Raw genomic sequence first — 115,343 nt, forward strand, 5'->3', positions numbered from 1 at the left:
TGAGGTGGTCAATGAGAAGGCCATCGTCAATGCGATCGTTGGTCTGATGGCAACGGGTGGCTCCACCAACCACACCATCCATATCCCGGCTGTGGCCCGTGCCGCCGGTATCATCGTGAATTGGGAAGACTTCGCTGAACTGTCCGCCGTTGTGCCGACACTCTGCAAGGTCTATCCGAGCGGGCCTTCCGATGTGAACAAGTTCAACGAGGTTGGTGGTCTGCCGACAGTCATTTCCGAGCTGTCCAGCGCTGGCCTTCTGCATCGTGATGCACCGACCATCTCTGAGAATGGTCTGGATGACTACGCTAAGCGTGCCCTGATGGGCAACGACAAGAATGTCGTTTACACACCGGCCAAGCCTTCCAGCGATGTTGAAATCCTGCGTGGTGCGAAAGAGCCTTTCCACCCGGTTGGTGGTATCCAGCTGCTTCAGGGCAATCTGGGTCGTGGCGTGTACAAGTCCAGCGCTGTGGCAGATAACCTGCTGACCATCGAGGCACCTGCCCGTGTCTTCCAGTCCCAGTCCGCTGTGAAGGAAGCTCAGAAGGCTGGTGAGCTGCATCGTGACGTTGTCGTTGTCGTCATCGGTCAGGGCCCTCGTGGCAATGGTATGCCGGAGCTGCACAATCTGATCCCGTCCCTCGGTGTCGAGCTGGATCAGGGCTTCAAGATTGCACTGGTGACCGATGGCCGTCTCTCCGGTGCCAGCGGTAAGGTTCCAGCTGTGGTCCATGTGGGTCCGGAAGCACAGGTGGGCGGTCCGCTTGCCAAGGTGCGTGATGGCGATGTCATCCGTGTCTGTGCCCGCACCGGCAAGCTGGAAGCGCTGGTGGATGAGAAGGAATGGGCAGCCCGCACGCCGACCAAGCCGCACCGTGCAACAGCCGGTACGGGGCGTGAGCTTTTCGCCCTCATGCGCGAGGCGGCTCCGTCCGCTGAGGAGGGTGCTTCACCGATGCAGTTCATGATGGATCGTGAGCTTGAAGAAATCGGTGATGATGTTGAGAAAGGAACCGAGGTATGAGCTACATCGAGAGACTGGATGCGGTGATGGACCGCAGCCCGATTATGCCTGTTCTGGTTGTTGAGGATGTGGCCAAGGCCCGTCCGATCGCCGAGGCTCTGGTCGCTGGTGGTATCTCCACTCTGGAAGTGACACTGCGTACACCGGCTGCTCTGGATGTCATCTCTGAGATGTCCAAGGTGGAAGGCGCTCTGGTCGGTGCCGGTACGGTGCTGAACACCGAGCAGATGGACAAGGCCATGAAGGCCGGTGCCAAGTTCATCGTTAGCCCCGGTATTACGCCGGCTCTGGCCAAGGGTGCTCTGGAGCGTGATGTTCCATTCCTGCCCGGTACGGCTAATGCCAGCGACATCATGATGGGTCTGGACCTTGGGCTTCGCCGTTTCAAGTTCTTCCCGGCCATGACAAATGGTGGCATTCCGGCCCTCAAGGGTCTGTCCGCCGTGTTCGGTAACCTTGGCGTGCGTTTCTGCCCGACAGGTGGCATCACTGAAGCCACCTACAAGGACTGGCTGGCTCTGCCGACCGTTGGCTGTGTCGGTGGTTCTTGGCTGACATCTGGCGATGCTTCCCCTGAGGAAGTCGCCAAGCGGACCAAGGCTCTGGGCCTGCGCTAAGAATAGCGTTTTATGAGGGTGGGAGGTTGTTGAGACCTTCCAGCTTCGGGATGGCGGGACATGTGGCAGTGCTATGTGTCCCGCCATTTTTTTATGTCCTTCGTATGCGGAATGAGCGGCTGTTGTTTTCATGTAACAGACTGGTCGAATAAAGAAGAAAGCGTGATCTTTTGGTTAAACTGAGCCCTGTTCCCTGATACAGCTCTGACCACCCAGTCAGGAGGAGCTGTTGAAAACTGTTCGTGCTCACATGACATCCATTGCCGGTCTGGCAGGTGTGTTGCTGACGGCTGTCATGACGACATTGAATGAACAGGTCTCGGCGCAGGGGCTGGGTGACATCATGGGGGGAATGGGCATAAGTCATGACCCGTCCCGCTGGTTTGTCAGTCTTTATACGTCTGCACAGGTTATTGGAGCAGGGCTTTCGCCGTGGATGGCCATTACCTTCAGCCTGCGGCGTTGGGCCTTTTTCGTGCTGACATTGGCTGTATGCAGCATCGTCCCCACAGCATTCTGTCAGACACCTCTACTGCTTTATATTTTGCGGAGTTTTCAAGGGCTGGCGGGTGGCTTTGCCATTCCGTTGTTGATGTTCTCGATCCTCAAGATACTGCCCTTCAATCTGCGGGCCTATGGGCTGGTGGCTTATACACTTGTTTCCACCTGCTTCCCTTATCTTGGGACGATGCTCGCCGGATTATGGACAGACTTGTTGAGCTGGCAGTTCATTTTCCTTCAGGCCATACCAATGGGAGCACTGGCGGGGCTGCTGATCTGGTACGGTATGCCCGTGATGGAGCCACAGCATCACCGGCTTCAGATTTTCAATAGTTATGGCCTGCTATTTTTCGCCACGGCGGCTTGGTGTCTGACGACAGTCCTGTCTCTTGGGGATTGGCTGGACTGGTTCAATTCACCATTGATCTGCGTTCTGGGCGCTATCGGGCTGATGGCCGTGCCGCTGCTGATCTGGAATGAATGGAAGCATCCGTTACCTTTCTTTCGTTTCCAGCTGCTTAGCCGAAATAATTATATTTACGGGGTGGGGGGCATCAGCCTGTTTGTGGTGGTGTCGCTTTCCGCCTCATCCGTGCCCTTGCAGTTTCTGACGAAGGTTGTGGGGTATCGGCCAGAGCAGAGTTACCTTGTGACGTTGGAAGTCGCCGCTGTGGAGATCGCTATCGCTCCATTTGTGGGCTATCTGCTCAACCGGCGTGATGTGGATTGCCGGATTGTCGGATTTTTCGGCATGGTCTGTATGTTCATCGCCTGTTGTGGGGATTCACTGGTCACATCTGTGTGGCAGAGGCCGGAGTTCTATATCTGGCAGTTCCTTCAGGGGATTGGTGGGGTGATGGTGCTATCCTCCCTGCTGCTGATGTCCACCAATGCCGTGGTAGCAGAAGAATCCCCCTTCGCCGTGGCTCTGGTGAATATGCCCCGTGCCTTCATGATGGTTGGTGGAAACTGGCTGATGGAGCTGGTTGGTCGTTGGCGGGGTGGCCTGCATTCAGACCGTCTGGCGGATCATCTGGGTCAGTACCGTTATGCGCTGGTGCAGGGGAGCAGCCCACTCATCCAGAGTCCGACACCATTGCTGCCAGATGGCAGGCCCCGTTATCGGGGGAGTATGAGTTTTCTCAAGCAGCAGTTTCATCATCAGGCTGCCGTGTTGACCTTGTCAGACCTGTTCTGCGTTCTGGCGGCCCTTCTGGTGGTGCTGATGTTCTTCATTCTGCTTGTGCCTGTGCGCACCTATCCGCCATGGGTCGTTTTTGCCCCTCGTGGAGCCGCATCTCCCGATCACCCGGTGGCTCATCATAAGGAGAGCATCAAGGCATGAGGAAAAAAGTACGGGAATGCGGGGTGATGGCCAGAATAGAGCGGGAGATGGGGACATGACACAGAAGGCAGGAGAGCAGGTCAGTGCTGCCAGCCCGCAGGTCAGCATAACGACCACGGTGCCCGCTGATAACGCTGCACTGGTTCATAAAAGACGGCAACGCTGGCCGTTTTTTCTGGCTGGGGGAATCATTCTGGCCTTCATCATCAGTGTGCTGGTCATCGTTTTCGTCCCGGCAGCGCATGTATGGACGAATGACGCTTATGTAACAGCGCATTACAGCGTCATTGCCCCTCGTGTGCCCGGTCAGGTCGTGTCTGTTCCGGTGGATGACAACCAGACCGTTCATGCCGGGGACATTCTCGTGCAGCTGGACCCACGGGACTATCAGACGGCACTGGATCAGGCCCGGGCGGTGGAAGCACATGACCGTGCCCTTGTGATGGATGCCGCTGCCAGCGTGGCGCGTCAGCCTTCCATCATCGCCGAGGCAAAGGCCCGTGTGGCCCAGCTTTCCGCTCAGCTTCTTTTTGCGAAACAGAATGCCAGCCGTTACGCCCATCTGGCCCTTAATGGTGCAGGAAGCCGGGAAGAAGGTGAACGGACCCGTGCCAGTCTGGATGATCTGACAGCCTCCCTTCAGGCGGCAGAGGCGCAGAGAGATGCGGCAGAAGCGCAGCTCCGTGTACTGGAGGCACGACAGGATTCCAGCCGCCGTCAGGTGGATGTGGATCAGGCACGGGTGCATCAGGCCGAGCTGAATCTGTCCTATACATCCATCCGTGCTCCCTTTGATGGCATGGTCGGGGAACGTACGGTGCAGAGCGGCAATTATGTGCCGGATGGTGCTGCCCTCATGGTGGTGGTCCCGATGGACCAGCTCTGGATTGAAGCGAACTATCGGGAGCTTGCTCTCCAGCATATGCGCCCCGGTCAGAAAGCCCGTATCCACGTGGATGCCTATGATATTGATCTGGATGGTGTCGTGGACAGCGTTCCGCCTGCGTCTGGCGCAGCCTTTGCGCCGTTGGCCCCTGAAAATGCCACGGGCAATTTCACCAAGATCGTCCAGCGTCTGCCCGTCAAGATCACGCTGGTGCCGGGCCAGCCTCATGCCCGCCTGCTGCGGATGGGTTTTTCCGTTGAGACGACCGTGGATACAGGGCTGAGTTCCGTGGTGCGGGACCAGACACGGACAGACCGTGCGGTGACAGACAAATGAGTGTGAGAAATCTGTCTGTCCGTAGTGTGAAGGGAACGGTGGGGCTGGTTCTGCTGGCCTTGGGCGGATGTGTGCGGATGGGGCCGGATTATCAGGTTCCCAAGGAGGCCGATCAGCCCGCCTCATGGCAGAAGGCCGCCGATGCACGGGAGAAGCGGAACAGGGGTTTTACAAGCCCTGCAACAGTGGATGTCAGCTGGTGGCAGCAATGGCACGACCCTGTCCTGAACAGGCTGGTGGATCGGCTTTCCCGGGAGAATCTGGATATCCGGCAGGCGGCGACCCGTGTGCTTCAGGCTCGTGGGCAACTGAAGGTCGTGGCCGCAGAAGGGGTGCCAAGTCTCAACTGGGCTGGGTCTTATACATGGACACAGCAGAGCCGGAAGGGTTTTCTGACACTGGCCGAGCCTGCACCGGGGTCCAATCTGCAATATGAGCAGTATGCCAATATTGGCTCGGCTTCGTGGGACATGGATGTTTTTGGTCGCATCCGCCGCCTTGTGGAAGCCGGAAAGGCCCGTGTGGATGAGCAGCAGGCCTATGCCCGTGGCATTGCACTGGCCCGCCTTGCTGATTTCGTTGAGGCCTACCTGAGATTGCGGGCCGTTCAGGCACAGATCAGCCTGACGGAACGACATCAGGCGCTTGTGCGGCATGATCTGGCTCTCGTTCTGGCTCGCCAGAAGGAAGGGGCGGCGAATGATCTGGAGGTGGCGCAGGCCCGTGGGCAGGTCGAACAGACGGACAGTGCCCTGCCTCCCTTGAGGGACATGCAGGCCGCCCTGATCAACACGATGGGCGTCATGCTGGACCTGCCGCCTCGTGCGTTGGAGGAGGAGCTTCTGCCGGTCAAGCCGCAGCTGGATGTGCCTGTTTCGGTCGGGGTGGATGTACCTTCCAGCCTGGCACAGCGCAGGCCGGACATCATGGTGGCGGATGCCCGCCTGCATGCAGCTACGGCTGAGGTAGGGGCAGCGAAGGCGGCTTTCTATCCGGATATCAATCTGGCGGGCAATCTGGGAACGCAGAGCCTCTCGGCAGGGGATTTCTTCATGCCTGCCGCCAAATATTTCACCCTTGGCCCGACCGTGAATGTCCCGATCTTTGAAGGGGGACGGCTGCGGGGTACGTTGGCTCTGAAGAAAGCTGAGCAGAAGGAAGCGGCTCTCGCCTATCGTCAGACGGTCCTGAATGCGTGGCGGGATGTGGATGACGCCATCACAAGGCTGGCCCAGCTTCAGCTCCGCTATCAGCATGTTTCGGAGTTGGTGCAGCAGAACCGCAAGGCCTACAAGGCCGCCCGCCTGCAATATGCGGATGGCGCCGTGCCGTTTCTGGAAGTGGATAGGGCGGAATCCATGCTGCTTTCCAGTCAGGTAACGCTGGCGGATTTGCGGATGGAGACGACCCTAGCCGCTGTCAGCCTCTATCGGGCGTTGGGCGGGGGCTGGCAGCCCGTGCTTGCCGCCACTGAACAGCGTATGGTGGCCGATGCCCAGCATAAGAATGGGGAAAGCACGACCCAGTAAGGAGGAGAGGCGGAAAGGTGGCTTTTTTGCGAGTCATTAATGTGAATCTGTCTTGCGCCGCTGGAAGGTGGGGGATATGCCACAATCATGACTGATACACGTTTTTCCCCCCGTCGTGCCCTTCTGTCTGTCTCCGACAAGACAGGGCTGGTTGATCTGGCCCGTGCCCTCGTGGCCCGGAATGTTGAAATCCTTTCCACAGGTGGCTCTGCCCGTACGCTGCGTGAAGCTGGCCTGCCCGTGAAGGAAGTCTCCGAGCATACAGGCTTCCCCGAGATTCTGGATGGCCGGGTCAAGACACTGGTGCCGTGGATTCATGGCGGTATTCTTGGTCGGCGGGACAAGGAAGAACACAAGGCGCAGATGCAGGAACATGGCATTGCGCCGATTGATCTGGTCTGCGTCAATCTCTACCCCTTTGCGGCTACTGTGGCTTCCGGTGCCGATGCTGAACAGTGTGTCGAGAATATTGATATTGGTGGTCCGGCCATGGTGCGGGCTGCTGCCAAGAACTTCGCTTCTGTCGCTATTCTGACAAGCCCTGCCCAGTATGCGGGTTTCCTTGCGGCTCTGGAGCAGGGTGGTACGACACTGGCAGAACGCCGGGAATGGGCTGCGGCTGCCTACACACATACGGCAGCCTATGACGGGATGATTTCTGCATGGTTCACCCAGCAGGGTGATGAACCGGGCAAGGTCGTTCTGCCGCCGGTCCTGACACTATCCGGCCAGCGTGACGAGCTGCTGCGCTATGGTGAGAACCCCCATCAGGCAGCTGCCTTCTATCGTGATGGCAGCGCACGGCCCGGTCTGGCCACGGCGAAGCAGATTCAGGGTAAGGCCCTGAGCTATAACAACCTCAATGATACGGATGCCGCCTTTGAGGCTGTGGCTGAGTTTGATGAGCCGACCGTAGTGATCGTCAAACATGCCAATCCGTGCGGTGTGGCTTCTGCGGCTACGCTGGTAGAGGCATGGAAGGCTGCTCTGCGCTGTGACCCGGTCTCTGCCTTTGGTGGCATCGTGGCTCTGAACCGCACGCTGGATGAAGCCACGGCTGAACAGATCAGTGCGATCTTCACCGAGGTGATCGTGGCTCCTGATGCTGATGAAGGGGCGAAGGCCATTCTGGCGAAGAAGAAGAATCTGCGCCTGCTGCTGACGGGCGGCGTACCGGATGCTCAGGCACCGGGCCTGTCGTTCCGCTCCGTTTCCGGTGGTTTCCTTGCCCAGAGCCGGGATAACGGGCATGTGACGGAAGACATGCTGAAGGTCGTGACCAAGCGCAAGCCAACGGCGCAGGAAATGGCTGATCTTCTGTTCTCCTTCCGTGTTGCCAAACATGTGAAATCCAATGCCGTGATCTATGTGAAGAATCAGGCTACGGTGGGTATCGGTGCGGGGCAGATGTCCCGTGTGGATAGTGCACGCATTGCAGCCCGCAAGAGTGAAGATGCAGCGCAGGCTGCCGGTGAAGCCGAGGCCCTGACCAAAGGGTCCGTTGCGGCTTCTGATGCGTTCTTCCCCTTTGCTGATGGGTTGGAGAGCGTGGTCGCTGCAGGGGCAACGGCTGTTATTCAGCCCGGTGGGTCCATCCGGGATCAGGAAGTGATTGACGCTGCTGATGCCGCAGGTATTGCTATGGTCTTTACGGGGATGCGCCACTTCAGACATTGAGGTTTATGATGATCACCCGATTTTCTGCTCTTTTCGTGCTGGCATGTGGCCTGCTTGGTATGGTGCCTCTGGCAGCTCAGGCCGCAGATTGTCAGTACGATGTGAAGCCCGTGCCCGTTTTTACGGGTACGGTTAGTCGGATTACGGGTGATGGCGTTCTGTTTTCAGACGGGCGGGATGTTGTCATGCCGGAGTCTCTGTTGCCGTTCGTGCGTCTGGCCAATGAGGTGAAGGTTCACGGGCTGCTCAGCCTTGACGGGAAGAAAATCTGGGTGCTGGCCCTGTATGACAAGGACAGGCTGGTCTGCCCTTCGGCTCTGGATGTGCGGAAGGGCGCCTATCCCGGTTCGGCTGCCTATGATGTGATCGAGCATCAGGGCGGCGGGTCTCCCTGAGACGCCCTATGAATATCGCCTTCGTTGCCGCTTCGACCGAGGCGGCACAGAATGCCCTGAAGCGTTTTACCGAGCGCTATGGCAATGTCCCCTTGGAGCAGGCTGAAGTGCTTGTGTGTCTGGGGGGGGACGGCTTCATGCTGGAGACGTTGCTGCATATTGTGGGCCGCAATATTCCCGTTTTTGGTATGAATTATGGGACAATCGGTTTTCTCATGAACAGCCCTGAGGAAGATCATCTTCCTCAGCGTCTGGCCTATGCCCAGCATACGGAGATTGCCCCCCTGCATATGTGGGCCAAAACCACAGGCGGGGAGGTGCATGAAGGCATCGGTTTTAATGATGTCTTTTTGTACCGGGAAACACGGCAGACGGTTCATATAGGCATTGAGGTTGATGGCCGGTCTCGTATGTCCCGTCTGACCTGTGACGGGATTATTCTGGCAACGCCGGCAGGGTCTACGGCCTATAATCGTTCGGCTCACGGGCCGATTATTCCTCTGGGGGCAGAGCTTCTGTCTCTGACACCCATATCGCCTTTTCAGCCCCGGCATTGGCGGGGAGCCTTGTTACCGGCAGATGTAACGGTGCGTTTTACCCTGTCTGATACGGCAAAGCGGCCTGCTTCTGCGGTGGCCGGGCCGGAAGAAATCCGGGATGTGGCAGAAGTGATTGTTCGGCTGGATCAGGAAAAGAAAGTGACCCTTCTGTTTGATCCTGACCATAGTCTGTCCGAACGGATCATAGCGGAACAGTTTGCCGAATAATCCCGTCATCCTGCTCGTCTGATGGGCATGCAGGGCCCCGGAAAGTGCATGTAATGGAGAATGGTAATGCGTGGTGTAGTGCTCAGCTACGACTCTCAGAAGCATGAGGGGCTGATTAGTGGAAATGATGAGAAACGCTACCATTTCAGTGGGAGCAGCATTGAGTCTGATCCTAACCTGATGAGGGGTGGCGCTGCGGTCGATTTTGAATCACGGAATGGCGAAGCTGTTTCAATTTTTGTGATCGTGGAACAGAGGGATGCAACGAGTATGAGTCTGAACGGAATAGATGGAAAATCCAGAATGATTGCAGCATTGCTGGCGATCATTTGCGGTGGTTTTGGAATCCACAAATTCTATCTTGGCTATAAGCGTGCTGGCCTGATCATGCTGTTGATAACGCTGGTCGGGTTCTTCCTGTTTGGCATCCCAAGTGCGATTGTCGGGCTCATCGCTTTCATTGAGGGGGCCATTTACATCATGAAGTCAGATGAAGATTTTTATCTGACTTATGTGAAAAATCGTAAGGAATGGTTCTGACATTCTCCTGATACCAGCCTGAACCGTCCTGATTGGCGGGAGGTTTCAGGCTGGTATGGACCTTGTCAGCAGGCTGGGGTCAGCAGGGGCTTGCCGCTGAAATGGGCAAGCAGATTGTCGATGATGTTTTGCCCCATGGCCAGCCGTGTCTCCACGGTGGCAGATGCCTGATGAGGCTGAAGCACGACATTCTCCAGAGCGAAGAAGGCCGGGTTGATGGTTGGTTCGTTCTGGAAGACATCCAGTCCGGCCCCGGCGATTTTTTTGTTCTTCAGGGCATCCAGCAGGGCATCTTCATCAATGACACTGCCACGGGCCGTATTGATGAGCGCACCTTCTTTTCCTAGAGCGGTCAGAACATCATTGTTGATGATGTGTTTTGTGGCCGGGGTGGCGGGGAGAGTGATGACGAGTACATCCGCCCATGAAGCCAGCTTTAGAAGGTCCGGCTCAAACCGTAGAGGGCTTTCCGTACGGGGGCGGGGGTTGAAGTAGGCGACCTCCATGTCGCTGGCCTGTGCCCGCCGTGCCACAGCCTGACCAATGCGGCCGAATCCGGCAATGCCCAGTTTCCGACCATTAAGGGAATGAGCGAGCGGGGGAAGTTTCCCGGTGGCCCATTGGCCCTCTGTAAGGAACTGTTCGTTGCTTCTGAGATTCCGCTTCAGGGCCAGAAGGAGTAGCATGGCCATGTCAGCGACATCATTGGTAGAAATGTCGGTTGTGACAGTCACACGGATATTGCGCCGTTTGGCTTCTGTCAGGTCGATTTTGTCCAGCCCGACACCATTAACGGCGATGATTTCCAGATTCGGCAAGGCGGCCATGACATCCGGTCGCACACCATAGGAGCCACCCGTGGCGATGGCCCGGATGGAAGGAGCGATCACCTTCAGCGCCTCCATGTCGCTGAACGGATGGATGGTGAAATACTGCCCCAGAATCTCCAGAGTAGGCTCAGGGAGTGGTTCCAGAAGAAGGAGAGGCTGCTTTGTCGGTGTATTTTCAGTCATGATAGGAGACTTTCTGCGAGAAACAGGGGCCTGCCTTAAGGCCCGCTGGTATCTTGTTCACTTAATGGGATTATTGTCCAGATAGCGGGTGGCCAGAGCTTTGCATCCGGTTTCCACGTCTTGCCATGTGGTTTCAAACCCGGCTTCAGACCCATAATAAGGGTCGATGACATCACGGCCTTCCTGCCCCGGTACATGATCCATTAGAAGGCTGAGCTGGGCTTTGCTGCCAGCAGGTTGCAGTTTTCTCAGGGCGGCGAGGTGGGAGCGGTCCAGAGCGATGATGTGGTCGAAGCGATCGAAATCTTCCCGTCGGACCTGACGTGCCCGCAGAGGGTTACCATCCAGCCCATGCCTGCGGGCTGTTGCACGAGCACGAGGGTCAGGACGGTCGCCTTCATGCCAGTTTCCAGTCCCGGCTGAATCAATGTCAGCCATGATGCCACGCTGCTCGGCTTCCCGGCGCATGGCGAGTTCGGCAAGAGGAGAGCGGCAGATATTGCCTGTGCAGACAAAGAGAAAAGACGGAGTGGAAGGGGAGTGTGTCATGAATGTGTCAGCCAGATGAAGAATGCTAAGGTGAATATGGAGCTTATGGTGCCAAAGAAAAGGACCGAAGCAATTTCACGCTCCATCATGTGATAGCGCATGGCCAGAATGACATTCATGGCAGCGCTGGGCATGGCCATGGCGAGTACACCTTCCTGAAGGGTGAGAGAGGGAAGCCGCCAGAAGAAGGCCAGCGCACATATGCCAAGCGGTATGAGGATATTTCGCCCCAGAACCATGAGTCCAACAGGCAGACTGAACCGTACCTGACGGGCGCAGAGAACGACACCTGATGCAAAGAGAGCTGTGCCACCTGTAGCATGACCAAGAAGCTGGAGAGAGCTTTTGAGTGGAACAGGGAGGTGAACACCAGCCAGCACCAGAAGGAAGGCGAGCATGGGGACCCAGACGACTGGTTCCTTGCAGGAATGAAGAAGGTGCCCCCCCAACTCTCGCACTGTTTCCTGCCATGATAGATGCGTGTCATCCTGCCTCTGTTGTCGTTGCTGGTCGTGATTCATGAGGATCAGCGTCAGCGGAATTTGGCAGAGATTCATGATGAGGGACGCTACCGAGATCGGGACTGCACTGGTTGGGCCGAATAACTGCCCAAGAACCGGAATGCCAATGAAAGGAACGGAAGGGCCCGTTACCGTCATGGAGATCAGTGCTGCTTCGCCCTGTTTCCGCTTCATCCCCCAGCGTAATGCGGAAAAGAGGCAGACATAAACTCCCAGCATGGCAATGAGGATCAACCCAGCGAGTGGCCCGGCTGAAAGAACACGCTCCCGCGGTGTGCTGAGGATGGAGGCCAGAAGGGCCAAGGGGAGAGCATAGAGCATGACGAGCCGGATAAGAACACCGGCCTGATGGGAGTCAAAATCCCGCCGCCACGCAGCTAGATAACCTAACCCAAGCGTAACGAGTATGGGCAGGATGGCTTCTATGATGGTCAGGAAAAGGGCTGTCGTCATGGGCTGCCATCAATCCAGCGTTGGGGAGTGGTGGAATCAGCCTATGACGTTTCAGCCTGCAAGGGAACAGTCTTATGTTCCCTTGCAGAAGGGCTTCAGGCCTGTTTGCCTGCTGCCTGTGTGGTCAGAGAGTACGGGCCACCAGCCTGCACCTCAATACTGAGGATCTGCTGGGTTGCGCCTGTGGGGGGCAGGTCATGCAGGGCGAGTTCGGCTTCACCCTTGGTCCAGCGATGCGGACCAGCCTCGATGATGTCCCAGCCCTTCAGGTTTCTGTCTGTCAGATGGCGGGTGATGATCCGTTCATCGCCACCATTCCAAAGAGAAATTTGCCCGACAAGCACGCCCAGTTCACGCCGGTCATCCACATGGGGGCCAACCGCCTCGGACGGCCGGAAGGTGCGGGAACCGAGTGTGATCTTCTGCGTATGGGACGGCAGGGAGAACAGGTAACGCCCTGCTTCATGACGCTGCGGACGGATGGTTTCCCCATTTTCCAGACGGATATAAGGAGCCGGGTCTGTCGTCTTGTCGCCGCTGGAGGAAGCAGAAGCCTCATCCTGTTTCTTGAAACCAAGCTGGCTAGCACGTTCAGCAAAGCTGTCATAGAGCGGCTTCACAAACTCCTGCGTCACATCAAGCGGTGCAGCGGCATGTTCGTTCCAGTTGAGCTGCTCACGATCCACCAGACGCATGGTGTGTTCTTCAGCATCTTCCTGCTTGAAGATATCCTGCACGTCCGTGTCCAGCCAGCTTTCTGTCAGGACATCATTAGCCCAGATGACAGAATGCGGCTCGGTCTTCACATGATAGTAGTCATACTCGACCTGGCTGTAATCGTAACGGATGGATGTCCCGTTGATGAGCATGCGGGCAGGAACAAACCGTCCCTCAAAGTAGAAGCAGTGCTCTGGCGTGACAGAAAGGTCCTTGTTGGGCAGGCCTGGACCGAAGGCATCCTTGGAGACAAGAACAGACCAGCCAGCCATATCCTGCGGCTTGGAGACATCAACACGGGCACGGCGCTGAATGACAGCCGTGATCTCACGCACTTCTTCCTTGCCATCAACATAGACGCAGACCTGCTCGCCTTTACGCAGCCGCTCCACAGCCTTCTCCCCTTTGGGAGTGCGGATCATGCTGCCGGGGAGGAAGCACTTGTAATAGACAACAACCGTATTACCCTGCCCGTCATCGGCCAGGCTGAACCCGTTTGGATCGTAATTACCGCTGAGGCTCATGACCCATGTCTGTCCGCCAGAACCGTTCGTGGCTCCTTCAATAACGGTCAGAATATTGTTGCTGACAAAGACCGTACCATTATTGTCGTAGTTCTGCCCGGTGATCCGGATACGGGCGTTATAGCCCATGGAGGTGTTGATCAGTGTCGCACCGGACGCAATGGTGAGCAGGCCACCAAGAGCCGTAGGTCCACCAGTCGGGTCTGCCCCGACAATGGTTGCACCAGAGACATACGCACTAGACTGAAGCATGGTGTACGGATTGCTGACATGCGACCCGGTACCAGCATCATACGACACGACAGTCTGAAGGGCGGTACCGCCAGAGGCAACAGTCATGCTGCCATTGTTCGATATCTGGGCACCGCTGACCCAGCCGCCACTATTGACCATGACGTTCTGAACAGACGCACCCGGCATCAGCACACCGGAGGCCCCGCTCATGATTGTCAGTGTGTTGATGGAAGCGCCAGAATTGACGGTCGCATTACCGGAGGAAAGGAACACACTATTAACGAGGGCGCCAGAGTCAATGATGCTCGTACCCCCTGCGATAGCAGAGATGGTCTGTATGCTGTTGACCCCGGTGGGGATTTCAGCCGTGGCACCGCTGAGTGTCACGAGGGGGACCGTAGCACCGCTTGAGATGAAGACCGAGGCGCCTGTTCCGGCTGTCAGAGAGTTGGCAGATCCTCCGCCCGAGACAAAGACTGAGGCCCCAGCTCCAGAAGCTGCGAGAGAGCTGACGACAGCATTGCTGGCAACGGTGACAGTCCCACTAGCGTCATTAAGCGTTGCAACGGTTGCACCAGCATTGATGCTGGCGCTACCCAGATTGCCAACATCAACCTCGCCGAGGCTGTAGCCGGAATCAACAGAGAACAGACCATTAATGACGGAACTGCTGTAAGTATACCCGGCAATGAAGCCACCGTAGCTACTTGTAACAGTGCTGGCACCGGAAATTTGTACTGTAGCCCCGCTGGGGATCTGGGCGCCTGTCATCAGGGTGGCTGTCCCACCATTGATGGGGAGGAAGCCACTGACCGTACCGCCAGACGCAATGATGGCCGTACCGCCAGATATGGCGCCTACATTCGAAGCAATACCGCCATTGCTGACAATGATTGTACCGCCGCTGGCGTTGGTATTGTTGGGGTCGTAGCCTGCCTCGGCTGTCGCAGCAGAAGCACCGGGCTTTGTCAGGAGGCCCAACCCGCTAGCGGCTGCATAGAGACCAGATATGGAAGTGCCAGCAAGGGCACCACGGACACCACCGGCACTAGCGACCATAAAGTCAGCCGTAGCACCTGAAGGAAGGTTGTAGATGATGCCAGCATCATTGATGGTACCACCGTTATAGATGACACCCCCGGCAATAACGTTCGCCGTCCCACCAGCATTAAGGACAAGGTTACCTGCCGAGGCACCACTATCGACCTGAACCGTACCGCCAGAGTTGGCATAGACGTGGTTACCAGTACCCCCAGTTTTGATTTCGGCAAATCCGCTCTGGTTGGCACTGATATAGGCAGCAGAACCGCCGCTGGAGACGATAGCGATACCAGCGTTACCTATGGTAACAGTATTTCCGCTACCGCCAGATGAAACAATGGCACTACCGCCATTGCTGACAGAGATATTGTTACCGGTACCGTTTGCGCTGATGAAGATGCCAGCCTGATTGACAGCGTTTAGGCTGCTACCAACACCGCGAGAGGAAATAACAACACTGGCGCTATTAGTCGCACTGACGCTGTAGGCGGTACCCCCAACAAGGGTAATGTTACCCTTGCTTGTAACATACCCGCTATTCAGGAAGCCAGCACTGCTGACTATTTCCGTTCCGCCGCTAATGGTCGGAGAATAAGAAAGTCCCCCGCTCAGGATGGTGCCCTGCCCGCCCGAGAGAATGGTGGAGCCAGAAACAATACCGTCTTTCGAGACGACTTCCGTCCCGCCACTAGAGACGACATCATTGACAGAAGTGCCGCTACCATAACCACCGAAGCTGGACTGATAATTAGCATTCAGCCAGGTAACGTAAGTACCACCGGAGACACCCAGAATACCGCCACTCATGGCGGTTGCACCAGATGTTGTCCCACCTGCATTAATGAGGACGGCACCATTGGTGAATGTGCCATTGGAGGAGAGGCCGTTACTGACAACCAGCTGTTTGGCATCATTGACGAAAAGCTGGTTTAGAGATGTCCCATTGGAGAAAACGGCCTGACTACCAAAGATGGTCCCATTCAGGGCCACCCCACCGTTACCGACCCCGTAGTAACTGCCCGGGTTAAATGTGCCGCCAGACATCAGGCCACCGCTCCCGTTGGCGAGGTAGCCCTTCACGTAGAAGTCGTTGCCACCACCACCCACGAGGGCATATCCACCAGACCCTACGATAGGGTCGATGGCCGTACCGGGTCCTATAGCACTGGCCGCAGCGGGTGCGTTGGTCACGCCACCAGCGAAGATAGCGCCAGAAAAACCGACAATACCACCAATCACCTGCCCGGATCCCACGGCCTCAATGGAGGCGTTGGAGAGCGCAGTCGCACCATAGACCCTGGCATCTGCGCCCACGGCAGCAATGGACCCCTCATTAGCGGCCACACCATTGGAGAAGTAATGGTTGATGACCGGAACGAGGGAGTTCCCTTTTGCGCCCGACCCGATGACGTAGTAGTTCGATGTGTCCTGATGCTGGGTTAGCTGGGCTGTACTACCGCCAGTGATCACCCATTTGTAGTTACGTGGGTTGGGGTAGGGTATGTTGTCGTAGGCGGGGTTGGAGGTGTAAGTGACCATGTCTGAGCATCTCTCAATTTCAGGGTATTGGGAGGTAGGGTTACCAGAGAATAAATGAAGCGTTACGGGAATGCTAGCAAAATGAATCTTTTCGATTACGGTACTGGTTGAACAAATCTTAATCCGCTTAAGGTGTCATTCTCGGCAGAATAGAAGCTGAAGAACAAAATAATGGCATTTCCCTGCGGGGATGAAACAAGAACCCTATATCCCCCCTGGAGGGGCTGAGTGTAGGAGATATGGCGCGTTGAAGCTACGATAGGATGTGCTTCTTCCAGCTTTTCTGGGTTCTGAAAGTCAGAGATGGAATCATCTATGAAATTGTCAGTGCTGAATGCTTCTAATAGTGCAGCATCTTTTATATTTTTTTCAGAATCGGGGACGTTTACTATAGTGTAATTAAGTGAGCCACCAAGAAATGTTGAGAGTGCACATGAGCTTTCCGGGATTTTTATTTCGTATTCCTGCCCCTGTGGCAGGGTGCACAGCTCTGCCTGATAGCCATTGCGCCGGTATAGCGTAATGGCGGAAACTCCACTTTCATGGTGAGTTGGCTGGTAAAGGGGGATACGCAGCAGGCCAGGCCCAGCTGGGGAGAGAAACCATTCCTGAAAAGCCTTTAGGGCGGTAACGTCTCGCTGGGTCATGCTGGTTTTTCCTGAAGGACGGGTGATGTGGAGGTCCCGCTGCATCATGTGTCTGTTGGTGTCCGCGGGGGGATTCGAACCCTCGACCCCAGGATTCATACCACTTCGGCTTTCGCCGCCGGCCCGCAGCGGAGGGGGCCGTTCGTGGTCTGGACTGTCTCTTCACCACAGGGATGGAACCCTGCCATGGTGTCGCCCGTACAGTCTCTACACCTTCCGCCTTATTGCTGGAGCAAGGACGGCTTGGCTCGGGATTGGCTTGGCCGACAAGGCGTTAGCGTTCCCCGAATTTGAGCGAATTCATCGGATGGTTTGCCATTCCGATGCCCAATTATTTTAGGAATCCTGTGCTCTATCCTGCTGAGCTACGCGGACACGCAACGATTAGCTAGCGTTTTTTTTACAGTTTCGCAAGCCTGCCCTCATACCATGCCCCTTGGCCTGTGCGGGTGAGCACGATATGAAGGGGGGGTTCTGATCTGTTCTGACAGTTGATGCTTCCACCCCTGCCATGCTGGAAGCCTTGTTCAAGACCGGCCCTGGCACGGCCCTTGCAGGTTTGCCCATGTTCCCTTCATCACCGCATCCAGTATCCCGTTTTTCCGCTTTCTGGTGTTGCCTGCGCCGCCCCGTGGCTCTGACCCTGATGGCAGTGGTGGCTGTCGGTGGGTTGTCTGGCTGTGGTGGGGGTAAGCGTAATCCGTCTTCACTGGCGCAGCCGCGCAATCATCTGCTCGGTGTGGATCGTGGGGCGCAGGGTGGGGATGACCAGCTGCGTGGCGGGGTGAATGCCTATCTCTGGCGTGGAGCGATCGATACGCTTTCCTTCATGCCTATGGCCTCTGCCGATGCACAGGGTGGTGTGATTCTGACAGACTGGTATCAGCCATCCGGTTCGCAGGATGAGCGTTTCAAGATCGCTGCCTATATTCTGGACCGCCGCCTGCGGTCGGATGCCATCAGGTTGAGCGTGTTCCGCCAGACCCGCATCAATGGGGGAGAGTGGCAGGATACACCCGTGGCAGCCAACACGGCAGCGGACATTACAGCCCGCATTCTGGAACGTGCCCGTCAGCTGCGGGCCGAGAATGGCGGTGGGAAATAAGATAATCTGATGAGTGACATGACAGCCAGCAACGCTTCTGATTCCAGCTTCGACTTCCACGCTCGTGAGCCTCACTGGCAGGCCCGGTGGGCGGAGGCCGACATTTTCCACGTTCCGGATGTTCCGCCGGCTGATAAGCCGAAATATTACGTGCTGGAAATGTTCCCCTATCCTTCGGGGCAGCTGCATGTCGGGCATGTACGCAACTATACGCTGGGCGATGTTGTTGCCCGGTATAAGCGGGCCCGTGGTTATGCCGTTCTGCATCCGATGGGCTGGGATGCGTTCGGTCTGCCGGCAGAAAATGCTGCACGGGAACGGGGTGTGCATCCGGGCAAGTGGACGCTTCAGAACATCGCCACCATGCGGGGGACGCTGCAGCGGCTTGGCTTCTCTTTGGACTGGAAGCGTGAGATCGCCACCTGCCTGCCGGATTATTACGGCCAGCAGCAGAAGCTGTTTCTTGACATGCTGGCTGCCGGACTGGTGGAGCGGCGTGATTCCTCCGTCAACTGGGACCCGGTGGATCAGACCGTTCTGGCCAATGAGCAGGTGGTTGATGGGCGTGGATGGCGGTCCGGTGCGCTGGTGGAGAAGAAGACACTTTCCCAGTGGTTCCTCAAGATCACCGACTTTGCTGAGCCTCTGCTGGAAGGGCTGAAGGACCTTGATAAATGGCCGGAGCGTGTCCGCATCATGCAGGAACGCTGGATTGGCCGGTCCGAAGGGGCCCGGGTCCGCTTCAGCCTGCATAACCCGCCACAGGGTTATGATGTTGATGAAGATTCCATCGAGGTCTTCACGACGCGACCTGACACGCTGTTCGGGCTGAGCTTCATCGGGATTGCGGCGGATCATCCGCTGGCCCGCAGGATTGCTGCGAGCAACCCGGAAGCGCAGAGTTTCGTTGAAGAATGCCAACGTGTTGGTACGTCTGAAGAAGCGCTGAGCACAATGGAGAAGCGTGGTTTCGACACCGGCCTGCGTGTGGTGAATCCGCTGAACCCGGAACAGACCGCCCCTGTCTGGATCGCCAATTTCGTGCTGACGGAATATGGCACGGGTGCCGTGTTTGGCTGCCCCTGTGGGGATCAGCGTGATCTGGACTTTGCCCGTAAATATGGTCTGGATGTTCCTTCTGTCCTGCTGCCTGCGGGTGAGGATGAGGCCAGCTTTACCGTGGGTAAGAAGGCCGTCACGGGCGAGGCAACGCTCTATAATTCCGGTTTCCTGAGCGGGAAGACCACGAAAGAAGCCATCCGTGCCGCTATTGAGCGGGTGGAGGAGCTGGGTGTTGGTCAGGGTGTGACCAACTGGCGTCTGCGGGACTGGGGCATTTCCCGTCAGCGTTACTGGGGCTGCCCGATCCCCATCATCTATTGTGAATCCTGTGGGGCTGTTCCGGTGCCGGAAGATCAGCTGCCTGTGACGCTGCCGGAAGATGTGAGCTTCGACACGCCGGGGAATCCGCTGGATCACCATCCAACATGGAAGCATGTATCCTGCCCGAAATGTGGTGCAGATGCACGGCGTGAGACGGATACCTGCGATACGTTTGTGGACAGTTCATGGTACTTCGCCCGTTTCACGGCACCGAAGGCCGGAACACCGACTGATCGCAAGGCCGCTGATGGCTGGCTGGCTGTGGACCAGTACATCGGTGGCATCGAACACGCCATTCTGCATCTGCTTTATGCCCGTTTCTTCACCCGTGCGATGAAGAAGACAGGTCATCTGGATGTCAGCGAGCCATTTGCCGGGCTGTTCACGCAGGGCATGGTGACGCATGAGAGCTATCGTGACGGAACCCAGTGGCTCTATCCGGAAGAAGTCGAACATCGTGGGGATCAGGTTGTCCGCAAGGATAATGGAAATCCCGTTACGGTGGGACGTTCGGAGAAGATGTCCAAGTCCAAACGTAACACGGTGTCCCCGGTAGAGATTATTGAGCGTTACGGGGCTGACACGGCCCGCTGGTTCGTGCTGTCTGACAGCCCGCCAGAGCGTGACATGGAGTGGACGGCTGCGGGTGTGGCGGCATCCGGGCGTTTCATGCAGCGTCTGTACCGGCAGGTGCAGGCCGTGGCGGCCAAGGATAAGGCCGATGCGGCTCATGGTACCGCTGGTGAGGAGCTGCGTCAGGTAACACATCGCACGATTGCCGCTGTGACGGAGGCTCTGGAGAGCTTCACGCCAAATGTGGCTGTGGCTCGTCTGCATGAGCTCTCATCGGCACTGGGTGAGGCTGAAGGCAAGGAGGGTGATGGTCTGTCCGCTGCCCGCCGTGAGGTGGCCTATGTGCTCGCTATGCTGGTCTCTCCCATGATGCCGCATCTGGCTGAGGAGCTGATGCTTCTTCTGGAGCCGGAAGGCCCGATGGTGGTGGAACGGAGCTGGCCGGAAGCTGATGAGAGCCTGTTGGCTGTCAAGAAGGTGACTATTGCTGTGCAGGTTCTGGGTAAGCTGCGTGGCACGATTACCTGTGCTCCGGATGAGGCGAAGGAAAGCGTGCTGGCACAGGCCAAGGCTGAGCCGAATGTTGCGAAGGCGCTGGAAGGGAAGCGGATCGTCAAGGAGATTCACGTTCCCAACCGGATCGTCAACTTCGTGGTGGCAGGCTGAGCGGGAGAGGCTGGATGACCAATATGTCCCGGATGGGAAAAGTGACACGCTGGAGCCTCACCGTCCTGCTGGCAGGGCTGGGGCTGACCAGTCTGGGGGCGTGTGGTTTCCAGCCTCTTTATGGCAAGAAAGCCGGTCAGACTGAGAATGTTGTCAGTAATCAGCTGAAGGACGTGTTCGTAGCCAATATTCCGACCCGTTTCGGTCAGGAGGTCCGTTTGGGGCTTCAGAAAGAAATGGCGGGGGATGGCCCGGAGCGGCCAGAAGGTTATGTGCTGCGTGTCAGCGCCACGGCTTCGCTTGAGTCGATCGACATCCATCAGGATAATACGTCAGGCCGGACCCGTGGTGTAGGCTGGGCGGATTGGCGGCTCTATCGTGCTGGCGATAATGATACCGTCATTGCACAAGGGTATGCCCGGACATTGGACGGGTATAACATGTATATTGAGCAATATTTCGCGGAGACCCTTAATAATGAGACGCTTTACAAGCGTATAGGGGAAAGTCTGGCGCACGAAATTACAACACAGGTCGCCACATGGTTCCGGGCTCATCAGTCTCTGGGGCAGGAGAAATCCATTCGTCCGGGGCGTGATCCGTATCTGGATCGCCTGCCCGGTACCCAGCGGACTGATTTCCGTTATCTCGGTGTGGATGGCTTCCCGGCGAATGCAACCGGGCGTAGCAGCAACAATGCCTCGACCTCCACCGGCGAAGATAGCCGGAATCTGGAGCAAGAGGAGGATAACGGTCTGTGAAGATCACGGCGCAAGCTGTCCGGCAGACATTGAAGGATGCTGGCAGCTGGCGTGTCGTGCTGCTTCATGGGGATGATAGCGGGTTGATCCGGGAACGGGCCAAAGAGGCCGTTCAGGTCGTGGTGGATGATCTGGATGATCCGTTCCGACTGGCCCGTTTGGAAGCCGAAGAACAGGACAGACTGGAGGAGGAAGCTCTCGCTCTGTCCTTGACGGGCGGACGGCGTGCCGTCTGGCTGCGGGGCGTGCAGGATGGTGCTTTAGGCCAGCTTAAGACAGTTCTGGAGCATGAGAGCGATACGCTGATCGTGTTGGAAGGACCGGGTCTGACCAGCCGTTCTAAGTTACGGCAATTTGCAGAAAAACATAAGAAGGTGGCGTCCATTGGCTGTTACCCGGAAGAAGGGCGGACCCTCTCCCGGACAGTGGCGGATATTCTGGCGGAAGATCAGATTCGTCTGGATCGAGACGGGATGGCGTGGCTGCTTGGGCATCTGGGTAATGACCGGACGCTTGTCCGGGGGGAAGTGGAGAAGCTGCGCCTGTATGGCGAGCCCGGCAGCACTCTGACCGTAGATGACGTACAGGCCTGTGTAGGGGATTCCGGGCAGGCATCTCTTGATGATGCCGTCTATGCGGCACTGGCAGGCAATCGTCTGGCCGCTGACAGGGCCTTCGAGCGGGCTATGGGGGATGGAGCCAATCCCGTGGCTTTTGCCCGTGTGACCCTGTCCGTGCTGGAACGGTTCTGTCAGGCCTCTTTACTCATTCAGGCGGGACAGTCTCGTCAGGAAGCGATGGGGGCGCTGAAACCACCTGTCTTCTTTCGGCGTAAGGATGAGTTTCTGGCAGGGCTGAAGCGCTGGTCCCTGCCGGCTCTGTTGCAGGCTGCACAGGCAACTCAGGCGCTGGAGCTGGCTTGCAAGCAGAGCGGCACGCCTGATGAGCTTCTCTGCCGCCGTCATCTGGTCAGACTCTGCCACCCTCGTGCGTTCGAGCAGGATTGAAGCAGGGATCAGTCATAGATAGCACCAGAATCTTTCATTCGTCTGACTGGTTATTCTATTTATGAACAGACGTTAATCTGGCGAGAATGTAGAGTATTCTGCCCTTTCTGCTTCAGATGAAGGCAGGGCAGGGGCATCTTTAAATTAAACTTTATTATATAATGATAATTATTATCACCTAGATGAGCACCAGAAAATGTCCTTTTTTAGGTGGTGTTCATGAGTCGTTTCATCCGCAGTGGTCTCAGGCCGTTATCGGCCGCTCTGACGTTGGGAGGTGTGGTAGGAAGTGCCCACGCAGAGCCGGGAACGGCTAGTGTCACTCAGGATGCAGCGGCACCTGCTGAAGGTGCGGATGATGCCAAAGGGGTTCAGGCCAAGGGCGTAGAGCAGATTCATGTTGTCGGCCATCCGTTCAACACGATGCATGCGAGCAATGACATGGGGCGTATGCCGCAGGATGTCATGCATACGGCGCAGACGATTGATGTCGTGCCGAGAGAGCTTATCAGGCAGCAGAATGCCAAATCCCTTGATGAGGCCCTGAAGAACGTCCCCGGTATTACCGCTTCCGTTGGGGAAGGCGCCGGAGGCATGAGTGGCGATCAGTTCCTCATTCGGGGTTTTCCGGCACAGAATGATATTTATGAAGATGGCTTGCGGGATTTTGGTGTCTATACCCGTGACAGCTTCTTTCAGGATTCCGTGAATGTCATCAAGGGGCCGTCATCGGAGGTCTTTGGTAATGGGACGACTGGTGGTGCCATCAACATCATTACCAAAACCCCGACCTTGAAAGACCATTACGGTGTTGATTTCAGCGGTGGGTCAGGCAATTTTTATCGTGGCGTTGTGGATGTAAACCAGCGCATCAACGACACGTCAGCTTTCCGCATCGCAGGGATGGGGAACTCCAATGAAGTGGTGGGGCGTGATTACGTCCATTCCCATCGTTGGGGTTTGGCACCGTCCATTTCGTTTGGACTTGGAACAAAGACGACCGTTGTTCTTCAGGTCATGCATCAGACATCCCGTAACATTCCGGATTATGGCGTGCCGGTCGTGAATGGGCATCCCATCACGGAGAAATCGTCAGCTTTCGGTGTGTCCCGTAGCAACTGGTACGGAAAAACGCAGGATCACGATAATAGTGACGACACGATGGAGACGCTACGGCTGAAGCATGTCTTCAACCGGCATTTTACCTTTCATAATGATCTGCGTTTTGGTGAGTATAGTCGTGATTTTGCGGCTTCCACCCCGCAATGTGCCAATGCGTCATGTTCGGAAATGCAGATCTATAATCCAGGTTATAAGAAGGTCGATCCGGCGGCGGGCATTGGTCTCAATGGTGGCCCGATGCCGTATAAGCAGTCGAGCTGGTCTTTTCAGGACGTGGCCTCATTGCAGGCAGACTTCAACACGGGCTTTCTGCGTCATCAGGTCGTGACCGGGTTTGATATGGAATATGTGCAGGATTCCCGCAGGCAGTATGCTTACGATGCTGTGGGGGCACATAGAGCTATCCCATGGCAGAACACCTACCATCCTCAGCGTGATGACTATGGTTACGCAACCTGCCGTGCCGATTCTGGAAATTGCTGGAAGAATACAAACTATAGTCTGGGACGGCCTGATTCCCGTGGGTATGGCTTTGATACAGGTCTGTTCCTGTACGATCAGATATGGTTTGCGAAGTGGATTTCTGTCAAAGGGGGGCTACGTTGGGACCGCTGGCAGACCATGTATAAGACATGGGGCGCTGATGGTCAGGAGAGTGCGGCGGAGCGTGGCCCGCAGGGCAAGGCGCCTTCTGCGGCGCTGGATTATCACGATACGAAAGGTGTCATTAATCCGACAGCCAGCTTGCTGATTACGCCGAATAATTGGCAGACTTTCTATTTCACCTATGCCAGCTCTACAACGCCCATGGGCATGTATGTCACGAATGGGGCTCTGCCAATTCGTCCTGTGAACGGACAGGTGGCGACCCAGCCGGAACGGTCCCAGCTTTATGAAGTGGGGTCCAAGATGAGTCTGCTGCATGATCGTCTCGGTGCGACCATCTCGCTTTTCCGGCTGGACAAGAACAATGCTCTGACAACGGACCCGGTCGCTGGGCAGGTGCTTGCTACAGGTGTGAAGGAGCGGAATCAGGGGATGGAGCTTTCCCTTGGTGGGATGATTCTACCGGGCTGGAACATCACGGCGACTTATGCCCTGTATGATCCGCGGGTGATGTCTGGGGCCAATCATGGCCGGAATATCCAGTACGTGCCGCATAATCAGGCGACTCTCTGGTCTGCCTATGAGGCTTTTCCCGGCAAGCTCTGGAATTTCACAATTGGCGGTGGTCTGATATGGCGTGAAGGCGTGTATCTGGACCTTGCCAATACGGCGAAGGTCCCGGCGAATGTGGAGTTTGATTCGTATATTTCACATCGTATCAACCGGCATTGGGTTGCTTCGTTGAACGCCTATAACCTCTCTAACCGTCTTAATTACAACTCTCTTTTCAGCAATCGTGTGACACCGGCACCGGGCCGGGCCTTTCTGGCACGGCTCAGCATGGATTACTGAAGCCCCTTCATGAGGGTGGCCTTTGGAGCTGTGTTCCTTCTTTCTGAAGGGGCACAGCTTTTTTAGTTCTACAGGATGTGAGCTGCCTGCCTGATTGATAGGCATCACAGATAACATGATGTGTTTTCATAAAAAATTAAGTGAATCTTAAAAGAAATGTGTTGTTTTCGACACATCCAGTCATCTTCTGAAAATTGGAAACGGTCTCTTAAAGTTAAAATTAAGAATTAATCGCATTTATGGAGCCCGCTGTCCCACTGGGACGTGCGTGACCCTTTCAGGCAGAGGTTGTTCCATGAGTCGATTTATCCATCAATGTCTCAGGCCGGTTTCGGCGGTGCTTACCTTGGGAAGCGTGACGGGCGCTGCCTATGCAGCGGCTACATCACCGCAGGAAGGCACCATACCCACGGGGCAGGGAACGACTACATCGCCGCCCTCTATCAGCGAGGCGCAGAAAGATGGCGTGCAGGCCACGCAGGTGGAGCATATCCATGTCGTTGGGCATCCGTTCAATACGATGCATGCGGGCAATGATATGGGGCGTCTGCCGCAGGATGTCATGCATACGCCACAGACGATTGATGTGGTGCCTCGTGAGCTCATCAAGCAGCAGAATGTGAAGTCGCTGGATGAAGCCTTGCGTAACGTCCCCGGTATTACGGCTTCGGTCGGGGAAGGGGCTGGCGGCTTGAATGGGGATCAGTTCCTCATTCGTGGTTTTCCGGCACAGAATGATATTTATGAAGATGGGTTGCGGGATTTCGGTGTCTATGCCCGTGACAGTTTCAATTATGATTCCGTCAATGTCATTAAAGGGCCGTCTTCACAGGTGTTTGGCAATGGGACGACCGGCGGTGCCATCAATGTCGTGACCAAGACGCCAACAGCCAGTGACCATTATAATGTGGATTTCAGCGGCGGGTCAGCGGATTATTTCCGTGGCACTGTGGACGTGAACAAGACCATCAACGATAGAACGGCGTTCCGTCTGGAAGGCATGGGGGCTTCCAACAATGTCGTGGGGCGGGATCATGTCTGGGATCATCGCTGGGGCATTGCGCCATCCATATCCTTCGGGATGGGCACGAAGACAACGGTTGTTCTTCAGGTCATGCATCAGACAGATAATAGTGTGCCGGATTTCGGGATGCCGGTCGTTAAGGCACGGGGCTCGGCCTATGGGCGGCCGCTCTCAGAATATGGCGTGCCACGGCATAATTTCTTCGGCAAGCAGCAGGATCATAACCATACGGATGACACGATGGAGACACTGCGGCTGAAGCATATCTTCAACCGGCACTTTACCTTCCATAATGACCTACGTTTTGGGGAATATAGCCGCAATTTCGAGGCTTCCAAGGTCGTGTGTCGGGCAGGCTGCGTGCAGGCGCTCAATAGCGGAGATTATGGCAAAGGGCTGGTCAACCGCACAACGCCGGGCAACAGTGTGCCATTGCCTTACAGGCAGAATAGCTGGTCTTTTCAGGATGTCGCGTCTTTACAGGCTGACTTCAAGACATGGTCGCTGCGTCATCAGGTCGTGACGGGGTTTGATATGGAATATGTCCATGATTCCCGTCATCAGGATGTGTATGCGGGGACGATTCCGGCGGCTAATCTCCTGAATCCCAATCCGCATGAGGTAACGGATGCACAGGCACGGCGTATTCCGGGCGGGGATAACCCGAAGAATATGCCTTACATCATCGGTTTGGGGCGGAAACCGGATAATCATGGTTATGGGTTCGATACGGGTATCTTCCTGTATGACCAGATATGGCTGACGAACTGGGCGTCCATTAAGGGCGGGTTCCGCTGGGATCGCTGGCAGAGTGGCTATGATATCACGGGCGGCTCTGACACGACACTGGATGCCAAGAATCGTCCTGTGTCCAATGCGGACCGGCGCTTTCCGCAGACGAAGAATACCTTCAACCCTACGGCCAGCCTCGTGCTGACGCCAACCAGTTGGCAGACAATTTACTTTACCTATGCCAGCTCCACCACGCCGACAGGTATGTATGTGACCAGCGGTGCCGTGCCTGTGCGACCGGGAAAGAATGCCGGAACGGTTGATACGCACCCGCAGCGTGCCCGTCTGTATGAAGTAGGTAGCAAGTTCAGTTTCCTGAATGACCGTTTGGGAGCGACCATCTCGCTGTTCCGTCTGGACAAGGACAATGCCCTGACGACAGACCCGGTTTCCAACTCCACCATCAATACGGGCGCTCAGCAGCGTAATCAGGGTATGGAGCTTTCCCTTGGAGGCATGATTCTGCCGGGTTGGAACATCACCGGGACTTATGCGCTTTATGATCCTAAGACCTCCAATGATGGTGGTGGGAAGATGCATAATCAGATTCAGTATGTGCCGCATAATCAGGCGACTCTCTGGTCTGCCTATGAGGCTTTCGCGGGCCGGCCATGGAACTTTACCATCGGCGGTGGCCTGACATGGCGTCAGGGTGTGTATCTGGATAATAAAAATAGCTCCAAAGTGCCCGCCAATGTGGATTTTGACACGGTCATTTCCCATCATTTCGGGCAACACTGGCAGGTGTCCCTCAACGGGTACAATCTGGCTAACCGCCTGAACTACAACACGCTTTTCAGCGGCTATGCCACACCGGCACCGGGGCGGACATTCCTTGGCCGTTTGACCATGGATTACTAAGCGTTGTTTCAGGCCGGATTGAACATCTGGCCTGAAATATTTCGGATTCGTTCTGTATTACAGGCTGTAGAGAATGCCTGTTATTATGTTTGGTTTAGCTTATGGAGTTCGTTAATTTATAGGGTTTACTAATTATTTATGACGCCGTGATAGGCGGTGCAGTGCTCTGAGAGCGGCAGAAAACTAACAATATGTCTTAATGAGGGCGTAATGTGGCAATTAAGACACAATCGCAATTATAAACAGTTCGTCATGACCTTTATCGTTTGAAACTGCGAATAATTATCATTTATGGGTGTTCAGCGCCTCCCAAGGAGGTCATGTTAGTTCTGCCGTGGAGCATCCCTTTATGAGTCGTTTTATCCATCAGTGTCTCAAGCCGGTTTCGGCTGTCCTAACGCTGGGCAGTGTTGCTGGGGGGGCATATGCTGCTGATACAACAACCCAACATCAGAATGGTCCTGCAACACCTTCAGGCGAGCAGCATACGGCAGATGCCGCTGTCACATCGGACCCGTCCATCAGCAATGCCCAGAAAGATGGTGTGCAGGCCACGAAAGTGGAGCGCATTCATGTCATCGGTCATCCGTTCAACACGATGCATGCCGGGAATGACATGGGGCGTTTGCCGCAAGATGTCATGCATACGCCACAGACGATTGATGTGGTGCCTCGTGAGCTCATCAAGCAGCAAAATGTGAAGTCGCTGGATGAAGCCCTGCGTAACGTCCCCGGCATTACGGCTTCGGTCGGGGAAGGGGCTGGCGGCCTGAATGGGGATCAGTTCCTCATTCGTGGTTTTCCGGCACAGAACGATATTTATGAAGATGGTCTGCGGGATTTTGGTGTCTATTCCCGTGACAGCTTCAATTATGATTCCGTCAATGTCATCAAAGGGCCGTCTTCACAGGTCTTCGGTAACGGGACGACAGGCGGTGCCATCAATGTCGTGACCAAGACGCCAACGGTGAACGATCATTACAATGTGGATTTCAGCGGCGGGTCAGCGGATTATTTCCGTGGCACGGTGGATGTGAATAAGCGCATCAACGATACAACCGCTTTCCGTCTGGAAGGTATGGGGGCTTCCAATAATGTCGTGGGGCGGGATCATGTCTGGGATCACCGCTGGGGCATTGCGCCGTCCGTGGCTTTTGGACTGGGAACAAAGACAACTGTTGTTCTTCAGGTAACGCATGAGACGGATAACAGCATTCCGGATTACGGGATGCCGGTCGTCAAAGCCCGTGGTTCCGCTTATGGGCGGCCCATCTCGGAATATGGCGTGCCTCGTCAGAACTGGTATGGCAAGCAGCAGGATCATAACCATACGGATGACACGATGGAGACGCTGCGCCTGAAGCACATCTTCAGCGATCATCTGACATTCCATAATGATCTACGCTTTGGTGAATATAGCCGTGACTTCGAGGCCTCCAAGGTCCAGTGCGGTACGAAGTGCGTTAATGCGCTGAATAGCGGGAATTATGGTGCCGGGGTGATTACCCGCAACACCAACGGAAGCGTGCCGCTGCCTTATAAACAGAACAGCTGGTCTTTTCAGGATGTCGCTTCTGTTCAGGCTGACTTCAATACGGGCTTCCTGCGCCATCAGGTCGTGACCGGGTTTGACATGGAATATGTCCATGATTCCCGTCATCAGGATACGTATGAAGGGGTTTCTCTCACCCATGCGATGCCAACGGCAAACATGCTGTATCCAGACCCGCATAATGTACCGGACGCTATGGTGCGCCGTGTGCCGGGGCGGGCCGACTCCATGCCTAACATTGCGGGTATCGGGAAGAAACCGGATAGCCGGGGCTACGGGTTCGATACGGGTATCTTCCTGTATGACCAGATTTGGCTGACGAAATGGGCCTCCATTAAGGGCGGGTTCCGTTGGGATCGCTGGCAGAGCAATTACTGGACATCCGGTCTTTCCGAGTTGCCGAACAACCCGGATAAGAGCTTCCCGCAGACAACAAATACCTTCAATCCCACGGCCAGCCTCGTGCTGACACCCACGAAATGGCAGACGGTCTATTTCACCTATGCCAGCTCCACCACACCGACCGGCATGTATGTGACCAGCGGGGCGATTCCGGTCCGTCCGGGGTCTCAGGGAACCGTGGATACCAAGCCACAGCGTGCCCGTCTGTATGAAGTGGGCAGCAAGTTCAGCCTGCTGCATGACCGCCTTGGTGCAACCATCTCGCTGTTCCGTCTGGACAAAGATAATGCGCTGACGACAGACCCGGTTTCCAACTCCACCATCAATACGGGTGCTCAGCAGCGCAACCAGGGTATGGAGCTTTCCCTTGGTGGCATGATCCTGCCGGGCTGGAACATCACGGCGACTTATGCGCTGTATGACCCGAAGACATCGCCAAATGGTGGTGGGAAGATGCATAATCAGATTCAGTATGTGCCGCATAATCAGGCGACTCTCTGGTCTGCTTATGAAGCCTTCCCCGGTACACCGTGGAACTTCACCATTGGCGGCGGCCTGACATGGCGTCAGGGTGTGTATCTGAATAACGACAACACGGCCAAGGTGCCTGCCAATGTGGATTTCGACTCTGTCATTTCCCATCATTTCGGGCGGCACTGGCAGGTGTCCCTCAACGGGTACAATCTGGCGAACCGTCTGAATTACAACAGTCTTTTCACCGGCTATGCCACACCGGCACCGGGGCGGACATTCCTTGGCCGTCTGACCATGGATTATTGAGGATCGGGATCGGCCCTGCTGCCTGCATCTCTGGTCTTGAAACAGGCGGCTGAGGGTGTGAAGGTTTCACATGGAGCAGACATGTCTGTCTGCTCCTTTTCCTGTAGATGGCGGGGCACTAAGCCTGCCTGAAAGGCATGATCTCATGATGTTGCATATTCCGGGTGTTCTCACGGCAGCAGAACTGGCTGATCTGCGGTCTCGTCTTGCAGCGGGGGAATGGGTGGATGGCCGAGGCACTGCCGGGGCACAGTCAGGCAGTGTGAAGAATAATCTTCAGATCGCTCCGGACAGCCCATTGGGGAAGGAACTCTCCACTTTCGTGTTGCGCAAGCTGGGTACGAATCCGCTCTATAACAGTGCCGTGCTACCCCTGCGCCTCGTGCCACCGCTCTTTAACCGTTATGATGTGGGGATGAATTTCGGGGCGCATGTCGATAATGCGTTACGTCCCATTCCCGGTACGGGGCAGCGCATCCGCACGGATGTGTCCAGCACGCTCTTTATTTCCGATCTTGATGAATATGACGGGGGCGAACTGGTCCTTCACGGGCCGTCAGAAGAAAAAAGAGTACGCCTGCCTGCGGGGGACATGATCGTCTATCCCACCACGGCCCTGCATACGGTTACCCCCGTGACACGAGGCAGCCGTTGGGGGTCTTTCTTCTGGGCGCAGTCTGTCATTCGCTCGCAGGAACATCGGTCCATCCTGTTTGATCTGGACCAGAGCATCATGGCCCTGACCCAGAGTCACGGTCCTAAGAATGCAGAAGTACTCCGTCTGACCAACGTCTATCACAATCTTCTGCGGACATGGGCCGAGATGTGAGATTCTGGCCCGTTTCTTAGAAGCGGGCTGACACATCCAGATAGTAATAGCCTCCATTAATACCCAGCTGGGACGTGCTCATGTAATATTTGGGTGCGCCCAGATAGCGGTTCCCACGTGGAACTTTGCTGGGGAAGGCGGCGAAGATGTTGTTCCCGCCCAGTGTGGCACTCCATATCTTGGTGATGTTGTAGGTCACGGACAGATTGGTCGTCCATTTCGGTTTGTTATGGAACTGGAGATAATCCGTGGTGGAAGCGGTCGAGGTATTGTTGTTCTTGTAATAGGTCAGGGCGGAGGTTGTTTGACCGTACCGGATTTCATGCAAGGCAACGGCCCAGCGATGGGCGGGTGAGACCCATGTTCCACCAAAGATGATCTTGCTGCGAGGATAGGCGGTCGTGATGTAAGCCCGGCTGGGTGCATTGAGAACCGGCGTGCCATCACTCCGAACGGCCTGATGGCGTAGCCTTGTGCGGTTGAGATTGATGGCGGCATCCCAGTTGATGCGGCCAGCATTGCGAAGTTTTGTGGTGTAGGTGATGGTCATGTCCATGCCCTGCGTGCGGGTATTGGCCACATTGGCGAACCACTGGGTGGACAGGTTGTTGTTGGTAATGTTGGCGGGCAGGTCTGTAATGCCATTGGCGGCCAGCACATTGGCGGCTTCTACGCCGTAGAGATTATTTCCGGGAAGGATGCGGCCCCTTAGGTCGATCTGGTAAAAGTCGGTCGTGACATGCAGCCCTTTGAAGGGCTCGGCAATGATGCCGCCTTCCACATTTGTGCTCTGTTCCGGTTTCAGGCGCTGGGCACCGCTGGCCAGGGCGCCGGGGGATGTGGCCGCTACAAGCCCACGGGCAACTGTCGGGGAGAGGGTCAGGGCTGAATAATGTTCTTGTGCTAATGTCGGTGCATGGAACCCATTGCTGAAGGTTCCTCGGAAGGCCAGACGTTTTGACACATCATAGCGGGTAGAAATCTTGCCTGTCTGGGTATTGCCGACATCCGTGTAATGTTCGTAGCGCCCAGCCATGTCCAGCTGCCAGTGTTTTGTCAGATGGGTGGAAATATCGACATAGCCGGATACCACGTCACGGTTGGAGTTGCCTGCACTGCGGGGATTTGTTCCGGCAAGGGACAGGCTGGTCCCACCGCCATAGGTGCTGGCACTGGACCCCTCGGCAATGGAGTAGGCTTCATAACGGTAGCCTGCTCCCCCGGCGATATTGATGCTGTGGGGCCAGAAGGAAAGATAGAGCTTCCGGCTCAGGTTCAGCTCATTGTTCCATTGTGTGTCATTGAAGCCCTGCACTTTGTTATAGGTTGTTTGTAGGGCGGAGGCAGGCAGCGCTTTGTTGGCGTCATTCTTCAGGCCGATATTATCGAAATCCCGCCCATAGGTGCTGGAAAGGTCCCAGTGCCACCCTACCAGACGACCTTTCAGCCCTGCCGTGATTTCAAAATCATTTTCTTCCAGCGTCTGAAGGGGAGAGTAGCCGTCTGGATAGAGGGCGGCATAGCCGGGTGTGCTGGCGAGGGACGAAGGCAGACGGTAATTCTGGAAGGCCTCCGCATGGCGATGGGCATAGGTAGCCGTGCTGTAAAGCTGGAGCGTGTTGGTGATGTCATAGCCTGCATTGATGGCAACAGACTGTCGTGTCTGCTCCGGCTGACTCAGGATTTTGTTGACGGTCGTTCCTGTCCGGCTGTCCGGCGCAGAGCGGAAGCTATGGTCCTGATGGACAAGATCGCCACTGACATGAACAAAGCCACGGTCCTGTGCAAAAGCAGCCCCACCATCAATGAAGATGCCCTGCTGGTACCCATCGCCATCACTGGTAATGCCGCTGTTGGAACGTATCGTCAGGCCGTGATCCTGCTTTTTGAGGATGATGTTCACCACGCCTGCAATGGCATCGGACCCGTACTGAGCAGAGGCCCCATCTCTCAGCACTTCGATATGATCGATGGCGGAGAGGGGGATCATGTCGATGTCGGTGGGGGTCGTACCCTGCTGGGGGCCGCTATCGGCATAGATGTTGGCAGTGGTATGCCGCCGGTGCCCATTGACGAGGATCAGCGTCTCATTGGAACTCAGCCCTCGCAGACTGATGGAATCCGTCAGGGCTCCCGCATCAAACCCTCCTGTGGGGACGGTGAGGGAAGGCAGAAGGAGCTGCATGGCATCTCGCAGGGTTGGCTGCCCTGTGCTGGTCAGTTGCTTGCTGGAGACGATATCAACGGGTGCAATGGAATCACGGGCCTTTTTCCCGATCTCTCGCGTACCAGTGACGATGAGGGTCTCTGTTCCACCCTGTACTGACCGGACCTGCTTCTGATGGAGAGGGGAAGCAGCGTGCTTTTTCGGAGCCTTTGTCTTTTTCTGTTCGATCTGCTGGCCCGTGGTGGCAGCATTTGCCTGAAGGGACAGACAAGGGAGACATCCCAGACCGAGACCCAGCAGGGAGGGGAGAGCCGAAAGACGGTAAGAGAGGAACAGGGAACGCATTACGGAGGCGGTGCTTTCCAGTAGGTGTTGGCTAGGAGGTAGGGCGTGTTCAGATGAAGGATGGCTAAACCATCGTGAATGAGCGTGGAATATGGAAACAACATCTTTTTGCAAATTATGACATGATCTGTCCAAAGACTAGGACTTATGGGCAGTATAGGATGTCGCATGATACGAAAAGCATGTTATTGTGTTTTCATGAACACACAATAAACTATTATAAATAGTATTATATAGCACCCTGTCGGCTGGAACGGGCAGGGAGGTGACCTGACTATGAGGCCGATCGGATAAAGTGCAGGAGCTATAAAGAAAGCGGTATATACACCGCATCCTGTCTTTTGGCAGGGATACGGCAGGTGAAGACGGGGCGGCAGCGGGGAGATGTCCCCGCTCAAGGCCCGTTCACGTCCCGATGGTTGAGGCTTTACAGGTCCTCATTGGGGGTCATGGTGGAAACTTGTGCCCTCAGGCCACTCTGGGGCACCTGAATGTCGATTTCCAGCTTGGAGCATTTCTGCCCCCGGTCCAGTTTGATCTGGACATTGTCTTCATCAATGGAAACATGCCGGGCCAGAACCTCAAGGATTTCCGCATGAAGCGTGCGCAGGAGGGTTGATTCCCCTCCTTCCTGAGCCTCCCGCTCGTGCGCAAGCAGGATCTGCAACCGGTCACGGGCAACATTGCTGCTTGTGTCGGAGCGTTTCCGGCTGAAAAAACTGTCCAGAAAACTCATGAGCCCCTCTTTTTGAAAATACGGTCAAACAGGCCACGTTTTTCCGTTGGGATGGTGACAGGAATATCCTTGCCTTCCAGTCGTTCGACAGCCTCAAAATAGGCAATGGCCGGGGCACTTTCCGGTGAGGCAAAGGTAACGGGTGCGCCTACGTTCGATGCCTTGAGGACATCTTCACTTTCGGGGATCACACCCAGTAGTGGCAGGGAGAGGATGCCTACGACATCTTCAACACTCAGCATCTCGCCACGCGCGGCACGGCTGGGGTCATAGCGTGTTACGAGGAGGTGCTTTTCAATGGTTTCGCCCTTCTGGGCACGGGCTGTCTGGCTGTCCAGCATCCCGATGATGCGGTCGGAGTCACGGACAGAGCTGACTTCAGGGTTTGTCACGATCACGGCATAGTCGGCGTGGTGCATGGCAAGCCGTGCGCCTCGTTCGATCCCTGCCGGGCTGTCACACAGGATCCAGTCGAAACGCTCCCGCAGCTCTTTCATCACTCTGGCGACCCCGTCACTCGTCAGGGCGTCTTTGTCCCGTGTCTGGGAAGCGGGGAGGATGGACAGGGTGTCGCAGCGTTTGTCCCGGATCAGGGCCTGATTGAGAGTGGCTTCATCCTGAATGACGTTGATGAGGTCGAACACGACACGGCGTTCCACACCCATGATGAGGTCCAGATTACGCAGCCCGACATCAAAATCGACCACAACCACATTCTGTCCGCTGCGTGCCAGAGCGGCGCCGAGGGCGGCTGTCGTTGTTGTTTTGCCAACGCCCCCTTTACCGGATGTAACAACGACGATCTTTGCCATGAAATTCTCAGCTTTCCTGCAACCGGCTTTTCAGCCTTGTGTTATACATCGTAATGGATGATTAAGGTTTTGATAAGAAAACCTCGCTCTTTGCTCCGTATTGTACAGCGGCACTAAAGAATTGATAAGGTGCGCTGTATAAAAAATGAATAAATTTTCGGGCCCGAAAGTAAAAAAACATCAGGACTTAACAACGCCAGCCTGAAGGGGCACGACTTTCAGGTGTTCATTCTCCAGATAAACCTGAGACGCCTTGCCGATAGGCTCATCCGGCATTTCTTCAGCAACCATATAAAAGCCATCTATGGCAAGAAGTTCGGCTTCCATTTTGGCGGTATAGATGCGTGCCTGTGGGTGGCCGTCCACGCCTGCAATAGCTCTGCCTCGTAATGGGCCATAAACATGAATAGACCCGCCAGCAATGATTTCAGCACCGGATGATACCGCACCAAGAATGATAACATCACCATCCGGGTTATGGATGGACTGACCAGACCGCACGACCCGGTTAACAATCAGCGGTTCACGGAGTGTTGGCGTGGTGGGAGGCGTGTCCTTGTTATCTTCCTCTGGCAGGGTGACGGGGCCGCTGGGTCGGCCACCCCGTAGTTCGATCGGCCATTCCCACGATTGGAGAGCCCGCCAGTGCGGGTCTGCCCCTTCAATGCCGATCAGATGAACATGCCTCTGGCGGAGTTCCTGCTGGAAGTCTACCAGCCCCTCGGTATTTTCATTAAGCAGGCTGAGGTCCAGAATGACGGGTTGACGGTTGAAGAACCCGGCAGCCCGCCTCATATGCTCATCCAGCCCAGCAAGCCAGTCCTTCAGGGGGGCTTCAGGCGACAGGATGAGAGCCAGAAAGGACCGGCCACGGGCGCGGATGGTCATGGTATTGGATTTCTGGGCTTGCACTGCTGACGCATCTGACGGATGAAGCTGCTGAGATGCTGATGGGCTGGACATGAAGTGATGGTCACCGTAGCTGTGTTCGGACTAGATATGAAAGTGTCTCTTATGTTCCCCAGAACAGACGTGCCGTAGGAAAGACATATGCGCATACTGCATCACTTACCCCTGTCTCCGCAATCGCGTTTTGTACGGCTTATGCTGGCTGAGAAGAAGCTGCCTTTTGATCTGGTGGTGGAAAAGCCGTGGGAGCAGAACGAACATTTTCATGAATTAAATCCCGCAGGTGAGGTGCCTGTTCTCGTAGAGGATAGCGGCATGGTCGTACCGGGCGGGCGTGTTATTGCTGAATATCTGGAAGATGCTTACCCAGAAACGTCCCTTCTGGGGCGCAATATGGCTGAGCGTGTGGAAATTCGCCGTCTGATGGATTGGTTCGAGCGTCTTTTCCAACAGGAGGTGATGGTCAATCTTCTGGGGGAGAAGGTGGAGAAGCGTCTGTTCGGGCTGGGGCACCCTGATGGCAAGATTCTTCAGGTAGGGTACAAGAATCTACGGTTTCATCTCGATTATATTGGCTATCTGGCCGAGACACGAACATGGCTGGGGGGCTCTGTTCTGTCTGCAGCGGATTTTGCGGCGGCAGCCCATTTTTCGGCACTGGATTTTCTGGGGGATATTGACTGGCGCCGTGCACCGAGCGTGCGGGACTGGTATGCCCGCATCAAGTCACGCCCCTGTTTTCGTGACCTGCTGAATGATCGTGTCAGCGGTGTGAAGCCTCCGCCCCATTATGCTGATCTGGATTTTTGAGTGAGGCATGAAGGGCATAGTGTAGGTATGACATTCTGGGATGTAGCCGTCATAGGGGCTGGTGCAGCGGGAATGATGGCGGCGGCCATGGCGGGGCAGCGGGATGCACGAACCATCCTTCTGGATCATGCCGATCAGCCGGGCCGTAAAATCCTCATTTCTGGTGGGGGGCGTTGCAACTTCACCAATCTGAAGGCGGATTGGACATATTATCGGTCCGAAAATCCCCGTTTCTGTCGGTCAGCTCTGGCCCGTTACCGGCCACAGGATTTTCTGTCTCTTGTCGGGAAACACCGCATAAGCTGGCATGAGAAAGAGGAGGGGCAGCTTTTCTGTGATGACTCTGCTCGGCAGATCGTCACCATGCTGGAGGATGAATGCCGGTCCGCCGGGGTGCGGTTTCAGATGGGGTGTTCCCTGAATGGTGTGAGCCATGACGGTCACAGCTTCACGCTGGAAACATCATGGGGGACCGTGAAGGCCCGGTCTGTCATTCTGGCAACGGGTGGGCTGGCTCTCCCCAAGCTGGGAGCGACCGACTTCTCTTTGAGACTGGCCCGGCAATTCGGTTTGAGGGTCGTGACACCAGCTCCGGCCCTTGTGCCTTTCCGCATTGAAGATGCCCAGCCTGATCTTGCCGGTGTGTCCCTTCAGGTAACGGCCTCTCTGGCAGGGAAGAAGAAGCCGGTTTTTACGGGTGGGATGGTCTTTACACATCGGGGTGTGTCTGGGCCGGCTATCCTTCAAATATCGTCATGGTGGGATGGTAACGAGGCGCTGCGTCTGAATCTGGCACCGGGCCGGGATGTGTATGAGGATATGCGAAAGGTTTGCCAGCAGCGGCCTAAGGCTCATGCGCCCGCTTTGTTGGATGCCTTGCCATCCCGGCTGGTAAAGGTGCTGGTTACTGGAAAGCTGGATGATCGCCCGCTGGCTGAACAGCCTGCCAAGGCTGTAAGAGCCTTAGCGGCGCAGGTGGAGGATTGGGTGCTGAAACCTGCCGGAACGGAAGGTTACCCCAAGGCGGAAGTCATGCGGGGTGGTGTGGATACAAGAGACTTGTCTTCCCAGACGATGGAGGCCCGCACGGTGCCGGGTCTTTATGTTGTGGGGGAGGCTGTGGATGTGACGGGCTGGCTGGGGGGCTATAACTTCCAGTGGGCTTGGGCCAGCGGTGTTGCCGCCGGGCAGGCAGCGGCGGAGCGGGCTGGTGCATGATGGCGGGCATGGTAATATACCCGCCAGATAGAGAGGCTATGAGATGGCGGCAGAAAAGAAGATCAAGAAAACGGAACGGCAGCCTTGGCCCAGTGATGCCCTGCCGGAGAGTGAAGAACAGACCCCTGTAAAGCTCCTTCTGGTTGAGGATGATGATAGTCTCGCCGAGGAGATCGTGGGTGATCTGTGCGGGCGTGGCTATGAGGTTTCACGTGCAGCAACGGGTACGGAAGGGCTGGAGATGGCCCGTAAGGGTGATTATGCCCTTCTGGTGATGGACCGTATGCTGCCAGGGATGGACGGGCTGAGCGTTCTGGAGACCTTGCGGGAACAGGGCATGACCATGCCGGTTCTGGTCCTTTCCGCTCTTTCTGCTGTGGATGACCGTATCAGCGGCCTGAAGGCAGGTGGGGATGATTATCTGACCAAGCCTTTCGTGATGGAGGAGCTGGCGGCCCGTCTGGAAGCTCTGTTGCGCCGTCCCGTTTATGGTCGGGCTTCCATGCTGAAGCTGGGACCGCTGGAAATGGACCTTCTGGAACGGCGGGTCCGCCGGGATGGGCGGGAGATTGACCTTCTTCCACGGGAGTTCCGTCTTCTGGAATATATGGTCCGCCGCCCCAATACAGTGCTGACCCGCACGATGCTGCTGGAAGATGTCTGGAATTACCGCTTCGTGCCGCGCACCAATCTGGTGGATGTGCACATCGGCAAGCTGCGCCGGAAGGTGGATAAGGATGGTGAAGAACCGTTGATTCATAGCATCCGTGGTGCCGGGTTCTGCCTGCGTGTTCCGGAGTGACCTGTTCCGCACGGCAGCTTTCCGGCTGACGCTGGGGCTTGTTTGTGTCGTGGTGTTGGGAATGCTGCTGGAGTTGATGCTGCTCTATGGGCAGATCAGCACTTATGAGCAGCTTCGCACTAACGACCTGTTGCGCCGTTCCGCCTCGGTTCTGATGCAGGAGGCGCCGGGCGATCTGGAAGTCCGGCTGAAAGAACGCAGCACGAGCGAGCTGCGTATCTTCCTGAACGCCGCTGCTTTGTTCGATAAGGACCACCACCCCATAGCAGGGGACATGACATCATGGCCCGCCGGGTTGGTAGCGAGCCAGTCCACGCAGAACCTGTCTTTTGTGCTGCCGGATCATTCCGTGACGATCATGCGGTTTCTGGTGGTGGAAGTGCCGGGGATGCAGCCGGGCAAGACCCGTCTTCTGGTGCTGGGCCGGTCCCGTCACATGGTGGATGAGCTGCGGCGGGTGGCTCGGCAATGCGCTCTGTTTTCCATGGTGCCGGTCGTGCTGTTTGCTCTGACGGCAGGGATGATCCTAAGCCGCCGGGCACTGGGGCGTATCAGCAAGATGCATCATTCCATTGAGCAGATCGTCAAGGGTCAGATGCGGGAGCGTCTGCCTGTCGGGCGGGGCTATGATGATCTTGACCGTCTGGCAGGATCGGTCAACCGGATGCTGGACAGGCTGGAGCAGTTGATGGGTGAGATGCGGGACGTGGGTAATGATATTGCGCATGATCTTCGCACGCCTCTGGCTCGTGTTCAGGCCCGGCTGGACCGGGTGAGTAACCTTGCCCAGACACTTGATGCTCCGCCAGAGGAGAGTGAGCGGTTCGAGCAGGCCATGAATCTGTGTCGCCGGGACTTGGAACAGTGTTTCTCCGTTATTACGGCTCTGTTGCGGATTGGCGAGATTGAGAATGGTCAACGGCGGGCCGGGTTCAGCCGTATGGATATTGTGCCGCTGATTGCCGATATGGCCGATCTTTATGAACCGAATGCAGAGACAGAGGGGCTGACGCTTTCCGTTGCGCCGCATGAAGGGCCGGTGGAGCTCTGGGGCGATGCGGACCTTCTGAATGAGGTTCTGGCCAATCTGCTGGATAATGCTCTGAAATTCACGGAGGCAGGCGGGTCCGTGACATTGCGGGCGGGGTGTAACGAGCTGGATGAACCGTGGTTTGAGGTACGGGATACCGGGGTCGGCATTGCCGTAGAGGAACGCAAGGCTGTGATGAGCCGTTTCTATCGGGCAGACAAGAGCCGCCATGTGCCGGGTAGCGGTCTTGGGTTGAGCCTTGTGGCAGCGATTGTCCGGCTGCATGAGGCCCGTCTTGTGATTGAGGAAAACTGTGAAGGCGAGGTAAAGAGCGGCACGGTATTCCGACTGATCTTTCCATCCCTGAAAGAAAATTACAGCGGCGCCTGAGGCAGGTGAGGCGGAATCAAGTAAAACGCTGGTAACAAAACCGTGCTTCTTAAAAATCTTTTCAGATGAAAAGCGTTTTTTCTTTGGGCTGTGTCGGTATAATCCCCACCCGGACGTAGGGTAATGGGACGGACAGGCTCATGCCCGACCAGTTGGAGAGACAGATTGCTCAGCGGCATTGTGATAGAGACGAGACCCCATCATGCAGAAACGGGGGATGGGGGTGGCCCCGTCCTGTCGGATGGTTACCTGTCTGGTGAAGGTGGTCCGCTGTCATGAATGCTATTGTCCTGACAGCCCTGCGGCGCCCCTATACGTTCGTGGTCATGTCCATCATGATCCTCATCTTCGGGGTGAAGGCCATTCTGGGCACACCAACGGACGTTTTCCCCAACATCAAGATTCCGACCGTGGCGGTTGTCTGGTCCTATACGGGGCTGATGCCGGAGGAAGTCTCTGGCCGTATCGTTTATTATTATGAACGGACTCTGACAGCGACCGTCAATAATATCGAGCATATTGAAAGTAACTCCTATTACGGGCGAGGGATCGTCAAGGTCTTCTTCCAGCCCGGAACGGATGCCAGTGTCGCACAGACGCAGATCACGTCCGTGTCTCAGACGGTCATCAAGCAGCTCCCTACCGGGGCTACACCGCCGCTTATTCTGGCACTGGATGCGTCTTCTGTTCCGGTCCTGACCTTGCAGGTCAATAATCCGAACATGTCCGCCTCGGAGGTCTATAACATGGCCTCCAACCTCATCCGGCCGGAACTGGTTTCTGTGGCGGGTACAGCCATTCCGAACCCTTACGGGGGTGTGGCGGCGGATATCATGGTGGATATCGACCCGGTAAAGCTGCTGGCGCACCGCCTGTCTGCCGTTGATGTTGCCACGGCCCTGAACAAGCAGAATATTGTTCTGCCGGCGGGTGATCAGAAGGTCGGGGCCATGGATTTCATGGTGCGGACCAATTCGGCCCCCATGGATATTGCTGCCTTCAACCGGATGCCTATCAAGCAGGTGGGTAATTCCGTCATCTATCTGCGGGATGTGGCATGGGTGCATAAGGGTGGCCCGCCACAGACCAATGCCGTGCTGGTGCGAGGCAAGCAGGCGGTGATGATCGTCATCCTGAAAAGTGGTAATGCCTCAACGCTGGATGTGGTGAATGGCATCAAGAAGCTGCTGCCCGATATTCAGAAGACGCTTCCCCCCGGCACAAGCATGGATGTTCTGACGGATGCCTCCAGCTTCGTGAAGGAATCTGTGGTCGATGTGGTGCGGGAAATGATCACCGCCGCCATCCTGACCAGCCTGACCGTTCTACTCTTTCTGGGGTCGTGGCGTTCGACCGTGATCGTGGCGGTATCCATTCCTCTGGCCATGCTCTCGGCTCTGATTGGCCTCAGTCTGGCAGGGCAGTCCATCAATGTGATGACGCTGGGCGGGCTGGCTCTGGCGGTCGGTATTCTCGTGGATGATGCCACGGTGATGATCGAGAATATCGATGCTCACCTCCATATGGGGAAGGAGCTGGAACACGCCATTATTGACGCAGCCAACCAGATCGTCATTCCGACATTTGTGTCAACGACCTGTATCTGTATCGTCTGGTTCCCGCTTTTTGAGCTGACAGGCGTTGCGGGCTGGCTGTTCATGCCCATGGCAGAAGCCATCATCTTTGCGATGATCGCTTCTTTTGTTCTTTCCAGAACGCTGGTGCCGACCATGGCAAACTGGTTGCTGGCGGCGCAGGTGGAGACGCAGCGCAACCCGGATCATGCCAGCCGGAAGAAAGGCTTCTTCGGGCAGTTTCAGGAAAAGTTTGAGGCGTATTTCGAGCGGTTCCGTCAGAGTTATCATGATGTGCTGCTGCATGTTCTGTCGATACGGACGAAGTTCATCGCTCTGTTCTTGTCTGGTGCAGTGGCGTCTCTGTTGCTGCTTCTGTTTGTCGGGCAGGATTTCTTTTCAGAGATCAAGTCCGGCATCATGCAGATGCATTTCCGGGCGCCGGTCGGTACCCGTATTGAGGAAAGTGCCAAGCTTAGCGGGTTGATCGAGAAGAAAATCCGGGAGACCCTGCCCGGTCAGGTGAAGCTGGTCGTCAATAACTGCGGCCTGCCGATGAGCCAGATGAATCAGGCGATGGTGCCGTCCCCCACAACGGGGGCGCAGGACTGTGATGTCACCATCCAGCTGGAAGATTCAGAAAGCCCGATCGCTGATTATCGCAAGCGACTGCGCAAGTCCCTTAGTACGGCTTTCCCGGGGATTGGCTTTACCTTCCAGCCGGGTGATTTGACGGCCAAGATTCTCAATTTCGGTCTGCCATCACCTATTGATGTGCAGATTGTCGGGCGTGACCTTCAGCATAATTATGATTTTGCTGTCCGTCTGGCGCAGCGTCTGCGGAAAATCCCCGGCGCGGTGGATGTCAGCGTCCAGCAGCCGATGACGCAGCCGACCCTGCTCATCAATGCGCATCGCAGTTTCGCCATGGGGACGGGTGTTACCGAAAAGGACATTGCCTATAACGTCCTGACAACCCTTTCGGGGAGTTCTCAGGTTGGGCAGACCTATTATCTTAACCCGCAGGGTACATCCCAGCTGATCGATGTGCAGGCTCCGGCCACCTATCTCCAGACGCTCAATGATCTTGAGAAAATGCCCATCGATAAGGGCGATGGAAACCCGCAGAACGGGACCATGCAGATTCTGGGCGGTGTCAGCCATATTGTTCAGACAGGCACGCCTGCTGAGGTCTCCCATTACAACATCATGCCGGTTTTCGACATTTATGTTGCAGCAGAGGGGATTGATCTTGGTGCTCTATCCCGTGCTGTCGGGCGGGAAGTGGAAAAGGTTCGGCCTGATCTGCCGCACGGTTCCAGCATGGTGGTGCGTGGTCAGGTCGTGACGATGAATAACGCCTATGTCCAGCTGATTGGCGGGCTGTTGCTGTCCATCGTGCTGGTCTATTTGATTATTGTCGTGAACTTCCAATCATGGCTGGACCCGTTTGTCATCGTCATGGCCCTGCCTGCGGCTCTGGGTGGGATTTCGTGGAGCCTGTTCCTGACGCATACGACCCTGTCCGTTCCCGCTCTGACGGGGGCCATCATGTGTATGGGTACGGCCACGGCTAACGCCGTGCTGGTCGTGGCTTTTGCACGAGAGCGTCTGGAGGAACATGGCAATGCTGTCCTTGCAGCCTCCGAAGCTGGTTTTGAACGTATCCGCCCCGTGCTGATGACAGCTCTTGCCATGATGATCGGTATGATCCCTATGTCCATCAGTAACTCCTCCAATGCGGCACTGGGTAAGGCGGTCATTGGGGGGCTGTTGATGGCAACAGTGGCAACGCTGCTGTTTGTTCCCTGTGTTTTTGCTCTGATCCATGGCGGTGCGCCGAAGGGTGACCGGGCCACTCCAGAAGGAGAACCTTCATGAATCCGTCCAGTAACCAGACAACATCACCGGCCCGTGGTAGGGGGCGTCTGCTGCTTTTTGTTTTTCTGGCTGTGCTGGTTGGGCTGATCGTTCTGGGGCTGGTGCAGCGTGCCCTTCATAAGGGGGAGCTGGAGCGGGAGGCGGAGGATAGTTCTGTCGCCCGTGTTGTCTTGATCCGGGCTCAGCCGGGGCCTGCCACCCGACAGGTGGACCTGCCCGCCAATCTGGCCGCATGGTACGAGGCCCCGATCTATGCGCAGGTCTCCGGCTATGTGAAGATGTGGTACAAGGATTACGGTGCCCATGTGAAACGGGGGGACCTTCTGGCAGAGGTCAGTACGCCGAGCATTGATGCCCAGTATGCGGCAGCCAAGGCGCATTATGAGGTCGTCAATGCCCGCTATAAGCTGGCTCTGATTACCACGCAGCGCTGGACGGCTCTGCGGGGCACGCAGGCCGTGTCCCGGCAGGAGGTGGACGTGCAGGCCGCCAATGCCGCCGCCCAGAAGGCCGAGCTTGATGCCGCCGCCCATGAGGTCGAGCGGGTGGAAGCTCTGGAGAACTTCAAACGGATTGTGGCGCCCTTTGATGGCATCGTGACGTCTCGATTGGTCAATGTCGGGGATTACGTGAATGCTGCCGGTGGTAATCTTAATTCACGGGGCACCATTGCTGAGCTCTTTTCTGTGGCGGATGTGCATAAGATACGTGTGTTCGTGTCTGTGCCGCAGGATTTTGCCAGTGTCATCTCACCCCGCATCAGTGCGGAGCTGAGCGTGCCGCAATATCCGGGCCGTGTGTTTAAGGCTCGTTTTCTGGCGACGGCCAATGCCTTCAATGCCTCCACCCGCACCGTGACGACCGAGCTGGTGCTGGATAATCCAGATGGGCTGCTGTGGCCCAACTCCTATGCCACGGCGCATATTCAGGCACCGGGAGACCCGGATGTGCTGATCGTCCCGACCAGTGCGCTCATATTCCGGGCGCAGGGGATGCAGGTGGCTAAAGTCGTCAACAATCATATCAAATTGGAGACTGTGCAGGTCGGTACCAATTTTGGTATGACGACACAGGTTCTTTCCGGCATGTCGCTGGATGATGAGATTGTGGCCAATCCGACAGCGGATATGCTGGATGGAGATGAAGTCCGGGTCGTGACACCTACCCGTGGCTATAATGATGCCAAACCTAAAGAGGCGGAAAAGCCCGTTCCGAATGTGACATCAGATGATCTGCGGCGTGTCGGTGCTATGCCGCCCCCAGATGATAATAGTGCGGACGATCAGTCAAAGCAGGGAGATGGGGCGGCGGCCCCGGCGGGTGCACCGGCAAAGCAGCAGGGGCAGCATTGATGAGAGTGGGGACATGGCGGAGGCTGCCGCTTCTGGCGGGTGGGCTGTCCTTTTTTCTGGCCTCGTGCAATCTGGCACCGAAATATCGTACGCCGCATTTCATCTATCCTGATGGATGGGAAGGCAAAGGCATTATGGGCAATGCCAAGCCTGCGGATGCTGTCGTGCGGGGCGAGTGGTGGAAGCTCTTTCACGATCCCCAGCTTGACGAACTTGAGGACAGGCTGAACGCCTATAATCCGGACCTTCAGGCAGCGGCAGAAGTTTTCACGCAGGAACGTGATATTGCCCGTGAGACAGAGAGCCGGCTCTATCCGCAGCTTGCTGGTGGTGCGCAGATGAGCCGCAATAAGCAGTCGGAAGGACGGCTCTTTTTGCGGCGCAGTAATAACACGCCCATTTATGAATCCAATGTTGCTTATAGTGGAGCAGCGACATGGGAGCCGGACTTTTGGGATGCCATTCGCAACCAGACGCATATGCAGAAGAATCTGGCTCAGGCCGGAGCCGCTGAATATGCGTTGACGAGGCTGAGCCTTCAGGCGGAGCTGGCGTCAAATTACATGGCACTGCGGGGGATTGATGCCCAGCTCGCTGTTTATGATGATTCCATCCGGTACTTCCGTACGGCCGTGGAGATCACACGGTTGCGTCAGGGTGGGGCTATTGGTGCAGGGCTGGACGTATCCCGTGCCGAGAATGAGCTTTATTCGGCTCAGGCGGCGAAAAGCTATCTGTTGGCCACCCGTCAGGTGCAGGAACATGCTATCGCCGTCATGGTGAATATGGTGCCTGCCAGTTTCCATATTCAGCCAATCAGAGATTTTCGGCTGCATTTCGATACGATCCGGGTAAAGGAAGGGCTTCCGTCCACCCTGCTGGAGAGACGGCCTGACGTAGCCATGAGTGAGCGGCAGATGGCTGCCGCCGCACGGGCTATTGGTGTGTCCAGAGCGGCTTTTTATCCGCATATCACCATCAGCGCGACCGGCGGTTTTGAGGATTCTGGGTTTGATCTGGCCAGTATTTCCAAGGCGTTCTGGCGGGTGGCTGTGCAGGCTGTGGAGCCACTCTTTACGGGTGGTATGCGGCGGGCCGCTCTGCAACGGGCGTGGTCTCAGTACCGGGAACGTGTGGATGCCTACCGGGCCACAGTTCTGGCGGCATTTCAGGATGTGGAAGATGGTTTGAGCCAGACGGCGCTGTACCATCAGGAACGGTTGCAGCAGCATCAGGCTGTTGATGCGGCTTTGAGAACCCAGAATATGACGATGGCTCTTTATACGGGTGGCTTGACCAACTATCTGGATGCGCTGGTGGCACAGCAGGATGCTCTGAAGGCCCGTCTTTTGGAAGTTCAGGCACAGACGAGGCAGGTGCAGGCCACGGTGCGGCTGATCCGTGCCCTTGGTGGTGGCTGGTCGAACACGCTTCTGCCAGACATCAAGAGTATCGATCCGATTGGGCCATTGCAGTATGAGGGGCTTCATCATGCCCGTCCAGCTGGTGAGGTGCCTGTGGGCACACCACAGAAAGGCTCCGAGATTCAGCCGCCCGCTTCCGAAAGTGACCTGACAGGCAAGGCAGCCGTACCGGCGCACCCCTGATTCTTTCTTGACGGTATGGGGGGAATGGTCTAGGCACCCCTTCAGTCGAACGTGGGAGGCGGGGATGATCCCTGCCGTCTCAACCACGGTTCGGGAACTGTAAATTAGGGAGTCCCGGATATGGCCAAAAAAGTAGTTGGCTACATCAAACTGCAGATTCCGGCTGGTAAGGCTAACCCGTCTCCGCCGGTCGGTCCGGCGCTGGGTCAGCGCGGTCTGAACATCATGCAGTTCTGTAAGGAATTTAACGCAAAGACGCAGGGTCTGGAGCCGGGTATGCCGATTCCGGTTGTGATCACTGCCTATGCGGACCGTACCTTCACCTTCATCACGAAGACACCGCCGAACACCTACTTCCTGCTGAAGGCCGCCAAGATCACAAAGGGCTCTCAGACAGTGGGCCGTGCTGCGTCCGTTGGGTCCGTGACGACCTCTCAGCTGCGTGAAATCGCTGAGAAGAAGTTCCAGGACATGAACGCAAACGACATCGATGGTGCCGTGCGTATGCTGGCTGGGTCCGCCCGTTCCATCGGTCTTGATGTGGTGGAGGGCTAAGACATGGCCAAGAACAAACGTATTGCTGCCCTGCGTGCCAAGGTTGACGGTGACAAGCTGTACTCCCTGAACGAAGCTGTGGCTCTGGTGAAGGGCAACGCAACAGCTAAGTTCGATGAGACGGTTGAATTCGCCATCGGTCTGGGTGTTGACCCCCGTCACGCTGACCAGATGGTCCGTGGCTTGATCTCCCTGCCGCACGGCACAGGTAAGACACTGCGCGTTGGTGTGTTTGCCCGTGGCCCGAAGGCTGAGGAAGCTGCTGCCGCTGGCGCCGAAGTTGTCGGTGCTGAGGACCTGGCTGAGAAGGTGCAGGCTGGCGAGATCGAGTTCGATCGCTGCATTGCCACACCGGACATGATGGCTCTGGTGGGTCGTCTGGGTAAGATCCTTGGTCCGCGTGGCCTGATGCCGAACCCCCGTCTCGGCACCGTGACCATGGATGTTAAGGGTGCCATTGAGGCAGCTAAGTCCGGTCAGGTGGAATATCGTGCAGAGCGTGCCGGTATTGTCCATGCTGGCGTTGGTAAGGCTTCCTTCTCCGAGTCTCAGCTGGCTGAGAACGTGAAGGCTCTGGTGGATGCGCTTCAGAAGGCCCGTCCGTCCGGTGCGAAGGGTACTTACCTGAAAAAGGCTTCACTTTCCTCCACAATGGGGGTAGGTGTGCGTATCGATCTCTCCAGCTTCGAAGGCTGATTGACGAGAGGTTAAGGAATCGCCATTCTTCGGAATGGTGTGGGAGCGGTCCGCCGCTCCTTTTTCCTGTCCTAGAACGCATGTGGGGTCTTGCCCCTTAAAGCCCTTGAGTGGCGCAGGCGTGAGACGGGTAGAGCGTAATCATACCCCTCCGGGGTGCGGATGCGGTCTTCCTTATATGGACAGGCGAGCGGGTCCTGTTAGGCCGTAAGGCAGGGCAGGACCTATGGGTAACCTGGTCCGAGATGATCGGACTAACCGAGGAGACAAGGTTTTGGACCGTACGGAAAAACGGGCCTTTGTCGAGTCCCTCAGCAAAGTGTTCGGTAGCACGTCCATGGTTGTCGTCACCCAGAATCTGGGTCTGACGGTTGCCGATGCGACAGAGCTGCGTCGTAACATCCGCGCTGTGGGTGCGACATACAAGGTTGCGAAGAACCGGCTGGTCAGCCGTGCTCTGGATGGGACCCAGTTCGACGGCATTGCGCCGCTGCTTAAAGGCCCGACGGCCATTTCTTGGTCGGATGAGCCGGTTGGCGTGGCAAAGGTGCTGGTCGAGTTCGCCAAGAAGAATGACAAGCTGGTGGTACTTGGTGGTGCCCTTGGCAATCAGACCCTTACGGCTGATAGCGTCAAGGCACTGGCATCCCTGCCATCTCTGGACGAGCTGCGTGCAAAGCTGGTTGGTATGATCAATACCCCGGCAACCCGCATTGCAGGCGTCACCCAGGCTCCGGCTGGGCAGCTTGCTCGCGTTCTTGGTGCCTATGCCAGAACAGGCGACACGGAAGCCGCTTGATTAACAGGGTAGCCCGCATGAGCGAAGCTGCCTGACATTTACGCATCTTAGAGGATATTATCATGGCCGATCTGGCAAAACTGGTTGACGAACTGTCCGCTCTCTCCGTTCTGGAAGCTGCTGAGCTCTCCAAGCTGCTCGAAGAAAAGTGGGGCGTTTCCGCTGCTGCTCCGGTGGCTGCTGTTGCTGCTGCTCCTGCTGCTGGTGGCGAAGCTGCTGCTGAGAAGACAGAGTTCGACGTCGTTCTGGCTAAGGCTGGCGACAAGAAGATCAACGTCATCAAGGAAATCCGTGGCATCACAGGCCTGGGCCTGAAGGAAGCCAAGGATCTCGTCGAAGGCGCACCGAAGACCATCAAGGAAGGTGCTACGAAGGACGAGGCCGAGAAGATCAAGAAGGCTCTGGAAGAAAACGGCGCTACAGTCGAAATCAAGTAAGAGTTCTATCCATGCGGTATCCCTCCGGGGATGCCGTTGGAGCGAGTGGGCGGGTGCTTTATGGTGCCCGCCCCATTTGCCGTTGACAGGGAAATTGTCTATACAGGGCATTCCGTCACGCGTCATAGACAGGATTAAGCCAGCCGTTCAAGTCGTCTGATATTCCATGGGGTTAATGGGATGGTCATATAGCGGACGACTTGAAGGTCTGGTTCAGAGGCAGGATAAGATGGCGATCACAAAATCGTTCACAGGGCGTAAGAGGATCCGCAAGAGTTTCGGGCGCATTCCCGAGATTGCGCCGATGCCTAATTTGATTGACGTGCAGCGGGCTTCGTATGAAGCTTTCCTGCAGATGAATGTTCGCCCCGACAGCCGGGAACCGGCTGGCCTTCAGGAGGTGTTTCGTTCAGTTTTTCCGATTCATGATTTTGCTGGCCGTGGGCGGCTGGATTTCCAGTATTATGAATTCGAAGAACCGAAATATGACGTGGAGGAGTGCATCCAGCGTGGTCTGACTTATGCAGCACCGCTGAAGGTCATCCTGCGTCTGACGACATGGGATATTGACGAAGATACAGGCACTCGTTCCATTCACGACCTGAAGGAACAGCCGGTCTATATGGGCGATATGCCGCTCATGACCGATAACGGGACCTTCATCATCAACGGGACAGAGCGTGTCATCGTTTCTCAGATGCATCGTAGTCCCGGTGTGTTCTTCGATCACGATAAGGGTAAGACACATTCTTCCGGGAAGTATCTCTTTGCTGCCCGTATCATCCCGTATCGTGGTTCCTGGTTGGATTTCGAGTTTGACGCCAAGGACATCATTCATGTCCGTATCGACCGTAAGCGTAAGCTGCCGGTCACCACGCTGCTTTATGCGCTGGAAGGCGAGAACTATCTCAAGGCTCGTGAAGCCAAGCTGGCCGAGGGTGGTGATGTCGATGCTCTCGAAGTCACCGGCATGGATGAGGATGAAATCCTCTCCACCTTCTACGAAGTCGTGCCTTTCACCCGCATGGGTGGCGAATGGGCCCGTCCGTTCGAGCCGGATGCTTTCCGTGGCCTGAAACTGCTCAGCCCGCTGGTTGATGCTGATACGGGTGAGGTTGTCGCTGATGCAGAGACTAAGCTGACAGCCCGTGTTGTCCGTAAGATCGCCGAGAAGACCCGTGTCGTGCAGGTGGGTCGTCTGGACATCCTTGGCCGCTTTGTCGCTCATGACCTCGTTAATGAGAAGACCGGTGAGATCTATGCCGAGGCTGGCGAGGAGCTGACCGAGGAGAAGCTGAGCGAACTCGAAGATCTGGGGCTGAAGGAGCTTCCGCTTCTGGCCGTTGACGGTACGCATGGTCCGTGGATCCGCAACACCCTGATGGCGGATAAGAACACCACACGGGAAGAAGCGCTGATCGACATCTATCGCATCATGCGTCCCGGTGAGCCGCCGACCCGTGAGACGGCAGAGGCCATGCTGCGTGGCCTGTTCTTCTCTCAGGACCGCTATGACCTCTCCGCCGTTGGTCGTGTGAAGATGAACATGCGGCTGGATGTGGATGTGCCTGATACGCTGCGGACGCTGCGTAAGGAAGACATCCTGCGGACCGTCAAGATCCTGTGCGACCTCAAGGATGGTCGTGGTCAGGTTGATGACATCGATAACCTTGGTAACCGTCGTGTCCGCTCCGTTGGCGAGCTGATGGAAAATCAGTATCGCATCGGTCTGCTGCGTATGGAGCGTGCCATCCGTGAGCGTATGGGCTCTGTCGATATTGATACGGTCATGCCGCATGACCTCATCAACGCCAAGCCTGCCGCTGCTGCCGTGCGCGAGTTCTTCGGCTCCTCCCAGCTCAGCCAGTTCATGGACCAGACCAACCCGCTTTCCGAAGTGACGCATAAGCGCCGCTTGTCTGCGCTTGGTCCGGGCGGTCTGACCCGTGAACGTGCGGGCTTTGAGGTTCGTGACGTTCACCCGACCCATTATGGCCGTATCTGCCCGATTGAGACGCCGGAAGGGCCGAACATTGGTCTGATCAACTCTCTGGCTACTTACGCCAAGGTCAACAAGTACGGCTTCATTGAGACACCTTACCGTCTGGTGAAGGATGGTGTCTTCCAAGATGGCTGGAAGTATCTCTCCGCCATGGAAGAAGAACGTCTTCTGGTGGCACAGGCCGATGCCAAGCAGAGCGACAACCGCCTGACGGATGAGCTGGTTGCCGTTCGTCAGACGGGTGACTTCCGTCTCGTGCCACCGGAGCAGGTGACCGCCTGTGACGTGTCGCCGAAGCAGCTCGTTTCCGTGGCCGCTGCGCTCATTCCGTTCCTTGAGAACGATGACGCCAACCGTGCACTGATGGGCTCCAACATGCAGCGTCAGGCTGTGCCGCTGGTGAAGGCTGATGCCCCGCTGGTCGGTACCGGCATGGAAGGCCCTGTGGCTCATGACTCTGGTGCGACCATCATCGCCAAGCGTGGCGGTGTGGTGGACCAGCTGGACGGTGCCCGTATCGTGATCCGTGCTACGGACGAGCAGGGGGCCACTCAGGGCGTGGATATTTACCGTCTGCGTAAATATATGCGTTCCAACCAGTCCACCTGCCTCAACCAGCGTCCGCTGGTGAAGGTGGGCGATCTGGTTGCGGCTGGTGACATCATTGCTGATGGTCCGTCCACCGAGCTGGGTGAGCTGGCTCTGGGTCGTAACGTGCTCGTGGCCTTCGTGCCATGGAACGGGTATAACTTTGAGGACTCCATCCTGATCTCTGAGCGTATCGCTCGTGATGACATCTTTACTTCAATTCATATTGAAGAATTCGAGGTCATGGCCCGTGATACCAAGCTGGGTCAGGAAGAAATTACCCGCGATATTCCGAATGTCGGTGAAGAAGCTCTGCGTAACCTCGATGAGGCTGGCATTGTTTACGTTGGTGCCGAGGTTAATCCGGGCGATATCCTGATCGGTAAGGTTACACCGAAGGGTGAAAGCCCGATGACACCGGAAGAAAAGCTTCTGCGTGCCATCTTCGGTGAAAAAGCTTCCGATGTACGCGACACATCCCTCAAGCTGCCTCCGGGCACGAGCGGGACAGTGGTTGATGTCCGTGTCTTCTCCCGTCGTGGCGTGGACAAGGACGAACGTGCCATGGCCATCGAGCGCTCTGAGATCGAGCGTCTGGCCAAGGACCGCGATGACGAGCGTGCCATTCAGGAACGCAGCTTCTATAACCGTCTCAAGGAACGTCTGGTCGGGCAGGAAGCTGCCGCAGGCTTCAAGGGCGTGCGTGCTGGCACACCGATCACGGCGGAGCTGCTGGGTGAGCATCCCCGTGTGACATGGCGCAACATTCCGGTTGCTGATGTGGCTGTTATGGCTGAGCTGGAAACGCTGTGCCGTGAGTTTGATGGTGCCATTAAGCGCATCAATAACCGCTTCGACAACAAGGTCGAGAAGCTCCAGCGTGGTGACGAGCTGCCACCGGGTGTGATGAAGATGGTCAAGGTCTTCATCGCTGTGAAGCGTAAGCTTCAGCCGGGCGATAAGATGGCCGGCCGTCATGGTAACAAGGGTGTGGTTTCCCGTGTCGTGCCTGTTGAGGACATGCCGTTCCTTGAGAATGGTCAGCCGGTTGACCTGCTGCTGAATCCTCTGGGTGTGCCGTCCCGTATGAATGTGGGGCAGATTCTGGAGACCCATCTGGGCTGGGCCTGTGCCAATATCGGCCAGAGCATTGGTGCCATGGTGGATGAATATCAGCGTACTGGTGAGCGCCGTCAGGAGCTGCTGGATCGTCTGAAGGATGTTTATGGTGACAAGATCTTCAATGAAGATATTGCCACAATGGACAACGATCAGTTGATCGAGCTGGCCAACAACTTGCGCAAGGGTGTGCCGATTGCTACGCCAGTGTTCGATGGTGCTTCTATTCCTGACATTGAGGAAATGCTGAAGAAGGCCGGTGTCAGCGAGAGCGGTCAGTCCCAGCTGATTGACGGGCGTACGGGCGAGAAGTTCGAGCGTCAGTCCACGGTGGGCTACATCTACATGCTGAAGCTGCATCACCTTGTTGATGACAAGATTCATGCCCGCTCGATCGGTCCTTACTCGCTGGTTACCCAGCAGCCGCTTGGTGGTAAGGCACAGTTCGGTGGTCAGCGCTTCGGTGAGATGGAGGTCTGGGCACTGGAGGCTTACGGTGCAGCCTATACGCTTCAGGAAATGCTGACCGTGAAGTCGGACGATGTGTCTGGCCGTACGAAGGTGTATGAAGCGATCGTTCGTGAACAGGATGACTTTGAAGCTGGTATTCCAGAGAGCTTCAACGTTCTTGTGAAGGAACTGAAGTCGCTTGGTCTGAATGTCGAACTTGAGCAGGGAGGGCTGTGAGGGCAGTGCTTTCCGCTTCTTCTTCATTGTTCATGTTTAACGTGCCGGCGGGACGCCGCCCGGCACAGTGGGGTTTCGGCAAATGAACGAACTCATGAAGATTCTCGGTCAGTCTGGGCAGTCAGGCACATTTGACCAGATTCGTATCCAGCTTGCTTCCAGCGAGCAGATCCGGTCATGGTCTTATGGCGAGATCAAAAAACCGGAAACGATCAACTACCGTACCTTCAAGCCGGAGCGTGATGGGCTGTTCTGTGCCCGTATCTTTGGCCCGACCAAGGATTACGAGTGCCTTTGCGGTAAGTATAAGCGGATGAAGTTCCGTGGGATCGTCTGTGAGAAGTGCGGTGTCGAGGTGACACTGGCCAAGGTCCGCCGTGAGCGGATGGGCCATATCGACCTTGCTTCACCGGTTGCTCACATCTGGTTCCTGAAGTCCCTGCCGAGCCGCATTGCTACGATGCTGGACCTGCCGCTTAAGGATGTTGAGCCGGTCCTGTATTTCGAGAAGTTCCTTGTTCTTGATAAGGGCGTCTGCGAGTCTGATCAGGTTGAGTCCTACAAGCATGGCAAGCGCCGTGACCAGTATCTGCTGGACGAAATCCGCTGCGAGGAGCTGATGGATGAGTTCGCTGATGATGGTCTGGATGTCGGTATTGGTGCCGAAGCGATCAAGCGTGCTCTGTCCAGCTATGACTGGGGTCTGCCGAACGCGCAGGAAGCCGAGCTGAGCCGTGCCGCTCGTGAGCGTGGTGAGCCGGATCCGTTCGACTATGACGCCGAGGTGATGGAAGGCGATTCGGAAAAGACGATCATGCGCAAGAAACTGCGCAAGGCGACTTCCGAAGCGGCTCGTAAGAAGCTGGTCAAGCGCCTTAAGATGGTCGAGTCCTTCGTGGAGAGCGGCGCCCGTCCGGAATGGATGATCATGGATATCGTGCCTGTGATTCCGCCGGAACTGCGTCCGCTTGTTCCGCTGGATGGTGGCCGTTTTGCTACGTCTGACCTGAATGACCTGTATCGCCGTGTCATCAACCGTAACAATCGTCTGAAGCGGCTGATTGAGCTGCGTGCGCCGGACATCATTGTCCGTAACGAAAAGCGTATGTTGCAGGAAGCTGTTGATGCGCTGTTCGATAATGGTCGCCGTGGCCGTGCCATCACAGGGGCCAACAAGCGTCCACTGAAGTCCCTGTCTGACATGCTGAAGGGTAAGCAGGGTCGCTTCCGTCAGAACCTGCTCGGTAAGCGTGTGGACTATTCCGGCCGTTCCGTGATCGTGGTGGGGCCGGAGCTGAAGCTGCATCAGTGCGGTCTGCCCAAGAAGATGGCGCTGGAGCTGTTCAAGCCGTTCATCTATTCCAAGCTGGAAAAGTACGGTCACGCCACGACCATCAAGGCTGCAAAGCGGATGGTCGAGAAAGAGCGTCCGGAAGTCTGGGATATCCTCGAGGAGGTTATCCGTGAACATCCGGTGATGCTGAACCGTGCGCCGACCCTGCACCGTCTGGGTATTCAGGCGTTCGAGCCGAGCCTCGTGGAAGGCAAGGCCATTCAGCTGCATCCGCTGGTCTGCACCGCCTTTAATGCGGACTTTGATGGTGACCAGATGGCTGTGCACGTGCCGCTTTCGCTGGAAGCCCAGCTGGAAGCCCGTGTGCTGATGATGTCCACCAACAACATCCTCAGCCCGGCTAACGGTAAGCCGATCATTGTGCCGTCTCAGGATATCGTGCTTGGCCTGTATTATCTGAGCCTTGAGGTGCCTGAATATCGCCTCACGCCGGATGAAGCCGAGATCAAGGATGGCAAGATCATCAAGGCGGCTCCGCCGGCTTATGCTGCCGTAGCCGAGATTGAGGCTGCCCTGCTTTCCGGTGCTCTGAAGCTGCATGACAAGATTCGTCTGCGTCTGGATGCTCAGGATGAGGAAGGCAAGCCAGTTCGTCAGATGATTCTGACAACACCGGGTCGTGCTCTGATTGCTCAGATTCTGCCGAAGCATCCGGCCATTCCGTTCAGCCTGATCAACCGTCAGCTGACGAAGAAGCTGGTGTCTGACGTGATTGATACCGTGTATCGTCACTGTGGGCAGAAAGAGGCTGTCATTTTCTGTGACCGTCTCATGGCGCTTGGTTTCCGCCATGCTGCTAAGGCTGGTATCTCCTTCGGTAAGGACGACATGATCGTTCCAGCCGAGAAGACCACTCTGGTGAATAAGACGACCGAGGAGGTCAAGGAGTTTGAGCAGCAGTATCAGGAAGGTCTGATTACGGCTGGCGAGCGCTACAACAAGGTGGTGGATGCGTGGTCTCGTTGTACGGATGAAGTGCAGGCGGCCATGCTTAAGGAGATCTCCAAGCAGGTACCGGGTAAGCCAACAAACTCTGTCTGGATGATGAGCCACTCCGGGGCTCGTGGGTCACCGGCCCAGATGAAGCAGCTTGCCGGTATGCGTGGCCTGATGGTGAAGCCGTCTGGTGAGATTATCGAACAGCCGATCGTGGCCAACTTTAAAGAAGGTCTGTCGGTTCTCGATTACTTCACGTCCAGCCATGGTGCCCGTAAGGGTCTGGCCGATACGGCTCTGAAGACCGCCAACTCTGGTTACCTGACACGCCGTCTTGTCGATGTGGCGCAGGACTGCATCATTACCGAAACGGATTGCGGTAGCGAGCGTGGTCTCGTTGTCCGTGCTGTGACGGATAGTGGTGAGGTCGTGGCCTCTCTGGCAGAGCGTGCTCTGGGGCGGACACTGTCTCAGGATGTGTTCCATCCGATGACGGGTGAGAAGCTGCTGGCTCGTAATCATCTTCTGGAAGAAGCTGATGTCGAGATGCTGGAAGGGGCCGGGATTGAAGCGGTTGAAATCCGTTCCGTTCTGACCTGTGACAGCAAGGCAGGCATCTGTGCCCACTGCTATGGCCGTGATCTGGCCCGTGGTACGCCGGTCAATATCGGTGAGGCCGTTGGTGTGATCGCTGCCCAGTCCATTGGTGAGCCGGGCACGCAGCTGACGATGCGTACCTTCCATATTGGTGGTGCGGCGACCCGTGGTGCTGAGCAGTCCATGGTCGAAGCCTTCCGTGACGGTAAGGTGACCATCCGTAACCGCAACGTGGTTCAGAACTCTCAGAATGTTCCTGTGGTCATGTCCCGGAACTGTGAGATTCTGCTCATTGACGAGACTGGTGCGGAGAAGGCCCGTTATCGTGTGCCTTACGGTGCTCGCCTGATGGTGTCCGAAGGTCAGGAGGTCAAGCGTGGTGACAAGATGGCAGAGTGGGATCCGTACACCCTGCCGATTATCACCGAGCAGTCCGGTACGGTCGAATATCAGGACCTGATCGACAGCATTACGCTGGTCGAGCGGGTTGACGAAGTGACTGGTCTGACGTCTCGCGTTGTTGTGGACTACAAGCAAGCTACCAAGGGTGTGGACCTGCGCCCCCGCCTTCAGCTGAAGGATGCGGACGGTAATGTGGTTCGTCTCTCCAACGGTAATGAGGCCCGTTACTTCCTGTCTCCTGACAGTATTCTGTCCGTGGAAAATGGGGCTGTGGTTCATGCCGGTGACGTACTGGCACGTATCCCGCGTGAAGGCTCCAAGACCCGTGATATTACCGGTGGTCTGCCGCGTGTGGCTGAGCTGTTCGAGGCTCGCCGTCCGAAGGATCATGCGATCATTGCCGAAGGTGATGGCCGTATTGAGTTCGGTAAGGACTACAAGTCGAAGCGTTGTGTCATCGTGCATAACGATGAGACGGGTGAGCGGACAGATTATCTGATCCCCAAGGGCAAGCATATTTCCGTGCAGGAAGGTGACTTTGTTCAGAAGGGTGACCCGCTGGTGGATGGTCCTCGTGTGCCGCATGACATTCTCAAGGTCATGGGTATGGAGGCGCTGTCTGACTATCTGGTTAACGAGATTCAGGACGTCTATCGTCTGCAGGGTGTGAAGATTAACGACAAGCACATTGAAGTGATTGTCCGTCAGATGCTGCAGAAGGTCGAAGTTCTGGAGCCGGGTGATTCCACTTACCTTATTGGTGAGACGGTTGACCGGCTTGAGTTCGAGCGGGATAACAAACTGCTTCTTGAGCAGGGACGTGAACCCGCCAAGGGGATGCCGATCCTTCAGGGGATCACAAAAGCCTCTCTGCAGACGCAGTCCTTCATTTCTGCGGCTTCCTTCCAGGAGACCACACGCGTGCTTACCGATGCTGCCACATCTGGCAGAATCGACACGCTTGGCGGGCTGAAGGAAAACGTGATTGTGGGTCGTCTCATCCCGGCTGGTACGGGTGGGGCTATGCGGCGCCTGCGTAATCTTGCAGCAGATCAGGCTCCGGCGCAGCTCTCTAAGGGGGCAGCCGAGGTAGAAGACGCTGCAGAGTAAGGAATTCTGGCAGTCAGGCCTCTCCGCTACGGCAGAGAGGCTTGACTCTCAGGCCAACCCAACTTAGGGTTCGCGCCTTAGACAGTTCCCACCTGTTAAGGTGAAGGAATCGTCCCAGGATAAAAAATAGCGTCTGGTACTACTTTTGTTTCTTAGAAAAAAAGGTTAAGTCCAGAGGCAAGTAGCTTCGGGGGAGGGGAAGATTCTTTCCTTTCTTCTGTGCAATCGTGCGAAGACAGGCGGTTCAGCCGCGTGTCGGTTAGAACGGAATGTCGTGGTGAGGATTTTCCTCGCCAGCATATGGACAAGGATTGGGAAGGGCGCATGCCGACCATCAACCAGTTGATCGCAAAGGGCCGGGAGCCGGCCGCGAAGCGGAACAAGGTTCCTGCTCTGCAGGGATGTCCGCAGAAGCGTGGTGTTTGCACACGTGTTTATACTGTAACGCCGAAGAAACCGAACTCCGCCCTGCGTAAGGTCGCCAAAGTGCGTCTGACCAACGGGTATGAGGTGGTGAGCTATATTCCGGGTGAAGGTCATAACCTTCAGGAACATAGCGTTGTTCTGATCCGTGGTGGTCGCGTGAAGGATCTTCCCGGTGTGCGTTACCACATTCTTCGTGGTGTGCTGGATACGCAGGGTATCGCAAAACGCCGTCAGCGCCGTTCGCTGTATGGCGCCAAGCGGCCGAAATAAGGGGTATTTGGAATGAGTCGCCGTCATCGCGCTGTAAAGCGTGAGATCCTTCCCGATCCAAAATTCGGAGATGCCGTCATTACGCGCTTTATGAATGCGCTGATGTATGATGGTAAGAAATCTACTGCTGAGCGTATCGTTTATGGAGCACTGGAAGTGCTGCGTAAGCGTGGTGGGTCCTCTGCTGACCCGGTGGCAATGTTCCACTCAGCACTGGATAACGTAAAGCCGGCTGTTGAGGTCCGTTCCCGCCGTGTTGGTGGTGCGACCTATCAGGTTCCGGTAGAGGTTCGTGCAGAACGCCGTCAGGCGCTGGCTATCCGCTGGCTGATTGAGGCGTCCCGCAAGCGTGGTGAGAACACCATGCAGGACCGTCTTTCCAATGAGTTGATGGACGCGGTGAACAACCGTGGTGCAGCCGTCAAGAAACGGGAAGACACGCATCGTATGGCTGAAGCCAACAAGGCATTCAGCCATTATCGCTGGTAATATTACCAGTAATAGGGCTTCTGGCCACATTCCGGTTTTCCGAGTGGCCAGCATGAAGTTTCAGTCATACCTCTGACCCTCGCCGGGTCAGGGTTTTGGAGAGAGACGATGGCAAAGGCTAAATTTGAGCGTACTAAGCCGCATGTTAACATCGGCACGATTGGTCACGTTGACCATGGTAAGACCACGCTGACGGCTGCAATCACAAAGACACTGGCCGAGACCGGTGGTGCAACCTTCAGCGCCTACGACCAGATCGATAAGGCTCCTGAGGAGCGCGCTCGTGGTATTACGATTTCCACGGCTCACGTTGAGTATGAGACGGAAAGCCGTCACTACGCTCACGTGGACTGCCCTGGCCACGCTGACTATGTGAAGAACATGATCACCGGTGCTGCCCAGATGGACGGCGCTATCCTGGTTGTGTCCGCTGCTGACGGCCCGATGCCGCAGACACGTGAGCACATCCTGCTGGCTCGTCAGGTCGGTGTGCCGGCTCTGGTGGTCTTCCTGAACAAGGTTGACCAGGTTGACGATCCGGAGCTGCTGGAGCTGGTGGAGATGGAAGTTCGTGAGCTTCTGTCCTCCTACGACTTCCCTGGCGACGATATCCCCATCGTTAAGGGTTCCGCTCTGGCCGTTCTGGAAGATGGCAACCCGGCACAGGGTAAGGAAGCTATCCTGGAGCTGATGAAGGCTGTTGACAGCTACATCCCGCAGCCGGAGCGTCCGGTTGACCGTCCGTTCCTGATGCCGATCGAAGATGTGTTCTCCATCTCCGGTCGTGGTACGGTTGTGACCGGCCGTGTCGAGCGTGGTGAAGTCAACGTTGGTGACGAAGTCGAGATCGTTGGTCTGCGCGTTACCGTTAAGACAACAGTTACGGGCGTTGAAATGTTCCGTAAGCTGCTGGATCGCGGTGAAGCCGGTGATAACATCGGTGCTCTGCTGCGTGGTACGAAGCGTGAAGATGTTGAGCGCGGTCAGGTTCTGGCTAAGCCGGGCACCATCACCCCGCACAGCAAGTTCAAGGCTGAAGCCTACATCCTGACGAAGGAAGAAGGTGGCCGTCATACACCGTTCTTCACCAACTATCGTCCGCAGTTCTACTTCCGTACAACGGACGTGACCGGTGTGGTGACTCTGCCGGAAGGCACCGAGATGGTGATGCCGGGCGATAACGCTACCATGGATGTCGAGCTGATTGCTCCGATCGCCATGGACGAAGGTCTCCGCTTCGCTATTCGTGAAGGTGGCCGTACAGTGGGTGCCGGCGTGGTGGCTTCCATCAGCGCCTAAGTCCCTGCTGACTTCGGAACTTGGTGCCCCGGTCGAAATTTTTTCGGCCGGGGTTCCATTTCTAAGAGAAATGCAGTAGGACGGCATCCGGTTTATTAAGGATGAAGTGAAACATGGACGACCAGAACATCCGCATTCGCCTCAAAGCGTATGATCATCGCGTGCTGGATAACAGCACGAAAGAGATCGTCAATACGGCGAAGCGTACGGGTGCGCGGGTTCGGGGTCCTATCCCCCTGCCGACGCATATTGCCCGGTTTACTGTGAATCGTTCACCGCATGTGGATAAGAAAAGCCGCGAACAGTTCGAGATGAGAACTCACCGCCGGCTGCTCGACATTGTCGAGCCGACCCCGCAGACCGTGGACGCCCTCATGAAGCTCGATCTCGCCGCTGGCGTAGATGTCGAGATTAAACTCTAAGGTCCAGACGATGCGTACCGGATTGATTGCAAAAAAGCTGGGGATGACCCGGCTCTTTAAAGAAGACGGCACACATGTGCCGGTGACGGTGCTGCACCTTGACAATGTTGAGGTTGTGGATGCCCGTACACAGGAGCGTGATGGCTATACGGCTGTTCAGCTCGGTATGGGGGCTGCAAAGGCCAAGCACGTCACAAAAGCGAACCGTGGGCATTTTGCCCGTGTGAAGGTTGAGCCCAAGAAGAAGCTGGCCGAGTTCCGTGTGGCAGAAGATGCTGTGCTGGAGCCGGGGACAAAGCTTTCTGCTGCCCACTTTGTGGTTGGTCAGAAGGTGGACGTCACGGGCCGTAGCAAGGGTAAAGGTTTTGCTGGTGTTATGAAGCGCCACAACTTTGCCGGGCTTGAAGCAACACACGGTGTGTCCATCAGTCACCGTTCTCACGGCTCTACAGGTCAGCGCCAGGATCCTGGCAAGGTCTTCAAGGGCAAGAAGATGGCTGGTCACCTTGGTGACAAGCGTGTGACAACACAAAACCTCGAAATTGCTGCTGTGGATGAGGAGCGTAACCTGATTATGGTGCGCGGTGCTATCCCAGGTGCCAAGAACAGTGTTGTTCTGGTTCGCGATGCAATCAAGAAGGCCCGTAATGCGGACGCGCCATATCCGGCAGCGACCGTTGAGGCCGCCGGGTGAGGGATATGGAATACGATATCAAAACCCTCGAAAACGGAAGTGCCGGCAAAGTCGCACTGCCGAAAGAGATTTTCGGGATTGTCCCCCGCAAGGACATCATGGCCCGCGTTGTGAACTGGCAGCTCGCCAAGCGTCGCGCTGGTACGCATGCAACTCTGGGTAGGGGCGTCGTCTCCGGTACGACCAAGAAGCCCTATCGTCAGAAGGGAACAGGTTCTGCTCGTCAGGGTTCTCTGAGGGCGCCTCAGTTCCGTACTGGTGGTGTGGTGCATGGGCCGGTTGTGCGTGATCATGGCTTTGACCTGCCGAAGAAGGTGCGTCGTCTTGGGCTGCGTTCCGCCGTGTCTCAGAAGGCCTCCGAAGGCAAGCTGATCATCCTTAAGGATCTGGCTGGCGTTGAGAAGACCCGTGAAGCTGCAGCTCGTCTGAAAGCTCTTGGTTGCTCCTCCGCTCTGATCGTGGATAAAGTGGCTGACCAGCCGTTTGCCCGTGCGATTGCCAATCTGCCGAAGATTGATCTCCTGCCCACAATCGGGGCCAATGTTTACGATATTCTCAAGCATGATGTGCTGGTGATTACCCACGCTGCTCTTGAGGGTCTCAAGGAGCGTCTGGCATGACAACGAAAACAGTTCTGAATGCACGTAAGGCGGCTGCTAGCCTGTCTCAGGAAGCTCTGTTTGATGTGCTGCGTGCACCGCTGATCACTGAAAAGGCAACTCTGCTTTCTGAAAAGAATCAGGTTGTGTTCAAGGTGGCTCTGGAAGCAACAAAGCCGCAGATCAAGGTCGCTGTTGAGAAGCTTTTCAACGTGAAGGTTGCTGGTGTCAGCACCCTGATCCAGAAAGGCAAGACAAAGCGCGTCAAAGGTCGTCCAGGTCGCCGTTCTGACATCAAGAAGGCGTATGTCCAGCTTGCTGAAGGTCAGTCCATTGACCTCACAGCGAAGCTTGGTTGACGCGCGGGGTAAGATACCATGGCATTGAAGCACTTTAATCCCACGACACCAAGCACTCGTGGCACCGTGCTGATTGACCGGAGCGAGCTCTGGAAGGGCAAGCCCGTCAAGCAGCTTACGGAAGGCAAGAATAAGACTGGTGGCCGTAATAACTACGGGCGTACGACTGTGCGCTTCCGTGGTGGCGGGCATAAGCAGTCCTACCGTTATGTTGATTTCAAGCGTCGTAAGTTCGATGTTGTCGGCACGGTTGAGCGTCTGGAATATGACCCGAACCGTACGGCTTTCATCGCGCTGATCCGTTATGAAGATGGTGAGCTGGCCTATATTCTGGCTCCTCAGCGTGTGAAGGCTGGTGACCGTGTGGTTGCCGCTCATCATGCCGATGTTCGTCCGGGTAACGCCATGCCGCTGGCCTCCATGCCGGTTGGTACGATCATCCACAACATCGAGCTGAAGCCCGGTGCTGGTGGTAAGCTTGCTCGCTCCGCTGGGAACTACGCCCAGCTCGTGGGTAAGGATGCTGGCTACGCTCAGATCAAGCTGCAGTCCGGTGAGCTGCGCATCGTTCGCGCCGAATGCATGGCAACTGTTGGTGCGGTTTCAAACCCGGACAACATGAACCAGCATTTTGGTAAGGCTGGTCGCCGCCGCTGGATGGGCCGCCGTCCGCATAACCGTGGTGTGGTCATGAACCCGGTTGACCATCCGCATGGTGGTGGTGAGGGACGTACCTCTGGTGGTCGTCATCCTGTCACACCGTGGGGTGTGCCGACCAAGGGTTACAAGACCCGTACCAACAAGAAGACGGACAGCCTGATTATCCGTCGTCGTAAAACCGGCAAGTAAGAGAGGGGCATAGAAGATGGCACGTTCCGTCTGGAAAGGCCCGTTCGTCGACGGGTATCTGTTTGGCAAGGCTGAGAAGGCCCGTGCATCGGGCCGGAATGAGGTGATCAAGATTTGGTCCCGTCGTTCCACCATCCTGCCGCAGTTCGTCGGGCTGACGTTCGGCGTCTATAATGGTCAGAAGTTCCTGCCTGTGCAGGTTACGGAGCATATGGTTGGTCATAAGTTCGGTGAGTTCTCACCCACACGCACTTATACCGGTCATGGTTCCGATAAGAAGTCGAAGCGAGGCTGAGCATGAGTAAGCCTAAGCATATCCGTACCCTGGCTGATACAGAAGCACAGGCTGTTGCCCGCAACATCCGTGTTAGCCCGCGTAAGCTGAACCTGGTTGCTGCTACGATTCGCAATCAGCCGGCTGGCAAGGCCATTGCTGCGCTGACGTTCTCACGTCGCCGTATTGCCCAGCAGGTCAAGAAGGCTCTTGAGAGTGCCGTGGCCAACGCAGAAAACAATCATCAGCTTGATGTTGACAAGCTGGTGGTGAAGACTGCTGAGGTTGGCAAGTCTATCGTGATGAAACGCTTCCATGCACGTGGCCGTGGCCGTTCTGCTCGTGTTGAGAAGTTTTTCAGCCACCTGAAGATTGTTGTTGCTGAGCGTGCCGAGGTTGAAGAAGCCCCGAAGGCCGGCAAGAACTCCAAAGAGCAGAAGGCAGCCTGATCTATGGGACATAAGGTTAATCCGATCGGGCTTCGGCTCGGTGTCAATCGTACATGGGACAGCCGCTGGTATGCAGGTGGGGACTATGCCCGTCTGCTGCACGAAGACCTGAAGCTGCGCTCTTTCCTGCGCAAGAAGCTCTCCGGTGCTGGTGTTTCCCGTGTGGTTATTGAGCGTCCGGCCAAGAAGCCGCGCGTGACGATCTATGCAGCACGTCCCGGTGTGATCATTGGTAAGAAGGGTCAGGACATTGACGCTCTGCGCAAGACCCTGAGTGCCATGGCCAAGACCGATGTTGCTCTGAACATCGTTGAGATCCGCAAGCCGGAAATTGATGCGACTCTGGTGGCAGACAACATTGCCCAGCAGCTGGAACGTCGTGTTGCTTTCCGTCGCGCCATGAAGCGCTCCATCCAGTCCGCTATGCGTCTGGGTGCCCAGGGCATTCGTGTGACCTGCAGCGGGCGTCTTGGTGGTGCTGAGATCGCTCGTGACGAGCAGTATCGTGAGGGTCGCGTACCGCTGCATACACTGCGTGCCGACATTGATTATGGGACTTCCACAGCGCACACCACTTACGGTTCCTGCGGCGTGAAGGTCTGGATCTTCAAGGGTGAGATCCTGGCTCACGACCCGATGGCTCAGGACCGTCGTGCTGCGGAGCAGGCTCCTCAGCGTTAAGGGGCGGGGGATTTCCCCCGTCTTTTATCCGAGGTGCTTGATGTGAGGATAGAAAATCATGCTTTCTCCAAAGCGGACAAAGTTTCGTAAGGCCCATAAGGGCCGTATTCATGGGATGGCCAAGGGCGGTACGCAGCTGAATTTCGGTGCGTATGGCCTGAAGGCTCTGGAGCCGGAGCGTATTACCGCTCGCCAGATCGAGGCCTCCCGTCGCGCCATTACCCGCGCTATGAAGCGTGCTGGTCGTGTCTGGATTCGGATTTTTCCGGATACTCCGGTCTCGACAAAGCCCGCAGAAGTGCGTATGGGTTCCGGTAAAGGTAACCCCGAATACTGGGCAGCCCGCGTAAAGCCGGGCCGTATCCTTTTCGAGATCGAAGGGGTTCCGCCGGAGGTTGCCCGCTTGGCTCTTAGCTTGGCTGCTGCGAAGCTGCCGATCAAGACCAAGTTCATTCAGCGTATCGGGGAGGCTTGAGAATGGCTGAGACGACCTATAAGGTTGCCGAGCTGCGCGCAAAGAGCGAGGATGAGCTTAAGGCTCTCCTGCTGGATCTGAAGCGTGAGCAGATTAACCAGCGTTTCTCTGCGGCTACAGGCCAGTCCGAGAACACCAGCCGTGTTAGGATCGTGCGTCGTGCTGTCGCTCGTATTAAGACATTGCTGAACCAGTCGAAGAACCGTGCGGGCGCAAAAACGTCCGCCGCTAAGTCCTGAGAGGAGACGGACGATGCCAAGGCGCGTCCTGACAGGGCGAGTGACAAGCGATAAGATGGACAAGACGGTAACCGTTCTTGTTGATCGTCGCGTGATGCACCCGCTCTACAAGAAGTTTATCCGCCGTTCCAAGAAGTATGCAGCGCACGATGATGCCAATGCATGCAAGATTGGTGATGTGGTTCGCATCGTTGAATGCGCTCCGCTCTCCAAGCGTAAGACATGGACGGTCATTTCCCGCAACGGAGTTGATGTTGCTGATGCGACCTCGACTTCTGTCGGCGCATAAGGGGGTAGACACATGATTCATCCCGAGACCAACCTTGACGTAGCTGATAACTCCGGCGCACGTCGGGTGCAGTGCATCAAAGTGCTGGGTGGCTCCAAGAGGAAGACCGCCTCGGTCGGCGACATCATTGTCGTATCCGTCAAGGAAGCGATCCCCCGCGGTAAGGTGAAGAAGGGTGACGTCCATCAGGCCGTCATCGTTCGTACCTCTTATCCGGTGCGTCGTGCTGATGGCTCTGCCATTCGCTTTGACCGGAATGCTGCCGTCCTGCTGAACAAGCAGCAGGAGCCGATTGGTACGCGTATTTTTGGCCCGGTTGTTCGTGAGCTGCGCGCCCGCAAGTTCATGAAGATCATCTCCCTGGCTCCGGAGGTGCTGTAATGGCTGCACGTATCAAAAAAGGTGATCAGGTTCTGGTCCTGACAGGACGTTCCTGCGGTGTGCGTGGGGAAGTCCTCTCTGTCCTGCCGAAGGTGGAGAAGGCTGTTGTTCGTGGCGTGGCTGTTGCCAAGCGTCACACAAAGCCGAACCGCATGGGCGAGGGTGGCGGCATCATTGAGCGTGAGATGCCGATTCATCTGTCCAATCTGAAGCTGATCGACCCGAAAAGTGGCAAGCCGACCCGTGTTGGCTTCCGTGTTCTGGAAGATGGTCGCAAAGTCCGTGTCGCTAAGGTGACCGGCGAAGTGATCGAAGGCTGAGGAGCGAACGATGAGCGATAACAAGAATGCCGTTCTGCCCCGTCTGCAGCAGGAATATCAGGACAAGCTCCGCGCCAAGCTGCGCGAGCAGTTCGGGTATAAGAGCGACATGCAGATTCCCAAGCTCGAGAAGATTGTCTTGAACATGGGTGTCGGTGAAGCTGCTGCTGACCAGAAAAAGCTGGATGCTGCTGTTGAAGAAATGGCTCTGATTTCTGGTCAGAAGCCTGTTAAGACTGTGGCACGTAAGGCTGTTGCGGGTTTCCGTATCCGTGAAGGACTGCCGATCGGTTGTAAGGTAACGCTGCGCAAGACTCGTATGTACGAGTTCCTTGATCGTCTGGTGACGATTGCTATGCCGCGTATCCGTGACTTCCGCGGCCTTCCGGCGAACAAGGGCTTTGACGGTCGTGGCAACTTTGCCATGGGTCTGAAAGAGCAGATTGTGTTCCCGGAAATTGATTATGACAGAGTTGATGCCATCCGTGGTATGGACATCATCTTTGTGACGACGGCAAAGACCGATGAAGAAGCCAAGGCTCTTCTGAAGGCATTTGACCTGCCGTTCGTGTCCTGAGCGACAATTTTTCGTATCAATCACGGAAAAATGGACTTTCCCCCTTCACATGAGGGGGGAATCTCCGTTACAAGTCCGGTGATTGGAAAACCGTCGGGATAGGCCTGACAGGTTCCGGGAGAAGATTCGAGATGGCGAAAGTCTCTGCGGTGAACCGTAATAATCGTCGTGCTGCCATGGCGCAGCGTGACCTTGAAAAGCGGACCGCTCTCAAAAATACTATCAAGAACCGCTCTCTCTCCATGGAGGAGCGTTTTGAAGCGACACTTAAACTGGCCAAGCTGCCACGCAATGGGTCTCAGACTCGTGTGCGTCTGCGTTGCAAACTGACAGGTCGTCCCCGTGGGAACTACCGTAAGTTTGAGCTGTGCCGTATTGCTCTGCGTGACCTTGCTTCTACGGGGCAGATCCCCGGCATGGTCAAGTCCAGCTGGTAAAAGGGTAGTCTGAATGTCTATGTCTGATCCTTTGGGTGATATGCTCACCCGGGTCCGTAACGCTCAGCGTGCCCGCCATGCTGCCTGCGTTGCTCCGGCGTCCAAGCTGCGTGCCAGTGTTCTTGAAGCACTGAAGCGCGAAGGATATATCCGCGGTTACACAACCGAGGAAGTCCGCAAGGGCATTTCCCAGTTCCGCATCGAGCTGAAGTACACTGATGGTCAGCCTGTGATCCGCGAAATTCATCGCGTGTCTCGTCCGGGTCGCCGTGTGTACTCCAAAATTAAAGAGCTGCCGCGCGTTTATGCTGGCCTGGGTGTTTCCATCCTGTCCACGCCGCGTGGTGTTCTTTCAGACGTTGAGGCTCGGGCTGCCAATGTTGGTGGCGAGATCCTCTGCCGCGTCTTCTAAGGAGGGAATATGTCTCGCGTAGGTAAGTATCCTATTGAGCTCCCCGCAGGCGTGGAAGCAACTGTTAAAGACGGTATGTTCCACGTTAAGGGTAAACGTGGTGAACTGAGCGTGCCGGTGTCTTCTCATGTTGATGTGAAGATTGCGGACGGTAAGATCACTGTTTCCCCTCTGGGTGGGCGTACCAACAAGAGCTGGACGATGTGGGGGACATCCCGTGCGGTGTTCGCCAATATGGTCAAGGGTGTTTCCGAAGGTTTCCAGAAGGGTCTTGAAATTCAGGGTACGGGTTTCCGTGCTGCTGTTCAGGGTTCCAATCTGGTTATGAACCTCGGCTTCTCTCACGATGTGGTCTATCCGATCCCGTCTGATGTGAAGATCACAACACCGCGTCCAACGGCAATTCTTGTTGACGGTAACGATAAGCAGCGCGTTGGTCAGGTAGCTCTGGATATCCGCAGCTTCCGTAAGCCTGAGCCCTATAAGGGCAAGGGTGTCCGTTATGAGACCGAAGTTCTGCGTCAGAAAGAAGGTAAGAAGAAGTAATGGCATCGCTGCAAGGATTGCAGGAACGCCGCCGCAAGCGGCTGCGTTTCCAGCTTCGTCGCAAGAGCGGCGGCCGGCCGCGTTTGTCGGTCTTCCGTTCCAGCAAGAATATCCACGTCCAGGTCATCGACGATGCTCGTGGGGTTACGCTGGCCAGCGCCTCTACGCTTGAGAAGACTGTTCGTGAAGCCGGTAAGACGGGTGCGGACATCGCAGCAGCTACCGTCATTGGTAAGCTGGTTGCCGAGCGCGCTGTAAAGGCTGGGGTCAAGGAAGTCGTGTTCGACCGTGGCTCCTATCTCTATCATGGCCGGGTGAAAGCCCTGGCAGAGGCTGCCCGTGAGGGCGGGCTGTCTTTCTAAGGAGGATCACACATGGCACGTGAGCCAAGAGAAGGCGGCCGTGGTGGTCGTGAGCGCGAGCAGGGTGATGAGCTGGTTGATAAGCTGGTAACCATCAACCGTGTCGCCAAGGTTGTTAAGGGTGGTCGGCGCTTTGCCTTCGCTGCTCTGGTTGTCGTTGGTGACCAGAAGGGCCGCGTTGGTTATGGTGCTGGTAAGGCCCGTGAGGTGCCCGAGGCTATCCGTAAGGCAACTGAGCGCGCCCGTCGCAACATGATCCGTGTGCCGATGAAAGAGGGCCGTACTCTGCATCATGATGCAGTGGGCCGCTTTGGTGCTGGTGAAGTTGTTGTGCGTGCGGCTGAGGCTGGTACGGGGATCATCGCTGGTGGTCCGATCCGTGCTGTCTTCGAAAGCCTGGGTGTGAGCGACGTTGTTGCTAAGAGCCTGGGTACCCGGAACCCGCATAACATGATTAAGGCCGCTTTTGACGCTCTTGAGCGTGCAAGCAGCCCGCGTCAGGTAGCGGCACGCCGTGGCAAGAAGACATTCGAGCTGTTCGGACGTCGTGAGCAGTCAGAAACGGAGGCTGCCAATGTCTGAGACAAAAGGTAAGACAATCCGGGTGACGCAGATCGCTTCTGTGATCGGTTCCAAACCGGGTCAGGCGGAGACGGTAAAGGGACTGGGCCTTCGTGGCATCGGTTCCAGCCGTGAGCTGGAGGATACCTCTTCTGTCCGTGGCATGATCCGCAAGGTGTCCCACCTGGTGAAGGTGGAGGGTTGATATGAACCTGAATGAATTGTGTGATAACGCCGGGGCTCGCTATCGCAAGAAGCGTCTCGGGCGTGGTATCGGTTCCGGTAAGGGCAAAACTTCCGGGAAAGGTCACAAAGGTCAGAAGGCGCGTTCAGGCGTGTCTATCAATGGCTTTGAAGGTGGTCAGCTGCCGATCTACCGTCGTATGCCGAAGCGTGGCTTCGTCAACATTTTCCGTAAGGAATATGCGGCGGTTAATATCGGTGCCGTAAACAGGGCTCTGGAAGCCGGTAAGCTTTCCGCTTCTGCTCCTGTAAACGAGGAAGCACTGCGCAAGGCTGGTCTGGTTGGTAGCCGCAAGGTTGCTGGTATCCGGCTTCTGGCAAAAGGTGAGCTCTCCCAGGGTGTGACCTTTGAGGTTTCTGGTGCTTCTGCTGCAGCTGTGGCCGCAGTTGAGAAGGCCGGTGGCTCTGTGAAGGTTCTTGCTGCGAAAAAGGATGCTCAGGCTGAAGCCTGAGCCTGTCCTGCCCAGCTTGCTGGGACGACGGTGAACTAGTGAACAGCGTCCCGTACATCTGTGCGGCGGCGCTGTTTTCATGAAAGGACGGGGAGATGGCTTCTGCCGCAGAACAGCTGGCCGGTAACCTGAATATGGGTGCCTTTGCGAAGGCGACGGAGCTGAAAAAACGGATCTGGTTTACACTGGGTGCGTTGATTGTTTATCGACTGGGCACATTCATCCCGGTTCCGGGTATTGATGCCTCCGTGTTGGGGCAGCTCGTTGGAGCCCATGAGGGTGGCATTCTGGGCATGCTGGACATGTTCACGGGTGGTGCTCTGGGCCGCATGACGATCTTTGCCCTCAACATCATGCCCTATATCAGTGCGTCTATCATTATCCAGCTTCTTTCCACTGCGCTGCCTTCTATGGAAGCGCTGAAGAAAGAGGGGGAGAGTGGACGTAAGAAACTCAATCAGTATACCCGCTATCTGACGGTTTTGATTGCCATTGTGCAGGCTTATGGCTTTGCCATGGGGCTGGGCAGCATGCATACCCAGGCAGGGCTGAGTGCGGTGATTTCACCGGGGCCGACTTTCCTCGTCTCTTACGTCGTGATGCTGGTAACAGGCACTTTGTTCCTGATGTGGCTGGGTGAACAGATAACCTCCCGAGGGATCGGGAACGGCATTTCGCTGATTATTTTCTCTGGTATCGTTGCTAACCTTCCGCATGCTCTTGGTAGCCTGTTGGAGCTGGGACGAACCGGGGCATTGTCACCGATTTTTGTTGTGGTCTTTCTGCTCCTGGCTCTGCTGGTCATTGCTTTTATCGTGTTCATGGAGCAGGCACAGCGGCGTGTGGTGATCCAGTATCCTAAACGCCAGGTGGGTAATCGTATTTATGGTGGTGATTCCACCCATATGCCGCTGAAGGTCAACACAGCGGGCGTTATCCCACCTATCTTTGCATCATCCGTTCTGCTGGTGCCGGCTACATTATCCGGTTTCATGCATAATAATGGTGGTGTGCTGGGGCATGTCGGGCAGTGGCTCTCACAGGGGCAGCCGCTTTACATGGCGTTTTACGCCCTCATGATCATCTTCTTTTCCTATTTTTATGCAGCGGTGACTTTCAACCCGGAAGAAACAGCTGAAAATTTGAGGAAACAGGGTGGTTTTGTGCCGGGTATCCGGCCGGGTGCTAATACAGCCCGCTATTTCGATAAGATCCTCTCAAGACTGACAACAATCGGTGCCGCCTATATGGTGCTGGTCTGTCTTCTGCCCCAGTTCCTGATCAATAAATACAATGTGCCATTCTATTTTGGTGGGACCAGCCTGATCATCATCGTGTCGGTGACAATTGATACCGTGACACAGGTTCAATCTCATCTTGTGGCACATCAATATCAGGGATTGATCCGCAAGCAGCGGGGCCGCAAGGGCACGCGTGGCCGGGGTGGTAAGGAAAGAAGGAAGCTACGTTGAATATTATTCTTCTTGGTCCGCCTGGTGCGGGCAAAGGAACTCAGGCGAAACGGTTGGAGGCAAACCGTGGCATGAAGCAGATCTCCACGGGGGATATGCTGCGTGCTGAGGTAAAGGCTCAGTCACCGATTGGCTTGCAGGTGAAGGAGCTGATGGAGAAGGGGCATTTTGTCCCTGATCCGATCATTGTTCAGATGATTGAGAACAGGATCGCTCAGCCTGACTGTGAACGGGGCGTCATTCTTGACGGCTTCCCGCGCACTGAGAGCCAAGCCGAGATTCTGGATTCCATGCTGAAAGAGCAGAACCTGAAGATTGATGCTGTCATTCTGCTTGAGGTTGATGAAGATGCCTTGGTGAAGCGTCTCTCAGAGCGTCAGCATGAGGATGGTTCACGGCGTGCGGATGATCATCCAGAAGTGATCCACTCACGTCTGGAAGCCTATCGCAAGCAGACTGCTCCCATCCTGCCCTATTATGAGCAGAATGGTCGCCTGAAGCGTGTGGATGGTATGCAGGATGTTGAAACGGTCGGGAAGGCAATTGATGCTATTCTCGATCAGGTCACAGCCTGAGTGAATGAGTCGATCACTAAAAAGTGATCGTTAATGTTTGACTTGTCTGACAGGGCAGTATATTCGCCCAGCATGAGATGAACGTATGGTCCTGGTTACAGGGGCTGGAATCGTTCTGGGGACCGACGCCGGTGAGCGGCCATGGTCCGGTCAGACAAAGATTTTTGTAAACACGGCATGAGCCGTGTGGATGGGAGAATTGGCGTGGCACGTATTGCCGGCGTAAACATTCCGACCAACAAACGGGTGGTCATCGGTCTGCGCTATGTTTATGGCATTGGTCCGTCGAGCGCACAGGCTATCTGTGAGAAGCTCGGTATCGACAATGCCAAGCGCGTGAATGAACTCTCTGACGATGAGGTGACGAAGATTCGTGACCTGATCGACAGTGATTATCGTGTGGAAGGTGATCTCCGTCGTGAGACGGCGATGAACATCAAGCGTCTGATGGACCTCGGCTGCTATCGTGGCCTGCGTCATCGTCGCGGTCTGCCGGTTCGTGGTCAGCGTACGCATACCAACGCCCGTACCCGTAAGGGTAAGGCTGTTGCCATTGCAGGTAAGAAGAAAGCAACACGCTAATAGGCGCTGCTTCTTTCACGCTATCGCAGATTTAGTAGGACAAGCATATTATGGCCAAGGCTGCCGCACCGCGTATCCGTAAGAAGGAACGTAAAAACATCATTTCCGGTGTTGCTCACGTTCTTTCCACCTTTAACAACACGATGATCACGATCGCTGATGCCCAGGGCAACGCTATCGCATGGTCTTCTTCTGGCGCACAGGGCTTCAAGGGTTCCCGTAAGTCCACTCCGTATGCTGCTCAGGTGGCTGCTGAGGATGCTGGCCGTAAGGCTCGTGAGCATGGCATGGAGACTCTGGAGATCGAAGTTTCCGGTCCGGGTTCAGGGCGTGAGAGCGCACTGCGTGCTCTCCAGGCTGTTGGTTTCACGATCACATCCATCCGCGACATGACGCCGGTGCCACATAACGGTTGCCGTCCGCGCAAGCGTCGCCGCGTCTAATCCAGGCGTATAATCTGGTTGTTCTGGCTGTCACGAATGGATGGTGCAGCCAGAGTAACCTTGGTGAGTTTGTACCGCACATATGTGCGGGCCTGGCGCCGCCACCTTTGGCGGGCTTCGTTGTTTGAAAGGCCATGATCTTGGTTCTCCAGAAAAACTGGCAGTCTCTCATCAAACCGGAGAAGCTTGAGGTCGAGCCCGGCCCGGTTCCTTCCCGCATGGCAACCATTGTTGCAGAACCGCTTGAGCGTGGTTTTGGTCTGACAATGGGCAACGCCCTGCGCCGTATTCTTCTTTCTTCCCTTCAGGGTGCTGCTGTTACGGCCATCCAGATTGATGGGGTCCTGCATGAGTTCTCGTCTGTGGCGGGAGTGCGTGAGGATGTGACCGACATCGTGCTGAACGTGAAGCAGCTTGCTCTGCGCATGCATGGTGAAGGGCCGAAGCGTATGGTTCTTACGGCCACTGGGCCGGGGGAAGTAACGGCTGGGCAGATTCAGACGGGCCATGACATTGAGATCATGAATCCGGATCTGGTGATCTGCACGCTTGATGATGATGTCAAGCTTGGCATGGAATTCACGGTGAACATGGGTAAGGGCTACGTTCCTGCCTCTGCCAACCGTCCGGATGATGCGCCAATCGGTCTGATTCCCATCGATGCGATCTATTCACCTGTGCAGCGTGTTTCCTACAAGGTGGAGCCGACCCGTGTTGGTCAGGTCACCGACTATGACAGGCTGCTGCTGAGTGTGGAGACAAACGGTGTTGTGACACCGGAAGATGCTCTGGCACTGGCTGCCCGCATCATGCAGGATCAGCTCCAGCTCTTTATTAACTTCGATGAGCCTCGTCCGGTTCAGAACGAGGAGCCGCAGGACGATCTGCCGTTCAGCCGTCACCTTCTGCGTAAGGTGGATGAGCTTGAGCTTTCCGTGCGTAGCGCGAACTGCCTGAAGAACGACAATATCGTGTATATTGGCGATCTCGTGCAGAAGAGCGAGCAGGAAATGCTGCGGACTCCGAATTTTGGTCGTAAGTCGCTGAATGAGATCAAGGAAGTGCTCACGGGCATGGGGCTTTCGCTGGGGATGAATGTCCCGGCATGGCCGCCGGAGAGCATCGAGGATCTGGCCCGGCGTCTCGACGAGACATTCTAAGAACCCCGGCTGGGAAGTTCGGGTAAAGGATTAGGGAAACAAAATGCGTCATAATCTGAGCGGACGTAAACTTGGCGTCACCTCCACTCATCGCGCTGCGATGTTCCGCAACATGGCTGTTGCTCTCATCAAGCATGAGCAGATTTCCACAACACTGCCGAAGGCTAAAGAGCTTCGCCCGGTTGTTGAAAAGCTGATCACGCTGGCAAAGCGTGGCACGCTGCATGCACGTCGTCAGGCTTTTGCGCAGCTGCGTGACGATGCCATCGTTGCCAAGCTGTTCTCCGAGCTCGGTCAGCGTTACGCTAACCGTGCCGGTGGCTACAGCCGCGTGCTGAAGGCTGGTGTGCGCTATGGCGATAATGCTGACATGGCTGTGATCGAGCTGGTTGACCGCAATGTCGAAGCCAAGGGCAAAGATAGCGGTGCTGTTCAGGTTGAAGAACAGGAAGCTGCTTGAGCTTTTTCTCCAATAGGAGAATAAAGGAAAGGTCGGTGCCATCAGGCATCGGCCTTTTTTCACGCGGTGAGAGTACCCGATAGAAAAGCAGGTGACACCATGAGTTCTAATCTGAAGAACGTATGCCGTCCGATTTTTGGGCTGGTTAAGGACGTAATTGAAGATCTGGTGATGGACCATCCATGGGGATGGGCTGGATTTGCTTTTTTCATGGGGCTGCTCTACGGGCGAGAGAGCAAATGCTGTCGGGCCAAGAAGGCCTCCTGAAAAAGCAGAGGCCGCTTCATGAGCCTGAAAAAGCGTTTTTCTCCATCATGGGGAAGAACGCTTTTTTTATGTCAGTTTTTGTCTTTCTGGATGAAGCTGGGCAGGAAGGGATTATCCGTCTGGAGGGAATCCTTGCTGGGGAGCTGGCTGTCGTCCCAACCACCACCAATATCGGTAATCAGGCGGATGACGCTGACAACACGCTGCTGCTGTATCTGCAGGCGGGTTTCTTCATATTGCAGGGCCGTCTGCTGTGCCGTGATGACTGTGGTGTAGATCTGTGTCCCTGCCAGATATTCGTTCATGGAGACTTCAATGGCACGGTTTGCGCTTTCTATGGCCTGATTCTGGTAGGTCATCTGGTCACCAAGATAATGCAGGTTAGAGAGCTGATCTTCCGTGTCCTGCAATGCCTTCAGGACAACCTGGCGGTAATTGGCAACGGCATTGTCATAATCGGCTTCAGCTTCTCGTACAGCGGCTGATCGTGCCCCACCATTAAAGAGTGTCTCACTAGCGGCAGCGCCAAGGGACCATGTTCGGGTGGCAAGCTGCACCAGATGCTGAAGGGGGTTCCCGCTATAGCCATAGCTGGCCGAAAGTGTGATCTGCGGATAGAAAGCCCCGATCTCATAGCCGATCTCGGCATTATAGCCTTCCATTTCCCTTTCTGCCTGAGCAATGTCCGGGCGCCTCTGCAATAGGTCAGAGGGTAGAAACTGCGGAATGGGGGGCAGGGTAAAGGGCAGGGGGGCATGAGCAATGGTCAGATCAGCCGGAGGGCGCCCTATCAGCACGGCAATGGCATGTTCATATTGAGCACGGGCCACATGTGCATTAGAGAGGCTGGCCTGTGTGGATTCGAGCTGATACTTCGCCTGTAGAACGCTGGTGGGGTCAGCAACACCAGCCGCAAGCTGATTGCTGAGAATTTCAAGGTTGCGCTTGTACAGCCCGACATTGCGCTGGAACAGGTCGATCAGACTGTCCTGATAGCGCAGGTTCATATAGTCCGTGGCCAGCTCCAGCTGGTAGGAGAGCCGCATATTGGCCAGCAGGGCGGCACTGGACTGTGTAGAGCTAACCTGCTGTTCAATCTGCCGCCGTATCATGCCCCAGACATCTATCGTCCAGCTCGCACTGGGGCCCATGGTCCACGTGTTGGTGGTCGTGGTGAAGGTATGGGGGTCAGCATTCAGGCCGCTGCTGGTCCTGCCGCCGCTGGAATTGCGGTTGAAACCGAATTTTCCGTTTAGTGTGGGAAAGAGGCTGGAGCGCACGGAATCGATCATAGCCCGTGCCTTGCGATACTGAGCCTCATATTGTTTCAGGCTCTGGTTGGAGCGGCTGACTTCTTCTTCCAGTTGATCCAGTGTTGGATCATTAAAGACCTTCCACCAGTCTCCTTTGGGCATGTTGCTCATGGCCGGGTTGGCTTTTATCCAGCCTGCCGGGGGAGGTGCTTCCTTAAAGCGGGGTGAAATGATTGCCTGAGGCCTGTGATAGTCCGGCCCGACCATACAGCCCCCTAATGTGGCGAGCAGACCAGTTGTCAGAACGGCGATGCGGGCAGCACGAAAGGGAAACGACATGAAAATCCGGGCGTTATGGTGGGTAGGGTGATCCGTAGTCCGAGGAGGCGTTATATCAGATGAAGATGCATTCATGAGCATTATTACTTTTTTAGAATAAAGAGAGCATTACACGCCGGTGGATATCGGGACTGTTCCGGCAGGGTGCTAGCGGTATCTTGTGTAGAAAGAAAGGCAGGATGTGGTGTCTTGTAAGGCCGTATCAGGATGACGGGGCACGCTGTTTACGTTTTTTGAAGAAGCGCTGTTTTACTCTATAGCTGAGACGGTCAAGAGAGAGATAGACGACAGGGGTTGTATAGAGGGTCAGGAGCTGGCTAAGGCAGAGGCCACCAAGGATGGAGAGGCCAAGAGGCTGACGCATTTCGCTGCCATAATCACCGCCAATCAGGAGGGGGACGGCTCCAAGGGCTGCCGCAAAGGTGGTCATGAGAATGGGGCGGAAGCGGAGGTGGCTGGCGGCTAGAATGGCTTCTTCTGCTGTCTTTCCTTTGTGGCGGGCATGAGTGGCGAAGTCGATCAGCATGATGGCATTTTTCTTCACGATGCCGATGAGCAGGATGACGCCGATCAGGGTCAGCAGGGAGAAGGGCTGCCCGAACAGGGCCACAGCCAGAAGGGCCCCCACACCCGCAGAGGGTAGTGTGGAAAGAATAGTCAGAGGATGAATTAAACTCTCGTACAGGACACCAAGAACGACATAGACGGCCACCAGAGCGGAAAGGATAAGCAGTGGCTCCCGGCTGACGGATTTCTGAAGGCTGGCGGCATTGCCGGTAAAGCCGCCTTGTATGTCGTTGGGCAGGTGAAGGCGGACCATGGCTTCTTCCACGGCCTGTATGGCCGGACCTAGCGATGCCCCCGGTGCGAGGTTGAAGGACACGGTAGTGGCCACGAACTGCCCCTGATGGTTGACGGACAGAGGGTCTGTAACCTGCTTCAGCGGGCCAAGCAGGGAAAGGGGGACCATGGTTTCGCTGCGTGTTGTCACGGCAGAGCCGCTAGAAGCGGATTTGCCGCCTGCCAGCGCATTGGCAACGGAGTTCAGATAGGAAAGTTGGCTCTGCGAGGGCGGTGCGGAGGATGGGACTGTGCTGGCGCGTACACGGATATTATTGGAGGCATAGGCACCGTTGGCCGTCCCGCCCGTGATGCTGACACGCATCTGCTCCAAAAAGGCAGGATTGGCCCAGAAGATCGGTGCGGCCTCCATGATGACACGATATTGGTTGAGTGGCTCATAGATGACAGAGGCGCTTCGCTGCCCGAATGCATCATAGAGGGCATTGCTGACAAGCTGGGGCGTGATGCTGTAGCGGGCTTCCATGTCCCGGGTGATGGCCAGCGTGATGCCCCTGCCGCCCTGTTCCATGTCGGAGGTTACATCTGTCAGCATTGGCAGGTGAGATAGGGCTTCTACGACCCGGGGTGTCCATTGGTATAGCTCCTCAGCGGAGCTGCCCTGAAGGCTGTATTGATAGGCTCCATCGGTTGAGTGGGCACCACCACCAATCAGGCTGGGGAGCCGCAACCGGATGGACAGGCCTGCCTTGTGACGGAAAATGTGATTGAGCCGGTTGATCGTGACCGAGATATCGTCTTTTCGTTCATTTTTGGGTTTCAGCGTGACAAACAGATTCACCGCATTGGCTGATCGTTTCCCCGGCCCGCCAATGACGCTGATGACATCCGGGTCCTTTGCAAGCCGTTTCTCCACTTTGATGGTCAGTGCCTGAAGGGCATGGAAGGATATGTCCTGATCCGCCACCAGCCTTCCCATAATCATGCTCTGATCCTGCTGGGGGAATAGCTCCTTGGGGAGAAGGGTAAAGAGCCAGCCCGCCAGAATGAGGCTAAGCGGCAGGGAAAGCAGCACTGTCTTCGGATGGTTCATGACAACATGAAGCGACCGCATATAGCCTGCTGTCAGTTTCTGGAAGCTCTGTTCCAATCTGTCTCCGCACCACCGCAGAACCCGCCTTATAGGGCCTGAGCCTGACCGGGGAAGCTGTTCCTCCGCAGAGAGCAGCAGGGCGCTGAGCATGGGTGTCAGGCTGAGGGAGAGGACTGTGGACACACAGAGCGCCAGAATGATCGTCATGGCGAACTCATGAAAGAACAGTCCAGAGACGCCTTCCATCAGCAGGATGGGGACAAAGACTACAATCAGGGAGAGTGTGATGGAGATGACGGTGAAAACGACCTCTCCAGCGCCGTCTATGGCGGCCTGTCGGGCTGATTTCCCCATTTCCCGGTGGCGGGTGATGTTCTCCAGCACGACAATGGCGTCATCCACTACGAAGCCCGTCACGATGGTCAACGCCATGAGTGACATGATGTCGAGCTGATACCCCAGAAGATGCATGAGGGCGAAGGTGGTGATGATGGAGGCCGGGACGACAATGGCCGGGATGAGGACAGAAACGCCATCCTGTAAAAAAAGCAGCACAACGAGCACGACCAGCATAACAGAGAGAATGAGCGTGCGCTGTGTATCGGCCAGAGAGGCACGGATGGTGATGGAGCGGTCCAGCTGGAGGTCAAGCTGCGTGTTGCCGGGTAATGCAGAACGTAGCAGGGGGAGACGCGCTTTCAGCCCGTCCGTTGTCTTGATGACATTGGCGCCACTCTGGGGATAGACCGTGCAGATGATGTCTGGTCTGCCATTAACATACCCGGCCTGCCGAAGGTCTTCAGCCCCATCGACCACATCGGCAACATCGGACAGGCGGACAGGCTGTGAATCACGATAGGCGATGATGAGCGACCGATAGGCACTCGCCTCCGTGGCCTGATCGTTAGTGGCGAGGATAAGCCGCTGGCCCTGAACTTCAATAAAGCCTTTGGGTGTGTGGGCATTGGCGGAGGTCAGGGCAGCCCGTATGTCCTCAAAACCGATACCGTATCGGAACAGGCGCAGCGGATTGATTTCCACCCGCACGGCAGGAAGGGCGCTGCCATGAATATCCACATTGCCTACACCCTCCACCTGACTGAGCCCCGGCATGATGACATTATTGGCGAAGTCGTAAAGCTGCTGAGGCGTGCGTGTGGAGGAGGTAAGTGTCAGGACCATGATGGGCGGTCCATTCGCATTGGCTTTTATGTAGCTGGGGTCGCTGCGCAGGGTTGTGGGCAGGTCCTGCCGGGAGGCTCTCAGGGCGGATTGGACATCACGGGCGGCGCTGTTGATGTCTCGTGAGAGATTGAACTGAAGGAGGATGCGGGTCTGGTTAACGGTGGATTGTGACGTGATTTCCCGAATACCGGCAATGGCTCCCAGATGGCGCTCCAGAGGCTCGGCGATTGTGCTGGCAATTTCGGAAGGGGACCCGCCCGGCTGGTTGGCAATGACCATCACGACCGGGAAATCAACATTAGGAAGGTCAGAGACCGGAAGGTTCACATAGCCAAGGCAGCCCGCCAGAAACATGGCCAGCGTCATCAGGATGGTGCCGACCGGGCGAGAGACGAACAGGCGTATGAGTTTCACGGTGTATCAGCAGGCAGGCCGGTTTTCTGGAGGCCCTTGCGGAGGGTTTCCTGTAACTTTTGGCTGCACTGGTTCATGAAAAGATAGATGATCGGCGTGGTGAATAGGGTGAGAAGCTGGGACAGCATCAATCCGAACACAATAGCCACACCGAGCGGGCGGCGCAGCTCCGCCCCCGTGCCTTCACTGAACAGGAGCGGCAGGGCCCCGAAAAGGGCGGCAAGGGTGGTCATGAGGATGGGGCGGAAACGCAGCAGGGCCGCCTGACGGATGGCCTCCAGAGGGGGGCGGTTCTCCTGCCGTTCCGCCTGAAGGGCGAAGTCGATCATCATGATGGCATTTTTCTTCACAATGCCGATGAGCAGTACAATGCCGATGATGCCCATGATGTCCAGCGGCATCCCGTAAGCATAAAGTCCCAGCAGAGCCCCAATAGCCGCAGAAGGCAGCGTGGACAGGATCGTGATGGGATGAATAAAGCTCTCATACAGGATGCCCAGAACGATATAGACGGCCACGATGGCGGCTATGACAAGCCCCAGCTCATTGGTCAGAGAGTTCTGGAAGGCCGCTGCCGTACCCTGAAACGCCGTCTGGAACGTACCGGGCAGGTTGATCTTCTGGCGGATATGTTCAATGGCCGTTGTAGCCTGCCCCAGAGCATGGCCCGGTGCGACATTGAAGGAAATGGTCGTGGCCGGGAACTGCCCGAAATGGGTGATGAGCAGTGGCGAGACAAGGCGGCTGATGCTGGTTACCTGAAGGAGCGGTACAAGCCCGGATGTGGGCTGGCGGGATGGCCCGCTGGTGCTTCCACCTGCTTCGGAGGAAATGCCGGGAAGATAGAGCTGGGAGAGGCTGCTCTGGTTTTTCTGGAAACGTGGGTCGGCTTCCAGAATGACACGATACTGGTTGGACTGCGTGTAGATGGTGGATACCTGCCTTTGACCAAAACTGTCATAGAGCAGGTTATCGACTGTCTGCGGCGTGATGGAATAGCGGGCACCGTTGGTGCGGTCCAGCGTGAGCATGGCCGTCAGCCCGTCCGCCTGAAGGTCGGAGGTGACGCCGCTCAGGGAGGGTTCATGTTTCAGGGCATCAAGGAAACGGGGAACCCAGAGTGAAAAATCGTCATAATCGGGCGTTTCCAGCATGAACTGGTACTGCATGGCCGAGACGGAGGATTCCAGCGAGAGGTCCTGCACGGGCTGAGTATAGAGGCGGACACCCGGCAGCACCGTGGCGGCTGCCTCCAGCCGGGCCTGAATGGCGGTGAGGGAGCTGGTGCGCTTATTCTCTGGTTTTAGATTGATGAGGAACCGGCCTGAATTGAGGGTCATGTTCTGACCATCAATGCCAATGAAGGATGACAGGCTGACAATATCCGGGTCTTTAAGCAGCAGGTTGCCCAGCTCGGCCTGTCGTTTTTTCATGCCTTCAAAGGAAATATTGGCTGGCATGACAGAAATGCCCTGTATGACTCCCGTGTCCTGCGGTGGGAAGAAGCCTTTGGGAATGGACCATGCCAGCAGGCAGGTAACGATGATGCTGGCCAGTGTAGCGGCCAGCGTGAGCGGCTGGTGTCGCAGAACAACGGAGAGGGCACGGTCATACTGGCCGATGCACCAATCCATGAGGCGGTTGGCATGCCGGGCGAAGCGGGCCAGCCTGCCCGTCTGCACTGTTGGGCTCTCCTTTCCAATAGCGGCCTCGCTCAGCATGCGGGCGCACATCATGGGAACGAGCGTGATGGAGACAAGGGCCGAGATGGAAATGGTGATGGCCAGTGTCATGGCGAATTCATGGAACAGCCGTCCCACGACATCACTCATGAAAAGCAGAGGGATAAGAACGGCAATCAGCGATACGGTCAGGGAGATGATGGTGAAACCGATCTCCTTGGCCCCTTTCAGGGCGGCGCTGTAGCGGTCCTCTCCGGCTTCCACGAAGCGGGAAATATTTTCAATCACCACGATGGCATCATCCACCACGAAGCCGGAGGCAATGGTGAGGGACATCAGGGACAGGTTATCCAGCGAGAACCCCAGCAGATACATCGCCGAGAGCGTGCCGATCAGCGACAGGGGAACGGAGAGGCCGGGGATGATGGTGGCTGGAATGTTGCAGAGAAAGACAAAGATCACGCCTACCACGAGCAGCATGGCCAGCATGAGCTCGAACCCCACATCATTGACGGAGGCACGGATGGTAGTGGTGCGGTCTGTCAGCGGGATGATATCGATGCCCGGAGGGAGGTCCTGTTTCAGCCGGGGCAGGATGGCCCGCACATTGTCTGCCACGGAGATGACATTAGCGCCGGGCTGCCGCTGGATGTTGAGGATGAGGGCCGGCGTCCTGTTAGCCCATGCGGCAAGCTGGTTGTTTTCGGCGCCTTCCACAACACGTCCGACATCCCGCAGGCGGATCGGCCCGTTATTCTGATAGGCGATGACCTGATTCATGAGCTGATCGACAGATTGTATCTGCCCGTCAATGCGCAGGGACGTGGCGTGTTGGGGGCCATCGAATGTTCCGGTTGGGGAATTGACGTTCACTGTGCCGATGATGGTCCGCACTGTGTCCAGCGCCATGCCGTAGGAAGTCAGTTTGGGGATGTTGATCTGCACCCGATAGGCCTTGCGGTTACCACCGGAAAGCGTGACCAGACCGACCCCGGAAATCTGACTGATCTTCTGGACCAGCCGTGTGTTGACGTAATCTTCCACTTCCGGGAGGGGCATGGTGCGGGAGGTGATGCCCAGTGTCATCACGGGGGTATCTGCCGGATTGACCTTGGCATAGATCGGAGGAGCCGGAAGGTCGCTGGGCAGGAGAGAGCCCACGTTATTGATGGCAGCCTGCACTTCCTGCTCGGCAATATCCATCTTCATGCTCAGGCCGAACCGTAGCGTGATGACGGACGCCCCGCCAGAGGACTGGGACGTCATCTGGTCCAGCCCGGCCATCTGCCCCAGCTGTGTCTCCAGTGGAGCCGTGACAGACGTGCTCATTACGTCCGGGCTGGCACCGGGATAGAAGGTGGAGACGGTGATGGTAGGATATTCCACTTCCGGCAGAGCCGAGAGTGGCAGGAAGTGATAGCCCAGAATGCCTGCCAGCATGAGGGCCAGCATGAGCAGGCTGGTGGCAACGGGACGTTCGATGAAGATGCGTGAAGGATTCACAGGCTCATGGCTTCCGGGCAGCAGGCAGGGAAAGGGTGAGATGTGTGGGCTGCGTCTTCATCAGCGCTGGTGCGGGGTGTCTGACCCGGCCTGTGCAGGGGGGAGCGTTGAGGCCGGTCCAGCAGCGATGACGACCCGGCTGCCGGGGCGCAGATGGTTGATGCCATCCGTCACAACCCTGTCCCCTTCCTGAAGGCCGGAGAGAATGACTGTGTCATGGTCATCACTATGGCCTGTCCGCACGGCACGGTTGGTCACGGTCATGTCCTTCTGCACGACATAGACGAAGGCACCATCAGGGCCTGTCTGTATGGCGTTGCCGGGTACGACAAGAGCATTCTCCAATGTCTGCACCAGCAGATGAACATTGACGAACTCGTTAGGAAAGAGCCGTTCATTATCATTGGGGAAAATACCACGCAGGCGCACGGTCCCTGTGGCTGTGTCGATCTGGCTGTCCAGAGCGTTGACGACCCCGATGGCAAGTTTGTGCGTGTTGTCGCTGCTCCATGCTTCAACGCTCAGGTTGGGATGGGCATTCAGCTGTTCCTGCACGTCTGGCAGATTATTCTGTGGCAGGGTGAAAATGACGGAGATGGGTTGCATCTGTGTCAGTGTTGTCAGTCCGCCAGACTGGCCAACCGTGACATAATTGCCGACATCCAGTGCACGGATGCCAACACGTCCGTTCACCGGCGCAATAATGTGGCAGTACATGACATTCAGCTCCGCATTGCGGACATTCGCCTCATCAAAGGCGACCTGACCTTCAAGCTGCTTGACGGTGAATTCCTGATCCCGTGCCAGCATGGCAGATGTGGAGTTCTGTCTTATCAGGCGCTGGTAACGGGCATTGTCCACGCGGGCCTTGGCCAGCTGGGCACGGTCGGCAGCCAACGTGCCCTGATACTGGTGCAGTGTGGCTTCATAAGGTCGGGGGTCGATGAGTTCCAGTATGTCCCCACGGCGGACATGCTGCCCTTCCTGATAATAGACGGCCAGTATGTGCCCGCTGACACGGGGGGTTATGGTCACGTTGGTGATGGGTACGACCGTACCCAGAAGCTGGAGCATGACCGGCATGTCAGCCCTGTGTGCGGCTTCTACAGCAACGGCCTGCGGGGCATCACTATGGCTGTGTACTGCCTTTTGGTCATTGCCGAACAGGCGCAGCGTGATGATGGCAAGGACGACCAGCAGGAGCGCTCCGATGATCCACCATGTCCTTCCCTTTCTGGTATGGCTTTTTTCTACAGATGGGGCAGCGCTCATGGTGGCGGGGCTCTCCTGCAAGAGGGTCCGGTACGGACAGATCACATTATCGACATAATGCCGGGAAGACTGGCGCATAGTAGAGATTATGCGCCAGAAATGCACCTTAACATTCTGTAGTTATGAAAATGCGGCCTTATCATGTTCAGGAAGCGGCCAGCCTCTTGAAGAATGGCCAAGCGGGCTGCATATCTTCTGCACGGTGGCTGTCATGCGGGTGCATGGGGGTCATTACGGCAAAACTGATGCACAGCGCATAGGCGCTGACGGGAGAGATGGACATGGTTGATACAGTTTCTATGAAGGCTGAAGGTCTGGTGCAGGAAGCCAAAGGCCGTGTGAAGGACGCTGTCGGCGCAATCTCCGGTGACGCTGCCATGCAGGCCGGTGGCAAGATCGACCAGCTGAGCGGTCGTGCCAAGCATGAGTTCTCCGACCTCTATGACGCTAATGAGAGCCGCCTTGAAGCCGTGACGGCTTTCATTCAGGAGCGTCCTTTCGTGTCTCTGGGGATCGTGTCCCTCGTTGGGCTGGTGATCGGGCGTCTCCTTTTCAGAAAGCGTGGCTGATAGATTAGAGGCAGAGGAGGCCAGAGAGGGGTTTATGCAGTGGTATTACGAGCGTGATGGTCAGCAGGTGGGGCCGGTATCACAGACTGAGATGGTCCGGCTGATCGTTCATCGCCGTATTCTTCCGCAAACCCTTGTCTGGCATCCGACCTTTGGGGATGAGTGGCGCCCTGCCAGCAAGGCGGGGCTTGTAGCACCATCCGCCGGTGTGAAGATTCTGTTTTCCACCGGCAAACGCCCGGAGGCGGGCCCTACCCCCTCGCAGGAAGCCGGGAAGACGAAGATTTCCTCACTCTGGGCATGGCTGATGCTGGTGCCGGGTGTGCTGGACCTTCTTTTGCTGCTCGCCGGGCAGAGATCGCACTGGGCGATTACGCCGGGCCGCCCGCTGACAGGCATCTGCATTTACATCATCCTGTTCCTGACGATCTTCAAGGATCGCCAGACGCTGGCCCGTGGTGGCGTTAAGCCTCCATCCTTCTGGTGGTGGCTGTTTCTGCCGGGCTATTTCTGGTGCCGCCGCAAGGTGATGAAACGGGGCATCGGGCTGTTCATTTGTTGCCTGTTTCTGGGCTTTCTGGAAGCCTCCATTCTTCTTTCCGATCCTCCGCCCGGTTTTGAGATGATCCTGTCGCAGAAGCAGGTTGAGAAACCTGTGGCTACCACACCGCCACCGCAGGCAGCGCCAGAGGCCCCCCAGCAGGCACAGCCTGCTCCCGAAACGGGGAAAGGGCCTGCCGATGGGGATGATGGATCATCCTCTGATACCTCACCGTCTGAGGAGCAGGTGCAACTTTGAGTTATGGGGCGTTTGGCCCCGCATATAGGTATTTGCCTATTTTTTAGGCAGGTATAGCAATCTTTTTTTGCTTGACTCATTTATTTTAAAAAAAGGCTTTTCTTTCGACTCGGAGTGATTCAGAATCGGCACAGATGAATGATGTGCCGTGTGAGGCGAGCGGAAGAAGGACCCCATGCCGGATTATAGCCTTGAAGAACAGTATGATGGGCTTGTAGCCGGTGTGGATGAGGTCGGCCGTGGCCCGCTGGCGGGGCCTGTTGTGGCGGCGGCGGTGGTTTTCCGCAGGCCGCCTTCGGCCTTCTTGGCTGGATTGCTGGATGATTCCAAAAAACTGACGGTCCGGCGGCGGGAAAAAGCCTATGCGGCCCTGCTGGATGATGACACGGTCTGTGCCGCTCTGGGAGCGGCCTCTGTGCCAGAGATTGACCGCCTGAATATCGGGCAGGCCTGTCATCTGGCCATGCAGAGGGCCATGCATCGTCTGGCGGAGGAGCTGGGTACATGGCCGGTCGCTGCCCTGATTGATGGCAACCGTGCCCCACAACTGCCCTGCACTGTGCAGACGGTCGTCAAGGGGGACAGCAAAAGCCTCTCCATTGCGGCGGCGTCCATTCTGGCCAAGGTCGTGCGGGACAGGCTGATGGCTCGTCTTGCTGTTCGGCATGGTGAGTATGGCTGGGAGCGGAATGCAGGTTACGGCACGGCACTTCATCTGACGGGATTAAAAGAGGAGGGGATAACCCTTCATCACAGGCGCAGCTTTGCCCCTGTGAAGCAGATGATCGCAGCAAAGGTTCACGCAGCATGAAAGCGGATATGCCCCTTAACAGAATTTTGCATGGGGAATGTGTGGAGGTGATGAAGACCCTCCCTGATGCCAGTGTGAACTGTGTGTTTGCGGACCCTCCCTATAACCTTCAGCTGCGTGGTGAGTTGCGCCGTCCCGATGAGAGCGTTGTGGATGGTGTGGATGATGACTGGGACAAGTTTGCCGGTTATGAGGCTTATGACACCTTCACCCGTGCGTGGCTGAGCGAAGCACGGCGTCTGCTGCATAAGGACGGGACGATCTGGGTAATCGGGTCCTATCACAATATTTTCCGTCTTGGTGCCATCATGCAGGATCTCGGGTTCTGGATCCTCAATGACATCATCTGGCGCAAATCGAACCCGATGCCCAATTTCCGGGGGCGCCGTTTTACCAATGCTCATGAAACGCTGATCTGGGCCGCCCGTGGGCCGGAGAGCAAATACCGTTTCAACTATCAGGCCATGAAGGCCCTGAATGAAGACCTTCAGATGCGGTCGGACTGGTATCTGCCGCTCTGCACCGGCAATGAACGGCTGAAGAACGATCATGGGTTGAAGCTTCATCCAACCCAGAAGCCGGAAAGCCTGCTGCATCGTACCCTGCTGGCGTCCACCATTGCTGATGATGTGGTGCTGGATCCGTTCTGTGGGACAGGCACTACGCCAGCCGTGGCCAAGAAGCTGGGGCGGCGCTATCTCGCTATTGAGCGCCACCCGGATTACCTGAAGGCGGCAGAAGCCCGTCTGGAGCGGGTGAATGTCCTGCCAGCGGAGCAGTTGGAGGTTACACCGGCCAAGCGGGAGCTACCTCGTATTCCATTCGGTTCGTTTGTGGAAAATGGCAGCCTGCCAGCCGGTACTGTGGTGTATGATCGCCATCGGCGCCTGAAGGCCCGCATTTCGCCGGATGGAACGCTGGTTTCTGGCCAGCATCGCGGGTCTATCCATAAGCTGGGGGCTTTGTTGACGAATGCGGCCTCCTGCAATGGCTGGACATTCTGGTATTTTGAGCGTGATGGCAAGTTCCTGCCGATTGATACGCTACGGCAGGAAACCTACGAGTTGCGCCGGAGTGCGTGATGGATGGAACGCTGAAGAAGGAAAGGTGATGGATGTATGTTTGACAGATATACCGGGCTGGTCATTGCGGCGATTGCCCTAATATTTGCTGGGCTGTTTCATGTCATCATCATGCGTCCGCAGCAGCGTTCCGTTTTCGTGGCCTTCTGTTGGGATGTGCTGGTGTTTCTCATCTGCCTTGTGGGGATTTCCATCATTTATTACAGCGCTCTACCGCTCATGGTCGTTGGCTGAACCAGAGTGTCATGATGTGAATGTAAAAAGCCCTTCCACAGCTTGGGCCGGGAAGGGCTTTTTACATTCTGGAGATTCAGAAGCCTGAGTTAGTGCGTTGCCGTAGCATTGGGCTGATGGGCAGTATGTGACACCTGACGGTGTGCTACAGGGTGGGTAGCGTGCCGCACCGGATGGGACACAGTTTTCTTCTGGGGGACGGGAGCGGCTGATGCTGGACCATTGAATCCCAGAAAGCCCACGGCAGGAATAGGATGGCCACGGTCTTCCACGATAGGAGCGGGGGCCTTTGCCGCAATGCCTGCCTGTCCCTCAATAGAGATATGGCCGTCTTCATCATCATGGCTTGCGCTGGTGATGAGTTTCCCATCCGGGTTATAGGTTCGCAGGGACAGAAGCTGGAACATGATGTCATTACGACCCAGATCAATGGCGAGGTCGAGCGGTGTCTGGTCCAGCACGTTACGGGCATTGATGTCCGCACCACGGCTGAGGGCTTCCTTGGCGCCGATGAGAGACCCACGATTGACGGCATCAAAGAGGGCGGCTGTCGGGTTTACGTCCATGCGGGCATGGCTGTTGTCCCCATTGTCTGTATCGGCTCCGGGAAGGGCAGAAGGCGGAGCAGAACGGCGGGCATCCTTGCGGGCCTGAGCCTGTTTCTGTGCGTCCATGGCATCCTGTTCAGCCTCGGCCTCATCGGCAGACTGTGCATGGGCCCTGTGAGGTATGACCGTGACGGAAACAGCCGCAAGACCAATGGCAAAAGCGAGACGGGGCAGGAATGAACTCAATGGGCGCATGATCGGGAACAGTGCCTTCTCTTCTACCAGCTATGGGGACGGAGCCGAATATATCATCTCAAGCAGTGGCAGGGCCTGTCAATTTCGCAAAAGTACAGGCCACAACACAGGATTATTGCTGTTCTATCGTCCTTCACGCCACCAGCCAAGGCCCATCATGGTAAGAATAAGGATGAGAGCCAGCCATCCCGGTAGAAACGCCGTGCTTGTACTACCTGTGGCAAGAGGGGCTTGATGGAGTGGAAGGCCAGCCCAGTCCGCTCCATGCAGGCTACGGCCTTCCTTTATCTGTTTTATCTCTGGTACGCCGCCGGACCCCAGCCAGAATACACCACCACCAGATTCAGCAACTAATGAGGACAGTCCGGTCGCCGTACTGCGAAGGTCCTGATCTTCCAGCGGGTTGGTGTCTGGCAGGGCAACGGTGGTGTTCAGTTCGCCCTGTTGGATGGTCCATATCTGTCCGGCCTGTTCGGGAAGGGCGGGCAGGGTCATGTTGCCAGACCAGAGGCCTTGATGGTCAGCTTCTGGTGAAAGGGTTAAAGATGTGTGATGGCCATCGGGTCCAATGATGTCGGCTTGCACGTCATGCAGCGGGGTCAGGCTGGTGCGGGTAACGGTTAGGCGCCCTTGTTCGATATGGGCATCTAGCTGGTTTTCTTCCAGTTCTGGCTCTTTCATCAGCCAGTGGGAGAGGCGGCGCAGCAGCTCAGCCTGCGGGCCGCCACCTTTTTCCCCACGGGACCAGAGCCATATCTGGTCAGAGAGCAGCATGGCCACACGGCCCTGTCCTCGTTTGTCCAGAACAAGCAGGGGCGCACCGGACGGTGTGGCAAGCAGAGTACGCCCCTGTGTCTGATCGGTACGGAGCATTCTATACCATGGGCCCCAGTCTTTTCCCCACGGGCCATTTTCTGGCAGGGCCTGCGTGACGGGATGAGATAGTCCCAAAGCCGTGCGTTTTGGTGAGAAAGGCTGTGAAATGATGGCATTATCAGCCGGAATATGGGCCGGAAGGACAGAACCAACAGGCGTATCCTGCAATGTGCCCGGCTGTGTCATCTCCGGCCCGCCGACAACGAGCAGCCCACCTCCCTTGCGGACATAGTTGGCGATGTTCTCCAGATAGCTTTCCGGCAGGATGTTCTGATTGCGGAAGCCATCAAGAATGATGAGGTCAAAACTATTGATCTTCTGAGCGAACAGCTCATGAGTCGGGAAGGGGATCAGGGCGAGATCGGAGAGGGGGGTGTCATCTTCCGTATCTGGGGAGCGCAGAATGGTGAAGTGGACCAGATCAACGGATGGATCTGCCTTCAGCAGAGTACGCCAGACACGGGCGCCCTGATTGGGCACGCCGGAAACCAGCAGAACCCGCAGCCTGTCCCGTACGCCCTGAAGCCGGATGATCGTGCTGTTGTTCCGCAGGGAAGCTTCGCCCGGTAGGGGGGATGCTGTGAGTTCTTTCAGGGTGATCCCCGCATGGGTGACGGGAACATCCAGTTCCACAGGCTGGCCGCTCTGTGTATGGGTTAGGACGTTTGTCTGGCCATCCGGCTGATGCTCCAGAATATCTACTGGTTGACCGCCAGAGGTGCCCAGATCATCAACCTGCACACGGATATGCGCCGTCTGACCGATGATGACATAGGGTGGCGCAGTGAGCACCCTCAGCCGCCGGTCTGTTTCTTCCCCTTTGGCGGAGAGCAGGAGATGCAGGGGAATGATACGGCCTGTTGCATCCTTGAGGGACGGCGGAAGCTGGCCGGGAATGTCATGGTCCATCCCGTCCGTGAGCAGGAAAATACCTGCCGGATTGTTCAGGGACAGGGCAGCATGATCCATGGCTTCAAAGAGGCGTGTGCCCTGTCCGTTCCCACCCGGCACGTCAAGCTGATGGAGTGTCAGACCGTGCAGTGCCTGCCCCTGTTTCATCAGGGTGGTGCGGGCCTGTTGCACGAGCTTCTGCCGTTCTCCAATTTCCATGGAAGGGGACATATCCACCACGAGGAGCGCATCCTGTGGCTGGGTCTGCATATGTGGGTGCGTCAGGCGGGGGTTAGCCAGCCAGAGCAGCCCCAGAAGCAGGGCACCTGTCCGCCAGAGAACACCTCGGCTGCCTCGGGTGGCTCCATACAGCCCCAGCAGCAGGGAGAGAACGGCCAGCACGATCAGCAGCCAGAGAGGAAGAAGGGGCGCCCAGATGAGGGACTGAAGAATGCCCGTCATGGTGCCTCACTTTCATCTGTTCCATCCGTGCCGCTATCGTCTCCGTTTTTGAGGCGTTTCAGCATTTCAGGGTAATGGCGCTGGTCGTTTTTATAGTTGCCTGTCAGTGCGTAGATGATGGTGTTGAAGCCAAAGCGGTACGCCAAGGTACGCTGGTTTTCGCCATCGGGGATGACGGCAAAAGGATGTTCCCCATTTGAATCAACGGCCCATGCATGCGCCCAGTCGGCATTGCCGATGATGACAGGGCTTACATCCTCGCTCTCATCATTACCCTGCCGGGCCACATAAACAGGCTGCCCAGCAATCCGACCAGGGAAGTCATGCAGCAGATAGAAGGTGTGGGAGAGGGTATGCTGTTCATTGAGGGTGGTGAGGGGCGGGATGGGCAGCCCCTCGGTTGCGGCCTTGAGAGCCGCACGGGTGGCGTGACCGTCTGTGCCGTCCATGTCGCTTCCGGCTCCCATCTCATCAATCAGGATCATGCCATTATGCTGGATGTAGTTTTTCAGGGCGGCCCGTCCGGCGTCATCCAGATGGGTTCCGGGTGTAATGGGCCAGTAAAGAAGTGGATAAAAGGCCAGATCATCCTGTCCCGGTATGATCCCTACGGGGCTGTCCAGATGGGTGGTGCTGCGCTGGTTGAGAAAGCGGGTCAGCCCTTCCAGTCCCTGCTGGACAGCATCATCCGTGGCGCTGTCGCCTGTCTGGATGTGCGCCAGCCGGATGGCCAGAGCGGCGGGCGGAACGGTCTGCGGGGCTGGTGACGTCTGGTCTGTCGTGGCGGCCTGCAAGGGGGTTACGCCCAACAGGCTGAGACCCAGCACGAGGGTGGCCCGCCGTGAAAAACGGAACAGACCGAAACGGGCAAGGGACAGGCAGAGGTCAAGCAGGATCAACCCCAGCGCTGTCAGCATGAGGGCGGGCCAGAGCGGACGTTCCAGCACGGCCTGTCCCGCAGGCTTGACCTGACCAAGGGGAGCTTCGTCAACCAGCGGGGGCTGATGGTCCGACAGATTGAGCGGGTAATGTTGAGCCGCTCCCCCATAGAAACCGGCAGGATGAAGCGCATCAACGGATTGTTCTGATGCCCTGAGAAGGGGCCGGACCGCAGGAGAGGGAGGAACGAGCGTTTTATCGGTCTTCAGTATCCGCCATGGGGCAAGGCTATCTGATGCGGCATGAGCTGCATCATCCTTTTTCTGGAGGACGGGCGTGTGGGTAATGAGACGTTCCATCATCTGGGGGAACAGGCCGGAGAGAGGCAGGCTGGACCAGTCCGCCGTTGGCGTGATGTGAAAGAGAACGATAAGGCCGTTCCCTTCCTGCCGGACTGTTACCAATGGCGTGCCGTCCGTCAGAGTAGCCCAGACGTGATGAGATAGATCATCTGTAGGTTGGGCAAGAAGCTGCCGGGAGATGGTGGCATCATCCGGAATGGTCAGCCCAGTGAAAGGTGTGTCCGCCGGGAAAGGCGCCAGTTTCTGTGGGTTGCCCCACGACATCGGGCCGCCGAGCTGCCGCATGCCAGAGAGCAACGGTACGGGGAGAAGGGCGGCTTCATCCTCTTTCATGCCCTGTTGGCTCTGATGGGCAAGGTCTGGTCCAGCAAAGCGGATCAGGATACCGCCTTTACGCACCCAGCCGAGCATGTCACCCAGTGAGGAGCCGGAGAGGGTTCCATCTGTGGCAATGATGATGTCGGGATGGCGGGGTAGTAGGCTGTCCAGAGACCCTTCCTGATAGGGGGTGATGGCTTGTATGGCTCGTGTCAGATAGAAGTTGCTGCCTGTCAGGGGTGTATCATCGCCGCTCGTGCGGAGCAGGCCCACCCGGTGCTGTTCTGCTTTGCCGGGTAGAAGAACCATACCCGCTGGACCGGGAACGGAGGGAAGGCTGAAGGCATCGAGATAGTCCGAGTCAGGCAGGGCTAGCCAAGTGCCGGTGGGGAGGGTACTGTTGGTCTGTGTGGTGAAGTGCCCGTCTTTTTCCAGTCTCATGCCCAGCAGGCGGAGTGTCTGTTTCGGGCAGTCAGGAAGTGTTTCTGCTTGTGCGGTCAGCTGACGACTCTGCCGGATGGACAGGCGGATGAGATCGCAGCGGGGCCAGCGTATGTCATCAGTGCGATGGGCAGGGCGCAAGGCTGTGCGCAGGGCGTCATCGCCTGTCTGGGCGATACCGTCAGACAGGGCGATAATGGTGGTATCGTGCAGCTCTGGCGTCAGTTCCTGTATCTGCCGGGCGAGAGCCTGCCGGTCTGCGGGCCATGGATGAGGGGAAAGGCCGGTGAGGAACTGGTGCAGGGCCGTGCGGTCGGCTGGTCTGAAGGGGCGAGGCATATGGCCATCTGAATCTGGTGTATTCAGGAGCAGGGTGATATGCCCGCCAGAGCGGAGTGTGGCTTCCCCAAGAGCAAGGGCATTCTGTTTCCGTTCGTCCCAGTGAGGGATGGCAGACCAGTCATTATCCAGAATGAGGACCAGCTTCTGCGGTATCTGGGTATTCTGTTGGGGAATATAGAGCGGGCGGGAGAAGGCCAGAACAAGCAGGGCCAGCGCTGCTATCCGTAGGAGCAGAAGCCAGAGCGGTGTACGAGCAGCATCCTGCCGAACGGGTGAAAGTGTACGGAGCAGGATGAGGGATGGAAAACGCTGCTGCCGGGGTTGTGGTGGAATGGCCCGGACCAGCCACCATAAGGCAGGCAGAACAAGCAGGAACAGAAGCAGGTAAGGGGAAAGAAGAGTCATGCCCGCCCCCGTAGGAAGTGATGACAGTCCGCCAGAACAGGCAGGGCTGGCTGGTTCGTGACATGGAAGCGGAAGAACGGTTTCAGGCTCGGTCCGGCTGTTCTGAGCTGGTCGAAATGCGCCGTCAGGCGGGCCTGATAGGCGTCATGCAGGCTTTCCGTAGCGGGAAGGGTCAGTTCCGGTTCGTTCTCGCAGCTGGTGAACTGGACAGACCCGCTGAAAGGTAGATGACGCTCCTGCGGGTCCAGCACAGCAAGCAGGGCAGTGCGGCCGGGATGGGTGGTCAGGCGGGCAAGGCAGTGCTGCATCACGTTGTCATTCCAGAGGAAGTCACTGACCAGCAGGAGGGTCGCATGGGGTGGGATACCGGCAAAATTGGGTAAGGCTGTTTCTGAGGGAAGCTGCATAAGGGCATGAGCCAGCTTAGGCAGTGCCTGATGACCGGAAAAGCGGGTGCGTGAACCGGGAAGACCAATAGTTTCCCCGCCTAACAGGGCCGCCTGCCCAAGGGCGAGGGCATCGCTCAGTGCTGTTCTATATTTGCTGGGTAAGGAATCAGACGACCGCCAGCGCATGGATGCAGAGGGATCAACCCAGATGAATAGTGACCGGGGTGTGTGCTGTTCCTGTTCCCGCACCCAGAGCAGTTCAGGCTCTGGTGAACGGGCGGACTGCTTCCAGTCGATGAGGGAAGCCGGTTCTGTCGGCTGGTGGGGGCGGAACTGCCAGAATTCATGCCCATCTCCGGCTCGCCTGTTGCCATGCGGTCCGCTGCGCAGCTGTCGGGCCAGCCCACGGGCGGACAGGACCAGCTCTGGCAGAGAGGCAAGTTGCGGGGACGCATCATGCTCCTTACGGGAGGTGAAAAGCCGCTGGAAGAAGGAGGGGGATCTGGCCATGTCCGCTTTCTGAAACCGCCGTGATGGAGCAGGGCTTAGCCGAGGCGCTTCAGTTGCCCGGCGATAAGCTGTCTGGCATCTACGCCCTGCGTTTGGGCAGCAAAATTGATTCCCAGACGATGCGCCAGAACGGGCTCAGCCAGTATACGGACATCTTCCAGTGATGGGGAAAGCCGCCCGTGCAGCATGGCCCGTGCCCGGCTGGCAATCATCAGGGCTTGAGCGGCACGGGGGCCGGGGCCATAATCCAGTGCATTGCGGACTTCGTCACTGGCGGTTTCATCCTGCGGGCGCAGGCCCCGGACAATGTTCAGAATGGCCTCAATGACCGTTTCTCCCACAGGCAGGGTGCGAACGAGCTTCTGGGTCGTGAGGAGGTCGGCAGTGGAGAATAGCCGTTCGGGTTTCCGCTTTGTGGCTCCGGTTGTCTGGAGCAGCATCCGCCGTTCGGCATTCCGGGCGGGGAAGTCCAGCGGAATACGCATCATGAAGCGGTCCAGCTGAGCTTCCGGCAGGGGGTAGGTGCCTTCCTGTTCAATGGGGTTCTGGGTTGCCAGAACATGGAAGGGCTTTGGCAGGGCCCATGTCTTGCCCCCCTGCGTGACATGCCCTTCCGCCATGGCCTGAAGCAGGGCGGACTGGGTGCGGGGGCTGGCACGGTTGATCTCATCGGCCAGAACAAGCTGGCCAAAAAGCGGGCCGTGGAGAAAGCGGAAATGCCGCTTCCCTTGTTCATCCTGTTCCAGAATTTCCGCCCCGGTGATGTCGGAAGGCATGAGGTCCGGCGTGAACTGGATTCGGCTGTCTTCAAGCCCCAGAACATGGGCGCAGGTATTTACCAGCAGCGTCTTGCCCAGACCGGGAGCTCCGAGCAGCAGAGCATGTCCCCCGCCCAGCAGGGTCGTCAGGACGTTCTCGATGACCGCCTCCTGACCAAGGACGATCTGGCCGATTTCCTGCGTGAGCGCTTTTAGCCGGGGGGCCAGCCCATCGAAGGTAAGGACGGTTTCGTCATGGTGAAGTGCCTCACCCTGAGGGGAGGCTGAGCCGGATGCGGAAGGGTTCTGGGTCATTACAGGTTCTGAAACAGAGGATTAGGGGCTTTTAACAGGCCGGGATCATCCCCAACTCTGGGGCAGGCGGGTAAGCTACCATGTAAAACCCTCCTTGAAAAAGGGAGTGTTGCAGGAAAGTGGCGCACCCATGTGTGACCTGCCGGTATCTGGTTCTGGTCTGACGGATGATGGACTGGTGGTTATGTGTAGCGAGGCAGCAGGGAGGATATCATGAGCATCAAGCCTTATGAGAGACCGATACCCCCTCTTGAAGGGCCGGATGAGGCCGTGATGTCCGAGGATGAAATGGTCATCCATCTGCCTTTCCATATTCGGCGTGATGGGACGTGGCTGTATCGGGGCACGCCCATCCGGCGCAAGGCCATGCTCTGCCTGTTTGCTTCCTGCCTCGACCGGGATCATCAGGGCCGGTACTGGCTGCGGACACCGACCGAGGCAGGGGTCATTCAAGTGGATGATGTGCCATTCCTCGCTGTGGAACTGGATTTCAGGGGTTGTTCGGAGCGGAATCAGACGCTTTGCCTGCGGACTAATCTGGATGAAGTGTTCTGTGTTGATGCTGAGCACCCCCTGTTGTGCGACTGGGACCGTCCGGCTGACGGGGCGATCGTGCCTTACATCCATATGAGGACGGGAGCCGGTGGCCAGCCCATTCTGGCCCGCATCAGCCGTGCCGTGCTGTTCGAGCTGGCGGCTCTGGCTGTTCCGGGCTGTGTGGGCGGGGAGCCGTGTATGGGGGTCTGGAGCCGGGGGATGTTTTTCCCTCTGTCCCGCCTGCCGGATGATACTGTGGATGATATTGAGGAACCATGCGAGTGACTGCCCTGAACCCGGAGCCCGCTATCCTGTTGGCAGCTTTGTCTGACATTCCGGGTCATACGGGGCTGGACCGTATCTGGAAGGCTCTGCCACAGGCCCGGCTGGTGGGGGGCTGCGTGCGGGACCTGCTCTGTGGCCGTGAAGTGCATGACCTCGATCTGGCCAGTCCCTTCCCACCGGAGGACGCCCAGAAACGGCTTGAGCAAGCTGGGGCCAAGGTGATTCCAACTGGTCTTGAGCATGGAACTATTACGGCGGTGATCGACCATCATCCTTATGAGATCACGACCCTGAGGCGTGATGTCAGTACCGATGGTCGCCATGCGGTCGTGGCGTGGACGGATGACTGGAAGGAAGACGCCCAGAGGCGGGATTTCACAATCAACGCCATGTCGTTGGATCAGGACGGGCAACTCTACGATTATTTCGGTGGTCTGGATGATCTACGGGCAGGGCATGTTCGGTTTGTCGGTCAGGCGGCACAGCGTATTGAGGAGGATGCTCTGCGGTGCCTGCGTTTTTTCCGCTTCTTTGCCCGTTATGGTCAGGGCGAACCAGACAAGGGGGCCTGTCAGGCCATTGCCCGGCTGAAAGATATGATGACCCGTCTTTCAGTTGAGCGTGTGGCGATGGAGCTGCTGAAAATCCTGTCCGGACCACAGCTTCTACGGACGCTGGAGTTGATGGAGGAAACAGGCAGCCTTGCCGTGCTTCTGCCGCATCATGCGCCTCTGTCGGCTCTGAAGCGCCTGCTGGCCTGTGGTGATCCGTCCGAGCCACTGCACAGGTTGGCGGTTCTGTACCCGCCCGGTGGCGCTGACGGGCAGGGACTGGCCGAGATCGGTGCCTATCTGAAGCTTTCCAATGAGAGCCGGGCCGTACTGGCGGCTCTGGCAAAGCCGAAGCCGGAACTGGCAGCCACACTGGATGATGATGGGTTGAGGCGGGTTCTTTTCCAGCAGGACAGGTCCATTCTGCTGCTGTGGAGCTGGCTGGTTCAGGCGAGAGAGCTGGGGCGGCCTGATGCTGGATGGGATGAATTGCGGCAGCGTCTGGAGGCATTGGAGCAGCCCGTATTCCCTCTGGCGGGGCGGGACTTGATTGTGCTGGGCGTGAAGCCGGGGCCGGAAATGGGCCAGTGGCTGAAGAAGGTGCAACATTGGTGGCTGGAGCAGGGATGCCGCCCCGATGCTGAAGCGTGCCGGGACTGGCTTACCGGGCAGCTTTCACCCCGGTAAGGAGCCTGCTAGAACGGCCTGCATGGCACAGAAGACAGACAGGCAGCCTGAAAACAGGGCAGCGCAGGACACGACTTTTTCCCTGATGCGGCGGCTCTGGCGGGAGGATATTGCCCAGAACAGGCTCCGTCTGCTGGTGGTGTTCGTGCTGACGGTTGCCATGGCCCTGCTGACAGCGGCCTATCCGCTCGTCATCAAGCGGGCGATCGACATGTTCACGGCGCACGATCCCCGCATCCTGTATCAGATTCCCCTGCTGGTGGTGGCGGTCACGGGGGCCAAGGCACTGGCGCAGTATGGGCAGAATGTCTGTGTGCAGGCATTGGTTCTTCAGATCGTGCGGCGTCTTCAGGAGCGCATGTTTACTCATGCTCTGAATGCCGATGTCTCCCGTATCGAGAAAGAAGCTCCGGCTCGCTGGGCAGCCCGCTTTACGACAGATGCCCTTGCTATGCGGGAGGCCCTGACACGGTCGGTCAATGCGCTGGGGGATGTCATCACCATCATCGGGCTTGTGGCCTCCATGATCTGGACAGACTGGGAACTGAGCCTGATTGCGGTCGTGCTGTATCCGCTGGCCATTATTCCCGTGCAGAAGCTGGGGCGGCGTGTGCGCCGGGCTTCTGGGGGGATGCAGGAGCAGGTTGGTGAAGCCTCGGCCTTGCTGACGGAAAGTTTTTCTCTATCCCGGCAGATACGTATTTACCGGATGGAAGCGCATGAACATCAGCGCATTGGTTCGGCTCTGGACAGGCTGCATGATACGTTTTTCCGCATTGCGAGTAACCGGGCCCGTCTGGACCCGATGCTGGAAGTGATTGGTGGTGTGGCGATTGCCTTCGTGCTGGGGTTTGCAGGCTGGCGGGCGGCGATGGGGGGCGCCACATTGGGGGATTTTACAGCCTTCATTGCGGCCCTGTTTGCGGCGTCTCGTCCTTTGCGGGCCTTGGGGTCGCTGAATACCTCCATGCAGGAAGGTCTGGCTGGTTTGGGGCGCATCTTTGCCGTGATTGATGAGCCTGCCACGGTGAAAGAACATGCCGATGCTCGCCCTCTGCCAGAAGGGCCGGGGCATCTCGTGTTCAGGAATGTGTCCTACCGTTTTGAGGACGGGCATTACGCTCTGAAAAACATTTCTCTGGATGTGAAACCGGGGCAGAGCATTGCCCTTGTTGGGCCGAGCGGTGCAGGGAAATCCACCATGCTGGCCCTGATTCCTCGGCTGTTTGATGTGACGGAAGGGGCGATTACGCTGGAAGGTGTTGATGTGCGTTCCCTTACGCTGGCCAGCCTGCGGGATCATCTGGCCTATGTCAGTCAGGAAACTGCCCTGTTTGACATGAGCGTGCGGAAGAATATCCAGCTTGGCCGTCCCTCAGCGACACGGGAGGAAGTGGAGGCGCTTTGCCAAATGGCGGCACTGGATTTCGTGCATGATCTGCCAGAGGGGCTGGAGACGGTCATCGGCACCGGTGGACAGAGGCTCTCAGGGGGGCAGAGGCAGCGTATTATGCTGGCCCGTGCCCTGCTGCGTAACCCCCGATTGCTGCTGCTGGATGAAGCCACCAGTGCGCTGGATTCAGAGAATGAAGCCCGTGTGCAGGAGGCTCTGGCCCAGCTCCGGCAGGGGCGGACAACGCTCATCGTGGCCCATCGACTTTCCACCGTGCAGAGTGCCGATCATATCGTGGTGCTGGATCAGGGCCAAATTGTCGAGATGGGCACCCACACCCAGCTCATGGCCAAGACCGGGCTTTACGCCCGGCTGGTGAAGGCTCAGGCCTTGGGAGAGTAGGGATTAGGGCAAGGGTCTCAGGGTGAAAGGTACTTCTGATGAGAGCTCACCATTCTTATAGAAGTCTCTCCAGAAGATATTGTAGTATCTCTGGTCTTCATAATTACCGTCAAACTCATTGATATCTTTATAGTAATTTGAGTAAAAATTGTAATTAATATCTTCTGGAGTGAGAATGTTATATTTTTTTAGAAAATATTCTTTTTTGCGATGGCGTTTTGTTCGTTTGTTTACGCTATGTCTTGAAATGTGGTGATTGTTCAGGAGAAAGTCTATCCCACTTTCCGATAGAAAAACGCCAATCTGTATTCCCGGTAATTCCGGCTCTGGAATGAGGCAGTAGGGTAAAAAGAAGGAAAACTCTTTCTGGATTTCTTTTGACACTTCCAGAAACATAGAGAATTTCCATAATATCCGTTCAATACAGAAGGACACTAAGGGGGCGTTCTCTGGTTTTCTGGTGTCCAGTAGATCGAACATGTATAAATGAAAGTATATTTTATCATAGACACAGTTCGAAGGTTCTTCCCTGATTTCACTCACTATTGAGTCCAGATCAATGGCAGAATAGTAAATGAGATCAACGCATTCCTTGAATGCCTTGTTTCTGGCTTTTTTTCCTTTCTTTCGGAAGGGTGGCTCATTGAGTGACATATGACTTAGTCCTCAGATGCTGCCTTATAAATGGCGAGAATGTCCGGCAGGAGCCGTTCATAGACGTCCTTCTTGAAGCCCAGATTATACTTGCCGCTTAGCACGTCTTCCGGTGGTACCCAGCGCCATGTGGTGAATTCGATTTCCTCGAACGTATCCAGCCTGATATCGCTGTCCTGACCGGTGAAGCGGAACAGGAACCACTGCTGCTTCTGACCCCGATATTTCCCGTGCAGGGCCTTGCCGATGAGATTGTCGGGCAGGTCGTAGAGGAACCAGCCATCACGTTTGCCAATCATGATGGCATTGTCAGTGCCGATTTCCTCTTTCATTTCCCGCCAGACAGCCTGTTCTGGTTCTTCACCTTCATCAATGCCCCCCTGAGGGAACTGCCAGATGTCATCCGGCAGGTCCGCACGGCGGGCCATGAAGATTTCCCCTTTCTCATTAAAGAGGACGATACCGACATTAGGGCGATAAGCCAGTGTTTCACGCAGGGTCATGGTCTTACTTCTTTGCCTTTGCCGCATTGTCATCCTTGCTTTCTGTAGAAGCTGTTTCATGAGCCTGCGGAGGGAGTTGCGGATGGGCGAGCAGGGCAGCTTCATGGGCAGCATCAGCGCCGCCAGCCTGTGCATTGATGAAATGCAGCGCCTGCTGAAGCTGGAAGTCCGTTTCCGGCTTCATGGGGTCGAAGGCGGGCCATTTAGCAGGGGGCAGCCGTTCCACGGTTTTGGTAAAAGCGGGCAGGTCTGTCCGTGGGGTCTCCTTGGGCAGCTTGCCATCCGTGTTGGTGATAGTGTGGGCGAGGTCTGCCTCATGATAGGTAAAGAGGGTATCATCATCCCGGCTGGCCAGTACGGGTACGTCTGGCGTAATGCCCAGCCCCTGAATGGACCGACCTGATGGTGTGTAATAACGGGCGGTTGTCAGGCGGATGGCTCCCTGATCCGCAATAGGAATGATCGTCTGGACAGACCCCTTGCCGAAGGTCCGGTCACCCATGATGATGCCCCGGCGATGGTCCTTCAGCGCACCGGCCACGATCTCACTGGCCGAGGCCGAGCCCGCATTGGTCAGGACGATGATGGGCAGACCGTGGGTGATGTCCTTGCCGACACCGTCCCAATGCTGATTACCTTCCGGGTGGCGGCCCCGGATGGAGACGATCTCACCTTCCTTGATGAAGTCACGGGCCACGGCGATAGCCTGATCCAGCTTCCCGCCGGGATCAGAGCGGAGGTCAAGCACAAGGCCGTTCAGGGTCTTGCCGGGCGTCTTGGCAGCGGACTGGACCAGCTTGTTATAGGCCTTACGCATTTCCTTCTCGAGGGAATCATCAAACTCGCTGAGGCGGATATAACCCGTCTGCCCATACATGGCGGAACGGACGATCTGCACATGGATGATCTCCCGTGTGAGGGTATAATTCTGCTGCTTGCCGGTCTTGGGGCGCAGGATGGTCAGGATGATCTGTGTTCCCGGCTTGCCCCGCATCTTGCGGACGGCCTGATCCAGCGTGAGGTCGGCAATGCTTTTATTGTCCACCATGGTGATGACATCGCCGGACTGGATGCCCGCCCGGGCTGCCGGTGTGCCGTCAATGGGGGAGACGACCCGGACATGACCGGCTTCGCCCTGAACCTGCAGTCCCAGCCCGCCGAACTGACCGGCCATTTCATCCTGCATGTCCTTCAGCTGCTGGGCATCCATAAAGGATGAATGCGGGTCCAGATTGCTGATCATCCCGTCAATGGCATTGCGGATGAGCTTCTTGTTGGGCAGCGGAGACACATATTCCGAGTGGGCAATGTCCATCACCGTGCCAAGCAGTGTCAGCATACGGACGGTCTCGGCATTGTTGCTGTCGGTGTTGGAGGCCGGGGTGCCGTTACTGTCCTTGTGTGCGGCTTCCTGTGCCCAGGCGGGGGGAATGAGTGCCGGGCGGCTGGCCATGAAGGCACCAGAGGCAACACCCATCGCTGAACAGGCAAGACCCAGCATAAGGCCAGTGCGGAAGTTCATGGTCGGTCTATTCCTTAATGTTAAAAAACAGGCAGCTCTGCCAGTAGCTGTCTGTTAATGATCGGCATTACAGAGCACCCGGCCCTGAAAACAGGATGGCGACAGCTTACAGTGTTTTCAGCGAGGGTGAAACTCCCAAGGAGTTCATGATGTCTTTGCGGCTTTAGAAGAAGCGGGCCGGGTCCATGAGGGTCGTGCCCTGACGGAGCTGCACGAAAAGGAGCGGATCATGGGCGGGCATCTGGCCGATCAGCCCTCCTTGACGGACGGATTGGCCGCTCTGGAGGCGGATTGAGCCTAACCCTGCCAGAACGAGCCGCTGTTTCTGTCCGCAGTCCAGAATGACCATCGGGCCGAAAGAGCGGAATGCCCCGCTAAAGAGCAGGCGCCCTGTACAGGGGGCTGTCACAGGGGCCGATGGAGCGGTCTGGTAGGTGAGCCCTGTGGCAGGTCCGGCTTCGGTGGGCTGCGCCCAACGTGTGACGATACGGCCCTGTACGGGGGCTCGTGCGGTGCCACGTTTCAACCCGTTGCCGGGATTGAAACTGCGGGCCTGCTGGTCAAGCTCCTGTTCCTTGTGGCGCTGATGAAGCTTGTGCAGGCGGGCTTTTTCAGCCTGTAGGCGGCGGCGTGTTTCGGCTTCCTGCTTGGCCAGAATGGTGATGATGGCGGTTAGAGCCTCTGTACTTTGACGGGCCTGCGTCAGTAGGGTCTGCTGCTTCAGGAGGGCCTGCTGGGCTTGTTCTGAATCCTTGGCGGCCTGTTCGGCACGGTTTTCTGCTTCGCTCTGGCTGGTTTGGAGGCGAGTTTCCTGTGCAGCGATGGTACGACTCTGGTCTTCAAGGCGGTTCTGTTCCCTGTGCAGGCGCTTCTGCTGAAGGAGAGTGCGCTGGAGCTCCTGCTGGTTCTGCTGGTGGCGCAGGGCGAGTAGGGCAAGGGGCACTGAAGGGCTGATGGCCGGATTGTCCGGAGGCATGAGCAGGGTCAGTTCGGGCGCGGCATCAAGCTGCTGGAGGGCAGGGACACGGGCGGCTTCGTCCAGAAGAACGGATGTTTCTTTGTTTTTAAGCCGGTCATCACCGTTGCTGATCTGTTCAAGTTGAGCAGAAACTTTGGCGAGGCGTTTTTCAACAAGGTCGTGTTGTCGTGCCAGTTGTGCCTGTTTCTGGCGCAGGAGCGTTAGTTGGCGGGTACTGAGATGGGCTTGCGCTTCAGCCCGACGGGTTTCTTCTTCTTTCTGCTGGAGCAGGCGGGCCTTTTGCGCCAGAAGCTGCTGGAGATTCAGCCGTGCCGCTCGTGCCTTGCGGATGCCTGCCTCCGTTGTGGGAATAGGCGTGTCGGTATCCCAGAACGTGCCGGGTGCATCAGCAGGTGCTGCTGCATGACCTGCCTGCCCATGGGTGAGAAGCATGGCCATCAGACAGGGCAGGAGCCGGTTGCCGACACGGACGGTGCTGGATCGCTTCAGGACCATGATTCCGCCTGAGAATCCCTTTCTGGATGGTGTGGTGCAGGGCTTGAAAAATGCATCTGGTGCTATGAGATCAGCCACACAGGGGGAAGAAGCCCGTCTTTTGTGGCGGAGAACGGGCTGTCTGTCCAGCCGGGAGCGGCAGGGTGCCATGACACTTCGAAACAGGAAAGAAAAACAGGATGGATATGAAGCAGCCAAAACAGGAACAGGTCCCGCATTGCAGTTGTGGCCCTTTGAATGAAGCGCAGAAGCGTGTCCTGCATGGTCATGGGACAGAACCGCCGGGCTCTAGCCCTCTGAATCATGAAAAACGGCCCGGCCATTATGACTGTGCGGCCTGCGGGAAGCGTCTGTTCAGTTCTGAGGCCAAATATGAGAGTGGCTCAGGCTGGCCGTCCTTCTTCCGAGCTGTGCCGGGAGCTGTGGGAGAGCGTGAGGATCGCAGCCTTGGCATGGTGAGGGTGGAGATTCACTGTTCAGGCTGTCATGGCCATTTGGGTCATGTCTTCCCGGACGGCCCCCCACCGACAGGGCTGCGCTATTGCACAAATGGTCTGGCCCTGCATTTCGTGCCGGATGAAGAAAAGGACTGATACAGAAAAGGAGAGGCTCTGTCTGTATGGGGCAGAGCCTCTCCTTTGTTACGGTATGGCCTGAAACTCAGTCCCGTTCGACATGGTAGTGACGGGAGAGCTCACGCTCGATCTCAAGAGCATGTTCCGTGTCACGGGCTTCAATCATCACCACAAGTTCGGCTGTCTGTACGGAAGGTGCTGCAAAGAGGCGGTGATGGGAGACCTCGATGATGTTCCCGCCATAGCTGCCAATCTTCTCAGAGATGGCGGCCAGCAAACCGGGGCGGTCGGGAATCTGGAAGATCAGACGCAGGATGCGCCCTTCCCGCAGCAGGGAGCGGAGAATGACATGGGCAAGGATGCGGGCATTGATGTTGCCACCCGAAATAGGGAAGCCCACCTTCTTGCCCTTGAAGAAATCATGATTGGCCAGAATGGCGGCGAGTGGTGTGGCTCCAGCTCCTTCGCCTACCTGACGGGCCTTTTCAGCCAGTGTCGTGATGGCGCTCTCGACCTGAAGCTCATTGACGACAAACACGCCATCAATATTCTTCCCGATGACATCCAGACAGTGATGGCCCGGCTGAACAACGGCAATACCTTCGGCAATGGTTGACCCGCCGGGGACGGAGCGGAGTGGCTCCGGATAGGCACCTAGCGGGGAGTAGTTTTCTACCTGCACACCATAGAGCTTTGTCTTCGGGCTGAGTTCTTTCAGCACCGTGACAAAACCGGCCATGAGGCCGCCCCCGCCGATCGGCACCACGATGGCATCCAGATCAGGCGCATCCTCAATCATCTCAAGGGCGCAGGTGCCCTGTCCAGCAATGACAGCGGGGTCATTGAATGGATGGATGAGGGTCTGGCCTTCTTCCTGACGGATTTTTTCTGCCGTCTGCACGGCTTCGTCAAAATTTTCACCAGCGAGCACGACCCGTGCGCCCCAGCTCTGGGTGGCGGCTACCTTGGTGGCAGGGGTGAAGCGGGGCATCACGATGGTGGCCTTCATGCCCAGCAGGCTGGCCTGCCGCCCCACACCCTGAGCATGATTGCCCGCTGAAACGGTGATGACACCGTGCTTGCGTTCTTCAGGCGTGAGCATGGCCATACGGTTGGCAGCACCACGCTCCTTGAAGGAGCCAATGGCCTGAAGGTTTTCCAGCTTGATAATAATCTCTGCTTCCGTCAGCCGGGAAAGGGCCACATTGCTGATTGTGGGGGTGCGGGCAATGGTGGCGGCAATGCGCTTCTGGGCGTCTTTGACGTCGTTGAAGGTCAGGCTGGTCGTGGAAGCAGAGTCTGGCATTATTTGTAGATCACTTTCAGAACTTCATAGGTGCGGTCCCCGCCCGGTGCAGGGACAGAAACGCTATCCCCAGCTTCCTTCCCGATGAGCGCTTTGGCAAGGGGGGAGGAGATGGAAATGCGATGCTGTTTAATGTCAGCTTCGTGAGCACCGACAATCTGATAGGTGCTTTCCTTGTCGGTCTCCTCATCCACCAGCTCGACCGTGGCACCGAACTGGATGCGGTTGCCGGAAAGGGTTGTGGGGTCGATCACCTCCGCCGTGGAGATCAGGCTTTCCAGCTCCAGCACACGCCCCTCGATGAAAGACTGGCGCTCCCGTGCGGCATGGTATTCGGCATTTTCGGAGAGGTCCCCGTGGGAGCGGGCTTCAGCAATGGCCCGGATGACAGCGGGGCGTTCCTCTGATTTGAGCTGACGCAGCTCATCCTCAAGGCGCTTCAGTCCTTGGGCGGTCATGGGGCTTTTCTGCATGGAGGGCATCCTCACACTGGTAATAGAGATGAATGGCATACCGCCCCGCCCCCTTCCGCATGGAGCAGAAAAGGGCGGGGCGGCATACGCTGTGGCAGACAGGATAAACAGCACATCGCGCGTGCTGCAAGTCCTCTCTTAGAAGGCGCCGTGGAAATAGGATTGCAGCGGCGCTACATCCGGTTCCTTCTGTTTCAGGACAGAAATGGCGTAGGTGACGGCCCGGGCACCGGCAATGGTCGTGTAATGAGGCACGTTCATCGTCAGGGCAGAGCGGCGGATGTCAAAGCTGTCTCTGGCGGACTGTCCACCCTGAGCTGTGTTGATGACCATCTGCACTTCATTGGAGCGGATGGCATCCACACAGTGCGGGCGGCCTTCCAGAACCTTGTTCACCCGGGTGACGGGGATGCCAGCTTCCTTCAGACGTTCGGCCGTGCCACGGGTGGCAAGGATGGTGAAGCCCATCTCCACCAGCTTGCGGGCCAGAGGCTGCACATGGGCCTTATCGCTCTCCCTTACGGAGAGGAAGACGGTGCCTTCCCGGGGGAGTTTCACACCAGCGGCAAGCTGGGACTTGGCGAAGGCCATCTCGAAGTTGGCATCCAGCCCCATTACTTCACCCGTGGAGCGCATTTCTGGCCCAAGGATCGTATCAACGCCAGAGAAGCGGTTGAAGGGGAAGACAGCTTCCTTGACGGCCACATGCGGGGCTACAGAACGACCTTCCAGCGGGAAGTCGGACAGTCTGGCCCCGGCCATGATGCGGGCACCGATCTTGGCAACCGGCACACCCGTTGCCTTGGCCACGAAGGGCACCGTACGGGAAGCACGGGGATTGACCTCCAGAACGAAGACTTCGTCATTCTTGATGGCGAACTGTACGTTCATCAGGCCACGGATGCCCAGCTCACGGGCCATGGCTTCGGTCTGCGCCTTCAGCTCCGTTACCAGAGCCGGGGAGAGCGTGTAAGGCGGCAGGGAGCAGGCGGAATCACCGGAATGAATACCGGCTTCCTCAATATGCTCCATCACCCCGGCGACATAGACATCATGACCATCGGCGATGCAGTCCACGTCAGCCTCAATGGCTTCATTGAGGTAGTGGTCCAGCAGGACAGGCCCGGTTGCTACTTCCTCACCAGCCGCACGCAGGACGGTGTTGAGGTAGTTGGAGAGACCGGCCTTGTCATAGACGATCTCCATGGCACGGCCACCCAGCACATAGGACGGACGGGCCACGACCGGATAGCCGACTTCCTCGGCAATCTTCAGAGCTTCATCAGGGTTACGAGCAATGCCGTTGCGGGGCTGGCGGAGGCCCAGCTTGCGGAGCATAGCCTGGAAGCGCTCCCGGTCCTCGGCCCGGTCAATGGCGTCAGCCGGGGTGCCGAGCAGGGTGATACCGGCTTCTTCCAGAGCACGGGAGAGCTTCAGCGGGGTCTGGCCACCATACTGCACGATGCAGCCCAGAACGGTGCCGTTCGTCATTTCCTTCTTCACAAGGCTGATGACGTCTTCGGCTGTCAGCGGCTCGAAATAGAGACGGTCGGACGTGTCATAGTCGGTGGAGACTGTTTCCGGGTTGCAGTTGACCATGATGGTCTCGAAACCGGCTTCCCGTAGGGCGTAAGCGGCATGGACGCAGCAATAGTCGAACTCGATGCCCTGACCGATACGGTTGGGGCCACCACCAAGGATGACGACCTTCTTCTTGTCAGTCGGGCGGCTCTCACATTCCGGGGTGCCGAAGCCACCTTCATAGGTGGAGTACAGATACGGCGTGTCGGAGGAGAATTCAGCCGCACAGGTGTCGATCCGGCGATAGACGGGCAGTACGCCCAGCTTTGTGCGGAGGGCGACAACATCCTTCACGCTCTTGCCACTCAGGCGGGCAAGCTGCTGGTCGGAGAAGCCTTGAGCCTTGATCTGGCGCAGGCTGATGGCGTCATGCGGCAGGCCATTCGCTTCGATCTCACGCTCTGTCGCAATGATGGCTTCCAGCTGGCGGAGGAACCACGGCTCGAAATGGCAGGCCTCCTGAATGTCTTCCAGAGACAGGCCAGCACGGAAGGCTTGTGCCGCCATGAGGATGCGTTCCGGCCGTGGCTCGGAAAGAGCGGCACGGTAGGCATCCGGGGAGCCATCACCGGGAGCTTCCACAGGGTCCAGACCCGTCAGGCCGGTCTCCATGGAACGCAGGCCCTTCTGAAGGGATTCAGCGAAGCTGCGCCCCACGGCCATGGCTTCACCAACGGACTTCATGGAGGTGGAGAGCAGGGCCGGTGTGCTGGGGAACTTCTCGAAGGTGAAGCGGGGAATCTTCGTGACGACATAGTCGATTGTCGGCTCGAAGCTGGCCGGGATGGTGCCGGTAATGTCGTTCGTCAGCTCATCCAGCGTATAGCCCACGGCCAGCTTGGCAGCGATCTTGGCGATCGGGAAGCCGGTAGCCTTGGAGGCCAGAGCGGAGGAACGGGACACACGGGGGTTCATCTCGATGACGACCATGCGGCCATCTTTCGGATTCACACCGAACTGTACGTTGGAACCACCTGTCTCCACGCCGATGGCCCGCAGGCAGGCGATGGAGACATCACGCATCCGCTGGTATTCTTTGTCCGTCAGCGTCATGGCCGGGGCCACGGTGATGGAATCCCCGGTATGGACGCCCATCGGGTCGATGTTCTCGATGGAGCAGACGATAATGCAGTTATCCGCCACGTCACGGACCACTTCCATCTCGTACTCTTTCCAGCCGATGACGGATTCTTCGATCAGCACCTCGGTGGTCGGGGAGGCATCCAGACCGCTGGCAACGATCTGAGAAAATTCTTCCCGGTTATAGGCAATACCACCGCCGGAACCGCCCATGGTGAAGGACGGGCGGATGATGGCGGGCAGGCCGATATGGTCCAGAGCTGTGCGGGCTTCATCCAGCGTGTGGGCGATGGCACTGCGGGGGCTTTCCACCCCGATGGCATCCATGGCTTCACGGAACTTCAGACGGTCCTCGGCACGGTCAATCACGTCAGCCCGTGCGCCGATCAGTTCCACGCCATGCTTTGTGAGGAAGCCGGATTTATCCAGCGCCATGGCGGCGTTCAGGGCTGTCTGGCCACCCATTGTCGGCAGGACGGCATCGGGCTTTTCCTTGAGGATGATGCGCTCGACAAATTCCGGCGTGATGGGTTCGATATAGGTGGCATCGGCCAGACCGGGGTCGGTCATGATAGTGGCCGGGTTGGAGTTCAGAAGAATGACCCGGTAGCCTTCTTCCTTCAGGGCCTTACAGGCCTGTGCACCGGAATAGTCGAACTCGCAGGCCTGCCCGATGACGATCGGACCAGCACCAATAATGAGGATGGAGCGGATATCTGTGCGTTTGGGCATGGTTCAGGCTCCTGCCTTGCTGGTTGTGCGGGCTGCGGCGCGGCGGTCCATGACGGCAACAAACCGCTCGAAAAGATAGAAACTGTCAGTCGGGCCGGGGCTGGCTTCCGGATGATACTGGACGGAGAAGGCTTCTTTCACGGTGGAAGCAAGCCCTTCGTTGGAGCCGTCAAACAGGCTGACATGTGTCACTTTGACGGTATTGGGCAGGGACTTCTCATCCACGGCGAAACCGTGATTCTGGCTGGTGATTTCCACCCGGCCCGTTGTGAGGTCTTTCACAGGCTGGTTGGCACCACGATGGCCACGGTCTAGCTTGTAGGTCGTGCCGCCCAGTGCCCGTGCCAGAAGCTGATGGCCGAGGCAGATGCCAAAGACGGGGATGTCGGCATCCATGACGGCCTGAATGGCCGGGACAGCATAGACGGCTGTAGCGGCAGGGTCTGCCGGACCATTGGAGAGGAAGACGCCTTCCGGCTTCAGGGCGAGGATTTCCTCACCCGTGGCGGTGCCGGGGAGAACATGGACATCACAGCCAGCGGCCACGAGGCTGCGGAGAATGTTGTCCTTGGCACCATAATCCAGAGCCACGACACGGCGCTTCACAGCCCGTTCGGGGCGGGTATTGTGCCATGTGGTCTTGGTCCATTTGCGGGCGGGCTGGGCGACTTCCTTGACGAGGTCCATCCCTTCCAGACCCGGCCAGTCTGCGGCTTTCTTGCGCAGGGCAGCGAGGTCGAAACGGCCATCTTTCGGGTAGAACAGAAGGGCATTCTGTGGCCCTTTGTCCCGTAGAAGACGGGTGATGCCTCGTGTATCCACACCGCTGATGCCGGCCCGTTTGTGTGCTTTCAGCCAGTCCTGCAACGGCTTGGCGGAGCGCCAGTTGGCCGGGGCGGTGACATCTTCTTTCACCACGAGGCCAAGGGCGGCCATGGTCGGGGCTTCGTCATCATCCTTGTTGGTGCCGACATTGCCGATATGGGGGAAGGTGAAGGTGATGATCTGCCCGGCAAAGGACGGGTCTGTCAGTGTTTCCTGATAGCCGGTCATGCCGGTGGAGAAGCAGAGCTCACCTACGGCACCGTCATTGAAGGCACCGAAACCACGGCCCCAGAAGTGGGAGCCATCGGCCAGCACGAGCACGGCTGTTGCGCCTTTGGGGGGCATGTCATCGTTAGGATGGGTCATGGCGGATGTCTCCTCTGACGTCTCGTTCAGGTCGGCCAGGGTGATCCCCGGCACATGAAGCAGGGCGGGCCAATGTTTGGTGGGTACCATACCAGCCTGACGCCATTTGCGCACGGCCTCGGTCGTAACCCCGGTAAGCTGGGCGATCTCAGCCGCACCGCCCGCTTTCTTTATGAGTGAATCAACGTTCATATATTTGCTGCTCTGCCTCGTGCCCTGTCGGCCTGATATGTGGTTGGGCTTTCATTTTCATAAACCAGCAAGGGTCTTATGGGAAGTTTTTTCCCATATGCGGCATTCATCACGGTGTCCTGGAAAGGGTGGGAAGTTTTTTCCCAGATGTGTGGTCGATCCATGATGACTGCCCTCATATCGACAGGATGGAGCTGGACTGTTACCTCTTACGCTCCTGTGTAGAGATTATAAACTCATAATTAAGAGAGAACCATCATGTCGCTCCGTACCCGTATCATGGATGATCTCAAGGCCGCCATGAAGGCCGGTCAGTCCGAGCGTGTGGCGCAGATTCGTGCCATTTCTGCCAAGATCAAGGACCTTGATGTCGCAGCCCGTGCCAAGAGCGGTGAGGTGAGCGAGGAGGACATCCTTCTGGCTCTGCGTTCCATGATCAAGACACGCACCGAGTCTGCCACCATGTATCATCAGGGCAATCGTCCTGAGCTGGCCGCAAAGGAAGAAGCCGAGATTGAGACCATCCGTGCCTATCTCCCGGCCGAACTTTCCGAGGAAGCCCTGAAGGAAGCCATTGCCGAGGCCGTGAAGGAAACGGGCGCAGAAAGCATGAAGGATATGGGCAAGGTGATGGGCGTCCTGAAAGGGCGCTTCGGTGCTGCACTGGATGCAGGCCGGGCCAGCGGTCTGGTCAAGGCGCATCTTGGCTGATTGCTGTTCCAGCTTTTACGCTGGAATGTGAGAAACCCCGTCCGGTTCTATTCCGGGCGGGGTTTTTTCATGTCAGTGATAGGAGTGAGAGGCTTCGTTGTTCTTGTGGGCACGGACACAGGCCAGAACGCCACTGACCGAGAGCAGGAAGGCCGCAGCCTCCCAGATGGTGGGCAGACGCTGTTCCCAGAGGAAGCCATAGATCAGTGAGAACAGTGTTTCGAACAGGATCATCTGCCCGACCATTGTCAGGGGTAGCAGATGGGTCATGCGGTTCCAGAACGCATTGGCGATGGTGGAGGAGAACAGTCCCACGCCACAGGAGATGAGAAAGAACCGTGCCCAGCCGGTTGTGGGCAGATGGGCGGGCCAGAAAAAGGCCGCCGGCAGAAGAATGATGAGCGAAAGAACGCCAGCCACAACGCCGGTCAGCAGGTTCCATTCGCCGCTCGTGATGTGCTCCAGCTTTTTCAGCCAGTCGGAATTGATGACGTTGAAAAGCGTCCAGCCTAGCAGGGAGCCAATGGCCATCAGCAGGCCGACAGCCTGCAACAGCGGACCGGTATGATGCAGGGCGGAGCCCACGAAAAAGTTCTGCCACGAGATGCAGAGAATGCCCGCCGTACTGAGCAGGATGGATGGAATGAGCTGGCGGAATGTGACGACCGCATTATGGCGGCAGATACCGGCCAGCGTCACCGTGACGGGAATGAAGCCAATGATGAGGGAGGGCATGGCCACACCGCTCAGCTGGATGGCGACACCCATCATGCTGTAATAGCCCACGCTCCCCAATATGGCGAGGAGCACCAATGCCCGGAAGGCTTTGAAGGTGATGTGGGGCAAGACCTTGCTCAGCCGTGGGAGCAGGATCAGTAGAGAGACGACCCCAAAGGTCAGGTAACGTAGTGTTGCAAGCTGAAAGGGCGTGAAGGGAGCGACCAGTTCCGGGGCAAGGAAGGTGATACCCCAGAAGGCTCCCGCCATGGCACCATAGGCGGTGCCAATGAGAATGGACCGTGTCATGCAGGCTCGTTTTTTGGTTATTAATGTATGTGATTAGAGCCTGTGTTGTCGGTAACGCCCGTTCCGTCAAGGGGAAAAGGCGTGTTTAGCCGTGTTTTGCTGGCCCATGTGCCCGGACACAGGAGATCACGCCACTGATGGCCAGAATGATGGCGCAGCTCTCCAGCAATGTTGGGAAACGCTGTTCCCACAGGAAGCCATAGAACAGGGAAAAGAGCGTCTCGAACAGGATCATCTGCCCGACCATGGTCAGGGGCAGCAGGCGTGTCATGCTGTTCCAGAACGCATTGGCCACTACTGAGGCCAGAAGACCCATGCCGCAGGCAATCATGAAGAAATGGACCCAGCCCGTAGTGGGCAGATGCTGCGGCAGAAGGAAGGCCAGAGGGAGCATCAGTAGGGCCAGCGCCCCGGTGACAAGGCCAGTCAGCAGGTTCCAATCATTGTTGGAGACATGATCAAGCTGTTTCAGCCAGTTGGCGTTTTTCACGACAAAGCCCGTCCAGCTCAGCAGGGCAGCCGCAGCCATGAGAAGGCCGAGTATCTGGAGGAGAAGGCTGCCATGGTTCTGTGAGGAGGCATTATGGAAGTTCTGCCAGGCAATGCAGACAATCCCACCGGCGCTGAGCAGCATGGAAGGGACAAGCTGGCGGATGCTCACAACTGAATCCTGCCGCAGGGCGCCTACGACTGTCACGGTGACCGGAATGAAACCCACGATCAGGGAGGGCATGGCCACACCACAGAGCTGCACTGCCGTGCTGAGCAGGCTGTAATAGACGATGTTACCCATGAGGCTGAGCCCCAGCAGCCCCCACCATTCAGCAGCGCCCAGATGGGGCAGCAGCTTCTTCAGCCGGGGAGCGAGAAGAACCAGAGCGATGATCCCATATGTGACAAAGCGGACAGAAGCGAGTTGCAGCGGAGCAAAGGGGCCAATCAGTTCTGGTGCGAGGAGGGATAGCCCCCATAGGGCCCCCGCTGCGGCACCACATGCAATGCCGATGAATGTGGAACGTGTCATGAAAGGCCCGCTCTCTGCTCTGTGGTAAGGTAAGGGTGATCTCCTTGTGTGTTGAGGCTGTGGCCTGTTTCGTCAAGGGGGAATTGGGGTATATCTTCCTTTTTGTGGGGGAGAATGTCACAGTGCGATCATGGCTATAGATACTGCGTTTCTTGATGAGCTGCGCCAGCGGACATCCCTGACTTCTCTATTCAGCCGGCGTAACAAACTTGTCCGGTCCGGGCGGCACTGGAAGGCATGCTGCCCTTTTCATGGTGAGAAGACGCCTTCGCTCTATATTTATGACGATCATTATCACTGCTTTGGCTGTGGGGCGCATGGCGATGCGATCAGCTATGTCATGCAGAGTGAAGGGTCAGGCTTTCGGGAAGCGGTGGAGCGACTGGCCAGTGAAGCCGGTATGGAAGTCCCCGCTGATGATCCTCAACAGGTTGAGAAGGCCCGTGTCCGGCAGACATTATATGATGTTATGGATGAGGTTCAGGCCATCTATCGCCACCGTCTCTACCAGCCGGAAGGTCGTGCCGGGCTGGAGTATCTCCAGAAACGGGGCCTGACGGAGGAGACGCTGGAGCGTTTCGGGCTGGGCTGGTCCGGTGATGGGCGGTTCCTTCTGAAGGCTCTGGAGGGGAAGAACATCACGGCGGAGACGCTGGTGCAGGTCGGGCTGATGCGGACAGATGATGCCGGACGCCCCAGAGGGGAGCTGTTCTTCAACCGTGTCACTTTTCCCATTCGGGACAGGAAGGGGCGGATCATTTCCTTCGGGGGGCGTGTTCTGGGGGATGGGCAGCCCAAATATCTGAATGGGCCGGAGACGGACATATTCTCCAAGCGGCGGACGCTTTTCAATATCGATCAGGCTCGGCAGGCTATCCATAAGGGCGCAAAAGCCGTTGTGGTAGAAGGCTATATGGATGTCATCGCCATGGTGCAGGCGGGCTTTGGTGGGGCCGTGGCCCCGCTGGGCACGGCTCTGGGAGATGCTCAGTTAGAGCTGCTCTGGCGGATGACGGATACGCCCATCATCTGTTTCGATGGTGACGGGGCAGGGCAGCGTGCGGCTCTGCGTTCCTGTGAGGTGGCATTACCTTTGCTGAAGGTCGGGCGAAGCCTGCATTTCTGCCGTCTGGAAGGAGGGGATGATCCGGACTCTCTCATCAGGCGGGAGGGGAAGGAAGGCATGGAGGCCCGTCTTTCCAGCGCTCGCCCGATGGAGGTAGAGCTGTTCAGTCTGCTGACGGCGCAGGAGCGTGACCCAACACCGGAACGGCGTGCGGCTCTACGGAAGAAGCTCTATGAGCTGAGCCAGATGATTCCGGACAAGCTGCTGGCTACTGAATATAGCAGCACGCTGAATGAGATGTTCTTTGCCCGGTATCGCCGCCAGAAGCCGGGGCGGGGAGGCTATGGGGTGTCAGGTGCCAGCACGGTCCCGGTCATTCCTGTATCGGGCGTGCGGACGGTGGCGGAAGGAAGTGGAGAGAGGCTGAACATCCTGACA

The 115,343-nt window shown here is 56.8% G+C and carries 101 protein-coding genes (2 of these 101 cut by a window edge); 72 read left to right on the forward strand and 29 right to left on the reverse strand.

The features are described 5' to 3' along the window. The 9 genes from edd to NQF86_RS05740 all read left to right on the forward strand — a co-directional run. Positions 1–1,027: the 3' portion of a phosphogluconate dehydratase gene (gene edd / locus NQF86_RS05700; protein ID WP_266116668.1), read on the forward strand. It extends 842 nt beyond the left edge of the window; 1,027 of the gene's 1,869 nt are visible here — the last part of the coding sequence; its start codon lies beyond the left edge, outside the window; its stop codon occupies positions 1,025–1,027. Then, positions 1,024–1,644 (forward strand): bifunctional 4-hydroxy-2-oxoglutarate aldolase/2-dehydro-3-deoxy-phosphogluconate aldolase, encoded by a 621-nt coding sequence (gene eda / locus NQF86_RS05705; protein ID WP_266116669.1) that lies wholly within the window; start codon positions 1,024–1,026, stop codon positions 1,642–1,644. The genes edd and eda overlap by 4 nt, the downstream gene beginning before the upstream one ends. A gap of 229 nt (positions 1,645–1,873) precedes the next feature. Continuing rightward, positions 1,874–3,490, forward strand: coding sequence for an MFS transporter (locus NQF86_RS05710; RefSeq protein ID WP_266116670.1), 1,617 nt, complete (start codon positions 1,874–1,876; stop codon positions 3,488–3,490). 55 nt (positions 3,491–3,545) lie between these two features. Beyond that, on the forward strand, positions 3,546–4,712 hold the full coding sequence (locus tag NQF86_RS05715; protein ID WP_266116671.1) for an HlyD family secretion protein: 1,167 nt from the start codon (positions 3,546–3,548) through the stop codon (positions 4,710–4,712). After that, a complete protein-coding gene (locus NQF86_RS05720; protein ID WP_266116672.1) occupies positions 4,709–6,241 on the forward strand; it encodes an efflux transporter outer membrane subunit in 1,533 nt (510 codons plus the stop codon). The genes NQF86_RS05715 and NQF86_RS05720 overlap by 4 nt, the downstream gene beginning before the upstream one ends. An 87-nt stretch (positions 6,242–6,328) precedes the next feature. Further along, on the forward strand, positions 6,329–7,918 hold the full coding sequence (purH, locus tag NQF86_RS05725; RefSeq protein WP_266116673.1) for a bifunctional phosphoribosylaminoimidazolecarboxamide formyltransferase/IMP cyclohydrolase: 1,590 nt from the start codon (positions 6,329–6,331) through the stop codon (positions 7,916–7,918). A 5-nt stretch (positions 7,919–7,923) separates the two neighbouring features. Beyond that, on the forward strand, positions 7,924–8,313 hold the full coding sequence (locus NQF86_RS05730; RefSeq protein ID WP_266116674.1) for a hypothetical protein: 390 nt from the start codon (positions 7,924–7,926) through the stop codon (positions 8,311–8,313). Positions 8,314–8,321: 8 nt separating this feature from the next. After that, positions 8,322–9,080: an NAD kinase gene (locus NQF86_RS05735; protein ID WP_266116675.1), complete on the forward strand. Its 759-nt coding sequence runs from the start codon at positions 8,322–8,324 to the stop codon at positions 9,078–9,080. 66 nt (positions 9,081–9,146) lie between these two features. After that, a complete protein-coding gene (locus NQF86_RS05740; RefSeq protein ID WP_266116676.1) occupies positions 9,147–9,620 on the forward strand; it encodes a TM2 domain-containing protein in 474 nt (157 codons plus the stop codon). 65 nt (positions 9,621–9,685) lie between these two features. Here NQF86_RS05740 and NQF86_RS05745 read toward each other — a convergent pair whose 3' ends face one another. From NQF86_RS05745 to NQF86_RS05765, 5 genes are all read right to left on the reverse strand, one after another. Then, the gene (locus tag NQF86_RS05745; protein ID WP_266116677.1) at positions 9,686–10,633 is read right to left on the reverse strand and encodes a 2-hydroxyacid dehydrogenase; all 948 of its coding nucleotides are present in this window, start codon (positions 10,631–10,633) and stop codon (positions 9,686–9,688) included. A gap of 57 nt (positions 10,634–10,690) precedes the next feature. Continuing rightward, a complete protein-coding gene (locus tag NQF86_RS05750; RefSeq protein WP_266116678.1) occupies positions 10,691–11,182 on the reverse strand; it encodes a low molecular weight protein-tyrosine-phosphatase in 492 nt (163 codons plus the stop codon). Continuing rightward, entirely contained in the window at positions 11,179–12,156 is a 978-nt protein-coding gene (locus tag NQF86_RS05755) for an AEC family transporter (RefSeq protein WP_266116679.1), read from the reverse strand. The genes NQF86_RS05750 and NQF86_RS05755 overlap by 4 nt, the downstream gene beginning before the upstream one ends. Positions 12,157–12,251: 95 nt before the next feature. Further along, positions 12,252–16,211, reverse strand: a complete 3,960-nt coding sequence (locus NQF86_RS05760; protein WP_266116680.1) for a Hint domain-containing protein — start codon at positions 16,209–16,211, stop codon at positions 12,252–12,254. A 95-nt stretch (positions 16,212–16,306) separates the two neighbouring features. Beyond that, the gene (locus NQF86_RS05765) at positions 16,307–16,906 is read right to left on the reverse strand and encodes a hypothetical protein (protein WP_266116681.1); all 600 of its coding nucleotides are present in this window, start codon (positions 16,904–16,906) and stop codon (positions 16,307–16,309) included. 598 nt (positions 16,907–17,504) lie between these two features. Here NQF86_RS05765 and NQF86_RS05770 point away from each other — a divergent pair. From NQF86_RS05770 to NQF86_RS05805, 8 genes are all read left to right on the forward strand, one after another. Continuing rightward, positions 17,505–17,963, forward strand: a complete 459-nt coding sequence (locus NQF86_RS05770; RefSeq protein ID WP_266116800.1) for a DUF3576 domain-containing protein — start codon at positions 17,505–17,507, stop codon at positions 17,961–17,963. Between the two features lie 9 nt (positions 17,964–17,972). Then, the gene (gene leuS / locus NQF86_RS05775; RefSeq protein ID WP_266116682.1) at positions 17,973–20,585 is read left to right on the forward strand and encodes a leucine--tRNA ligase; all 2,613 of its coding nucleotides are present in this window, start codon (positions 17,973–17,975) and stop codon (positions 20,583–20,585) included. A gap of 14 nt (positions 20,586–20,599) precedes the next feature. Further along, positions 20,600–21,346, forward strand: coding sequence for a hypothetical protein (locus tag NQF86_RS05780; protein ID WP_266116683.1), 747 nt, complete (start codon positions 20,600–20,602; stop codon positions 21,344–21,346). Further along, on the forward strand, positions 21,343–22,353 hold the full coding sequence (holA, locus tag NQF86_RS05785; protein ID WP_266116684.1) for a DNA polymerase III subunit delta: 1,011 nt from the start codon (positions 21,343–21,345) through the stop codon (positions 22,351–22,353). Before NQF86_RS05780 ends, holA begins: the two co-directional genes overlap by 4 nt. Positions 22,354–22,572: 219 nt before the next feature. Next, positions 22,573–24,933, forward strand: a complete 2,361-nt coding sequence (locus tag NQF86_RS05790; RefSeq protein WP_266116685.1) for a TonB-dependent receptor — start codon at positions 22,573–22,575, stop codon at positions 24,931–24,933. 295 nt (positions 24,934–25,228) lie between these two features. Beyond that, positions 25,229–27,610, forward strand: a complete 2,382-nt coding sequence (locus tag NQF86_RS05795) for a TonB-dependent receptor (RefSeq protein WP_266116686.1) — start codon at positions 25,229–25,231, stop codon at positions 27,608–27,610. Positions 27,611–27,959: 349 nt separating this feature from the next. After that, on the forward strand, positions 27,960–30,344 hold the full coding sequence (locus NQF86_RS05800) for a TonB-dependent receptor (RefSeq protein WP_266116687.1): 2,385 nt from the start codon (positions 27,960–27,962) through the stop codon (positions 30,342–30,344). A 145-nt stretch (positions 30,345–30,489) separates the two neighbouring features. Then, positions 30,490–31,173 (forward strand): Fe2+-dependent dioxygenase, encoded by a 684-nt coding sequence (locus tag NQF86_RS05805; RefSeq protein WP_266116801.1) that lies wholly within the window; start codon positions 30,490–30,492, stop codon positions 31,171–31,173. A gap of 16 nt (positions 31,174–31,189) precedes the next feature. Here the strand turns inward: NQF86_RS05805 and NQF86_RS05810 are convergent, their stop codons facing one another. The 4 genes from NQF86_RS05810 to minC form a co-directional block, all read right to left on the reverse strand. After that, positions 31,190–33,685 (reverse strand): TonB-dependent receptor plug domain-containing protein, encoded by a 2,496-nt coding sequence (locus NQF86_RS05810; protein WP_266116688.1) that lies wholly within the window; start codon positions 33,683–33,685, stop codon positions 31,190–31,192. 427 nt (positions 33,686–34,112) lie between these two features. Further along, positions 34,113–34,421 carry a cell division topological specificity factor MinE gene (gene minE / locus NQF86_RS05815; RefSeq protein ID WP_266116689.1) on the reverse strand — a complete coding sequence of 103 codons (309 nt, stop codon included), beginning with the start codon at positions 34,419–34,421 and terminating at the stop codon, positions 34,113–34,115. Beyond that, positions 34,418–35,233, reverse strand: a complete 816-nt coding sequence (gene minD / locus NQF86_RS05820) for a septum site-determining protein MinD (RefSeq protein WP_266116690.1) — start codon at positions 35,231–35,233, stop codon at positions 34,418–34,420. The genes minE and minD overlap by 4 nt, the downstream gene beginning before the upstream one ends. Positions 35,234–35,413: 180 nt before the next feature. Next, on the reverse strand, positions 35,414–36,196 hold the full coding sequence (minC, locus tag NQF86_RS05825) for a septum site-determining protein MinC (protein ID WP_323670747.1): 783 nt from the start codon (positions 36,194–36,196) through the stop codon (positions 35,414–35,416). Between the two features lie 87 nt (positions 36,197–36,283). Between minC and NQF86_RS05830 the strand changes: the two genes are divergently transcribed. The 44 genes from NQF86_RS05830 to NQF86_RS06045 all read left to right on the forward strand — a co-directional run bounded on the left by NQF86_RS05830 (position 36,284) and on the right by NQF86_RS06045 (position 75,152). Further along, positions 36,284–36,952 carry a glutathione S-transferase family protein gene (locus NQF86_RS05830; protein WP_266116691.1) on the forward strand — a complete coding sequence of 223 codons (669 nt, stop codon included), beginning with the start codon at positions 36,284–36,286 and terminating at the stop codon, positions 36,950–36,952. A gap of 27 nt (positions 36,953–36,979) precedes the next feature. Continuing rightward, a complete protein-coding gene (locus NQF86_RS05835; RefSeq protein WP_266116692.1) occupies positions 36,980–38,170 on the forward strand; it encodes a BaiN/RdsA family NAD(P)/FAD-dependent oxidoreductase in 1,191 nt (396 codons plus the stop codon). A 43-nt stretch (positions 38,171–38,213) separates the two neighbouring features. Further along, positions 38,214–38,972: a response regulator transcription factor gene (locus NQF86_RS05840; protein WP_266116693.1), complete on the forward strand. Its 759-nt coding sequence runs from the start codon at positions 38,214–38,216 to the stop codon at positions 38,970–38,972. Next, positions 38,959–40,392 (forward strand): sensor histidine kinase, encoded by a 1,434-nt coding sequence (locus tag NQF86_RS05845; RefSeq protein WP_266116694.1) that lies wholly within the window; start codon positions 38,959–38,961, stop codon positions 40,390–40,392. Before NQF86_RS05840 ends, NQF86_RS05845 begins: the two co-directional genes overlap by 14 nt. A gap of 275 nt (positions 40,393–40,667) precedes the next feature. Further along, positions 40,668–43,847 (forward strand): efflux RND transporter permease subunit, encoded by a 3,180-nt coding sequence (locus tag NQF86_RS05850; protein ID WP_266116695.1) that lies wholly within the window; start codon positions 40,668–40,670, stop codon positions 43,845–43,847. After that, complete coding sequence (locus tag NQF86_RS05855) at positions 43,844–45,199, forward strand: efflux RND transporter periplasmic adaptor subunit (RefSeq protein ID WP_266116696.1); 1,356 nt, start codon at positions 43,844–43,846, stop codon at positions 45,197–45,199. Before NQF86_RS05850 ends, NQF86_RS05855 begins: the two co-directional genes overlap by 4 nt. Beyond that, positions 45,199–46,806, forward strand: a complete 1,608-nt coding sequence (locus NQF86_RS05860; protein WP_266116697.1) for an efflux transporter outer membrane subunit — start codon at positions 45,199–45,201, stop codon at positions 46,804–46,806. Before NQF86_RS05855 ends, NQF86_RS05860 begins: the two co-directional genes overlap by 1 nt. A gap of 120 nt (positions 46,807–46,926) precedes the next feature. Beyond that, complete coding sequence (gene rplK, locus NQF86_RS05865; RefSeq protein ID WP_266116698.1) at positions 46,927–47,361, forward strand: 50S ribosomal protein L11; 435 nt, start codon at positions 46,927–46,929, stop codon at positions 47,359–47,361. Positions 47,362–47,364: 3 nt separating this feature from the next. Continuing rightward, positions 47,365–48,057: a 50S ribosomal protein L1 gene (rplA, locus tag NQF86_RS05870; protein WP_266116699.1), complete on the forward strand. Its 693-nt coding sequence runs from the start codon at positions 47,365–47,367 to the stop codon at positions 48,055–48,057. 274 nt (positions 48,058–48,331) lie between these two features. Next, on the forward strand, positions 48,332–48,856 hold the full coding sequence (gene rplJ / locus NQF86_RS05875) for a 50S ribosomal protein L10 (protein WP_266116803.1): 525 nt from the start codon (positions 48,332–48,334) through the stop codon (positions 48,854–48,856). A gap of 62 nt (positions 48,857–48,918) precedes the next feature. Beyond that, on the forward strand, positions 48,919–49,293 hold the full coding sequence (rplL, locus tag NQF86_RS05880) for a 50S ribosomal protein L7/L12 (protein ID WP_266116700.1): 375 nt from the start codon (positions 48,919–48,921) through the stop codon (positions 49,291–49,293). Positions 49,294–49,522: 229 nt separating this feature from the next. After that, entirely contained in the window at positions 49,523–53,689 is a 4,167-nt protein-coding gene (gene rpoB / locus NQF86_RS05885) for a DNA-directed RNA polymerase subunit beta (RefSeq protein ID WP_266116701.1), read from the forward strand. A gap of 82 nt (positions 53,690–53,771) precedes the next feature. Continuing rightward, positions 53,772–58,088 carry a DNA-directed RNA polymerase subunit beta' gene (gene rpoC / locus NQF86_RS05890; protein ID WP_266116702.1) on the forward strand — a complete coding sequence of 1,439 codons (4,317 nt, stop codon included), beginning with the start codon at positions 53,772–53,774 and terminating at the stop codon, positions 58,086–58,088. 324 nt (positions 58,089–58,412) lie between these two features. Further along, positions 58,413–58,784 (forward strand): 30S ribosomal protein S12, encoded by a 372-nt coding sequence (gene rpsL / locus NQF86_RS05895; protein ID WP_023979007.1) that lies wholly within the window; start codon positions 58,413–58,415, stop codon positions 58,782–58,784. Between the two features lie 12 nt (positions 58,785–58,796). Beyond that, positions 58,797–59,273, forward strand: coding sequence for a 30S ribosomal protein S7 (gene rpsG / locus NQF86_RS05900; RefSeq protein ID WP_043557827.1), 477 nt, complete (start codon positions 58,797–58,799; stop codon positions 59,271–59,273). A gap of 108 nt (positions 59,274–59,381) precedes the next feature. Next, positions 59,382–60,572, forward strand: a complete 1,191-nt coding sequence (tuf, locus tag NQF86_RS05905; RefSeq protein WP_266116703.1) for an elongation factor Tu — start codon at positions 59,382–59,384, stop codon at positions 60,570–60,572. 113 nt (positions 60,573–60,685) lie between these two features. Then, positions 60,686–60,994: a 30S ribosomal protein S10 gene (gene rpsJ, locus NQF86_RS05910; RefSeq protein ID WP_018980179.1), complete on the forward strand. Its 309-nt coding sequence runs from the start codon at positions 60,686–60,688 to the stop codon at positions 60,992–60,994. 10 nt (positions 60,995–61,004) lie between these two features. Next, positions 61,005–61,688 carry a 50S ribosomal protein L3 gene (gene rplC, locus NQF86_RS05915; protein ID WP_266116704.1) on the forward strand — a complete coding sequence of 228 codons (684 nt, stop codon included), beginning with the start codon at positions 61,005–61,007 and terminating at the stop codon, positions 61,686–61,688. A 5-nt stretch (positions 61,689–61,693) separates the two neighbouring features. Next, positions 61,694–62,308 carry a 50S ribosomal protein L4 gene (gene rplD, locus NQF86_RS05920; RefSeq protein ID WP_266116705.1) on the forward strand — a complete coding sequence of 205 codons (615 nt, stop codon included), beginning with the start codon at positions 61,694–61,696 and terminating at the stop codon, positions 62,306–62,308. Between the two features lie 41 nt (positions 62,309–62,349). Further along, positions 62,350–62,646, forward strand: a complete 297-nt coding sequence (locus NQF86_RS05925) for a 50S ribosomal protein L23 (protein ID WP_182041221.1) — start codon at positions 62,350–62,352, stop codon at positions 62,644–62,646. 18 nt (positions 62,647–62,664) lie between these two features. After that, positions 62,665–63,495 (forward strand): 50S ribosomal protein L2, encoded by an 831-nt coding sequence (gene rplB / locus NQF86_RS05930; RefSeq protein WP_266116706.1) that lies wholly within the window; start codon positions 62,665–62,667, stop codon positions 63,493–63,495. A gap of 16 nt (positions 63,496–63,511) precedes the next feature. Further along, the gene (rpsS, locus tag NQF86_RS05935) at positions 63,512–63,790 is read left to right on the forward strand and encodes a 30S ribosomal protein S19 (RefSeq protein WP_043557836.1); all 279 of its coding nucleotides are present in this window, start codon (positions 63,512–63,514) and stop codon (positions 63,788–63,790) included. A gap of 2 nt (positions 63,791–63,792) precedes the next feature. Beyond that, complete coding sequence (rplV, locus tag NQF86_RS05940) at positions 63,793–64,218, forward strand: 50S ribosomal protein L22 (protein WP_266116707.1); 426 nt, start codon at positions 63,793–63,795, stop codon at positions 64,216–64,218. Between the two features lie 3 nt (positions 64,219–64,221). Further along, the gene (gene rpsC, locus NQF86_RS05945) at positions 64,222–64,899 is read left to right on the forward strand and encodes a 30S ribosomal protein S3 (RefSeq protein ID WP_266116708.1); all 678 of its coding nucleotides are present in this window, start codon (positions 64,222–64,224) and stop codon (positions 64,897–64,899) included. A 58-nt stretch (positions 64,900–64,957) separates the two neighbouring features. Next, a complete protein-coding gene (gene rplP, locus NQF86_RS05950; protein ID WP_043557840.1) occupies positions 64,958–65,374 on the forward strand; it encodes a 50S ribosomal protein L16 in 417 nt (138 codons plus the stop codon). A gap of 2 nt (positions 65,375–65,376) precedes the next feature. Beyond that, positions 65,377–65,613 (forward strand): 50S ribosomal protein L29, encoded by a 237-nt coding sequence (gene rpmC / locus NQF86_RS05955; RefSeq protein ID WP_043557842.1) that lies wholly within the window; start codon positions 65,377–65,379, stop codon positions 65,611–65,613. A 13-nt stretch (positions 65,614–65,626) separates the two neighbouring features. Further along, the gene (gene rpsQ / locus NQF86_RS05960; protein ID WP_266116710.1) at positions 65,627–65,902 is read left to right on the forward strand and encodes a 30S ribosomal protein S17; all 276 of its coding nucleotides are present in this window, start codon (positions 65,627–65,629) and stop codon (positions 65,900–65,902) included. A 12-nt stretch (positions 65,903–65,914) separates the two neighbouring features. Then, the gene (gene rplN, locus NQF86_RS05965) at positions 65,915–66,283 is read left to right on the forward strand and encodes a 50S ribosomal protein L14 (protein WP_043557844.1); all 369 of its coding nucleotides are present in this window, start codon (positions 65,915–65,917) and stop codon (positions 66,281–66,283) included. Beyond that, on the forward strand, positions 66,283–66,603 hold the full coding sequence (gene rplX, locus NQF86_RS05970) for a 50S ribosomal protein L24 (RefSeq protein ID WP_266116711.1): 321 nt from the start codon (positions 66,283–66,285) through the stop codon (positions 66,601–66,603). The genes rplN and rplX overlap by 1 nt, the downstream gene beginning before the upstream one ends. Positions 66,604–66,613: 10 nt before the next feature. Beyond that, a complete protein-coding gene (rplE, locus tag NQF86_RS05975; protein ID WP_266116712.1) occupies positions 66,614–67,180 on the forward strand; it encodes a 50S ribosomal protein L5 in 567 nt (188 codons plus the stop codon). A 131-nt stretch (positions 67,181–67,311) separates the two neighbouring features. Then, positions 67,312–67,617 carry a 30S ribosomal protein S14 gene (gene rpsN / locus NQF86_RS05980; RefSeq protein ID WP_043557849.1) on the forward strand — a complete coding sequence of 102 codons (306 nt, stop codon included), beginning with the start codon at positions 67,312–67,314 and terminating at the stop codon, positions 67,615–67,617. A 13-nt stretch (positions 67,618–67,630) separates the two neighbouring features. After that, on the forward strand, positions 67,631–68,029 hold the full coding sequence (gene rpsH / locus NQF86_RS05985; RefSeq protein WP_043557850.1) for a 30S ribosomal protein S8: 399 nt from the start codon (positions 67,631–67,633) through the stop codon (positions 68,027–68,029). Positions 68,030–68,038: 9 nt separating this feature from the next. Next, positions 68,039–68,575, forward strand: a complete 537-nt coding sequence (gene rplF / locus NQF86_RS05990) for a 50S ribosomal protein L6 (protein ID WP_266116713.1) — start codon at positions 68,039–68,041, stop codon at positions 68,573–68,575. Next, positions 68,575–68,937: a 50S ribosomal protein L18 gene (gene rplR, locus NQF86_RS05995; RefSeq protein ID WP_266116714.1), complete on the forward strand. Its 363-nt coding sequence runs from the start codon at positions 68,575–68,577 to the stop codon at positions 68,935–68,937. The genes rplF and rplR overlap by 1 nt, the downstream gene beginning before the upstream one ends. A gap of 12 nt (positions 68,938–68,949) precedes the next feature. After that, a complete protein-coding gene (rpsE, locus tag NQF86_RS06000; RefSeq protein WP_099026819.1) occupies positions 68,950–69,519 on the forward strand; it encodes a 30S ribosomal protein S5 in 570 nt (189 codons plus the stop codon). Continuing rightward, entirely contained in the window at positions 69,512–69,703 is a 192-nt protein-coding gene (gene rpmD, locus NQF86_RS06005; RefSeq protein WP_077396243.1) for a 50S ribosomal protein L30, read from the forward strand. Before rpsE ends, rpmD begins: the two co-directional genes overlap by 8 nt. Before the next feature lies 1 nt (position 69,704). Beyond that, positions 69,705–70,193, forward strand: coding sequence for a 50S ribosomal protein L15 (gene rplO, locus NQF86_RS06010; RefSeq protein WP_266116715.1), 489 nt, complete (start codon positions 69,705–69,707; stop codon positions 70,191–70,193). A 95-nt stretch (positions 70,194–70,288) separates the two neighbouring features. Beyond that, positions 70,289–71,665: a preprotein translocase subunit SecY gene (gene secY / locus NQF86_RS06015; protein ID WP_266116716.1), complete on the forward strand. Its 1,377-nt coding sequence runs from the start codon at positions 70,289–70,291 to the stop codon at positions 71,663–71,665. Beyond that, positions 71,662–72,240 carry an adenylate kinase gene (locus NQF86_RS06020; RefSeq protein ID WP_266116717.1) on the forward strand — a complete coding sequence of 193 codons (579 nt, stop codon included), beginning with the start codon at positions 71,662–71,664 and terminating at the stop codon, positions 72,238–72,240. Before secY ends, NQF86_RS06020 begins: the two co-directional genes overlap by 4 nt. 204 nt (positions 72,241–72,444) lie before the next feature. Then, a complete protein-coding gene (gene rpsM, locus NQF86_RS06025) occupies positions 72,445–72,822 on the forward strand; it encodes a 30S ribosomal protein S13 (protein ID WP_043558318.1) in 378 nt (125 codons plus the stop codon). Positions 72,823–72,872: 50 nt separating this feature from the next. Next, on the forward strand, positions 72,873–73,265 hold the full coding sequence (gene rpsK, locus NQF86_RS06030; protein WP_043557862.1) for a 30S ribosomal protein S11: 393 nt from the start codon (positions 72,873–72,875) through the stop codon (positions 73,263–73,265). Positions 73,266–73,405: 140 nt separating this feature from the next. After that, positions 73,406–74,425 carry a DNA-directed RNA polymerase subunit alpha gene (locus tag NQF86_RS06035; RefSeq protein ID WP_266116718.1) on the forward strand — a complete coding sequence of 340 codons (1,020 nt, stop codon included), beginning with the start codon at positions 73,406–73,408 and terminating at the stop codon, positions 74,423–74,425. Positions 74,426–74,468: 43 nt separating this feature from the next. Further along, a complete protein-coding gene (gene rplQ / locus NQF86_RS06040; RefSeq protein WP_266116719.1) occupies positions 74,469–74,885 on the forward strand; it encodes a 50S ribosomal protein L17 in 417 nt (138 codons plus the stop codon). Between the two features lie 99 nt (positions 74,886–74,984). Further along, on the forward strand, positions 74,985–75,152 hold the full coding sequence (locus NQF86_RS06045) for a hypothetical protein (protein WP_266116720.1): 168 nt from the start codon (positions 74,985–74,987) through the stop codon (positions 75,150–75,152). A 71-nt stretch (positions 75,153–75,223) separates the two neighbouring features. Here NQF86_RS06045 and NQF86_RS06050 read toward each other — a convergent pair whose 3' ends face one another. From NQF86_RS06050 to NQF86_RS06070, 5 genes are all read right to left on the reverse strand, one after another. Then, the gene (locus tag NQF86_RS06050; protein WP_266116721.1) at positions 75,224–76,744 is read right to left on the reverse strand and encodes an efflux transporter outer membrane subunit; all 1,521 of its coding nucleotides are present in this window, start codon (positions 76,742–76,744) and stop codon (positions 75,224–75,226) included. Between the two features lie 202 nt (positions 76,745–76,946). Then, the gene (locus NQF86_RS06055; protein WP_266116722.1) at positions 76,947–80,237 is read right to left on the reverse strand and encodes an efflux RND transporter permease subunit; all 3,291 of its coding nucleotides are present in this window, start codon (positions 80,235–80,237) and stop codon (positions 76,947–76,949) included. Beyond that, the gene (locus NQF86_RS06060) at positions 80,234–83,422 is read right to left on the reverse strand and encodes an efflux RND transporter permease subunit (protein WP_266116723.1); all 3,189 of its coding nucleotides are present in this window, start codon (positions 83,420–83,422) and stop codon (positions 80,234–80,236) included. The genes NQF86_RS06055 and NQF86_RS06060 overlap by 4 nt, the downstream gene beginning before the upstream one ends. Before the next feature lie 60 nt (positions 83,423–83,482). After that, the gene (locus NQF86_RS06065) at positions 83,483–84,694 is read right to left on the reverse strand and encodes an efflux RND transporter periplasmic adaptor subunit (protein ID WP_266116724.1); all 1,212 of its coding nucleotides are present in this window, start codon (positions 84,692–84,694) and stop codon (positions 83,483–83,485) included. Between the two features lie 145 nt (positions 84,695–84,839). Continuing rightward, entirely contained in the window at positions 84,840–84,977 is a 138-nt protein-coding gene (locus NQF86_RS06070; RefSeq protein WP_266116725.1) for a hypothetical protein, read from the reverse strand. Between NQF86_RS06070 and NQF86_RS06075 the strand changes: the two genes are divergently transcribed. The 5 genes from NQF86_RS06075 (at position 84,976) to NQF86_RS06095 (ending at position 88,189) form a co-directional block, all read left to right on the forward strand. Then, positions 84,976–85,263, forward strand: a complete 288-nt coding sequence (locus tag NQF86_RS06075; RefSeq protein ID WP_266116726.1) for a CsbD family protein — start codon at positions 84,976–84,978, stop codon at positions 85,261–85,263. The genes NQF86_RS06070 and NQF86_RS06075 overlap by 2 nt on opposite strands. A gap of 34 nt (positions 85,264–85,297) precedes the next feature. After that, positions 85,298–86,062 carry a DUF4339 domain-containing protein gene (locus NQF86_RS06080; RefSeq protein WP_266116727.1) on the forward strand — a complete coding sequence of 255 codons (765 nt, stop codon included), beginning with the start codon at positions 85,298–85,300 and terminating at the stop codon, positions 86,060–86,062. Positions 86,063–86,237: 175 nt separating this feature from the next. Continuing rightward, positions 86,238–86,873 (forward strand): ribonuclease HII, encoded by a 636-nt coding sequence (locus NQF86_RS06085; protein ID WP_266116728.1) that lies wholly within the window; start codon positions 86,238–86,240, stop codon positions 86,871–86,873. After that, positions 86,870–87,955 carry a site-specific DNA-methyltransferase gene (locus tag NQF86_RS06090; RefSeq protein ID WP_266116729.1) on the forward strand — a complete coding sequence of 362 codons (1,086 nt, stop codon included), beginning with the start codon at positions 86,870–86,872 and terminating at the stop codon, positions 87,953–87,955. Before NQF86_RS06085 ends, NQF86_RS06090 begins: the two co-directional genes overlap by 4 nt. Positions 87,956–87,991: 36 nt before the next feature. Beyond that, positions 87,992–88,189: a hypothetical protein gene (locus tag NQF86_RS06095; RefSeq protein ID WP_266116730.1), complete on the forward strand. Its 198-nt coding sequence runs from the start codon at positions 87,992–87,994 to the stop codon at positions 88,187–88,189. An 89-nt stretch (positions 88,190–88,278) separates the two neighbouring features. Here the strand turns inward: NQF86_RS06095 and NQF86_RS06100 are convergent, their stop codons facing one another. From NQF86_RS06100 to NQF86_RS06120, 5 genes are all read right to left on the reverse strand, one after another. Then, positions 88,279–88,992, reverse strand: coding sequence for an ankyrin repeat domain-containing protein (locus tag NQF86_RS06100; RefSeq protein WP_266116731.1), 714 nt, complete (start codon positions 88,990–88,992; stop codon positions 88,279–88,281). Between the two features lie 123 nt (positions 88,993–89,115). Continuing rightward, the gene (locus NQF86_RS06105) at positions 89,116–91,221 is read right to left on the reverse strand and encodes a glutamine amidotransferase (RefSeq protein WP_266116732.1); all 2,106 of its coding nucleotides are present in this window, start codon (positions 91,219–91,221) and stop codon (positions 89,116–89,118) included. Next, on the reverse strand, positions 91,218–93,968 hold the full coding sequence (locus NQF86_RS06110; RefSeq protein ID WP_266116733.1) for a DUF4159 domain-containing protein: 2,751 nt from the start codon (positions 93,966–93,968) through the stop codon (positions 91,218–91,220). Before NQF86_RS06110 ends, NQF86_RS06105 begins: the two co-directional genes overlap by 4 nt. Continuing rightward, positions 93,965–94,867, reverse strand: coding sequence for a DUF58 domain-containing protein (locus NQF86_RS06115; RefSeq protein ID WP_266116734.1), 903 nt, complete (start codon positions 94,865–94,867; stop codon positions 93,965–93,967). Before NQF86_RS06115 ends, NQF86_RS06110 begins: the two co-directional genes overlap by 4 nt. A gap of 35 nt (positions 94,868–94,902) precedes the next feature. After that, positions 94,903–95,940, reverse strand: a complete 1,038-nt coding sequence (locus NQF86_RS06120; protein ID WP_266116735.1) for an AAA family ATPase — start codon at positions 95,938–95,940, stop codon at positions 94,903–94,905. A 273-nt stretch (positions 95,941–96,213) separates the two neighbouring features. Here NQF86_RS06120 and NQF86_RS06125 point away from each other — a divergent pair, with 273 nt between their 5' ends. From NQF86_RS06125 to NQF86_RS06135, 3 genes are read left to right on the forward strand one after another with little or no spacing between them, the layout of a single operon-like run. After that, positions 96,214–96,762, forward strand: a complete 549-nt coding sequence (locus tag NQF86_RS06125; RefSeq protein ID WP_266116805.1) for a DUF1285 domain-containing protein — start codon at positions 96,214–96,216, stop codon at positions 96,760–96,762. After that, the gene (locus NQF86_RS06130; RefSeq protein ID WP_266116736.1) at positions 96,753–98,000 is read left to right on the forward strand and encodes a CCA tRNA nucleotidyltransferase; all 1,248 of its coding nucleotides are present in this window, start codon (positions 96,753–96,755) and stop codon (positions 97,998–98,000) included. The genes NQF86_RS06125 and NQF86_RS06130 overlap by 10 nt, the downstream gene beginning before the upstream one ends. Positions 98,001–98,022: 22 nt before the next feature. Then, entirely contained in the window at positions 98,023–99,795 is a 1,773-nt protein-coding gene (locus NQF86_RS06135) for an ABC transporter ATP-binding protein (RefSeq protein WP_266116737.1), read from the forward strand. A 3-nt stretch (positions 99,796–99,798) separates the two neighbouring features. On the opposite strand, the gene NQF86_RS06140 is transcribed toward NQF86_RS06135, so the two are convergent. The 4 genes from NQF86_RS06140 to NQF86_RS06155 form a co-directional block, all read right to left on the reverse strand. After that, a complete protein-coding gene (locus NQF86_RS06140) occupies positions 99,799–100,449 on the reverse strand; it encodes a hypothetical protein (RefSeq protein WP_266116738.1) in 651 nt (216 codons plus the stop codon). A gap of 5 nt (positions 100,450–100,454) precedes the next feature. Continuing rightward, positions 100,455–100,952: an RNA pyrophosphohydrolase gene (locus tag NQF86_RS06145; protein ID WP_266116740.1), complete on the reverse strand. Its 498-nt coding sequence runs from the start codon at positions 100,950–100,952 to the stop codon at positions 100,455–100,457. A 4-nt stretch (positions 100,953–100,956) separates the two neighbouring features. Continuing rightward, positions 100,957–102,474, reverse strand: a complete 1,518-nt coding sequence (locus NQF86_RS06150) for a S41 family peptidase (RefSeq protein ID WP_266116741.1) — start codon at positions 102,472–102,474, stop codon at positions 100,957–100,959. Positions 102,475–102,637: 163 nt separating this feature from the next. Continuing rightward, entirely contained in the window at positions 102,638–103,948 is a 1,311-nt protein-coding gene (locus NQF86_RS06155) for a murein hydrolase activator EnvC family protein (RefSeq protein WP_266116742.1), read from the reverse strand. Between the two features lie 185 nt (positions 103,949–104,133). On the opposite strand from NQF86_RS06155, the gene msrB reads away from it, so the two are divergent. Continuing rightward, a complete protein-coding gene (gene msrB / locus NQF86_RS06160; protein ID WP_266116743.1) occupies positions 104,134–104,541 on the forward strand; it encodes a peptide-methionine (R)-S-oxide reductase MsrB in 408 nt (135 codons plus the stop codon). A gap of 67 nt (positions 104,542–104,608) precedes the next feature. Here the strand turns inward: msrB and NQF86_RS06165 are convergent, their stop codons facing one another. The 4 genes from NQF86_RS06165 to carA form a co-directional block, all read right to left on the reverse strand. Continuing rightward, a complete protein-coding gene (locus NQF86_RS06165; protein WP_266116744.1) occupies positions 104,609–105,829 on the reverse strand; it encodes a threonine ammonia-lyase in 1,221 nt (406 codons plus the stop codon). Further along, entirely contained in the window at positions 105,829–106,302 is a 474-nt protein-coding gene (gene greA, locus NQF86_RS06170) for a transcription elongation factor GreA (RefSeq protein WP_266116745.1), read from the reverse strand. The genes NQF86_RS06165 and greA overlap by 1 nt, the downstream gene beginning before the upstream one ends. Positions 106,303–106,440: 138 nt before the next feature. Next, the gene (gene carB, locus NQF86_RS06175) at positions 106,441–109,695 is read right to left on the reverse strand and encodes a carbamoyl-phosphate synthase large subunit (protein WP_266116746.1); all 3,255 of its coding nucleotides are present in this window, start codon (positions 109,693–109,695) and stop codon (positions 106,441–106,443) included. 3 nt (positions 109,696–109,698) lie between these two features. Continuing rightward, on the reverse strand, positions 109,699–111,078 hold the full coding sequence (carA, locus tag NQF86_RS06180; RefSeq protein ID WP_266116747.1) for a glutamine-hydrolyzing carbamoyl-phosphate synthase small subunit: 1,380 nt from the start codon (positions 111,076–111,078) through the stop codon (positions 109,699–109,701). 258 nt (positions 111,079–111,336) lie between these two features. Here carA and NQF86_RS06185 point away from each other — a divergent pair, with 258 nt between their 5' ends. After that, the gene (locus tag NQF86_RS06185; RefSeq protein ID WP_266116748.1) at positions 111,337–111,789 is read left to right on the forward strand and encodes a GatB/YqeY domain-containing protein; all 453 of its coding nucleotides are present in this window, start codon (positions 111,337–111,339) and stop codon (positions 111,787–111,789) included. A gap of 72 nt (positions 111,790–111,861) precedes the next feature. On the opposite strand, the gene NQF86_RS06190 is transcribed toward NQF86_RS06185, so the two are convergent. Both NQF86_RS06190 and NQF86_RS06195 read right to left on the reverse strand, forming a co-directional pair. After that, a complete protein-coding gene (locus tag NQF86_RS06190; protein WP_266116749.1) occupies positions 111,862–112,815 on the reverse strand; it encodes a DMT family transporter in 954 nt (317 codons plus the stop codon). An 85-nt stretch (positions 112,816–112,900) separates the two neighbouring features. Next, a complete protein-coding gene (locus tag NQF86_RS06195) occupies positions 112,901–113,839 on the reverse strand; it encodes a DMT family transporter (RefSeq protein WP_266116750.1) in 939 nt (312 codons plus the stop codon). Between the two features lie 130 nt (positions 113,840–113,969). Here NQF86_RS06195 and dnaG point away from each other — a divergent pair, with 130 nt between their 5' ends. Continuing rightward, positions 113,970–115,343 carry the 5' portion of a DNA primase gene (gene dnaG, locus NQF86_RS06200; protein WP_266116751.1) on the forward strand. 480 nt of this gene lie beyond the right edge of the window, so only the first 1,374 of its 1,854 coding nucleotides appear in the window; it begins with the start codon at positions 113,970–113,972; the stop codon falls past the right edge of the window.

The organism is Bombella pluederhausensis (genome assembly GCF_026385525.1).
Classification (GTDB): Bacteria; Pseudomonadota; Alphaproteobacteria; order Acetobacterales; family Acetobacteraceae; genus Bombella; species Bombella pluederhausensis.

Excerpts from the sequence above, each read along its gene's own strand:
- eda (WP_266116669.1), top strand. The coding sequence starts at position 1,024 with ATGAGCTACATCGAGAGACTGGATGCGGTGATGGACCGCAGCCCGATT.
- NQF86_RS05715 (WP_266116671.1), top strand. The coding sequence starts at position 3,546 with ATGACACAGAAGGCAGGAGAGCAGGTCAGTGCTGCCAGCCCGCAGGTC.
- NQF86_RS05720 (WP_266116672.1), top strand. The coding sequence starts at position 4,709 with ATGAGTGTGAGAAATCTGTCTGTCCGTAGTGTGAAGGGAACGGTGGGG.
- purH (WP_266116673.1), top strand. The coding sequence starts at position 6,329 with ATGACTGATACACGTTTTTCCCCCCGTCGTGCCCTTCTGTCTGTCTCC.
- NQF86_RS05730 (WP_266116674.1), top strand. The coding sequence starts at position 7,924 with ATGATGATCACCCGATTTTCTGCTCTTTTCGTGCTGGCATGTGGCCTG.
- NQF86_RS05735 (WP_266116675.1), top strand. The coding sequence starts at position 8,322 with ATGAATATCGCCTTCGTTGCCGCTTCGACCGAGGCGGCACAGAATGCC.
- NQF86_RS05740 (WP_266116676.1), top strand. The coding sequence starts at position 9,147 with ATGCGTGGTGTAGTGCTCAGCTACGACTCTCAGAAGCATGAGGGGCTG.
- NQF86_RS05745 (WP_266116677.1), bottom strand. The coding sequence starts at position 10,633 with ATGACTGAAAATACACCGACAAAGCAGCCTCTCCTTCTTCTGGAACCA.
- NQF86_RS05750 (WP_266116678.1), bottom strand. The coding sequence starts at position 11,182 with ATGACACACTCCCCTTCCACTCCGTCTTTTCTCTTTGTCTGCACAGGC.
- NQF86_RS05755 (WP_266116679.1), bottom strand. The coding sequence starts at position 12,156 with ATGACGACAGCCCTTTTCCTGACCATCATAGAAGCCATCCTGCCCATA.
- NQF86_RS05760 (WP_266116680.1), bottom strand. The coding sequence starts at position 16,211 with ATGGTCACTTACACCTCCAACCCCGCCTACGACAACATACCCTACCCC.
- NQF86_RS05765 (WP_266116681.1), bottom strand. The coding sequence starts at position 16,906 with ATGATGCAGCGGGACCTCCACATCACCCGTCCTTCAGGAAAAACCAGC.
- NQF86_RS05770 (WP_266116800.1), top strand. The coding sequence starts at position 17,505 with ATGGCAGTGGTGGCTGTCGGTGGGTTGTCTGGCTGTGGTGGGGGTAAG.
- leuS (WP_266116682.1), top strand. The coding sequence starts at position 17,973 with ATGAGTGACATGACAGCCAGCAACGCTTCTGATTCCAGCTTCGACTTC.
- NQF86_RS05780 (WP_266116683.1), top strand. The coding sequence starts at position 20,600 with ATGACCAATATGTCCCGGATGGGAAAAGTGACACGCTGGAGCCTCACC.
- NQF86_RS05790 (WP_266116685.1), top strand. The coding sequence starts at position 22,573 with ATGAGTCGTTTCATCCGCAGTGGTCTCAGGCCGTTATCGGCCGCTCTG.
- NQF86_RS05795 (WP_266116686.1), top strand. The coding sequence starts at position 25,229 with ATGAGTCGATTTATCCATCAATGTCTCAGGCCGGTTTCGGCGGTGCTT.
- NQF86_RS05800 (WP_266116687.1), top strand. The coding sequence starts at position 27,960 with ATGAGTCGTTTTATCCATCAGTGTCTCAAGCCGGTTTCGGCTGTCCTA.
- NQF86_RS05805 (WP_266116801.1), top strand. The coding sequence starts at position 30,490 with ATGATGTTGCATATTCCGGGTGTTCTCACGGCAGCAGAACTGGCTGAT.
- NQF86_RS05810 (WP_266116688.1), bottom strand. The coding sequence starts at position 33,685 with ATGCGTTCCCTGTTCCTCTCTTACCGTCTTTCGGCTCTCCCCTCCCTG.
- minE (WP_266116689.1), bottom strand. The coding sequence starts at position 34,421 with ATGAGTTTTCTGGACAGTTTTTTCAGCCGGAAACGCTCCGACACAAGC.
- minD (WP_266116690.1), bottom strand. The coding sequence starts at position 35,233 with ATGGCAAAGATCGTCGTTGTTACATCCGGTAAAGGGGGCGTTGGCAAA.
- minC (WP_323670747.1), bottom strand. The coding sequence starts at position 36,196 with ATGTCCAGCCCATCAGCATCTCAGCAGCTTCATCCGTCAGATGCGTCA.
- NQF86_RS05830 (WP_266116691.1), top strand. The coding sequence starts at position 36,284 with ATGCGCATACTGCATCACTTACCCCTGTCTCCGCAATCGCGTTTTGTA.
- NQF86_RS05835 (WP_266116692.1), top strand. The coding sequence starts at position 36,980 with ATGACATTCTGGGATGTAGCCGTCATAGGGGCTGGTGCAGCGGGAATG.
- NQF86_RS05840 (WP_266116693.1), top strand. The coding sequence starts at position 38,214 with ATGGCGGCAGAAAAGAAGATCAAGAAAACGGAACGGCAGCCTTGGCCC.
- NQF86_RS05850 (WP_266116695.1), top strand. The coding sequence starts at position 40,668 with ATGAATGCTATTGTCCTGACAGCCCTGCGGCGCCCCTATACGTTCGTG.
- NQF86_RS05855 (WP_266116696.1), top strand. The coding sequence starts at position 43,844 with ATGAATCCGTCCAGTAACCAGACAACATCACCGGCCCGTGGTAGGGGG.
- NQF86_RS05860 (WP_266116697.1), top strand. The coding sequence starts at position 45,199 with ATGAGAGTGGGGACATGGCGGAGGCTGCCGCTTCTGGCGGGTGGGCTG.
- rplK (WP_266116698.1), top strand. The coding sequence starts at position 46,927 with ATGGCCAAAAAAGTAGTTGGCTACATCAAACTGCAGATTCCGGCTGGT.
- rplA (WP_266116699.1), top strand. The coding sequence starts at position 47,365 with ATGGCCAAGAACAAACGTATTGCTGCCCTGCGTGCCAAGGTTGACGGT.
- rplL (WP_266116700.1), top strand. The coding sequence starts at position 48,919 with ATGGCCGATCTGGCAAAACTGGTTGACGAACTGTCCGCTCTCTCCGTT.
- rpoB (WP_266116701.1), top strand. The coding sequence starts at position 49,523 with ATGGCGATCACAAAATCGTTCACAGGGCGTAAGAGGATCCGCAAGAGT.
- rpoC (WP_266116702.1), top strand. The coding sequence starts at position 53,772 with ATGAACGAACTCATGAAGATTCTCGGTCAGTCTGGGCAGTCAGGCACA.
- rpsL (WP_023979007.1), top strand. The coding sequence starts at position 58,413 with ATGCCGACCATCAACCAGTTGATCGCAAAGGGCCGGGAGCCGGCCGCG.
- rpsG (WP_043557827.1), top strand. The coding sequence starts at position 58,797 with ATGAGTCGCCGTCATCGCGCTGTAAAGCGTGAGATCCTTCCCGATCCA.
- tuf (WP_266116703.1), top strand. The coding sequence starts at position 59,382 with ATGGCAAAGGCTAAATTTGAGCGTACTAAGCCGCATGTTAACATCGGC.
- rpsJ (WP_018980179.1), top strand. The coding sequence starts at position 60,686 with ATGGACGACCAGAACATCCGCATTCGCCTCAAAGCGTATGATCATCGC.
- rplC (WP_266116704.1), top strand. The coding sequence starts at position 61,005 with ATGCGTACCGGATTGATTGCAAAAAAGCTGGGGATGACCCGGCTCTTT.
- rplD (WP_266116705.1), top strand. The coding sequence starts at position 61,694 with ATGGAATACGATATCAAAACCCTCGAAAACGGAAGTGCCGGCAAAGTC.
- rplB (WP_266116706.1), top strand. The coding sequence starts at position 62,665 with ATGGCATTGAAGCACTTTAATCCCACGACACCAAGCACTCGTGGCACC.
- rpsS (WP_043557836.1), top strand. The coding sequence starts at position 63,512 with ATGGCACGTTCCGTCTGGAAAGGCCCGTTCGTCGACGGGTATCTGTTT.
- rplV (WP_266116707.1), top strand. The coding sequence starts at position 63,793 with ATGAGTAAGCCTAAGCATATCCGTACCCTGGCTGATACAGAAGCACAG.
- rpsC (WP_266116708.1), top strand. The coding sequence starts at position 64,222 with ATGGGACATAAGGTTAATCCGATCGGGCTTCGGCTCGGTGTCAATCGT.
- rplP (WP_043557840.1), top strand. The coding sequence starts at position 64,958 with ATGCTTTCTCCAAAGCGGACAAAGTTTCGTAAGGCCCATAAGGGCCGT.
- rpmC (WP_043557842.1), top strand. The coding sequence starts at position 65,377 with ATGGCTGAGACGACCTATAAGGTTGCCGAGCTGCGCGCAAAGAGCGAG.
- rpsQ (WP_266116710.1), top strand. The coding sequence starts at position 65,627 with ATGCCAAGGCGCGTCCTGACAGGGCGAGTGACAAGCGATAAGATGGAC.
- rplN (WP_043557844.1), top strand. The coding sequence starts at position 65,915 with ATGATTCATCCCGAGACCAACCTTGACGTAGCTGATAACTCCGGCGCA.
- rplX (WP_266116711.1), top strand. The coding sequence starts at position 66,283 with ATGGCTGCACGTATCAAAAAAGGTGATCAGGTTCTGGTCCTGACAGGA.
- rplE (WP_266116712.1), top strand. The coding sequence starts at position 66,614 with ATGAGCGATAACAAGAATGCCGTTCTGCCCCGTCTGCAGCAGGAATAT.
- rpsN (WP_043557849.1), top strand. The coding sequence starts at position 67,312 with ATGGCGAAAGTCTCTGCGGTGAACCGTAATAATCGTCGTGCTGCCATG.
- rpsH (WP_043557850.1), top strand. The coding sequence starts at position 67,631 with ATGTCTATGTCTGATCCTTTGGGTGATATGCTCACCCGGGTCCGTAAC.
- rplF (WP_266116713.1), top strand. The coding sequence starts at position 68,039 with ATGTCTCGCGTAGGTAAGTATCCTATTGAGCTCCCCGCAGGCGTGGAA.
- rplR (WP_266116714.1), top strand. The coding sequence starts at position 68,575 with ATGGCATCGCTGCAAGGATTGCAGGAACGCCGCCGCAAGCGGCTGCGT.
- rpsE (WP_099026819.1), top strand. The coding sequence starts at position 68,950 with ATGGCACGTGAGCCAAGAGAAGGCGGCCGTGGTGGTCGTGAGCGCGAG.
- rpmD (WP_077396243.1), top strand. The coding sequence starts at position 69,512 with ATGTCTGAGACAAAAGGTAAGACAATCCGGGTGACGCAGATCGCTTCT.
- rplO (WP_266116715.1), top strand. The coding sequence starts at position 69,705 with ATGAACCTGAATGAATTGTGTGATAACGCCGGGGCTCGCTATCGCAAG.
- secY (WP_266116716.1), top strand. The coding sequence starts at position 70,289 with ATGGCTTCTGCCGCAGAACAGCTGGCCGGTAACCTGAATATGGGTGCC.
- rpsK (WP_043557862.1), top strand. The coding sequence starts at position 72,873 with ATGGCCAAGGCTGCCGCACCGCGTATCCGTAAGAAGGAACGTAAAAAC.
- rplQ (WP_266116719.1), top strand. The coding sequence starts at position 74,469 with ATGCGTCATAATCTGAGCGGACGTAAACTTGGCGTCACCTCCACTCAT.
- NQF86_RS06045 (WP_266116720.1), top strand. The coding sequence starts at position 74,985 with ATGAGTTCTAATCTGAAGAACGTATGCCGTCCGATTTTTGGGCTGGTT.
- NQF86_RS06050 (WP_266116721.1), bottom strand. The coding sequence starts at position 76,744 with ATGTCGTTTCCCTTTCGTGCTGCCCGCATCGCCGTTCTGACAACTGGT.
- NQF86_RS06065 (WP_266116724.1), bottom strand. The coding sequence starts at position 84,694 with ATGAGCGCTGCCCCATCTGTAGAAAAAAGCCATACCAGAAAGGGAAGG.
- NQF86_RS06075 (WP_266116726.1), top strand. The coding sequence starts at position 84,976 with ATGGTTGATACAGTTTCTATGAAGGCTGAAGGTCTGGTGCAGGAAGCC.
- NQF86_RS06070 (WP_266116725.1), bottom strand. The coding sequence starts at position 84,977 with ATGTCCATCTCTCCCGTCAGCGCCTATGCGCTGTGCATCAGTTTTGCC.
- NQF86_RS06080 (WP_266116727.1), top strand. The coding sequence starts at position 85,298 with ATGCAGTGGTATTACGAGCGTGATGGTCAGCAGGTGGGGCCGGTATCA.
- NQF86_RS06085 (WP_266116728.1), top strand. The coding sequence starts at position 86,238 with ATGCCGGATTATAGCCTTGAAGAACAGTATGATGGGCTTGTAGCCGGT.
- NQF86_RS06090 (WP_266116729.1), top strand. The coding sequence starts at position 86,870 with ATGAAAGCGGATATGCCCCTTAACAGAATTTTGCATGGGGAATGTGTG.
- NQF86_RS06095 (WP_266116730.1), top strand. The coding sequence starts at position 87,992 with ATGTTTGACAGATATACCGGGCTGGTCATTGCGGCGATTGCCCTAATA.
- NQF86_RS06100 (WP_266116731.1), bottom strand. The coding sequence starts at position 88,992 with ATGCGCCCATTGAGTTCATTCCTGCCCCGTCTCGCTTTTGCCATTGGT.
- NQF86_RS06105 (WP_266116732.1), bottom strand. The coding sequence starts at position 91,221 with ATGACGGGCATTCTTCAGTCCCTCATCTGGGCGCCCCTTCTTCCTCTC.
- NQF86_RS06110 (WP_266116733.1), bottom strand. The coding sequence starts at position 93,968 with ATGACTCTTCTTTCCCCTTACCTGCTTCTGTTCCTGCTTGTTCTGCCT.
- NQF86_RS06115 (WP_266116734.1), bottom strand. The coding sequence starts at position 94,867 with ATGGCCAGATCCCCCTCCTTCTTCCAGCGGCTTTTCACCTCCCGTAAG.
- NQF86_RS06120 (WP_266116735.1), bottom strand. The coding sequence starts at position 95,940 with ATGACCCAGAACCCTTCCGCATCCGGCTCAGCCTCCCCTCAGGGTGAG.
- NQF86_RS06125 (WP_266116805.1), top strand. The coding sequence starts at position 96,214 with ATGTCCGAGGATGAAATGGTCATCCATCTGCCTTTCCATATTCGGCGT.
- NQF86_RS06130 (WP_266116736.1), top strand. The coding sequence starts at position 96,753 with ATGCGAGTGACTGCCCTGAACCCGGAGCCCGCTATCCTGTTGGCAGCT.
- NQF86_RS06135 (WP_266116737.1), top strand. The coding sequence starts at position 98,023 with ATGGCACAGAAGACAGACAGGCAGCCTGAAAACAGGGCAGCGCAGGAC.
- NQF86_RS06140 (WP_266116738.1), bottom strand. The coding sequence starts at position 100,449 with ATGTCACTCAATGAGCCACCCTTCCGAAAGAAAGGAAAAAAAGCCAGA.
- NQF86_RS06145 (WP_266116740.1), bottom strand. The coding sequence starts at position 100,952 with ATGACCCTGCGTGAAACACTGGCTTATCGCCCTAATGTCGGTATCGTC.
- NQF86_RS06150 (WP_266116741.1), bottom strand. The coding sequence starts at position 102,474 with ATGAACTTCCGCACTGGCCTTATGCTGGGTCTTGCCTGTTCAGCGATG.
- NQF86_RS06155 (WP_266116742.1), bottom strand. The coding sequence starts at position 103,948 with ATGGTCCTGAAGCGATCCAGCACCGTCCGTGTCGGCAACCGGCTCCTG.
- msrB (WP_266116743.1), top strand. The coding sequence starts at position 104,134 with ATGAAGCAGCCAAAACAGGAACAGGTCCCGCATTGCAGTTGTGGCCCT.
- NQF86_RS06165 (WP_266116744.1), bottom strand. The coding sequence starts at position 105,829 with ATGCCAGACTCTGCTTCCACGACCAGCCTGACCTTCAACGACGTCAAA.
- greA (WP_266116745.1), bottom strand. The coding sequence starts at position 106,302 with ATGCAGAAAAGCCCCATGACCGCCCAAGGACTGAAGCGCCTTGAGGAT.
- carB (WP_266116746.1), bottom strand. The coding sequence starts at position 109,695 with ATGCCCAAACGCACAGATATCCGCTCCATCCTCATTATTGGTGCTGGT.
- carA (WP_266116747.1), bottom strand. The coding sequence starts at position 111,078 with ATGAACGTTGATTCACTCATAAAGAAAGCGGGCGGTGCGGCTGAGATC.
- NQF86_RS06185 (WP_266116748.1), top strand. The coding sequence starts at position 111,337 with ATGTCGCTCCGTACCCGTATCATGGATGATCTCAAGGCCGCCATGAAG.
- NQF86_RS06190 (WP_266116749.1), bottom strand. The coding sequence starts at position 112,815 with ATGACACGGTCCATTCTCATTGGCACCGCCTATGGTGCCATGGCGGGA.
- NQF86_RS06195 (WP_266116750.1), bottom strand. The coding sequence starts at position 113,839 with ATGACACGTTCCACATTCATCGGCATTGCATGTGGTGCCGCAGCGGGG.